Origin of the sequence: Gemmobacter nectariphilus DSM 15620, assembly GCF_000429765.1 — a bacterium.
Classification (GTDB): domain Bacteria; phylum Pseudomonadota; class Alphaproteobacteria; order Rhodobacterales; family Rhodobacteraceae; genus Wagnerdoeblera; species Wagnerdoeblera nectariphila.
The window spans coordinates 608448-715939 of sequence record NZ_KE386949.1; the positions used below are offsets into that span (position 1 = coordinate 608448).

General features: G+C 66.4%; 114 protein-coding genes and 1 tRNA gene (1 of these 115 only partly in view). 70 read left to right on the forward strand and 45 right to left on the reverse strand.

The features are described 5' to 3' along the window. The 32 genes from G481_RS0121725 to G481_RS0121880 form a co-directional block, all read left to right on the forward strand. On the forward strand, positions 1 to 290 hold the 3' portion of the coding sequence (locus G481_RS0121725) for a sarcosine oxidase subunit beta family protein (protein WP_028031879.1). Its footprint begins 958 nt before the window's first position; 290 of the gene's 1248 nt are visible here — the last part of the coding sequence; its start codon lies beyond the left edge, outside the window; its stop codon occupies positions 288 to 290. Positions 291 to 381: 91 nt separating this feature from the next. Further along, entirely contained in the window at positions 382 to 573 is a 192-nt protein-coding gene (locus tag G481_RS0121730) for a hypothetical protein (protein ID WP_028031880.1), read from the forward strand. Between the two features lie 129 nt (positions 574 to 702). Beyond that, positions 703 to 1026, forward strand: a complete 324-nt coding sequence (locus G481_RS0121735) for a sarcosine oxidase subunit delta (protein WP_028031881.1) — start codon at positions 703 to 705, stop codon at positions 1024 to 1026. After that, positions 1023 to 4004 carry a sarcosine oxidase subunit alpha family protein gene (locus tag G481_RS0121740; RefSeq protein ID WP_028031882.1) on the forward strand — a complete coding sequence of 994 codons (2982 nt, stop codon included), beginning with the start codon at positions 1023 to 1025 and terminating at the stop codon, positions 4002 to 4004. Before G481_RS0121735 ends, G481_RS0121740 begins: the two co-directional genes overlap by 4 nt. After that, the gene (locus tag G481_RS0121745; protein WP_028031883.1) at positions 3997 to 4554 is read left to right on the forward strand and encodes a sarcosine oxidase subunit gamma; all 558 of its coding nucleotides are present in this window, start codon (positions 3997 to 3999) and stop codon (positions 4552 to 4554) included. Before G481_RS0121740 ends, G481_RS0121745 begins: the two co-directional genes overlap by 8 nt. Before the next feature lie 385 nt (positions 4555 to 4939). Beyond that, complete coding sequence (locus G481_RS0121750) at positions 4940 to 5317, forward strand: DUF2237 family protein (RefSeq protein ID WP_028031884.1); 378 nt, start codon at positions 4940 to 4942, stop codon at positions 5315 to 5317. A 61-nt stretch (positions 5318 to 5378) separates the two neighbouring features. After that, positions 5379 to 6158: a crotonase/enoyl-CoA hydratase family protein gene (locus G481_RS0121755; RefSeq protein WP_028031885.1), complete on the forward strand. Its 780-nt coding sequence runs from the start codon at positions 5379 to 5381 to the stop codon at positions 6156 to 6158. Between the two features lie 268 nt (positions 6159 to 6426). Beyond that, positions 6427 to 6792 (forward strand): NADH-quinone oxidoreductase subunit A, encoded by a 366-nt coding sequence (locus tag G481_RS0121760; RefSeq protein ID WP_028031886.1) that lies wholly within the window; start codon positions 6427 to 6429, stop codon positions 6790 to 6792. Further along, the gene (locus G481_RS0121765; protein ID WP_028031887.1) at positions 6783 to 7316 is read left to right on the forward strand and encodes a NuoB/complex I 20 kDa subunit family protein; all 534 of its coding nucleotides are present in this window, start codon (positions 6783 to 6785) and stop codon (positions 7314 to 7316) included. The genes G481_RS0121760 and G481_RS0121765 overlap by 10 nt, the downstream gene beginning before the upstream one ends. Before the next feature lie 12 nt (positions 7317 to 7328). After that, positions 7329 to 7931 carry an NADH-quinone oxidoreductase subunit C gene (locus G481_RS0121770; RefSeq protein WP_028031888.1) on the forward strand — a complete coding sequence of 201 codons (603 nt, stop codon included), beginning with the start codon at positions 7329 to 7331 and terminating at the stop codon, positions 7929 to 7931. Then, on the forward strand, positions 7928 to 8413 hold the full coding sequence (locus G481_RS0121775; protein WP_028031889.1) for a hypothetical protein: 486 nt from the start codon (positions 7928 to 7930) through the stop codon (positions 8411 to 8413). Before G481_RS0121770 ends, G481_RS0121775 begins: the two co-directional genes overlap by 4 nt. After that, positions 8413 to 9621, forward strand: a complete 1209-nt coding sequence (locus G481_RS0121780) for an NADH-quinone oxidoreductase subunit D (RefSeq protein ID WP_211235248.1) — start codon at positions 8413 to 8415, stop codon at positions 9619 to 9621. The genes G481_RS0121775 and G481_RS0121780 overlap by 1 nt, the downstream gene beginning before the upstream one ends. An 83-nt stretch (positions 9622 to 9704) precedes the next feature. After that, positions 9705 to 9971 (forward strand): hypothetical protein, encoded by a 267-nt coding sequence (locus G481_RS0121785; protein WP_028031891.1) that lies wholly within the window; start codon positions 9705 to 9707, stop codon positions 9969 to 9971. Further along, positions 9971 to 10993 carry an NADH-quinone oxidoreductase subunit NuoE gene (gene nuoE / locus G481_RS0121790; protein ID WP_028031892.1) on the forward strand — a complete coding sequence of 341 codons (1023 nt, stop codon included), beginning with the start codon at positions 9971 to 9973 and terminating at the stop codon, positions 10991 to 10993. Before G481_RS0121785 ends, nuoE begins: the two co-directional genes overlap by 1 nt. A 9-nt stretch (positions 10994 to 11002) precedes the next feature. Further along, a complete protein-coding gene (locus tag G481_RS0121795; protein ID WP_028031893.1) occupies positions 11003 to 11230 on the forward strand; it encodes a DUF5337 family protein in 228 nt (75 codons plus the stop codon). Positions 11231 to 11240: 10 nt separating this feature from the next. Beyond that, on the forward strand, positions 11241 to 12536 hold the full coding sequence (gene nuoF / locus G481_RS0121800) for an NADH-quinone oxidoreductase subunit NuoF (protein ID WP_028031894.1): 1296 nt from the start codon (positions 11241 to 11243) through the stop codon (positions 12534 to 12536). 5 nt (positions 12537 to 12541) lie between these two features. Next, positions 12542 to 12865 (forward strand): hypothetical protein, encoded by a 324-nt coding sequence (locus tag G481_RS0121805; RefSeq protein WP_028031895.1) that lies wholly within the window; start codon positions 12542 to 12544, stop codon positions 12863 to 12865. Between the two features lie 78 nt (positions 12866 to 12943). Then, the gene (gene nuoG / locus G481_RS0121810) at positions 12944 to 14953 is read left to right on the forward strand and encodes an NADH-quinone oxidoreductase subunit NuoG (RefSeq protein WP_028031896.1); all 2010 of its coding nucleotides are present in this window, start codon (positions 12944 to 12946) and stop codon (positions 14951 to 14953) included. A 4-nt stretch (positions 14954 to 14957) separates the two neighbouring features. Beyond that, the gene (locus G481_RS0121815; protein ID WP_028031897.1) at positions 14958 to 15353 is read left to right on the forward strand and encodes a hypothetical protein; all 396 of its coding nucleotides are present in this window, start codon (positions 14958 to 14960) and stop codon (positions 15351 to 15353) included. A 32-nt stretch (positions 15354 to 15385) separates the two neighbouring features. Further along, positions 15386 to 16423 carry an NADH-quinone oxidoreductase subunit NuoH gene (nuoH, locus tag G481_RS0121820; RefSeq protein WP_028031898.1) on the forward strand — a complete coding sequence of 346 codons (1038 nt, stop codon included), beginning with the start codon at positions 15386 to 15388 and terminating at the stop codon, positions 16421 to 16423. Between the two features lie 3 nt (positions 16424 to 16426). After that, positions 16427 to 17194 (forward strand): methyltransferase domain-containing protein, encoded by a 768-nt coding sequence (locus G481_RS25310; RefSeq protein WP_051294695.1) that lies wholly within the window; start codon positions 16427 to 16429, stop codon positions 17192 to 17194. After that, entirely contained in the window at positions 17191 to 17685 is a 495-nt protein-coding gene (nuoI, locus tag G481_RS0121830) for an NADH-quinone oxidoreductase subunit NuoI (RefSeq protein ID WP_028031899.1), read from the forward strand. The genes G481_RS25310 and nuoI overlap by 4 nt, the downstream gene beginning before the upstream one ends. A gap of 11 nt (positions 17686 to 17696) precedes the next feature. Then, positions 17697 to 17924: a hypothetical protein gene (locus G481_RS25315; RefSeq protein WP_051294696.1), complete on the forward strand. Its 228-nt coding sequence runs from the start codon at positions 17697 to 17699 to the stop codon at positions 17922 to 17924. Further along, on the forward strand, positions 17921 to 18331 hold the full coding sequence (locus G481_RS0121840) for a carboxymuconolactone decarboxylase family protein (protein ID WP_028031901.1): 411 nt from the start codon (positions 17921 to 17923) through the stop codon (positions 18329 to 18331). The genes G481_RS25315 and G481_RS0121840 overlap by 4 nt, the downstream gene beginning before the upstream one ends. Next, positions 18328 to 18942 (forward strand): NADH-quinone oxidoreductase subunit J, encoded by a 615-nt coding sequence (locus G481_RS0121845; RefSeq protein WP_028031902.1) that lies wholly within the window; start codon positions 18328 to 18330, stop codon positions 18940 to 18942. Before G481_RS0121840 ends, G481_RS0121845 begins: the two co-directional genes overlap by 4 nt. Positions 18943 to 19017: 75 nt before the next feature. Continuing rightward, the gene (gene nuoK, locus G481_RS0121850) at positions 19018 to 19329 is read left to right on the forward strand and encodes an NADH-quinone oxidoreductase subunit NuoK (RefSeq protein WP_028031903.1); all 312 of its coding nucleotides are present in this window, start codon (positions 19018 to 19020) and stop codon (positions 19327 to 19329) included. A 4-nt stretch (positions 19330 to 19333) separates the two neighbouring features. Next, on the forward strand, positions 19334 to 21502 hold the full coding sequence (nuoL, locus tag G481_RS0121855) for an NADH-quinone oxidoreductase subunit L (RefSeq protein WP_028031904.1): 2169 nt from the start codon (positions 19334 to 19336) through the stop codon (positions 21500 to 21502). A gap of 13 nt (positions 21503 to 21515) precedes the next feature. Then, complete coding sequence (locus G481_RS0121860; protein WP_028031905.1) at positions 21516 to 23054, forward strand: NADH-quinone oxidoreductase subunit M; 1539 nt, start codon at positions 21516 to 21518, stop codon at positions 23052 to 23054. A 10-nt stretch (positions 23055 to 23064) separates the two neighbouring features. Further along, entirely contained in the window at positions 23065 to 24498 is a 1434-nt protein-coding gene (gene nuoN / locus G481_RS0121865; protein ID WP_028031906.1) for an NADH-quinone oxidoreductase subunit NuoN, read from the forward strand. Continuing rightward, positions 24488 to 25243, forward strand: coding sequence for a biotin--[acetyl-CoA-carboxylase] ligase (locus G481_RS0121870; RefSeq protein ID WP_028031907.1), 756 nt, complete (start codon positions 24488 to 24490; stop codon positions 25241 to 25243). Before nuoN ends, G481_RS0121870 begins: the two co-directional genes overlap by 11 nt. A gap of 81 nt (positions 25244 to 25324) precedes the next feature. Beyond that, positions 25325 to 26104: a type III pantothenate kinase gene (locus G481_RS0121875; RefSeq protein ID WP_028031908.1), complete on the forward strand. Its 780-nt coding sequence runs from the start codon at positions 25325 to 25327 to the stop codon at positions 26102 to 26104. Beyond that, positions 26101 to 27768, forward strand: coding sequence for a ribonuclease J (locus G481_RS0121880; RefSeq protein ID WP_028031909.1), 1668 nt, complete (start codon positions 26101 to 26103; stop codon positions 27766 to 27768). Before G481_RS0121875 ends, G481_RS0121880 begins: the two co-directional genes overlap by 4 nt. Positions 27769 to 27963: 195 nt before the next feature. On the opposite strand, the gene G481_RS24880 is transcribed toward G481_RS0121880, so the two are convergent. The 4 genes from G481_RS24880 to G481_RS0121900 form a co-directional block, all read right to left on the reverse strand. Beyond that, on the reverse strand, positions 27964 to 29430 hold the full coding sequence (locus tag G481_RS24880; protein WP_051294697.1) for a DEAD/DEAH box helicase: 1467 nt from the start codon (positions 29428 to 29430) through the stop codon (positions 27964 to 27966). Between the two features lie 133 nt (positions 29431 to 29563). Further along, entirely contained in the window at positions 29564 to 30670 is a 1107-nt protein-coding gene (locus G481_RS0121890) for a CaiB/BaiF CoA transferase family protein (RefSeq protein WP_028031910.1), read from the reverse strand. Between the two features lie 25 nt (positions 30671 to 30695). Further along, positions 30696 to 31811 (reverse strand): 3-dehydroquinate synthase, encoded by a 1116-nt coding sequence (gene aroB, locus G481_RS0121895; protein ID WP_028031911.1) that lies wholly within the window; start codon positions 31809 to 31811, stop codon positions 30696 to 30698. A 2-nt stretch (positions 31812 to 31813) separates the two neighbouring features. Beyond that, a complete protein-coding gene (locus G481_RS0121900; protein ID WP_154664713.1) occupies positions 31814 to 32359 on the reverse strand; it encodes a shikimate kinase in 546 nt (181 codons plus the stop codon). 126 nt (positions 32360 to 32485) lie between these two features. Between G481_RS0121900 and G481_RS26440 the strand changes: the two genes are divergently transcribed. The 11 genes from G481_RS26440 to G481_RS0121955 all read left to right on the forward strand — a co-directional run bounded on the left by G481_RS26440 (position 32486) and on the right by G481_RS0121955 (position 43320). Continuing rightward, the gene (locus tag G481_RS26440) at positions 32486 to 32629 is read left to right on the forward strand and encodes a hypothetical protein (RefSeq protein WP_169728727.1); all 144 of its coding nucleotides are present in this window, start codon (positions 32486 to 32488) and stop codon (positions 32627 to 32629) included. After that, complete coding sequence (locus G481_RS0121910; protein ID WP_035026929.1) at positions 32619 to 34169, forward strand: hypothetical protein; 1551 nt, start codon at positions 32619 to 32621, stop codon at positions 34167 to 34169. Before G481_RS26440 ends, G481_RS0121910 begins: the two co-directional genes overlap by 11 nt. Before the next feature lie 18 nt (positions 34170 to 34187). Next, the gene (locus G481_RS0121915; protein WP_154664714.1) at positions 34188 to 35093 is read left to right on the forward strand and encodes a site-specific tyrosine recombinase XerD; all 906 of its coding nucleotides are present in this window, start codon (positions 34188 to 34190) and stop codon (positions 35091 to 35093) included. 63 nt (positions 35094 to 35156) lie between these two features. Then, a complete protein-coding gene (locus G481_RS0121920; RefSeq protein ID WP_028031915.1) occupies positions 35157 to 36458 on the forward strand; it encodes an HlyC/CorC family transporter in 1302 nt (433 codons plus the stop codon). Between the two features lie 209 nt (positions 36459 to 36667). Beyond that, the gene (locus G481_RS0121925; RefSeq protein ID WP_028031916.1) at positions 36668 to 37642 is read left to right on the forward strand and encodes a complex I NDUFA9 subunit family protein; all 975 of its coding nucleotides are present in this window, start codon (positions 36668 to 36670) and stop codon (positions 37640 to 37642) included. Further along, a complete protein-coding gene (locus G481_RS0121930) occupies positions 37642 to 38577 on the forward strand; it encodes a histone deacetylase family protein (RefSeq protein WP_028031917.1) in 936 nt (311 codons plus the stop codon). The genes G481_RS0121925 and G481_RS0121930 overlap by 1 nt, the downstream gene beginning before the upstream one ends. Further along, complete coding sequence (locus G481_RS0121935; RefSeq protein WP_028031918.1) at positions 38574 to 38807, forward strand: exodeoxyribonuclease VII small subunit; 234 nt, start codon at positions 38574 to 38576, stop codon at positions 38805 to 38807. Before G481_RS0121930 ends, G481_RS0121935 begins: the two co-directional genes overlap by 4 nt. Next, positions 38807 to 39673 carry a polyprenyl synthetase family protein gene (locus G481_RS0121940; protein WP_035026932.1) on the forward strand — a complete coding sequence of 289 codons (867 nt, stop codon included), beginning with the start codon at positions 38807 to 38809 and terminating at the stop codon, positions 39671 to 39673. The genes G481_RS0121935 and G481_RS0121940 overlap by 1 nt, the downstream gene beginning before the upstream one ends. A 113-nt stretch (positions 39674 to 39786) precedes the next feature. Continuing rightward, on the forward strand, positions 39787 to 41700 hold the full coding sequence (dxs, locus tag G481_RS0121945) for a 1-deoxy-D-xylulose-5-phosphate synthase (protein WP_028031920.1): 1914 nt from the start codon (positions 39787 to 39789) through the stop codon (positions 41698 to 41700). Further along, positions 41697 to 42341 carry a 5'-methylthioadenosine/S-adenosylhomocysteine nucleosidase gene (locus G481_RS0121950; RefSeq protein WP_028031921.1) on the forward strand — a complete coding sequence of 215 codons (645 nt, stop codon included), beginning with the start codon at positions 41697 to 41699 and terminating at the stop codon, positions 42339 to 42341. The genes dxs and G481_RS0121950 overlap by 4 nt, the downstream gene beginning before the upstream one ends. A gap of 136 nt (positions 42342 to 42477) precedes the next feature. Continuing rightward, positions 42478 to 43320: an SDR family oxidoreductase gene (locus tag G481_RS0121955; RefSeq protein ID WP_028031922.1), complete on the forward strand. Its 843-nt coding sequence runs from the start codon at positions 42478 to 42480 to the stop codon at positions 43318 to 43320. 69 nt (positions 43321 to 43389) lie between these two features. Here the strand turns inward: G481_RS0121955 and G481_RS0121960 are convergent, their stop codons facing one another. After that, positions 43390 to 43968: a histidine phosphatase family protein gene (locus tag G481_RS0121960; RefSeq protein ID WP_028031923.1), complete on the reverse strand. Its 579-nt coding sequence runs from the start codon at positions 43966 to 43968 to the stop codon at positions 43390 to 43392. Then, a complete protein-coding gene (cobU, locus tag G481_RS0121965; protein WP_028031924.1) occupies positions 43965 to 44495 on the reverse strand; it encodes a bifunctional adenosylcobinamide kinase/adenosylcobinamide-phosphate guanylyltransferase in 531 nt (176 codons plus the stop codon). The genes G481_RS0121960 and cobU overlap by 4 nt, the downstream gene beginning before the upstream one ends. Positions 44496 to 44587: 92 nt before the next feature. On the opposite strand from cobU, the gene G481_RS0121970 reads away from it, so the two are divergent. Continuing rightward, the gene (locus G481_RS0121970) at positions 44588 to 45388 is read left to right on the forward strand and encodes a ChaN family lipoprotein (RefSeq protein WP_035026934.1); all 801 of its coding nucleotides are present in this window, start codon (positions 44588 to 44590) and stop codon (positions 45386 to 45388) included. Between the two features lie 110 nt (positions 45389 to 45498). On the opposite strand, the gene G481_RS0121975 is transcribed toward G481_RS0121970, so the two are convergent. Beyond that, a complete protein-coding gene (locus G481_RS0121975) occupies positions 45499 to 46272 on the reverse strand; it encodes an alpha/beta fold hydrolase (protein ID WP_028031926.1) in 774 nt (257 codons plus the stop codon). A 9-nt stretch (positions 46273 to 46281) separates the two neighbouring features. Further along, on the reverse strand, positions 46282 to 47052 hold the full coding sequence (locus G481_RS0121980) for a sulfite exporter TauE/SafE family protein (RefSeq protein ID WP_028031927.1): 771 nt from the start codon (positions 47050 to 47052) through the stop codon (positions 46282 to 46284). Between the two features lie 166 nt (positions 47053 to 47218). Here G481_RS0121980 and G481_RS0121985 point away from each other — a divergent pair, with 166 nt between their 5' ends. The 5 genes from G481_RS0121985 to queG all read left to right on the forward strand — a co-directional run bounded on the left by G481_RS0121985 (position 47219) and on the right by queG (position 52659). Beyond that, the gene (locus tag G481_RS0121985; protein WP_028031928.1) at positions 47219 to 48886 is read left to right on the forward strand and encodes an acyl-CoA dehydrogenase family protein; all 1668 of its coding nucleotides are present in this window, start codon (positions 47219 to 47221) and stop codon (positions 48884 to 48886) included. A gap of 77 nt (positions 48887 to 48963) precedes the next feature. Beyond that, complete coding sequence (locus G481_RS0121990; RefSeq protein ID WP_028031929.1) at positions 48964 to 49980, forward strand: SDR family oxidoreductase; 1017 nt, start codon at positions 48964 to 48966, stop codon at positions 49978 to 49980. A gap of 43 nt (positions 49981 to 50023) precedes the next feature. After that, positions 50024 to 50776, forward strand: coding sequence for a monofunctional biosynthetic peptidoglycan transglycosylase (gene mtgA, locus G481_RS0121995; RefSeq protein WP_028031930.1), 753 nt, complete (start codon positions 50024 to 50026; stop codon positions 50774 to 50776). A gap of 55 nt (positions 50777 to 50831) precedes the next feature. After that, complete coding sequence (fzlA, locus tag G481_RS0122000) at positions 50832 to 51497, forward strand: FtsZ-binding protein FzlA (RefSeq protein ID WP_028031931.1); 666 nt, start codon at positions 50832 to 50834, stop codon at positions 51495 to 51497. A gap of 79 nt (positions 51498 to 51576) precedes the next feature. Continuing rightward, complete coding sequence (queG, locus tag G481_RS0122005; RefSeq protein WP_028031932.1) at positions 51577 to 52659, forward strand: tRNA epoxyqueuosine(34) reductase QueG; 1083 nt, start codon at positions 51577 to 51579, stop codon at positions 52657 to 52659. On the opposite strand, the gene G481_RS0122010 is transcribed toward queG, so the two are convergent. Beyond that, the gene (locus tag G481_RS0122010; protein ID WP_028031933.1) at positions 52600 to 53031 is read right to left on the reverse strand and encodes a MarR family winged helix-turn-helix transcriptional regulator; all 432 of its coding nucleotides are present in this window, start codon (positions 53029 to 53031) and stop codon (positions 52600 to 52602) included. The genes queG and G481_RS0122010 overlap by 60 nt on opposite strands. A gap of 102 nt (positions 53032 to 53133) precedes the next feature. Between G481_RS0122010 and G481_RS0122015 the strand changes: the two genes are divergently transcribed. The 3 genes from G481_RS0122015 (at position 53134) to G481_RS0122025 (ending at position 54070) form a co-directional block, all read left to right on the forward strand. Further along, the gene (locus tag G481_RS0122015) at positions 53134 to 53562 is read left to right on the forward strand and encodes an organic hydroperoxide resistance protein (protein WP_028031934.1); all 429 of its coding nucleotides are present in this window, start codon (positions 53134 to 53136) and stop codon (positions 53560 to 53562) included. A gap of 85 nt (positions 53563 to 53647) precedes the next feature. Continuing rightward, on the forward strand, positions 53648 to 53830 hold the full coding sequence (locus G481_RS0122020) for a hypothetical protein (RefSeq protein ID WP_028031935.1): 183 nt from the start codon (positions 53648 to 53650) through the stop codon (positions 53828 to 53830). 57 nt (positions 53831 to 53887) lie between these two features. Then, positions 53888 to 54070 carry a hypothetical protein gene (locus G481_RS0122025; RefSeq protein WP_154664715.1) on the forward strand — a complete coding sequence of 61 codons (183 nt, stop codon included), beginning with the start codon at positions 53888 to 53890 and terminating at the stop codon, positions 54068 to 54070. 15 nt (positions 54071 to 54085) lie between these two features. Here the strand turns inward: G481_RS0122025 and G481_RS0122030 are convergent, their stop codons facing one another. Continuing rightward, a complete protein-coding gene (locus G481_RS0122030) occupies positions 54086 to 54577 on the reverse strand; it encodes a GNAT family N-acetyltransferase (RefSeq protein ID WP_028031937.1) in 492 nt (163 codons plus the stop codon). An 11-nt stretch (positions 54578 to 54588) separates the two neighbouring features. Then, positions 54589 to 54846 (reverse strand): YjhX family toxin, encoded by a 258-nt coding sequence (locus tag G481_RS0122035; protein ID WP_028031938.1) that lies wholly within the window; start codon positions 54844 to 54846, stop codon positions 54589 to 54591. A 254-nt stretch (positions 54847 to 55100) separates the two neighbouring features. Between G481_RS0122035 and G481_RS0122040 the strand changes: the two genes are divergently transcribed. Then, on the forward strand, positions 55101 to 55796 hold the full coding sequence (locus tag G481_RS0122040; protein ID WP_028031939.1) for an SDR family NAD(P)-dependent oxidoreductase: 696 nt from the start codon (positions 55101 to 55103) through the stop codon (positions 55794 to 55796). 31 nt (positions 55797 to 55827) lie between these two features. Here G481_RS0122040 and G481_RS0122045 read toward each other — a convergent pair whose 3' ends face one another. Beyond that, positions 55828 to 56697, reverse strand: coding sequence for a branched-chain amino acid aminotransferase (locus tag G481_RS0122045; protein WP_028031940.1), 870 nt, complete (start codon positions 56695 to 56697; stop codon positions 55828 to 55830). 154 nt (positions 56698 to 56851) lie between these two features. On the opposite strand from G481_RS0122045, the gene G481_RS0122050 reads away from it, so the two are divergent. Together G481_RS0122050 and G481_RS0122055 are read left to right on the forward strand one after the other, a co-directional pair. Then, positions 56852 to 57364: a MarR family winged helix-turn-helix transcriptional regulator gene (locus G481_RS0122050; RefSeq protein ID WP_028031941.1), complete on the forward strand. Its 513-nt coding sequence runs from the start codon at positions 56852 to 56854 to the stop codon at positions 57362 to 57364. Continuing rightward, the gene (locus tag G481_RS0122055; protein ID WP_028031942.1) at positions 57361 to 58071 is read left to right on the forward strand and encodes a response regulator; all 711 of its coding nucleotides are present in this window, start codon (positions 57361 to 57363) and stop codon (positions 58069 to 58071) included. The genes G481_RS0122050 and G481_RS0122055 overlap by 4 nt, the downstream gene beginning before the upstream one ends. Before the next feature lie 148 nt (positions 58072 to 58219). Here the strand turns inward: G481_RS0122055 and G481_RS0122060 are convergent, their stop codons facing one another. The 5 genes from G481_RS0122060 to trpS all read right to left on the reverse strand — a co-directional run bounded on the left by G481_RS0122060 (position 58220) and on the right by trpS (position 63891). After that, entirely contained in the window at positions 58220 to 59131 is a 912-nt protein-coding gene (locus G481_RS0122060) for an ABC transporter permease (RefSeq protein ID WP_028031943.1), read from the reverse strand. Between the two features lie 87 nt (positions 59132 to 59218). After that, positions 59219 to 60466 carry an ABC transporter permease gene (locus G481_RS0122065; RefSeq protein WP_028031944.1) on the reverse strand — a complete coding sequence of 416 codons (1248 nt, stop codon included), beginning with the start codon at positions 60464 to 60466 and terminating at the stop codon, positions 59219 to 59221. Positions 60467 to 60512: 46 nt separating this feature from the next. Then, positions 60513 to 61592 (reverse strand): ABC transporter substrate-binding protein, encoded by a 1080-nt coding sequence (locus G481_RS0122070; RefSeq protein ID WP_028031945.1) that lies wholly within the window; start codon positions 61590 to 61592, stop codon positions 60513 to 60515. A gap of 31 nt (positions 61593 to 61623) precedes the next feature. Next, positions 61624 to 62727 (reverse strand): ABC transporter ATP-binding protein, encoded by a 1104-nt coding sequence (locus G481_RS0122075; protein WP_028031946.1) that lies wholly within the window; start codon positions 62725 to 62727, stop codon positions 61624 to 61626. A gap of 123 nt (positions 62728 to 62850) precedes the next feature. Further along, entirely contained in the window at positions 62851 to 63891 is a 1041-nt protein-coding gene (gene trpS, locus G481_RS0122080) for a tryptophan--tRNA ligase (protein WP_028031947.1), read from the reverse strand. A 76-nt stretch (positions 63892 to 63967) separates the two neighbouring features. Here trpS and G481_RS0122085 point away from each other — a divergent pair, with 76 nt between their 5' ends. Then, a complete protein-coding gene (locus tag G481_RS0122085; protein WP_028031948.1) occupies positions 63968 to 64690 on the forward strand; it encodes a rhomboid family intramembrane serine protease in 723 nt (240 codons plus the stop codon). A 36-nt stretch (positions 64691 to 64726) separates the two neighbouring features. On the opposite strand, the gene G481_RS24885 is transcribed toward G481_RS0122085, so the two are convergent. The 5 genes from G481_RS24885 to G481_RS0122110 all read right to left on the reverse strand — a co-directional run bounded on the left by G481_RS24885 (position 64727) and on the right by G481_RS0122110 (position 71103). Continuing rightward, complete coding sequence (locus G481_RS24885; protein ID WP_035026938.1) at positions 64727 to 65086, reverse strand: hypothetical protein; 360 nt, start codon at positions 65084 to 65086, stop codon at positions 64727 to 64729. 77 nt (positions 65087 to 65163) lie between these two features. Next, on the reverse strand, positions 65164 to 67170 hold the full coding sequence (gene rpoD / locus G481_RS0122095; RefSeq protein ID WP_028031949.1) for an RNA polymerase sigma factor RpoD: 2007 nt from the start codon (positions 67168 to 67170) through the stop codon (positions 65164 to 65166). 96 nt (positions 67171 to 67266) lie between these two features. After that, the gene (gene dnaG / locus G481_RS0122100) at positions 67267 to 69189 is read right to left on the reverse strand and encodes a DNA primase (protein WP_028031950.1); all 1923 of its coding nucleotides are present in this window, start codon (positions 69187 to 69189) and stop codon (positions 67267 to 67269) included. 159 nt (positions 69190 to 69348) lie between these two features. Further along, the gene (locus G481_RS0122105; RefSeq protein WP_028031951.1) at positions 69349 to 70512 is read right to left on the reverse strand and encodes an alpha-hydroxy acid oxidase; all 1164 of its coding nucleotides are present in this window, start codon (positions 70510 to 70512) and stop codon (positions 69349 to 69351) included. 105 nt (positions 70513 to 70617) lie between these two features. Then, the gene (locus tag G481_RS0122110; protein ID WP_028031952.1) at positions 70618 to 71103 is read right to left on the reverse strand and encodes a peroxiredoxin; all 486 of its coding nucleotides are present in this window, start codon (positions 71101 to 71103) and stop codon (positions 70618 to 70620) included. Between the two features lie 78 nt (positions 71104 to 71181). Here G481_RS0122110 and G481_RS0122115 point away from each other — a divergent pair, with 78 nt between their 5' ends. From G481_RS0122115 to G481_RS24895, 5 genes are all read left to right on the forward strand, one after another. Next, on the forward strand, positions 71182 to 72381 hold the full coding sequence (locus G481_RS0122115; protein WP_028031953.1) for an NAD(P)/FAD-dependent oxidoreductase: 1200 nt from the start codon (positions 71182 to 71184) through the stop codon (positions 72379 to 72381). Between the two features lie 4 nt (positions 72382 to 72385). Further along, positions 72386 to 72955, forward strand: a complete 570-nt coding sequence (rsmD, locus tag G481_RS0122120; protein WP_028031954.1) for a 16S rRNA (guanine(966)-N(2))-methyltransferase RsmD — start codon at positions 72386 to 72388, stop codon at positions 72953 to 72955. Positions 72956 to 73134: 179 nt separating this feature from the next. Then, positions 73135 to 74856, forward strand: a complete 1722-nt coding sequence (locus G481_RS26810; RefSeq protein WP_051294698.1) for a calcium-binding protein — start codon at positions 73135 to 73137, stop codon at positions 74854 to 74856. Positions 74857 to 74919: 63 nt separating this feature from the next. Beyond that, positions 74920 to 75282: a YbaN family protein gene (locus G481_RS0122130; protein ID WP_028031955.1), complete on the forward strand. Its 363-nt coding sequence runs from the start codon at positions 74920 to 74922 to the stop codon at positions 75280 to 75282. A 66-nt stretch (positions 75283 to 75348) separates the two neighbouring features. Next, a complete protein-coding gene (locus tag G481_RS24895) occupies positions 75349 to 75708 on the forward strand; it encodes an antibiotic biosynthesis monooxygenase family protein (protein WP_051294714.1) in 360 nt (119 codons plus the stop codon). Between the two features lie 11 nt (positions 75709 to 75719). Here G481_RS24895 and G481_RS26195 read toward each other — a convergent pair whose 3' ends face one another. The 3 genes from G481_RS26195 to G481_RS0122145 form a co-directional block, all read right to left on the reverse strand. Next, complete coding sequence (locus G481_RS26195) at positions 75720 to 76622, reverse strand: hypothetical protein (protein ID WP_154664716.1); 903 nt, start codon at positions 76620 to 76622, stop codon at positions 75720 to 75722. Between the two features lie 2 nt (positions 76623 to 76624). Further along, entirely contained in the window at positions 76625 to 78424 is a 1800-nt protein-coding gene (gene lepA, locus G481_RS0122140; RefSeq protein WP_028031956.1) for a translation elongation factor 4, read from the reverse strand. A 167-nt stretch (positions 78425 to 78591) separates the two neighbouring features. Continuing rightward, entirely contained in the window at positions 78592 to 79140 is a 549-nt protein-coding gene (locus G481_RS0122145) for a hypothetical protein (RefSeq protein ID WP_028031957.1), read from the reverse strand. A 233-nt stretch (positions 79141 to 79373) separates the two neighbouring features. On the opposite strand from G481_RS0122145, the gene infC reads away from it, so the two are divergent. Further along, a complete protein-coding gene (gene infC / locus G481_RS0122150; protein ID WP_245595026.1) occupies positions 79374 to 79862 on the forward strand; it encodes a translation initiation factor IF-3 in 489 nt (162 codons plus the stop codon). A gap of 83 nt (positions 79863 to 79945) precedes the next feature. Here infC and G481_RS0122155 read toward each other — a convergent pair whose 3' ends face one another. The 12 genes from G481_RS0122155 to G481_RS0122210 form a co-directional block, all read right to left on the reverse strand. Continuing rightward, entirely contained in the window at positions 79946 to 80251 is a 306-nt protein-coding gene (locus G481_RS0122155; RefSeq protein WP_051294715.1) for an ArsR/SmtB family transcription factor, read from the reverse strand. Positions 80252 to 80414: 163 nt separating this feature from the next. Then, the gene (locus tag G481_RS0122160) at positions 80415 to 81338 is read right to left on the reverse strand and encodes a pseudouridine-5'-phosphate glycosidase (protein ID WP_028031960.1); all 924 of its coding nucleotides are present in this window, start codon (positions 81336 to 81338) and stop codon (positions 80415 to 80417) included. Continuing rightward, positions 81335 to 82225, reverse strand: coding sequence for a PfkB family carbohydrate kinase (locus G481_RS0122165; RefSeq protein ID WP_245595027.1), 891 nt, complete (start codon positions 82223 to 82225; stop codon positions 81335 to 81337). Before G481_RS0122165 ends, G481_RS0122160 begins: the two co-directional genes overlap by 4 nt. A gap of 62 nt (positions 82226 to 82287) precedes the next feature. Then, on the reverse strand, positions 82288 to 83592 hold the full coding sequence (locus tag G481_RS0122170) for a branched-chain amino acid ABC transporter permease (protein ID WP_035026941.1): 1305 nt from the start codon (positions 83590 to 83592) through the stop codon (positions 82288 to 82290). Continuing rightward, a complete protein-coding gene (locus G481_RS0122175) occupies positions 83589 to 84599 on the reverse strand; it encodes a branched-chain amino acid ABC transporter permease (RefSeq protein WP_028031963.1) in 1011 nt (336 codons plus the stop codon). Before G481_RS0122175 ends, G481_RS0122170 begins: the two co-directional genes overlap by 4 nt. After that, positions 84599 to 84970: a hypothetical protein gene (locus G481_RS0122180; RefSeq protein WP_028031964.1), complete on the reverse strand. Its 372-nt coding sequence runs from the start codon at positions 84968 to 84970 to the stop codon at positions 84599 to 84601. The genes G481_RS0122175 and G481_RS0122180 overlap by 1 nt, the downstream gene beginning before the upstream one ends. 4 nt (positions 84971 to 84974) lie before the next feature. Continuing rightward, the gene (locus G481_RS0122185; RefSeq protein WP_028031965.1) at positions 84975 to 85685 is read right to left on the reverse strand and encodes an ABC transporter ATP-binding protein; all 711 of its coding nucleotides are present in this window, start codon (positions 85683 to 85685) and stop codon (positions 84975 to 84977) included. 4 nt (positions 85686 to 85689) lie between these two features. Continuing rightward, positions 85690 to 86121 carry a hypothetical protein gene (locus G481_RS0122190; protein WP_154664717.1) on the reverse strand — a complete coding sequence of 144 codons (432 nt, stop codon included), beginning with the start codon at positions 86119 to 86121 and terminating at the stop codon, positions 85690 to 85692. 172 nt (positions 86122 to 86293) lie between these two features. Further along, positions 86294 to 87085, reverse strand: coding sequence for an ABC transporter ATP-binding protein (locus tag G481_RS0122195; protein WP_028031967.1), 792 nt, complete (start codon positions 87083 to 87085; stop codon positions 86294 to 86296). 99 nt (positions 87086 to 87184) lie between these two features. After that, on the reverse strand, positions 87185 to 88369 hold the full coding sequence (locus G481_RS0122200; protein WP_028031968.1) for an ABC transporter substrate-binding protein: 1185 nt from the start codon (positions 88367 to 88369) through the stop codon (positions 87185 to 87187). A gap of 283 nt (positions 88370 to 88652) precedes the next feature. Further along, on the reverse strand, positions 88653 to 89570 hold the full coding sequence (gene rarD / locus G481_RS0122205) for an EamA family transporter RarD (RefSeq protein WP_028031969.1): 918 nt from the start codon (positions 89568 to 89570) through the stop codon (positions 88653 to 88655). A 94-nt stretch (positions 89571 to 89664) separates the two neighbouring features. Continuing rightward, complete coding sequence (locus G481_RS0122210; protein ID WP_028031970.1) at positions 89665 to 89859, reverse strand: heavy-metal-associated domain-containing protein; 195 nt, start codon at positions 89857 to 89859, stop codon at positions 89665 to 89667. 141 nt (positions 89860 to 90000) lie between these two features. Between G481_RS0122210 and G481_RS0122215 the strand changes: the two genes are divergently transcribed. Together G481_RS0122215 and G481_RS0122220 are read left to right on the forward strand one after the other, a co-directional pair. Then, complete coding sequence (locus G481_RS0122215; RefSeq protein WP_028031971.1) at positions 90001 to 90705, forward strand: NAD-dependent deacylase; 705 nt, start codon at positions 90001 to 90003, stop codon at positions 90703 to 90705. Between the two features lie 115 nt (positions 90706 to 90820). Further along, positions 90821 to 91495 (forward strand): PAS domain-containing protein, encoded by a 675-nt coding sequence (locus G481_RS0122220; protein WP_035026944.1) that lies wholly within the window; start codon positions 90821 to 90823, stop codon positions 91493 to 91495. A 3-nt stretch (positions 91496 to 91498) separates the two neighbouring features. On the opposite strand, the gene G481_RS0122225 is transcribed toward G481_RS0122220, so the two are convergent. Next, positions 91499 to 92869, reverse strand: a complete 1371-nt coding sequence (locus G481_RS0122225; RefSeq protein ID WP_028031973.1) for a class II 3-deoxy-7-phosphoheptulonate synthase — start codon at positions 92867 to 92869, stop codon at positions 91499 to 91501. Between the two features lie 171 nt (positions 92870 to 93040). After that, a complete protein-coding gene (locus G481_RS0122230; protein WP_028031974.1) occupies positions 93041 to 94135 on the reverse strand; it encodes an anhydro-N-acetylmuramic acid kinase in 1095 nt (364 codons plus the stop codon). Between the two features lie 64 nt (positions 94136 to 94199). On the opposite strand from G481_RS0122230, the gene tyrS reads away from it, so the two are divergent. Beyond that, on the forward strand, positions 94200 to 95450 hold the full coding sequence (gene tyrS, locus G481_RS0122235; RefSeq protein ID WP_028031975.1) for a tyrosine--tRNA ligase: 1251 nt from the start codon (positions 94200 to 94202) through the stop codon (positions 95448 to 95450). A gap of 201 nt (positions 95451 to 95651) precedes the next feature. Here tyrS and G481_RS24900 read toward each other — a convergent pair whose 3' ends face one another. The 4 genes from G481_RS24900 to G481_RS25325 all read right to left on the reverse strand — a co-directional run bounded on the left by G481_RS24900 (position 95652) and on the right by G481_RS25325 (position 102197). Continuing rightward, a complete protein-coding gene (locus G481_RS24900; protein WP_035026946.1) occupies positions 95652 to 95915 on the reverse strand; it encodes a hypothetical protein in 264 nt (87 codons plus the stop codon). Positions 95916 to 95997: 82 nt separating this feature from the next. Beyond that, positions 95998 to 99657 (reverse strand): vitamin B12-dependent ribonucleotide reductase, encoded by a 3660-nt coding sequence (locus tag G481_RS0122245; protein ID WP_028031976.1) that lies wholly within the window; start codon positions 99655 to 99657, stop codon positions 95998 to 96000. Between the two features lie 391 nt (positions 99658 to 100048). Further along, the gene (locus G481_RS0122250) at positions 100049 to 101350 is read right to left on the reverse strand and encodes an ATP-binding protein (protein ID WP_028031977.1); all 1302 of its coding nucleotides are present in this window, start codon (positions 101348 to 101350) and stop codon (positions 100049 to 100051) included. A 40-nt stretch (positions 101351 to 101390) separates the two neighbouring features. Beyond that, on the reverse strand, positions 101391 to 102197 hold the full coding sequence (locus G481_RS25325; protein WP_051294699.1) for a helix-turn-helix domain-containing protein: 807 nt from the start codon (positions 102195 to 102197) through the stop codon (positions 101391 to 101393). 256 nt (positions 102198 to 102453) lie between these two features. On the opposite strand from G481_RS25325, the gene G481_RS0122260 reads away from it, so the two are divergent. The 4 genes from G481_RS0122260 to G481_RS0122275 all read left to right on the forward strand — a co-directional run bounded on the left by G481_RS0122260 (position 102454) and on the right by G481_RS0122275 (position 104727). Further along, a complete protein-coding gene (locus tag G481_RS0122260; RefSeq protein ID WP_028031978.1) occupies positions 102454 to 102783 on the forward strand; it encodes a hypothetical protein in 330 nt (109 codons plus the stop codon). Positions 102784 to 102820: 37 nt separating this feature from the next. Beyond that, positions 102821 to 103723: an MBL fold metallo-hydrolase gene (locus tag G481_RS0122265; RefSeq protein WP_028031979.1), complete on the forward strand. Its 903-nt coding sequence runs from the start codon at positions 102821 to 102823 to the stop codon at positions 103721 to 103723. Positions 103724 to 103801: 78 nt separating this feature from the next. Continuing rightward, positions 103802 to 103876 (forward strand) — tRNA-Asn (locus G481_RS0122270). Positions 103877 to 104133: 257 nt separating this feature from the next. Beyond that, positions 104134 to 104727: a hypothetical protein gene (locus G481_RS0122275; RefSeq protein ID WP_154664718.1), complete on the forward strand. Its 594-nt coding sequence runs from the start codon at positions 104134 to 104136 to the stop codon at positions 104725 to 104727. On the opposite strand, the gene G481_RS24910 is transcribed toward G481_RS0122275, so the two are convergent. Together G481_RS24910 and G481_RS24915 are read right to left on the reverse strand one after the other, a co-directional pair. Beyond that, positions 104716 to 105612: a DNA adenine methylase gene (locus G481_RS24910; RefSeq protein WP_051294700.1), complete on the reverse strand. Its 897-nt coding sequence runs from the start codon at positions 105610 to 105612 to the stop codon at positions 104716 to 104718. The two genes, G481_RS0122275 and G481_RS24910, sit on opposite strands and share 12 nt — an antisense overlap. Further along, positions 105609 to 107072 (reverse strand): glycosyltransferase family 2 protein, encoded by a 1464-nt coding sequence (locus G481_RS24915; RefSeq protein ID WP_051294701.1) that lies wholly within the window; start codon positions 107070 to 107072, stop codon positions 105609 to 105611. The genes G481_RS24910 and G481_RS24915 overlap by 4 nt, the downstream gene beginning before the upstream one ends. Before the next feature lie 155 nt (positions 107073 to 107227). On the opposite strand from G481_RS24915, the gene G481_RS0122290 reads away from it, so the two are divergent. Then, on the forward strand, positions 107228 to 107492 hold a 265-nt coding region (locus tag G481_RS0122290; RefSeq protein ID WP_028031263.1), incomplete at its 3' end, for a transposase.

A 107492-nucleotide genomic window follows, 5' to 3' on the forward strand; every position in this document is an offset into this window, starting at 1 on the left:
TCGAGACCTTCCCGGCGATCTCGCGGCTGAAGATGCTGCGCCAATGGGGCGGGATCGTCGACATGACGGGCGACCGATCGCCCATCATTTCCACCACGCCGCTTGAGGGCTGTTTCGTCAACTGCGGCTGGGGAACCGGCGGGTTCAAGGCGATCCCGGGATCGGGCTGGGCGATGGCCGATCTGATGGCCCGCGGCACGCCAGGGCCGCTGGCCGCCGAATTCAGCCTGACCCGGTTCCGCGAGGGCCGGTTCATCGACGAAAGCGTTGCAGCGGGGGTGGCGCATTGATGGGTCAAGGTGGCGCAAGTCTGGTGCGATGGAACCTTTGCAGTGTCTTGCGGGTTGGTCCTGCAGTGACAACTTGCGAGGAGACCCTGTCATGGCCAGCGAAAACATCCCGGGCAGCGGCAACACCGGCCTTGCCTTCATTCTGGGCGGTGTCGTCGTGGCGCTTGCCGTCGTGGCCTGGCTTGCCCTTGGGGGCGAGATGCCGGGCGACAAGCCTGACGTGTCCATCACCGTGCCGGGCGTCGGCAAGGTCGAGGCGGACGTCAAGGGCTCGGGCGGCTGATCGCGTTCGGGCCGTCGGCGGACACGCCGGTTGCGGCACCCCGGGGGCGCGCGTTCCGCAGGCCTGCCCGCCTTTGGGCAGGCGGGGGCGGTCGGCGCCCCCCGCTCGCATCTGGCAGGAGTGCTTTGCATGCTGACCCTTACCTGCCCCTATTGCGGCGTCACCGCCGAGGAAACCGAGCTGACGCCGGGCGGGCAGGCGCATCTGACGCGCTTTGGCCCCGGATCAAGCGATGCCGAGTTCGAGGGCTATCTGTTCGCGCGCACCAACCCCAAGGGCGTGCATTTCGAACGCTGGCGCCATGCCTATGGCTGCGGCAAGTGGTTCCATGCCGCCCGCTGCACCGCAACGCTGGAAGTGTTCGGCACCTATCCCGCGCAGGCCGTTGCGCCGCCGGATGATCTGATCGCACATATCAAGGCCCGCCGTCCGGGCTGGGAGGGCTGGACATGACCACCCGTCTGGCCCGTGGCGGGCGTCTGATCGACCGGGGCGCGCCGCTGGAGTTCACCTTCGATGGCGCGCGCCTGCGCGGCTATCAGGGCGACACGCTGGCCTCGGCGCTGCTGGCCAATGACCGGCTGCTGATGGGGCGCAGCTTCAAGTATCATCGCCCGCGCGGCCCCGTCGCCTCGGGCGTCGAGGAACCGAACGCGCTGGTCAACCTTGGCAAGGGCGCCCGGGCCGAGCCCAATTGCCGCGCCACCACGACCGAGCTGTTCGATGGTCTGGCTGCCAGCAGCCAGAACCGCTGGCCCAGCCTTGATCTCGATGTCGGGGTGGTGAACGACGCCATGGCGCGCTTCCTGCCGGCGGGGTTCTATTACAAGACCTTCATGTTCCCGCGTCCGTTCTGGAAACACCTGTTCGAGCCGGTGATCCGCCAGTCTGCCGGCCTTGGCCCGGCGCCCAAGGACCGCGATGCCGACCGATACGAACAGATCCACGCCGTCTGTGATGTGCTGGTTGCAGGTGGCGGGGTGGCCGGGCTGACGGCGGCGCTGGCCGCCGCCCGGTCAGGCGCGCGGGTGATGGTGCTGGACCAGGCGCCGCATTGGGGCGGCCGCGCGCCGGTCGATGGCGGCGAGATTGATGGCAAACCTGTCGAGACCTGGGTCAACGACGCGCTGCAAGCTCTTGAAACGCTGCCCAATGTCGTGCTGCGGTCCCGCTGCATGGTGGCCGGCGTTCACGATCACGGCCATGTGCTGGCCGAGGAGCGGATTGCCGACCATAGCCCCGGCGATGGCCGGCCCCGTCGCCGCCTGTGGCGCATCCGGGCTGGCAAGGTGATCGCGGCCACCGGCGCGCTGGAACGCCCGCTGGCCTTTGCCGGCAATGATGTGCCGGGCGTCATGCTGGCCAGTGCGGTGCGCGACTATCTGGTCAACTGGGGTGTCAGCCCTGGCGATCGCACGGTGATCGTCACCAACAACGACGACGCCTATCGCACCGCCATCGCGCTGCGCCAGGCGGGCCTTGCGGTGCCCGCCGTGCTGGACGCGCGCGAGCGTGCCGAGGGCGATCTGCCGCAGCAGGCGCGCGCGCTGGGGATCCGGGTGGAAACCGGCAAGGCCATTGCCCGCGTTCAGGGCCGCAAGCGGGTGACAGGCGTGCAGGTCTGCCTGCAAGCCGGCGAAGGCGCGGTGCTCGAGGATATCCCCTGCGAGGCCGTCGCCATGTCGGGCGGCTGGTCGCCCGTCGTCCATCTGTGGAGCCATTGCGGCGGCAAGCTGCTGTGGGATGAGGCAGGGGCGATGTTCCGCCCCGATCCCGTGCATCCGCCGACCGGCGCCAGTGGCCAGCCGATGGTGGTCTGTGCCGGCGCCGCTGCAGGCGCGCTGCGGCTGGGCGATTGTGTGACCGATGCCCATCTGGCGGCAGGGGGCGACGGCGGGGCTCCGGCGGGCGCGGCGCCCATCGAGGCGCCGCTCGCCCCGGTCTGGGTCATGCCGCAAGGCGCCCCGGTGGCCATGCGCGCGAAGATGTGGCTGGATTTCCAGAATGACGTAAAGGTCAGCGACATCCAGCTTGCCGCGCGCGAGGGGTTCACCTCGGTCGAACATGCCAAGCGATATACCACGCTGGGCATGGCGACGGATCAGGGAAAACTAAGCAATATCAACGGACTTGCCGTTCTGTCGCAAGCGCTGGATGAAGGGGTGCCGCAGGTTGGCACGACAACCTTCCGCCCGCCCTATACCCCCGTCGCCTTTGGCACGCTGGCCGGCGAGGCGCGGGGGCCGCTGTTCCAGCCGCTGCGCCGCACGCCGATGCATGACTGGCACGAGGGGCGCGGCGCCCATTGGGAGCCCGTGGGCCTGTGGCGCCGCCCGCTGGCCTATCCGGCGCCGGGCGAGAGTGTCGAACAGGCGACCCGGCGCGAGGTGCTGGCGGTCCGGCAAGGCGCCGCGCTGCTCGATGCCTCGACCTTGGGCAAGATCGTGGTCAAGGGGCCGGATGCGGGCCGCTTTCTCGACATGCTTTACAGCAACCTGATGTCCACCCTGGCCGTCGGCCGCTGCCGCTATGGGCTGATGCTGAACGAGCAGGGCTTTGTGATCGACGATGGTGTCGTCGCGCGGCTGTCGGAGGACACCTTCCTGTGCCACACCACCAGCGGCGGGGCAGACCGTATCCACGCCTGGATGGAAGACTGGCTGCAATGCGAATGGCCGGACTGGCAGGTGTTCACCGCCAATCTGACCGAGCACTATGGCCAGATCGCTGTTGCCGGCCCCAAGGCCCGGGCGCTGCTGGAAACCCTGGGCGGGATGGACGTCTCGGCACAGGCGCTGCCCTTCATGGGCTGGGCCGAGGGGCAGATCGGCGGCGTTCCGGTGCGGGTCTACCGGATTTCCTTTACGGGCGAGCTGTCCTTTGAACTGGCGGCTCCTGCAGGTCAGGCGCTGGACCTGTGGCGGCAGTTGATGGCTGCGGGCGAGGCGTTGGGCGTCGTGCCCCATGGCACTGGCGCGCTGCATGTGCTGCGGGCGGAAAAGGGCTTTGTCATCGTCGGGGACGAGACCGATGGCACCGTCACCCCGCAGGATCTGAACATGGGCTGGGCGGTGTCGAAGACCAAGGCGGATTTCATCGGCAAGCGCGGGCTGGAACGTCCGGCCCTGACCGATCCCGACCGCTGGCGGCTGGTCGGCCTTGAGACGCTCGATGGTTCGGTCCTGCCCGAAGGCGCCCATGCGGTCGCGGACGGGGTGAATGCCAACGGTCAGCGCAAGGTGCAGGGCCGCGTCACCTCGACCTATCACTCGCCCACCCTGGGGCGCGGCATCGCGCTGGGGCTGGTGCGGCGCGGCCCCGAGCGGCTGGGCGAGGTGCTGGAGTTTCCCACCATCGGCGGCGCCTTGGTCAAGGCGCGCATCGTCGATCCGGTGCGCTATGACAAGGAAGGGGCGCGGCAGAATGTCTGATCCGGTCACGGCGCTGAATGGGGCGCGCGCGCAGGGCTATGTCACTGTCACCGAGGCCCCGCCGATCGGCATGATCACCCTGCGCTGCCGGGGCGATGTCGGCCCGGCGCTGGCGGGGCTGAACCTGCCCTTGCCTGGCCAGCGCCGGATCGAGACCGGGGCAGGGGGCGGCGTTGCCTGGATGTCGCCCGATGAATGGCTGATCCTGATCCCGCGTGATCGCGTGGGCGCGGTGCTGGCCGGGCTGGCCGGGGCCTTGCAGGATGTGCCGCATCTGGCCGTCGATGTCTCGGACGCCCGCGCGGTGCTGTGGCTGGAAGGCGACAAGGTGCGCGAGGTGATCGCCAAGGCCGCCCCGGTCGACATGGCGCCCGGCGTGTTCGAACCCGGCGAGGTGCGCCGCACCCGCGCCGGGCAGATCGCCGTCGCCTTCTGGATGGTCGACGCGCGCACGGTCGAGCTGGTCTGCTTTCGATCCGTCGCGCGTTATGCGTTCGATCTGTTCGCCACGCTGTCCCAGCCGGGGGCCGAGGTGGGGCTGTTCGACTGATCGCCCGCAAGGGGGGCAAGGTCGGGCTATTCGAGCCATGCGGGGCGTCTTGCCGAGCGACTTGCGCCCGTGGCTGGCCGCTGGAGGGGTTTCACACCCCTCCAGACCTCCCCGTGGGGTATTTTCGGCAAGGTGAAATGGAAAGACCGCCGAGTTCGGACCCATGTGTGCGGGCGGCTTTCGGGCGGCTGTGTCTGACCCTCTGGCCGTGCTGCGATCGGGCGGTTCCGGGGCGGCGCGGTTCGGGGCCTTGACCGACAGCAGGCGGCCGGTTGGGGCGGTAAGTGGTGTGGCTTTGACCGACCGCGCCGTGCTGCGCCGATCCCGCCCCTTGGCCTGCACGGTGCGCTGCGCTAGGCTGCCCTTCGTCAGCAGGAGGCAGATGATGCGCGAGGCTTCGGTCAATGTTCTGGGCGGCGCGCTGCAGACGTGCTCGACCGCGCCGATGACGGGGTTCTTTCGCAACGGCTGTTGCGATACCGGGCCGGCCGATCATGGCCTGCATACCGTGTGCGCGGTGATGACGGCAGAATTTCTGGCCCTGTCGAAATACCTTGGCAATGATCTGTCCACCCCGCGCCCCGAGTTCGGCTTTGCCGGGCTGAAGCCGGGCGATCGCTGGTGCCTGTGTGCCTCGCGGTTTCTTCAGGCCCATGACGAAGGTGCGGCGCCCAGGGTGAACCTGGACGCCACCCATCGCCGCACGCTTGAGGTGGTGCCGCTGGAGATCTTGCGTCTCCATGCTCTCGAGGCCGGCGAATAGCCGGATTGCGCCATCGGGTCCACAATGCCACAAGGCGCGGGACCGAAGCAGGGAGGCTTGGATGGAGACGATCCGTATCGAGGTGGACAGGCGCGGGGTTGCCGGTCTGGTGCTGGCGCGGGCCGAAAAGCACAATGCCTTGTCGGCGCAGATGATTGCCGAACTGACCGAGGCCGCAGGCCGTCTGGCGCGGGATCCGGCGGTGCGCGTGGTGGTGCTGCGCGCCGATGGCGACAGTTTCTGCGCTGGCGGCGATCTGGGCTGGATGCAGGAACAGATGCGCGCCGACGGGGCCACCCGCGCGCGCGAAGCCACCAAGCTGGCCGCCATGCTGGGGGCGCTGAACACGCTGCCCAAGCCGCTGATCGGACGCGTGCAGGGCAATGCCTTTGGCGGCGGCATCGGCATGATGTCGGTCTGCGATGTGGCCGTGGGCAGCGACAGCGCCCGCTTTGGCCTGACCGAGGCGCGGCTGGGGCTGATTCCCGCCACCATCGGCCCCTATGTCGTCGCCCGCATGGGCGAGGCGATGGCACGGCGGGTGTTCATGTCGGCCCGCCTGTTCGGCGCCGATGAAGCGGTGCGGCTGGGCCTGCTGGCGCAGGCCGTGCCGGCCGCCGATCTGGATGCCGCCATCGAGGCCGAGGTTGCCCCCTATCTGGCCTGCGCCCCTGGCGCGGTGGCCGAGGCCAAGCGCCTGGTGCGCCGCCTTGGCCCGCCCATCGACGAGGCCGTCATTGCCGAGACCATCGCCGCGCTGGTCGAGCGCTGGGAAAGCCCCGAGGCGGCCGAGGGAATCGCCGCCTTCTTCGGCAAGCGCAAGCCGAACTGGTCCGGCTGACGGCCCGCCGGGCAGGGCAAAGAGCCAGAGCGATTCTCTACGGTATCGCCTGGCTTGCCCGTCCGGTGGCCCCGGCCCTTTCCGCGATGCGGCATCGCTGCATCACCGCCGACCGAATTTCTGCACACCATGGTATGCAGCAAGGAATTTTGCCCTGCCATCAGCAGTATCTGTCAACCGGCTTCGGTTGACCGTGGCGGGGGTCAGGAGTAAACGGGTCGCGGGCGCTGCGTCGCGCCTCGAGGTCCGCAAGCCGAAGGAGCAAGCCTTGGACGCGCTTCTCAGAGAATATCTGCCCATCCTTATCCTGCTGGCATTGACGATTGCGCTTGGTCTGGTGCTGATCCTGGCCGCCGCCGTTCTGGCCGTGCGCAATCCGGATCCGGAAAAGGTGTCCGCCTATGAATGCGGGTTCAACGCCTTTGACGACGCGCGCATGAAGTTCGACGTGCGGTTCTACCTCGTGTCGATCCTGTTCATCATCTTCGATCTGGAAGTGGCCTTCCTGTTTCCCTGGGCGGTTGCCTTTGCGGATCTGTCGATGACGGCCTTCTGGTCGATGATGGTGTTCCTTGGCGTGCTGACCGTCGGCTTCGCCTACGAATGGAAGAAAGGGGCGCTGGAATGGGAGTGATGACCGGGGCGAACACCGCCGGGCAGGACCGCGAGGTCGCCACCCAGGCGCTGAACCGCGAGCTGCAGGACAAGGGGTTCCTGCTGACCTCGACCGAGGACATCATCAACTGGGCGCGCAATGGCTCGCTCCACTGGATGACCTTCGGTCTGGCCTGCTGTGCGGTCGAGATGATCCAGACCTCGATGCCGCGCTATGACCTTGAACGCTTCGGCACCGCGCCGCGCGCGTCGCCCCGTCAGTCGGACCTGATGATCGTCGCCGGCACGCTGACCAACAAGATGGCGCCCGCGCTGCGCAAGGTCTATGACCAGATGCCCGAGCCGCGCTATGTGATCTCGATGGGCAGCTGCGCCAATGGCGGCGGCTATTATCACTACAGCTATTCCGTGGTGCGCGGCTGTGACCGCGTGGTTCCGGTGGACATCTATGTCCCCGGCTGCCCGCCCACCGCCGAGGCGCTGCTGTATGGCATCTTGCAGTTGCAGCGGAAGATCCGCCGCACCGGCACGCTTGTGCGCTGAGAGGAGGCGGAAATGTCCGACGCCCTGAACGAACTCGGCGCCTATATCGAGGCAAAGCGCGGCGATGATGTCGTGCGCTGGTCGGTCGATTTCGGCGAGCTGAACGTGGAAATCCTGCCGGGCCGCACCGTGGCCTTCATGGAGTTCCTGAAATCCGATCCGACCTGCCGGTTTGCCACGCTGGTCGATGTGACGGCCGTCGACTGGCCCGAGCGCGACAAGCGGTTCGATGTGGTCTGGCACCTGCTGTCGATGCACCGCAACCAGCGCATCCGCGTCAGATCGGCGATCGAGGAGGATCAGATGATCCCCTCGGTGGTGTCGGTCTGGCCGGCCGCCAACTGGTTCGAGCGGGAGACCTTCGACATGTTCGGCATCCTGTTCTCGGGGCACCCCGACCTGCGGCGCCTGCTGACCGATTATGGTTTCCGCGGCCATCCGCTGCGCAAGGATTTCCCGACCACCGGCTATACCGAGGTCCGTTACGACGAGGCGCTGAAGCGTGTCGTCTACGAGCCGGTGAAGCTGGTGCAGGAATACCGCCAGTTCGACTTCCTCAGCCCCTGGGAAGGGGCGCAGTATATCCTTCCGGGCGACGACAAGGCCAAGGCGTGATCGGCAGACCCACATATCTGTTCGGCGCCGGCGCGACCAAGGCCGGCACGACCTGGCTGCTCCGCCATCTGGCGGGGCGCCCCGACGGCTATTTGCGGTCGGATCGGGACCTGCAGCACCGCCACAGTCTGGCTGGCGCGGGCGACCGTCAGATCGCGGTGAGCCGCCGCAAGCCGGCAGCGCCGCTGGCGGTGTCCTGGGTTCAGGATCGGGCCGCGCTGGTTCCGGTGCGACTGCTGGCGATGGTCCAGGGCATGCTGATGTCTGCTCCGGGCCTTGCCTGGCTCTGTGCCTTTTCGGGCAGCAGCGCCCATTCGGCCGATACTTCGGCGCGCATGGACGACGGCGCGCCCCTTGCCATGACGGCTGAGCGTAAGGGCCGCCTTCGGGCCTTTCTTCAGTCGCAATACGACTTTGTCGCCACTGCTTTCCCGGATATGCCGGAAAGCTGGCGCGCGAACCTTGACGGAGTGACCGCATGATGGACGGCAAGTTCGACGACGCGCTGACCGGCGAGCAGAAGATCCGCAACTTCAACATCAACTTCGGGCCGCAGCACCCGTCGGCGCACGGCGTGCTGCGTCTGGTGCTGGAGCTGGACGGCGAGATCGTGGAACGGGCCGACCCGCATGTCGGCCTGCTGCACCGCGGCACCGAAAAGCTGATGGAAAGCCGGACCTATCTGCAAAACCTGCCCTATCTGGACCGGCTGGATTATGTGGCGCCGATGAACCAGGAACATGCCTGGTGTCTGGCGATCGAAAAGCTGACCGGCACCGTGGTGCCGCGCCGGGCCAGCCTGATCCGGGTGCTGTTTTCCGAAATCGGCCGCCTGCTGAACCACCTGATGAACGTGACCACCGGCGCGATGGACGTCGGCGCGCTGACCCCGCCGCTGTGGGGCTTTGTGCCGCGTGAAGAGCTGATGATCTTCTACGAACGGGCCTGCGGCGCGCGTCTGCACGCGGCCTATTTCCGGCCCGGCGGGGTCCATCAGGATCTTCCGCCCGATCTGATCGACGATATCGACGCCTGGGCCGAGAAATTCCCTAAGGTGCTGGACGATATCGACGGTCTGCTGACCGAGAACCGCATCTTCAAGCAGCGCACGGTGGATATTGCCGTCGTCTCGCCCGAAGACGCGCTGGCCTGGGGCTTTTCGGGGGTCATGGTGCGGGCCTCGGGCATGGCCTGGGATCTGCGGCGTGCCCAGCCCTATGAATGCTACGACGAATTCGACTTCCAGATCCCGATCGGCAAGAACGGCGACTGCTATGACCGTTTCCTGCTGCGGATGCAGGAGATGCGCGAATCGACCAAGATCATTCGCCAGTGCATCGCCAAGCTGCGGGTCGAACAGGGCGACGTTCTGGCGCGTGGCAAGCTGACCCCGCCCAAACGGGCCGACATGAAGCAGTCGATGGAAGCGCTGATCCATCACTTCAAGCTGTATACCGAAGGCTTCCACGTCCCGGCCGGCGAGGTCTATGCCGCGGTCGAGGCGCCCAAGGGCGAGTTCGGCGTCTATCTGGTTGCGGATGGCACCAACAAGCCGTGGCGCGCCAAGCTGCGGGCGCCGGGCTATCCGCATCTGCAGGCGATGGACTTCCTGTCGCGTGGCCACCAGCTGGCCGACGTGTCGGCCATCATCGCCACCATGGACATCGTGTTCGGGGAGATCGACCGTTGATCAGCCGTGCCCCTATCCACGCCGGCCCCGCCGCTGCGGAGCCCGCAAAGCGGCAGCCCCGTCTGCCGAGCAGGAGTAACCCCATGTTCCGTTCCCTTGGTCTTGCGGCGCTGCTGGCGCTGGGTGCCGGGGCCGCGCAAGCGCAGGCCACGCCCGAGCAGGTGGAAAATCTGGTGAAGGCCATCGTCGCGGCGGGCTGCGTCGTGACAGCAGACAACAATGCAGCCGTGCTGTCGGCTGCGGGCCTCGACAAGCAGGATGCCTCGGTCGTGGTGAATGCGCTGCTGGGCCTTGGTCAGGCGGAAATCGACGGCGGCGATCTGCGGCTGAAAACGGCGGGGTGCAACTGATGCTGCGTCGTCTTGCCCATCACCAGCCCGAAGGGTTCGCCTTTACCCCGGCCAACCAGGCCTGGGCCGAAGCCCAGATCACGAAATACCCCGAAGGGCGTCAGGCCAGCGCGGTGATCCCGCTGCTGTGGCGCGCCCAGGAGCAAGAGGGCTGGCTGTCCAAGCCTGCCATCGAATATGTTGCCGACATGCTGGGGATGCCGCGCATCCGCGTGCTCGAGGTGGCGACTTTCTATTTCATGTTCCAGCTGCACCCGGTCGGGGCGGTGGCGAACATCCAGATCTGCGGCACCACGTCGTGCATGATCTGCGGCGCCGAGGATCTGATCGAGGTCTGCAAGCGCAAGATTGCCGCCAAGCCGCATACCCTGTCGGCGGACGGCAAGTTCAGCTGGGAAGAGGTCGAATGCCTTGGCGCCTGCGCCAATGCGCCGATGGCCCAGATCGGCAAGGATTACTTCGAGGATCTGACCCCCGAGCGTCTGGAATGGCTGCTGGATGAATTGTCCGCCGGCCGCGTTCCGGTGCCCGGTCCGCAGAACGGGCGCTATTCGTCCGAACCGCTGGGCGGGCTGACCTCGCTCAAGGATCACGATTCGGGCCGCACGCAGTATAATGCCAGCGTGCAGGCGGCCGTGGACATCGGCGACAGCGTCAAGCGCATTGATGGCACCGAGGTGCCGCTGATCGTGTCCTGGCTGAAGAAAGCCGCCGATGCGGCACCCGTAGAGGCCGAGGGCGTGCAGCCTGCGGCGCTGGCGGCCCCGCGCGATGGCACGGGCGATGATCTGAAGATCATCGAAGGCATCGGCCCGGCGCTGGAAAAGCTGTGCCATTCGCTGGGCATCTTCCACTATGACCAGATCGCGGCCTGGAGCCCGGCCGAGGTTGCATGGATGGATGGCAACCTGAAGGGCTTCAAGGGCCGCGTGACCCGTGACAAATGGGTGGCGCAGGCGAAACTGATCGGCGAGGTGGGGATCCCCGAGTTCCTCGAACGCGCCAAGACGAACGACTACTGAGGCGGGCAGGTGGCTGCCCGTCCGCCGACCGGCCCCGATGCCTTTGCCCGCCGCATGCGGGTTGTGGGCACGGTGATCGCCCTGACAACGGTCCTGTGGCTGTTGCTGGGCGAGATCGGTCGGCAGTACCACTGGGACGGGCGCTATGCCCTGTTGATCGATCTGGCGGCCCTGGCCGCCTATGTCTGGGCGCTGATTGTTGCCTGGCAACTCTGGCGGAAACGCCGGGATACATGAGGGAAGGCGGATGCTGAAGGATCAGGACCGGATCTTTACCAACCTCTACGGGATGCATGACCGCTCCCTGGCAGGGGCGATGAAGCGCGGCCACTGGGATGGCACCGCTGCGATCATCGCGCGCGGGCGGGACAAGATCATCGACGAGATGAAGGCCTCGGGTCTGCGCGGCCGTGGCGGCGCGGGCTTTCCGACCGGCATGAAATGGTCCTTCATGCCCAAGCAGTCGGATGGCCGCCCGTCCTATCTGGTGATCAACGCCGACGAATCCGAGCCCGCGACCTGCAAGGACCGCGAGATCATGCGCCACGATCCGCATACGCTGATCGAGGGCGCGCTGATCGCCAGCTTCGCCATGGGCGCGCATACCGCCTATATCTACATCCGCGGCGAATACATCCGCGAGCGCGAGGCCCTGCAACGCGCGATCGACGAATGCTATGATGCGGGCCTGCTGGGCAAGAATGCCGCCAAGTCGGGCTGGGATTTCGATCTTTACCTGCACCACGGCGCCGGCGCCTATATCTGCGGCGAGGAAACCGCGCTGCTCGAAAGCCTTGAAGGCAAGAAGGGCATGCCCCGGATGAAGCCGCCGTTCCCGGCGGGCGCGGGCCTTTACGGCTGCCCGACCACGGTGAACAACGTCGAATCCATCGCGGTGGTGCCGACCATCCTGCGCCGTGGCCCGGAATGGTTCGCAGGCTTTGGCCGCCCGAACAACGCCGGCGTCAAGCTGTTTGCCATGTCGGGGCACATCAACACGCCCTGCGTCATCGAGGAATCGATGTCGATCCCGATGAAAGAGCTGATCGAGCGTCATGGCGGCGGCGTGCGCGGCGGGTGGAAGAACCTCAAGGCGGTGATCCCCGGCGGCGCCTCGTGCCCCGTGCTGACTGCCGAGATGTGCGAAGACGCCATCATGGACTACGACGGGATGCGGGCGCTGAAATCCAGCTTCGGCACCGCCTGCATGATCGTGATGGATCAGAACACCGATATCATCAAGGCGATCTGGCGCCTTGCCAAGTTCTTCAAGCATGAAAGCTGTGGCCAGTGCACGCCCTGCCGCGAAGGCACCGGCTGGATGATGCGGGTGATGGAACGGCTGGTCACCGGCGAGGCCGAGGTCGAGGAAATCGACATGCTGCTGGATGTGACCAAGCAGGTCGAGGGGCACACGATCTGCGCCCTTGGCGATGCGGCCGCCTGGCCGATCCAGGGCCTGATACGCAACTTCCGCGGCGAGATCGAGGACCGCATCAAGGCAAAGCGTACCGGCCGCACCGGCGCGCTGGCGGCGGAGTGAGGCCGATGCGGGCAGGGCTGATCCTGATGCTTGTGGGGGCGCTGGCGGCGACGGCCGCCTGCAACCGCCGCCCCGCGCCGGAACATGCCTTGCCCTACAAGGCCGGCCTCAAGGTGCAAGATGACGGGCTGCTCCTGGTCTCGGTCAAGGCGCCGGGCGCGACGGTGGATATGGTGCGCGAAAGCGTGCGCTATCAGGCCACGCAGCATTGCCTTGTGAACCGGGGCAGCTCGGTTGCGGATTGGGTCATGGACCCGGCCACGGGGGATTGGGCCTATACGCTCGATACCGCGGGCAACATGAATTTCCAGGCCCGCTGCAGGGCCTGAGCGAACAGGCCCCGGACGCGGTTCGGGGTGATGGGATGAAAGGGTGCCGGGCAGCCGGTGCATGAGTGGAGGCGGGGCATGAGCACGCTCAAGAAAGTCATCATCGACGGCACCGAGGTCGAGGTCGATCCGGCGATGACCATCATCCAGGCGGCCGAAGTCGCCGGGATCGAGATCCCGCGCTTTTGCTATCACGAACGGCTGTCGATCGCCGGCAACTGCCGGATGTGTCTGGTCGAGGTGGTAGGCGGCCCGCCCAAACCTGCGGCCAGCTGCGCGATGCAGATCCGCGATCTGCGGCCCGGCCCGAACGGCGAGCCGCCGGTGGTCAAGACCAACAGCCCGATGGTCAAGAAGGCCCGCGAAGGGGTGATGGAGTTCCTGCTCATCAACCACCCGCTGGATTGCCCGATCTGCGACCAGGGCGGCGAGTGTGACCTGCAGGACCAGGCCATGGCCTACGGCGTTGACTTCAGCCGCTACCGCGAGCCGAAGCGCGCCTCCGAGGATCTGGACCTTGGCCCGCTGGTCGCCACCACGATGACCCGCTGCATTTCCTGCACCCGCTGCGTGCGCTTTACCACCGAGGTGGCGGGCATCACCCAGATGGGCCAGACCGGGCGCGGCGAGGATAGCGAGATCACCAGCTATCTGAACCAGACGCTCGACAGCAACCTGCAGGGCAACATCATCGACCTGTGCCCGGTTGGCGCGCTGACCTCGAAGCCCTATGCCTTCACCGCCCGCCCGTGGGAGCTGACCAAGACCGAGACGATCGACGTGATGGACGCGCTTGGCAGCAACATCCGCGTCGATACCAAGGGCCGTGAAGTCATGCGCATCCTGCCGCGCAACCATGACGGCGTGAACGAGGAATGGATCAGCGACAAGACCCGCTTTGTCTGGGACGGCCTGCGCCGTCAGCGGCTGGACACGCCCTATATCCGCGTGAACGGCAAGCTGAAGAAAGCCAGCTGGCCCGAGGCGCTGGAGGCTGTGGCGGCTGCGATCAAGGGCAAGAAGGTGGCCGGTCTGATCGGCGATCTGGCCCCGGTCGAGGCGGTCTGGTCGCTCAAGACGCTGGTTGACTCGCTGGGCGGCAAGGTCGAGTCCCGCGTCGATGGTGCAAAACTGCCGGCAGGGAACCGCTCGGGCTATGTCGGCACGGCGACGATTGCCGATCTGGACACCGCGAAAACCATCCTTCTGGTCGGCACCAACCCGCGCACCGAGGCGCCGGTGCTGAACGCCCGCATCCGCAAGGCCTGGCTGGCCGGCGCGCGCGTCGGGCTGATCGGGCCCAAGGTGGATCTGACCTATGACTATTATCACTTCGGCGACAGCCGCGATGCGCTGGTCAACCTGGTCGGCAAGGTCGAGGCCAAGCCCGATACGGTGGTCATCGTAGGGCAGGGCGCCCTGAACGAGGCCGATGGCGAGGCTGTCCTGAGCCAGGTGATGAAATACACCGAAGGCGCGGGTGCCAAGCTGCTGGTGCTGCACACGGCCGCAGCCCGCGTGGGCGCGATGGATGTGGGCGCCGTCACCGAAGGCGGCGTTTCAGCCGCCCTGGACGGGGCCGAGGTGGTCTGGAACCTGGGCGCTGACGAGGTGGAAATCGCCGCCGGTCCCGTGGTGATCTATCAGGGCAGCCATGGCGATCGCGGCGCGCACCGCGCCGACATCATCCTGCCGGGCGCCGCCTATACCGAGGAAAACGGTCTCTTCGTCAACACCGAGGGCCGCCCGCAGCTGGCAATCCGCGCGGGCTTCCCGCCGGGCGAGGCAAAAGAGAACTGGGCGATCCTGCGCGCCGTGTCGGCCGTGGTTGGCAAGCAGCTGCCGTGGGACGATCTGGCGGGTCTGCGCCGGGCGCTGGTTGCTGCCCATCCGCATCTGGCCGCCATCGACAGCGTGCCGGCGAATGACTGGAACCGCATCCCGCTGCGCGAGCCTGCCAAGGCGACGTTCCGCTATGCGGTCAAGGACTTCTGGCTGACCAACCCCATCGCGCGGGCCTCGCCGCTTATGGCGGAGCTGTCGGCCAACGCGGCCGCGCGCGCCCGTGCGCCCTTGGCGGCCGAGTGAGACGATGGGCAAGGCCGTTGCCCCCCTTGCGCTGGTCCTGACCGGGCTTGGCGCCTGCGCCGATGGGGCGCAGACGGGGCAACACGCCTTGCCGCCCGCGTATCTCGGGATCGAGACGCGGCTTCTGGACGGCGATCTGGTGAATTTCCGCGTGGCGGTGCGCCATGCCGAGGAACGCCGCCTGATCGAGGACTATGCGGCCTGCGCGGCCGCGCAATATGCGCTGATCCGGGGCTACGGCTTCGCGCGCCATGTGCGCACGAACGTGGACCAGGACGGTGCCGTGGCAAGGGCGGATGCGGTCTATCTGATCTCGCCCTCGCTGCCAAAAGGGGTGGCGACCATTGACGCCGAGGTCACGGTGCGCGATTGCGGCGCACGCGGAATACCGACGGTCTGAACGCCGGGACAGTTTTGGGGACGTGAGGAAACATGGCTGAATTCTTCCAGACACCGGCCGGGATCGCGGTCATCATCGCGGCGCAAAGCCTGCTGGTGATCGGCTTTGCTATGGTCGCGCTGATCTTCCTCGTCTACGGCGACCGCAAGATCTGGGCGGCGGTGCAGCTGCGGCGCGGGCCGAACGTGGTGGGGCCCTGGGGCCTGCTGCAAACCTTTGCCGATGCATTGAAATATGTGCTCAAGGAAATCGTTGTGCCCGCCGGCGCCGACCGTCCGGTGTTCTTCCTGGCGCCGCTGATGTCCTTTGTGCTGGCCATGGCCGCCTTTGCCGTGGTGCCGTTCAATGCGGGCTGGGTGCTGGCCGACATCAACGTCGCGATCCTGTTCGTCTTTGCCGTCTCGTCGCTGGAAGTCTACGGCGTCATCATGGGCGGCTGGGCGTCGAACTCGAAATACCCGTTCCTGGGTGGCCTGCGCTCTGCCGCGCAGATGATTTCCTATGAGGTGTCGCTGGGCCTGATCATCATCGGGATCATCATCTCGACCGGCTCGATGAACCTGACGGCCATCGTCGAGGCTCAGCGCGGCGACTACGGGATTTTCAACTGGTACTGGCTGCCGCACCTGCCGATGGTCGTGCTGTTCTTCATCTCGGCGCTGGCTGAAACCAACCGCCCGCCCTTTGACCTGCCCGAGGCGGAATCGGAACTGGTCGCGGGCTTCATGGTGGAATATTCCTCGACGCCCTACCTTCTGTTCATGGCTGGCGAATATATCGCCATCTGGCTGATGTGCGCGCTGATCCCGCTGCTGTTCTTTGGCGGCTGGCTGTCGCCCATTCCCGGGTTGCCCGACGGGTTCCTGTGGATGTTCGCCAAGATGGTGTTCTTCTTCTTCCTGTTCGCCATGGTGAAGGCCATCGTGCCGCGCTACCGCTATGACCAGCTGATGCGCATTGGCTGGAAGGTGTTCCTGCCGCTGTCGCTGGGCTGGGTTGTGCTGGTGTCGTTCCTGGCGAAATTCGAAGTTCTGGGCGGCGCCTGGGCGCGCTGGACCATCGGGGGCTGATCCGTGGGCATCGACCTTCCCCAGTTCAGGCATCTGGTCGATCTGTCGACCCGCTTTCGGCCGCAGGGGCGTTCGCTCATGCTGGGCCGTCAGCGCCTGCGCCTGAACGTGACGCACCGCAAGGCTGCGAACGGGGCGCTCAAGGCCGCAGGCCTTGAGATGAGGTGGCGCGAGCTGACGCAGGACGACGGGTTCAGCGAGACGATGTGGGACAAGCTGGGCTTTGCCGGCATCGAGACGATGGATCTGTCCGACTACGAAGGCGCGACGATCCTGCACGATCTGAACCAGCCCTTGCCGAAGGAACTGGAAGGCCAGTTCGATTTCATCTTCGATGGCGGCACGATCGAACATGTGTTCAACGTGCCGATGGCGCTGACCAATGTGTTCCGCATGTTGCGCCCCGGCGGGCGGTTCGTGTCGGTCAACGGCATGCATGGCTGGACGGGGCACGGGCTTTACCAGTTCGGCCCGGAACTTGCCTGGACCTTCTGGCGCCGCGCCTGCGGCTGCACGGTGCATCGCTGCATCGGGCTGGCGCGGGACGAGGACGTGCCCGATCTGAACCTGCCGGATGCTGCTGAAACCGGCGTCCGGCTGAAGCTTTGCGGAAAGCTCCCCAATTCGCGGGTCTATCTCTATTACGAAGTAGAGAAGACGCCCGACTCGCAGTACGACGGCATCGTGCTGCAAAGCGACTATCAGACCCGCTGGTCGCGCAGCGACGGCGCTGACAAGGCCGAAGACATCTCCGAAAGGGCCGCCACATGACCCAGATCGACTGGACCAGAGCTACCAAATACTTCTTCCTGGTGGACTTCATCAAAGGCTTCGGGCTGGGGCTGAAGTATTTCTTCGCGCCCAAGGACACGCTGAACTATCCGCATGAAAAGGGGCCGCTCTCGCCCCGCTTTCGCGGCGAACATGCGCTGCGCCGCTATCCGAACGGCGAGGAGCGCTGCATCGCCTGCAAACTGTGCGAGGCTGTGTGCCCGGCCCAGGCCATCACCATCGACGCCGAACCGCGCGAGGATGGCAGCCGCCGCACCACGCGCTATGACATCGACATGACCAAGTGCATCTACTGCGGCTTCTGCCAGGAGGCTTGCCCGGTCGATGCCATCGTCGAGGGGCCGAACTTCGAATTCGCCACCGAAACGCGCGAGGAACTGTTCTACGACAAGCAGAAGTTGCTCGATAACGGCGCCCGCTGGGAAGCCGAGATCGCCCGCAACCTCGAACTTGACGCCCCGTATCGCTGAGGTCAGGACCGATGCATTCCCCGTCCGGCTACTACACGGTCACAGGATTTCCCGCGCTGGTCATCATGCTGGCGCTGGGATTCCTGGCCTATGGGTGGCCGGGGATGCGCATCGCCCGCCGCGCCGGCAAGCCGGCCTGGATGGGGCTGTTGATGGGCCTTCCGCTGGTGAACATCGTGGTGATCTGGATGTTCTCGATTGCCGACTGGCCGAACCTCAAGGGGGGGCCCGACGCATGAACGAAGCCTATGCCAAGATGATCCAGCAGATGATGGAAAGCGGGCAGGAGATGCTGCGCGCCTTCAATCCGGCGCTGGAACAGATGAAGGTCGCGGGGCTGGACCGCATGTTCCCCACCATGTCCAAGGACATGATGGAGATGTGGTTCGGCAAGACCTTCAACCGCGACGGTCTGGATGCCAAGACGCGGCTTTTGCTGACCATCGGTGCGCTGACCGTGCTGGGTGCGCAAGCCGAGCCGCAACTGAAGATGACCGTGCGCCATGCCCTTGAAGCAGGCGCCACGGAACGCGAGATCGCCGAGGTGATCTGGCAGATGAGTGTTTTCGGCGGTCTGCCCGCCATGCAGAAGGCCCTGGAAATCGCCCAGAGCGTCTTTGCCGAGATCGAGGAGAAAAAGGAATGACCGTCGCCGATCTGGCCTTTTATGCCTTTGCCATTGTGACAGTGGCAGCGGGGCTCATGGTCACCGTGTCGCGCAACCCGGTGCATTCGGTGCTGTGGCTGATCCTGACGTTCTTTTCCTCGGCCGGGCTGTTCGTCCTGCTGGGGGCGGAATTCGTCGCCATGCTGCTGGTCATCGTCTATGTCGGTGCGGTGGCGGTGCTGTTCCTGTTCGTCGTGATGATGCTGGACGTGGACTTTGCCGAACTCAAGGGCGAGATGGCCCGCACCATGCCGCTGGCGCTGCTGATCGGTCTGGTGCTGATCATGCAGTTCGGTCTGGCCTTTGGCGCCTGGCATCAGGCCGATGGCGCGCTGGGTCTGCGTCAGGCGGTGACGCCCGACATGACCGAGGTCCACAACACCAAGGCGCTGGGTCTGCTGATCTATGACCAGTATTTCCTGCTGTTCCAGGTCTCGGGTCTGATCTTGCTGGTTGCGATGATCGGTGCCATTGCCCTGACGCTGCGCCACCGCACCAACGTCAAGCGTCAGAACGTTCTGCACCAGATGTGGCGCGATCCGGCCAAGACGATGGAACTCAAGGACGTGAAGCCCGGGCAGGGGCTCTGACAGTCTGGCTGGGCCAAGGCCCGGCCGAACAACGAATGACAAGGGGCCGCCCTGACGGTCCACGAGGGAACGACGATGGTGACAGTTGGACTGGAACATTACCTGACGGTGGCGGCGGCGCTGTTCGTCATCGGGATTTTCGGCATCTTCCTCAACCGGAAGAACGTGATCGTCATCCTGATGTCGATCGAACTGATCCTCTTGTCGGTCAACATCAACCTGGTCGCGTTTTCCAGCTTTCTGGGCGATCTGGTCGGGCAGGTGTTCACCATGTTCGTCCTGACCGTGGCAGCGGCCGAGGCGGCGATCGGGCTTGCGATCCTGGTCTGCTTCTTCCGCAACCGGGGCACCATCGACGTCGAAGACGTCAACGTGATGAAGGGCTGAGGCGATGGAAACCATCATCCTGTTCGCGCCTCTGGTCGGGGCCGTGCTGTGCGGCTTTGGCTGGAAGTATTTCGGCGAGAAACCCGCCCAGATCCTGACCACCGCGATGGTCTTTCTGGCCGCGCTGCTGTCCTGGGTCATCTTCCTGACCTTTGACGGCACCACCGACCATGTCTCGCTGCTGCGCTGGGTCGACAGCGGCACGCTGGCCGCCGACTGGGGCATCCGGCTGGACCGGATGACCGCGATCATGCTGGTCGTGGTCAACTCGGTTTCGGCGCTCGTGCACCTCTACTCGTTCGGCTACATGGCCCATGACGAGAACTGGACCGACGCAGAGCCCTATCGGGCGCGCTTCTTTGCCTATCTGTCGTTCTTTACCTTTGCCATGCTGATGCTGGTGACGTCGGACAACCTGATCCAGATGTTCTTTGGCTGGGAAGGCGTGGGCGTTGCCTCGTATCTGCTGATCGGCTTCTACTGGAAGAAACAGTCGGCCAGCGCGGCGGCGATGAAGGCGTTCATCGTGAACCGCGTCGGCGACTTCGGCTTTCTGCTGGGGATTGCGGCGCTTTACTTCCTGACCGACAGCGTGCGCTTTGACGATATCTTCGCGCAGGTCCCGGTGCTGGCGGAAACGCAGATCAGCTTCCTGTGGACCGAATGGAATGCGGCAAACCTGATCGGCGTTCTGCTGTTCATCGGCGCGATGGGTAAATCGGCGCAGCTGTTCCTGCACACCTGGCTGCCCGACGCGATGGAGGGGCCGACCCCGGTGTCGGCGCTGATCCACGCGGCAACCATGGTGACGGCTGGCGTCTTCCTGGTCTCGCGCATGTCGCCGCTTTATGAATACGCGCCGCAGGCCAAGCTGATGATCGTCTATGTCGGCGGCTTCACGGCCTTCTTCGCCGCGACCGTCGGTCTGGTTCAGAACGACATCAAGCGCGTGATCGCCTATTCGACCTGCTCGCAGCTGGGCTACATGTTCGTGGCGGCTGGCGTCGGGGTCTATTCGGTGGCGATGTTTCACCTGTTCACGCACGCCTTCTTCAAGGCGATGCTGTTCCTTGGCGCGGGCTCGGTGATCCATGCGACGCATCATGAACAGGACATGCGCAACTATGGCGGGCTGCGCCACAAGATCCCCGTGACCTTCTGGGCGATGATGATCGGCACGCTGGCCATCACGGGTGTCGGTGTTCCGCTGCTGTATATTCCCGGCCTGCATATCCCGCTGGGCTTTGCCGGCTTCGTGTCCAAGGACGCGATCATCGAAAGCGCCTACGCGGGCGGGCCGACGCTGGTGTTCTGGCTGCTGGTCGTGGGTGCGCTGATGACCAGCTTCTACAGCTGGCGCCTGATGTTCCTGACCTTCTACGGGACCAGCCGCGCGCATGGTCATGGCCATCACAACGGGCATGACGACCACCACCACGAGCCGCACGAGAGCCCGCGCGTCATGCTGATCCCGCTGGGGGTGCTGGCGCTGGGGGCGATCTTTGCCGGGATGCTGTGGTACAACAGCTTCTTCGGCTCGGTCGAAAGTGTGCGCCACTACTTCGGGATGCCCGCTGCCGAGGCCCATGGCGAGGCTGCGGCCGGTCATGGCGCGGCGGCACCTGCGGCCCACGGGGCAGCCGCCCCGGCTGCGCATGGCGCGGCCGCTCCGGTTGCCCATGGCGCTACGGCCCCGGCTGCCGCCGAGGCACATGCGGTCGCCCCCGAAGGCGCGCTGTTCTTCCACCCTGACAACCATGTGCTGCACGCGGCGCATGACGTGCCGGTCTGGGTCAAGCTGGCGCCCTTTGTTGCCATGCTGACCGGCCTGGTGCTGGCCTGGGTGATGTATATCCGCAAACCGGAACTGCCTGCGAAACTCGCGGCGGAACAGAAACCGCTCTACGAATTCCTGCTCAACAAGTGGTATTTCGACGAGCTTTACGACGCAATCTTCGTCCGTCCGGCGAAGTGGCTTGGCGCGACGCTGTGGAAGCGGGGCGACGGCAACGTGATCGACGGCACCATCAACGGGCTGGCCATGGGGATCGTGCCCTTCTTCACCCGGCTCGCAGGCCGGATGCAGTCGGGCTATGTGTTCCACTATGCCTTTGCCATGGTGCTGGGGATTGTGGTGCTCGTCACCTGGATGACGCTGGCTTACGGCCACTGAGGGGCAGGGAACCATGGACAATCTTCTTTCCATCATCACCTTCACCCCGGCCATCGGTGCGCTGATCCTGGCGGTGTTCCTGCGCGGCAACGATGCTGCGGCGCAGCGCAATGCCAAGTGGCTGGCGCTGGCCGCCACCACGGCAACCTTCCTGATCTCGCTGTTCCTGATCGCGGGCTATGATCCGGCCGACACCGGCTTTCAGTTCGTCGAGGATCACGACTGGATCATGGGGCTGAGCTACAAGGTCGGCGTTGACGGGATTTCGATCCTGTTCGTCATGCTGACCACGTTCCTGATGCCGCTGACCATTGCGGCCTGCTGGGATGTGGACACCCGCGTCAAGGAATACATGATCGCCTTCCTGATGCTGGAGACGCTGATGATCGGCGTCTTCGTCGCGCTGGATCTGGTGCTGTTCTACCTGTTCTTCGAGGCAGGCCTGATCCCGATGTTCCTGATCATCGGCATCTGGGGCGGCAAGGACCGGATCTATGCCAGCTTCAAGTTCTTCCTCTACACCTTCCTTGGCTCGGTGCTGATGCTGGTGGCGATGATCGCCATGTATGTCGATGCCGGCACCACCGATATCGCCGCGCTCTTGAACCACAACTTCTCGTCCGAGGCGTTCCCGATCCTGGGCATCAACGTGCTGGGCGGGATGCAGACGCTGCTGTGGCTGGCCTTCTTTGCCAGCTTCGCGGTCAAGATGCCGATGTGGCCGGTGCACACCTGGCTGCCGGACGCCCACGTTCAGGCGCCGACCGCCGGGTCGGTCGTGCTGGCGGCGATCTTGCTGAAGATGGGCGGCTATGGCTTCCTGCGCTTCTCGCTGCCGATGTTCCCGGTCGCCTCGGACATGCTGGCGCCGATGGTGTTCTGGATGTCGGCCATCGCCATCGTCTACACCTCGCTGGTGGCGCTGGCGCAGCAGGACATGAAGAAGCTGATCGCCTATTCGTCGGTCGCCCACATGGGCTATGTGACGATGGGGATCTTCTCGGCCAACCAGCAGGGCATTGATGGCGCGATCTTCCAGATGATCAGCCACGGGTTCATCTCGGGCGCGCTGTTCCTGTGCGTCGGCGTGATCTATGACCGCATGCACACCCGCGACATCGACGCCTATGGTGGCCTTGTGAACCGGATGCCCGCCTATGCGCTGGTGTTCATGTTCTTCACCATGGCCAACGTCGGTCTGCCGGGCACCTCGGGGTTCATCGGCGAATTCCTGACCATCATGGGCATTTTCCAGGTCAACACCTGGGTCGCCTTTGTCGCGGCGACCGGCGTGATCCTGTCGGCCGGCTATGCGCTGTGGCTTTACCGCCGCGTCGTCTGGGGCGATCTGATCAAGGAAAGCCTCAAGACCATCACCGACATGACGGCGCGTGAACGGGCGATCTTTGCCCCGCTCGTTGCCATGACCCTGCTGCTGGGCGTCTATCCCTCGCTGGTGACCGATATCATCGGACCCAGTGTCGGCGCCCTGATCACCGACTATCACGCCGCGATTCCCGCCGAAGCGGGCACGCAGCTGGCCAGCCACTGAGGAGCCCGACATGACCTCTGCGGATCTTTCCGTCATCCTGCCCGAGATCGTGCTGGCAGTCGCCGCGATCGTCGCGCTGATGGGGGCGGTCTATACGGCCAAGGACCGGCTGACGCCGATGCTGACCTGGGCCATGGTGGTGCTGTTCCTGGTGCTGGCCTTCTGGATCGGCACGACGGGTGGCGATGCAACGGCCTTTGGCGGCATGTTCGTCGCCGATGCCTTTGCCCGGTTTGCCAAGGTGGTGGTGCTGGTCGGCGCCGCGGCCGTGCTGGTGATCGGCCAGGACTATGTCCAGCGCCGCGGCCTTGACCGCTTTGAATACCCGATCCTGGTCGCCCTGTCGGTCCTTGGCATGATGCTTATGGTCTCGGCTGGCGATCTGATCGCGGTCTACATGGGGCTGGAGCTGCAGTCGCTGGCGCTCTACGTCATCGCCTCGCTGCGCCGCGACAGCGCGCGCTCGACCGAGGCGGGCCTCAAGTATTTCGTGCTTGGCTCGATGTCCTCGGGGATGCTGCTCTATGGCGCCTCGCTGATCTATGGGTTCGCGGGCACGACGCAGTTCGCCGGCATCCTCTCGGTCGTCGGCGAGCAGCTGCCGCTGGGCGTGCTGTTCGGTCTGGTGTTCATGCTGGCAGGTCTTGCCTTCAAGATCTCGGCCGTGCCCTTCCACATGTGGACCCCGGACGTCTATGAAGGCTCGCCAACCCCGGTGACCGCCTTCTTCGCCACCGCACCCAAGGTGGCTGCCATGGCGCTGATCGCGCGGCTGCTGCAGGATGCCTTCGGCACCATCCCGGGCGACTGGGGGCAGGTGATCGCGGCGATGGCCGTGGCCTCGATGTTCCTGGGCGCCATCGCGGCGATCGGGCAGAAAGACATCAAGCGTCTGATGGCCTATTCCTCGATCGCCCATATGGGCTATGCGATGATTGGCCTGGCGGCGGGCACCGAAGGCGGCGTGCAGGCGATGCTGGTCTACATGGCGATCTATGTCACCATGAACGTCGGCACCTTTGCCTTCATCCTGTCGATGGAACGCGATGGCCGTCCGGTGTCGGACATCTCGGCCCTGAACCAGTTCGGCAAGGCGGAACCGGCCAAGGCGCTGGCGCTGCTGGTGCTTATGTTCTCGCTGGCAGGCGTGCCGCCGATGCTGGGCTTCTTTGCCAAGCTGTCGGTGCTGGCCTCGGCGGTCAATGCGGGCATGACCTGGCTGGCGGTGGCCGGTGCGGTCGCCTCGGTGATCGGCGCCTTCTACTACCTGCGCATCGTCTACTTCATGTATTTCGGCCGCGAGGGCGAGGTGCTGGAAAGCCGCATGGCTCCGGCCCAGTGGGCGCTGATGATGCTGTCGGCGGTGGCGATGATCGCCGGGATCGTCAACCTTTTCGGGATCGAGGGCCCGGCTCTTGCCGCGGCGCAGGCGCTTGTCCGCTGACGCATGGCCCGAAGGTGTCGGGCGGATTTTGCTCGACACCACCGATTCCACCAATCTCGAGGCCGCGCGACGCGCGGCCTCTTGCACAGAACCGACCTGGATCCTCGCCGGGTTCCAGACCGGCGGGCGCGGGCGCCGCGCGCGGCCCTGGGTCAGCCCGCGCGGCAATTTCCATGCCACGCTGCTGATGCACCCCAAGGGTGGCCCCGCACAGGCCGCGCTGCGCAGCTTCATCGCCTCGCTCGCGCTTGGCGAGGCGCTGGCGCAGCTGACCGGCACGCCCGAGGCGATCCGCCTGAAATGGCCGAACGATGTGCTGCTCAATGGCGGCAAGGTGTCGGGGATCTTGCTGGAAAGCCTGGGCACACAGGGCGGGGTGGATCATCTGGCGGTCGGCATCGGCGTCAATCTGATCGCCGCCCCGACCCCTGATCAGGTCGAGGCGCGGGCCGTGACCCCCGTCTCGGTCCTGGCCGAAACCGGCCAGCGCCTTGCCCCCGAAACCTTGCTCACCGCTTTGGCTGCGGCCTTTGCCCGGCTCGAGGCCGAATTCGCGGCCCATGGCTTTGCCCCGATCCGCGAACGCTGGCTGGCCCGGGCCGCCCGTCTGGGCGAGCGGATCGTGGCCCGCACCGGCACGATCAACCATGAGGGGATTTTTGAAACGATAGATGCAACCGGCGCATTGGTCTTGCGGACGGATGCCGGAACACTCACTCTGCCGGCAGCCGATATCCACTTCTGATCCATCCTTCATCTGTCTTCAAATATCCCGGGGGTCCGGGGGCAGGGCCCCCGGCGCCTCCACCCCGAACCGGAGCCTGCCATGCTGCTTGCCATCGACTGCGGAAACACCAATACCGTCTTCTCGATCTGGGACGGCGCGCGCTTTCTTGCCACATGGCGCATCGCCACCGACCACAAGCGCACCGCAGACGAATATTTCGTCTGGCTGTCCACGCTCTTGATGCTCAACAAGCTGGATGTGAAGATCAACAGCGCGATCATCTCGTCCACCGCCCCGCGGGTGGTGTTCAATCTGCGCGTGCTGTGTGACCGCTATTACGGCTGCCGTCCCTATGTGGTCGGGCGGCCCGGCTGTGTGCTGCCCCATGCACCGCGGGTGGATCAGGGCACCACGGTTGGCCCGGACCGGCTGGTCAATGCCACCAGCGCCTTCGATCGGCATGGCGGCAACCTGATCGTGGTCGACTTTGGCACCGCGACCACCTTTGACGTGGTCGATACCGATGGCGCCTACATCGGCGGCGTCATTGCGCCTGGCGTGAACCTGTCGCTCGAGGCGCTGCACATGGCGGCGGCCGCGCTGCCGCATGTCGATGTCTCGCGCCCTGACCGGGTGATCGGCACGAATACGGTGGCCTGCATGCAGTCTGGCGTGTATTGGGGATATGTCGGGCTTGTCGAAGGCATTGTCCGGCAAATCCGCGCCGAACGCGACCGTCCCATGCAGGTGATCGCGACTGGTGGTCTTGCCCCGCTGTTCGAGCAGGGAACCGAAATTTTCGATGCGGTCGAGGATGACCTGACGATGCATGGTCTGGTCCTCATCCACGACCACAACCGCAGACTGGAGTCCGCATGAGCGCCAATCGCCTGATCTATCTTCCCCTTGGCGGTGCCGGGGAGATCGGGATGAACTGTTACGTCTACGGCTATGGGCCGGAAGGGCGGGAACGGTTGATCGTGGTCGACCTGGGCGTCACCTTCTCGGACATGGACACCACGCCGGGGGTGGATCTGATCATGCCGTCGGTGGATTGGCTGGCCGAACGCGCCGATCGGATCGAGGGGATCTTCATCACCCACGGGCACGAAGATCACGTCGGCGCGCTTGGCCATCTGTGGCCGCGCCTGCGGGCGCCGGTCCATGCCCGCCGCTTTACCGGCGCGCTGGCGAAACTGAAGCTGGAAGACCAGGGACAGGATTCGTCGGTCGTGCAGATCCACCCGGCGCGGCCGGCCTGGGTTCAGGCAGGCCCGTTTCGCGTGCAATTCGTGCCGGTCGCCCATTCGATCCCCGAAAGCGCGGCGCTGCTGATCGAAACGCCGGCCGGGCGCATCCTGCATTCGGGCGACTTCAAGCTGGACCCGGAACCGGGCGTGGGTGAACCATGGGATCCGGCGGTCTTTGCCGAGATCGGCGCCCAGGGTGTCAAGGTGCTGACCTGCGATTCGACCAATGTCTTCAGCCCGCATCCTGGCCGCTCTGAATCGACGCTGCATGGCCCGCTGCACGAGCTGATCGCCAATGCCAAGGGGATGATCGCGGCGACCACCTTTGCCTCGAACGTCGCGCGGGTGAAGGCGCTGGCCGAGGCCGGGCGCGCTGCGGGCCGCTCGGTCTGTCTGATGGGCCGGGCGATGCGCAAGATGATCGCCGTGGCGCAGGAGACGGGCATTCTGACCGATTTCCCGCCGACGATTGCCCCCGAGGATGCGGCCAACCTGGCGCGGCATGAGGTGATGCTGATCGTGACCGGCACGCAGGGCGAGCGCCGGGCAGCCAGTGCGCAGCTTAGCCGGGGCAAGTATCTGGGAATGCAGATGAAAGAGGGGGATACCTTCCTATTCTCTTCGCGCACCATTCCTGGAAACGAACGCGGCGTGCTGCGCATCGTCAACGCCTTTTCCGAAATGGGCATCGATGTGATCGACGACTATGAGGGGCGCTATCACGTCTCTGGCCATGCCAACCGGCCCGATCTGGAAACGCTGCACCGGCTGGTGTTGCCCGATGTGGTGATCCCGCTGCATGGCGAACACCGCCATCTGCGCGAACATGCCAAGCTGGCCACGGCGAACGGCATGGCGGCGGAAATCGCGCCGAACGGCATGATGCTGGATCTGACCGGCGAAGTGCCCGAGGTGGCCGAATATATCGAAACCGGCCGGGTCTATCTGGATGGCTCGGCGCTGATCGGCGCGCTGGACGGGGTGGTCCGCGACCGGATCCGCATGGCACTGAACGGGCATGTCATCGTGACGCTGATCCTTGATGACGACAACAGCGCCCTGGGCGATCCCTGGGCCGAACTGATGGGCCTGCCAGAGACCGGAAAGAACGGCCGTGCCCTGGGCGAGGCGATCGAGGACGAGCTGGCCGAGTATCTGGACCGCGCCGGTCCCAAGGTGCTGCGCGACGATGAAAAGCTGGATGACGGCGTGCGCCGCGTGGTGCGTCAGGTCGCCATGGAAGAGATCGGCAAGAAGCCCGAGGTGACGGTGATCGTCTCGCGTCTGGCCTGAGGGCGCGGGCGCGGGGGGTGTCGGGGGGCCAGCCCCCCGTCGTCATTGGGGCTTGAACCCATGGCGCCCCAATGACGACCCCGTTCAAGGGGCCGTCTGCCCCTTGAAAATCCCCGAGGGTATTTCGCGCAAGATGATGCAAAAGGCCCGCGCCGGGGGAACCGGGGCGGGCTTATTATCAAACAGGGCGGTTTCTTATTCCGCCACGTCTTCCGCGGTTTCCAGCGCGGCCACGCGGGCAAAGCTGCGCAGGATGAAATCGGGGACGTGATCGCCCATGCCGGCAGGGCTGGGCCCGTCGTCGCGGCGGCGGTCGCGCCGATCGTCGCGGCGCGGCTCGCGGCGGGGTTCCTCGCGCCGGGGCGGGGGGGCTTCGGCCTCGACCTCGGGGCGGGGGGCCTCGGTGCGCGGGGGCTCGGCGCGGTGCTGGTCGCGGCGCGGGCCACGATCGCGCGAGGAGTGCCGCGAGCGGGGCTGGCGATGTTCGCCGCGGTCGGGGCTGTCGTCGAATTCCACCGCCGGGGCCTCGCCGCGCGGGATCGGCTGCTTGATCAGCGATTCGATATTGGCCAGGTATTTGTCATCCGCCGGCACGGCGATGGTAAAGGCCTTGCCCTGACGCCCGGCGCGGCCAGTGCGGCCGATGCGGTGGACGTAATCTTCGGCATGGCTGGGCACGTCGAAGTTGAACACATGGCTGACCGCCGGAATGTCCAGCCCGCGCGCGGCCACGTCAGAGGCCACGAGGAAGCGCAGCTCGCCATCGCGGAAGGCGTCCAGCGTCTTCATCCGCTGCGATTGTTCCAGATCGCCATGGATCGGCGCCGCATTGAACCCGTGCGCCTTGAGCGATTTCGCCACCACGTCCACATCCATCTTGCGGTTGCAGAAGATGATCGCGTTGGAACAGGCCTCGCCCTCGTCCTGGATCAGCGCGCGCAGCATGGCGCGCTTTTCGCCAAAGGAGCGGTCCTTGCGCGAGGGGGTAAAGGTGATGAGCTTTTGCTCGATCGTCGAAGAGGTGGTCGCCTGGCGCGCCACCTCGACCCGGACGGGGTTCGACAGGAAGGTGTTGGTGATCCGTTCGATCTCGGGCGCCATGGTGGCCGAGAAGAACAGCGTCTGCCGGGTGAACGGGGTCAGCTGGAAAATGCGTTCGATATCGGGGATGAACCCCATGTCGAGCATCCGGTCAGCCTCATCGACCACCATGATCTGAACGCCCGTCAGCAGCAGCTTGCCGCGCTCGAAATGATCCAGCAGCCGGCCGGGGGTTGCGATCAGCACATCGACGCCGCGGTCGATCAGCGCGTCCTGTTCCTTGAAGGACACGCCGCCGATCAGCAGCGCCTTGGTCAGCTTGAGGTGTTTCGTATAGGTGTCGAAATTCTCGGCCACCTGGGCGGCAAGTTCGCGCGTGGGCGCCAGCACCAGCGAGCGCGGCATCCGGGCGCGGGCGCGGCCGTTGGCAAGGCGGGTGATCATCGGCAGCGTGAAGCTGGCAGTCTTGCCGGTGCCGGTCTGGGCGATGCCCAGAACATCGCGCCCTTCAAGCGCCGGGGGAATCGCCTCGGCCTGGATTGGCGTGGGCGTCTCATAGCCGGCTTCGGCAATGGCGGTCAGAACCCGGGGATCCAGTTGCAGATCGGAAAACTTGGTCATTTGCGTCCTTGTTTTGCGGTATCGGACCGCAAGGAAGATGGGACGCAAGAGTTCCGGGCGCCCCGGCGGCAAGCGGGCGCGGGACAGACCCCGCGCCTCACACAGCGGGCGTTAGCTCAAATGACGCCCAAGGTCAAGAAACCTGCCCGGATCCGGCCTTTTTCGCCAGTTCTGCGCGCAGTTCGGCCGAATGCGCGCCGCGCGCGGGGATCGGGCCGGGGGTGCGGCGCTGTCCGTCGAATCGGGGGGCGGGGGCGGGTTGCAGCGGGCCTTCGCGCATCCAGATGCCGCGCGCGGCGATATGGGCGTCTTGCGCGGCCTCGTCGGGCGACAGGACCGGGGCGACGCAGGCATCCGACCCGGCGAAGACCGATTCCCAGTGGCTGCGCGGCTGGCTGGCAAAGATCGCCGCGACGCGCCTCGTCAGTTCGGGCCAGGCGGTGCGGTCATAATGGCCCGCGATCATCGCGGCATCCTGTTCCAGCCCCAGCCCTTGCAGGAACAGGTGATAGAATTTCGGCTCCAGCGCCTGAACGACGATCCAGCTGCCACAGGCACAGGGATAGCTGCGGCTCCAGTGCGGGCCATCCAGCAGGCTTTGCCCGCGGTCCGTGACCACGGCCCCGCCGGCGCGCAAGCTCATCAGCAGGGCCATCATATGGGCCGAGCCATCGACGATGGCCGCATCGACGACGGACCCCTTGCCCGTGGCGCGGGCGTTCAGCACCCCCGACAGCAGGCCAACGGCCAGATACATCGCACCGCCCCCGATGTCGCCCACCAGCGTGGGCGGGGTCAGCGGCGCCGCGCCCGGCGCGGCCGCATACCACAGCGCGCCCGAGCGGCCGATATAGTTCAGGTCATGCCCGGCCACCGGCGCCAGCGGGCCGGTCTGGCCCCAGCCGGTCATCCGGCCATAGACCAGCGCGCGGTTGACCGCCTGGCAATCCTCGGGGCCAAGGCCAAGCCGTTCCATCACGCCGGGGCGGTTGCCCTCGATCAGCGCATCGGCGGTGGCGATCAGCGCCAGCGCGGTGGCCTTGTCGTCGGCAGTCTTCAGGTCCAGCGTGATCGAGCGTTTGCCACGGTCCAGCAGGCTGTCGCCCCCCATGCCTGGCACCGCGTTGGCGGTGGGGCGGTGGATGACGATGACATCCGCCCCCAGATCGGCCAGCAACATGCCGCAGAACGGGCCAGGGCCGATCCCTTCGAATTCCACCACCCGCAATCCGTTCAGCATGTCCTGTCCCTCTGTTGCTGTTGCGTTACCGCTGTCCCAGGGCGTCTGTCAGCAGCGCCTCGACCGTGGCGGGGGGCACGTCATCGGCCACAAAGGCCGCCCCGATCCCGCGCGCCAGGATGAAGCGCAGCTTGCCGTCGACGACCTTCTTGTCCTGCCCCATCAGGCGCAGCAGCGCGGCCGCATCGGGCAAGGTGCCGGGAATGTCGGCCAGATCGGTCTTCATCCCCATCTCCTTCAGATGCGCCCGCACGCGCGAGGGGGTTTCCTGCGAACACAGGCCCAGGCGCGACGACAGCTCGAACGCCAGCGCGCAGCCGATGGCAACGCCTTCGCCATGCAGCAGGCGGTCGGAATAGCCCGTCGCCGCCTCGAGCGCATGGCAGAAGGTATGGCCAAGGTTGAGCAGCGCGCGTTCGCCCTCTTCGGTCTCGTCGCGCTCGACGATGCCGGCCTTCATCTCGACCGACCGGCGCACGGCATATTGGCGCGCGGCGGCATCGCCCGCGGCCAGGGCGGGGCCGTTCACCTCGAGCCAGTCGAAGAAGGCCGCATCGCCCAGCAGGCCGTATTTCACCACCTCGCCATAGCCGGCCAGCAGATCGCGCGCGGGCAGGGTGTCCAGCACCGAGGTATCGGCCAGCACCACCGAGGGCTGGTGGAACGCGCCCACAAGGTTCTTGCCGTGGCGGGTGTTGATGCCGGTCTTGCCACCGACGGAACTGTCGACCTGCGCCAGCAGCGTGGTGGGGATCTGCGCAAAGCGCACGCCGCGCCGCAGGATGGCCGAGGCAAACCCGGCCAGATCGCCGATCACCCCGCCGCCAAAGGCGATCACCAGATCGCGCCGTTCGACCTTTTCGTCCAGCAGGAATTCGGTGGTGGCGCGCAGCCCGTCCCAGCCCTTGGTGCCCTCGCCCGCAGGCAGGCTTAGCGCGGCATGGGCGATGCCCGCGCGGTCCAGCGCAGCCGACAGGCGCGGCAGGTGGCGGGCGGCGACCCGTTCCTCGGTCACGATCGCCACGCGCTTGCGGCGCAGCATCGGGGCCAGTTCCTCGCCCGCGCGGTCGATCAGGCCGGGGCCGATGCGCACCTCATAGGACCGGGCACCCAGCCGGACCGGAACCACATCCGTTGCCATGGTCACTTCCTTTCCAGAACGTCGGGTCGGGTGGCCAGCGCCTCGACCACCTTGTCCGCCATGGCGTCGATCGACAGGCCGGGGCGGCTGTCCACCACCAGATCGGCCAGCGCATAGACGGGCTCGCGGGCCTCGAGCAGGGATTTCAGCGTGCCATAGGGATCGGGCGTGCGCAGCAGCGGCCGGGTGTTCTTGTGCCGGACCCGCTGCCACAGCAGTTCCAGATCGGCGCGCAGCCAGACCGCGACCCCATGGGCGGAAATCGCCTGCCGGTTCGCCTCGGACAGCCAGGCGCCGCCGCCGGTGGACAGAATGCCGGGCGGTCCGGCCAGCAGCCGCGAGATGACCTGCGATTCCTTGAGCCGAAAGAACGGCTCGCCATCGCGCGAGAAAATCTCGGCAATGGACATGTTGGCGGCCTTCACGATCTCGTCATCGGAATCAAGGAACGGCACCCCCAGATCCCGCGCAAGATGTGTTCCGACAGCGGTTTTTCCCGCGCCCATCATGCCCACAAGCACAACTGGTTTCTTCAGCCGCCACTTCACCCCGGCTGGCCCCCCCGATGTCAGATCCGGGGTTCTGAATGGCGTGATCTTCGGAAAAAGGCCATATATAATCGACAGGCACCGCCCGAGGGCGGCAAAGACAGAGCAGGCACAAAGGGCAGGAAAATGCGGCTGATCAAGGCGATCCTCATTCTTGTGGTGTTGGGGGCGGCGGGGCTGACGGTCTATGCCTATGTGGGCGACCTGACCCCCGAGATGGAAAATGTCAGCCAGCCGGTCCCGGTTCCCGGCCCGTCAAATGGCAATTGAGGCGCGGGCTGTCGTTGCCTCGCTTGCTCTGGCGCTGAGTTCCGCATCGGCGCTGGCCGAAGGTGCGCCGCTGTCGGCCATCGACTGGCTGTCGGATACGGTCGCGCGCCCGGTCATCGCCCCCCCGCTGTCCGAGCCGCCCGCCAAGCCGCCGGGTGAGGTCGAGGCCATCACCACCGTCCCGTTGTCGGATCGCAACCTTGATGCGGTCGGGATCCTTCCGCCATCGGTCAGCGGCATTGACCGGCGGTTCTGGCGGGCCTCGTCGGTCGGGGTGCTGGCCCAGCTGATCCAGGTGGAAAACCCCGATCCGCTGCCGGCGCTGCGCGATCTGTTCCAGCTGCTCATGCTGGCCGAAACCGATCCGCCGGCGGATGCCGACGGGGCAGGGGCCTTCTTGCTGATGCGGGTGGACAAGCTGTTGTCCATGGGGGCGCTGGATGCGGCCGCGGCGCTGGTCGCGGCGGCAGGCGCGCCGACGCCCGATCTGTTCCGCCGCGATTTCGACATCGCGCTGCTCCTGGGCACCGAGGATGCGGCCTGCGCCGATCTGCGCGCAGCCCCCGGCATTGCGCCGACCTTTGCCGCGCGGATCTTTTGCCTCGCGCGCGGCGGCGACTGGCAGGCGGCGGAACTGACGCTGCGCACCGCGCAGGCGCTTGGGCAAATCCCCCCGTCCGAAGAGGCCATGCTGGAGCGGTTCCTGGCGCCCGAGCTGTTCGAGGATGCCGACCCCCTGCCGGTGCCCGAACGGATCTCGCCCCTGGTGATGCGCATCCACGAAGCCATTGGCGAGCCGGTGGCCTCGACGGGCCTGCCGCTGGCCTTTGCCCATGGCGATCTGACGCCGGCCACCGGCTGGAAGGCCCGCCTTGAGGCCGGAGAGCGGCTGGCCCGCGCCGGGGCCATCGCGCCGGGCGAATTGTTCGAGATTTATGCCGAACGCAAGCCGGCGGCGTCCGGTGGGGTTTGGGCGCGGGTGGCGGCGGTGCAGCGGTTTGAAACCGACCTTGCGACCGGCAATGCCGCAGCATTGGCCAGCAGCCTGCCGCGTGTCTGGGCCGCCTTGTCCGAGGTCGAGCTGGAAGTAGCCTTTGCGGAAATCTACGCCCCCGCGCTAAGCCGCGCGAAACTGGAGGGCGAGGCAGGCCAGCTGGCCTTTCGCATAGCCTTGCTGGCACCGGGCTTTGAGGTTGCCGCCATCGAGCGCGTGCCGGCCGACGACACCGAGGCCTTTCTGATCGGCCTTGCGCGCGGTGCGGCCAGTGCTCCGCCGCCGCCCGACGGGCTGGCCCGGGCCATCGCGCTGGCCTTTCCGGCATCGAACGTGCTGCCCGCGCTGCCTGCCGCCTCCGAGGATCTGGTCAAGGCCGGCCGGCTGGGCGAGGCGGCGCTGATGGCGATTGACCGGGTGACGCAAGGCGCGCTGGGGGACCGGCGCAGCGTGACCGAAGGGCTGATCTTGCTGCGCCGCCTTGGGCTTGAGGCGCCGGCGCGCAAGGCGGCGCTTCAGCTTCTGTTGCTGGAACGGGATGGCTAGGCGGTGGACAGGGTGCCGATGCAGCGGTGGATTTCCACCTTTCTCGAGGCGCAGGCGGCCAGCAAGGATGCCGCGCGCAACACGCGCCTCGCCTATGGGCGCGACCTGAAGGATTTTGCCGACTGGCTGGCACGGCGGGGCCAGCATTTCGCCCAGGTCACGCAAGCCGATGTCGAGGCCTATCTGGTGTTTTGTGATGCCCAGGGGCTGGCCAGCGCGACCCGCGCCCGCCGCCTGTCGGCGATCCGCCAGCTGTTTCAGTTCGCCCAGGACGAAGGCTGGCGCGACACCGACCCCGCGCTGCGGCTCAAGGGGCCGGGCCGCAGCGCGCGCCTGCCCAAGACCCTGTCCGAGGCCGATGTGACCGCGCTGCTGGACGCCGCGCGCGACCATGGCCGCAAGCCCGAGGACAGGGCGCGCAACACCTGCCTGATGGAGGTGCTGTATGCGACCGGGATGCGGGTGTCGGAACTGGTCTCGTTGCCGGTGGCCACGGTGCGCGGCAATCCGGCAATGATCCTGATCCGCGGCAAGGGCGACAAGGAGCGGCTGGTCCCGCTGTCGACGCCGGCCCGCGCGGCGCTGGCCGCCTGGCTGTCCCTGCGGGACGAGGCGGACGAACAGGCGAAAAGCCGCTTTCTGTTTCCCTCGCGCAGTGCCGAAGGGCATCTGACGCGGCTGCGCTTCTATGCGCTGGTCAAGGAACTTGCCCTGGCGGCAGGGCTCGACTCGGCGCGGGTTACGCCGCATACGCTGCGCCATGCCTTCGCGACCCATCTTCTGGCGCGCGGGGCTGATCTGCGCGCCATCCAGACGCTTCTTGGTCATGCCGATCTGGCAACCACCGAGATCTATACCCATGTGCTCGAGGATCGCTTGCGTGATCTGGTGCTGACGCGCCACCCGCTGGCGCAGCAGGACTGACCGGCTCTTGCCCGCAAGGGCGGGGGCGGCGATAACGGAACGAACGTTTTTCAAGAAAGACCGATGGACCCTTCGACACTTGATACCGGCTTCTGGCTGACCGCCGGCGCCATCCTCATGCTTCTTGTCATGTCGGGGTTCTTCTCCGGCTCGGAAACCGCGCTGACCGCCTCGTCCCGCGCCAAGCTCAAGGCGCAGGCCGACAAGGGCGACGGGCGGGCCGAAACCGCCATGCATGTCACCGAAGACAGCGAGCGCATGATCGGCGCGATCCTTCTGGGCAACAACGTGGTCAACATCCTGTCGGCCTCGCTGGCGACGGCGCTGCTGACGCGGGTGTTCGGTGACAGCGGCGTGGCGCTGGCAACGCTGGGCATGACGCTGCTGGTGCTGATCTTTGGCGAGGTGCTGCCCAAGACCTATGCCATCGCCAATCCCGAAACCGTCGCCCTGCGCGTGGCGCCGGTGATCCGGCTGCTGATCACGATCTTTGCCCCGGTGGTGACCGTGGTGCGCCTGCTGGTGCGCGGCATCCTGCGCCTGTTCGGCGTGCGCACAGACCCCGACAGCCGCATCCTGGCCATCCGCGAGGAAATCGTCGGCGCCATCGCGCTGGGCCATTCCGAAGGCGCCGTGGAAAAAGAGGACCGCGACCGCCTGCTGGCCACGCTCGATCTGTCGGACCGCACGGTCGAGGAGGTGATGAAGCACCGCTCCGAGGTCGAGATGATCAATGCCGACGATCCGCCCGAGAAGATCCTCGCGCAGATGCTGGCCTCGCCCCATACCCGCCTGCCGATCTATCGCGGCGACACCGAGAACATCCTTGGCATCCTGCACGCCAAGGATCTGCTGCGCGAGGTTGGCCGCATCATCGCCCCCGAAGGGGGCGAGGCACTGGCGCTGGCGCAGCTCGATGTGCTGAAGGTGGCGCGCAAGCCCTATTTCGTGCCGGAAACCACCGATCTTGACGACCAGATGCGCCAGTTCCTGAAACGGCGCACGCATTTCGCGCTGGTGGTGGATGAATACGGCGCGTTGCGCGGGTTGATCACACTGGAGGACATCATCGAGGAAATCGTCGGGGACATCACCGACGAATTCGACGTGACCCGCGATCAGGCCTTCAGGCGGACCGAGACGGGGGATTACATCGTCGACGGGGCGATGACGATCCGCGATCTGAACCGCGCGCTGGACTGGGGGCTGCCCGACACCGAGGCGAACACCGTCGCCGGCCTTGTCATCCACGAGGCCCAGACGATTCCCGCCGAGGGGCAGGTGTTCAGCTTCCACGGCTTCCGCTTCGAGGTGATGACCCGGCGCGAAAACCGCATCACCCGCCTGAAGGTGCGCCCGCTTTAGGGCGGGGTTTCCCCCCTGCCGCCTGCACAGCTGCGACCGCGACGGGCGCAGGGCAGGGCGGCGCGCCGCCATTCCCCCCCCGCGTGGCCCGGTTTCCCGCCGGGACGCGCGATCCGATGGCCGCGACATGCCGTCCGACCCCGCCCGATACCTTGCCGCACACGCATCATGGCGCTAAAGACAGCTAGAAGCGTCAAGGAGAGAACCGCATGTCCAGGCTTGTGACCATTTATGGCGGCTCGGGGTTTGTCGGCCGGTATGTCGCGCGGCGCATGGCGCGGCTGGGCTGGCGGGTGCGCGTCGCGGTGCGCCGCCCGAACGAGGCGGTGTTCGTGCGCCCCTTTGGCGCGCCGGGTCAGGTCGAGCCGGTGCTGTGCAACATCCGCGATGATGCCTCGGTCCGCGCGGCCATGGCGGGGGCGGATGCGGTGGTCAACTGCGTCGGTGTGCTGAGCTCGCTGGGCAAGAACACCTTTGACGCGGTGCAGGACGAAGGCGCGGGCCGCATTGCCCGGATTGCCGCAGAAACCGGCGTTGCGCATCTGGTGCATGTCTCGGCGATCACCGGGGGCGAATCGGACTATGCCCGCACCAAGGCCGCAGGCGAGGCGGCGGTTCTGGCGGCCTATCCGGCGGCCGTGATCTTGCGCCCCTCGGTCATCTTCGGGATCGAGGACGGGTTCTTCAACCGCTTTGCCGGCATGGCGCGCATGTCGCCCGTCGTCGTGCTGCCGGGCGCTGCGACCCGGTTCCAGCCGGTCTATGTCGATGATGTGGCCGCCGCCGCCGTCAAGGGCGCAACCGGCGAGGCCGCGCCCGGCATCTACGAGCTGGGCGGGCCCGAAGTGCTGAGCCTGCGTCAGGTCATGGACAAGATCCTGGCGGTGATCCAGCGCAAGCGCGTCGTGTTGCCGCTGCCGATTGCGCTCGCGATGCCGCTGGCCTTTGGCGCCGACATGGTGCAGGCGATCACCATGGGGCTGGTCGAAAACAAGCTGGTCACCCGCGATCAGCTGCGCAGCCTGCGCCATGACAGCGTGGTGTCCGAAGGTGCCCGGGGGCTGGCCGATCTGGGCATCCAGCCCACCGCCGCCGATACCGTGCTGCCCGATTACCTGTGGCGCTTCCGCCCCTCGGGGCAATATGCGGCGATCATGGAGTCGGCGCGGAACCTCAAGGGCTGATGGCCACCGCGCTTTTCACGCATGACGACAGCCTGCGCCACCTGACCCCGCCCGGCCACCCCGAACGGGTTGAACGGGCGCAGGCGATGGCGGCCGCGCTTGCCGCGCCCCGGTTCGACGGGCTGGTGCGCCGCGCATCGCCGCTGGCGGCCGAGGCCGAGGTGCTGCGCGCCCATCCTGCCCGCCATCTTGAGGCGATCCGCGCCAATATCCCGCTGACCGGCTTCAACCCGGTCGATGGCGATACGTTCATGTCCGAAGGCTCGTTCGACGCGGCGCTGCGCGCGGTCGGGGGCTGCGGCGCGGCCGTCGATGCCGTGCTGGCGGGCGAGGTGACGAATGCCTTTGTCGCCTGCCGCCCGCCGGGCCACCATGCCGAACGCAGCCGGTCGATGGGCTTTTGCCTGTTCGGCAATATCGCCATTGCGGCGAAACGGGCGCTGGATCTGCATGGGCTGCACCGGGTCGCCATCGTCGATTTCGACGTGCACCACGGCAATGGCACCCAGGACATCCTGTGGGACGATCCGCGCGTGCTGTTCATCTCGTCCCACCAATGGCCGCTCTATCCTGGCACCGGCCGCGCGAGCGAGACCGGCGCGCATGGCAATGTGCTGAACATCCCGCTGCGCGCCGGCACCGACGGGGCGGCGATGCGCGCGGCCTATGACCTTCAGGTCTGGCCCGAGCTCGAGGAATTTGAGCCCGAGCTGATCCTGGTCTCTGCCGGTTTCGATGCGCATGAGGCTGATCCGCTGGCCAATCTGGACTGGGACACCGAAGATTTCGCCTGGCTGACCCGCCGGCTGTGCGAAATCGCGCAGGATCACTGCGGGGGGCGGTTGGTATCTGCCCTGGAAGGCGGCTATGATCTGGACGCGCTGGCGGCATCTGCTGCCGCGCATGTTGCCGAACTGATGGAGCATTCCCGATGACCGACCTGTCCGCCCTGAGCTTCGAGGCTGCGATGGCTGAGCTGGAAGACGTGGTGAAGAAACTGGAATCGGGCTCGGTGCCGCTGGAAGAATCCATCGCGCTGTATGAGCGCGGGGCCAAGCTGAAAGCGCATTGCGACGCCAAGCTGCGCGCGGCCGAGGAAAAGGTCGACCTGATCCGCGCCCGCGACGGGGCGGCGGTCGGCACGGTGCCTGCCGAAGGTCTGTGATGCTGCCCGAACGACTGGCCGCCGCACAGGCGGCGATTGCCGCTCATCTTGAAGCTGCCATGGCCGGGCTGCCCGATCAGCCCGTGGTCCATGCGATGCGCTATGCGGTGGCGGGCGGCAAGCGGCTGCGCGGGTTCCTGGTGCTGGAAACCGCCGCGCTGCATGGCGTGCCCGCAGCGGCCGCGCTTGAGGCGGCGGCGGCGGTCGAATGCCTGCATGCCTATTCGCTGGTGCATGACGATCTGCCGGCAATGGACGATGATGCGCTGCGGCGCGGCCTGCCCACGGTGCATGTGAAATGGGACGAGGCAGTGGCGATTTTGGCCGGCGATGCCTTGCAGACGCTGGCGTTCCAGTTCCTGACCCATGATGCGCTGGGCCCGGCGGATCGCCGGCTGGCGCTGGTCGCGGGCCTTGCGCGCGCTTCGGGCGCCGAGGGGATGGTTCTGGGCCAGGCGCTGGACATTGCTGCCGAAACCGCAGCCCTGCCACTGACGCTGGAGCAGATCACCGCGTTGCAGGCGGGCAAGACCGGGGCGCTGATCCTGTGGTCGGGCACTGCCGGCGCCGTGCTGGCCGGGGCTGACCCCGCGCCGCTGGCGGCCTATGCCAGGGCGTTGGGGCTGGCCTTCCAGATTGCCGATGACGTGCTGGACGTGGAAGGCGATGCCGCCAAGGCCGGCAAGGCGCTGCGCAAGGATGCGGCGGCCGGCAAGGCGACCTTTGTCTCGCTGCTGGGGCTGGAGGGTGCCAAGGCGCGGGCGGCGGCGCTGGTGGCCGAGGCACAGGCGGCGCTGGCCCCCTATGGTGCGCGGGGGGATGTGTTGCGCGATCTGGCGCAGTATGTGATCGCCCGGGACAGCTGAGAGCGGGCAGGGGGGCCTCCTGCCCCCCTCTTGGCCGTTGGCCAATTCACCCCCCGGGGGTATTTAGAAAAAGGCAAAGCAGCAGCTGCTGCACGCAAGGCAAGGCGGAACGCATGACCCAACGTCCCCAGACCCCGACGCTTGACCGTGTGACGGTGCCCGCGGACCTCAAGGGGTTGAGCGATCGCGAGCTGAAATCGCTGGCCGATGAGCTGCGGGCCGAGACGATTTCGGCTGTTTCTGTGACGGGCGGGCACCTGGGCGCGGGCCTTGGTGTGGTGGAACTGACCGTTGCGCTGCATGCGGTGTTCGATGCGCCGCGCGACAAGATCATCTGGGATGTCGGGCACCAGTGCTATCCGCACAAGATTTTGACCGGGCGACGCGACCGCATCCGCACCTTGCGGATGGAGGGTGGGCTGTCGGGGTTCACCAAGCGGTCGGAAAGTGCCTATGACCCGTTCGGGGCCGCGCATAGTTCGACCTCGATTTCCGCCGCGCTGGGATTTGCGGCGGCGCGCGATCTGGGGGGGGATCCGGGCGATGCGGTGGCGGTGATCGGCGACGGGTCGATGAGCGCCGGGATGGCCTTTGAGGCGATGAACAACGCAGGCCATCTGAAGAAGCGGCTGTTCATCATTCTGAATGACAACGAGATGTCGATTGCCCCGCCGGTCGGGGCGCTGTCGGCCTATCTGTCGCGGCTCTATGCCGGGGCGCCGTTCCAGGATCTGAAAGAGGTCGCCAAGGGGGCGGTGAAGTTCCTGCCCGAGCCGTTCCAGGAAGGGGCCAAGCGCGCCAAGGAAATGCTCAAGGGCATGGCGGTGGGCGGCACCCTGTTCGAGGCGCTGGGGATTTCCTATGTCGGACCGATCGACGGGCATGATCTGGACCAGTTGCTGCCGGTGTTGCGCACGGCCAAGGCGCGGGCGACGGGGCCGGTGCTGATCCATGTGCTGACGAAAAAGGGCAAGGGCTATGCCCCGGCCGAGCGCGCCCGCGACAAGGGCCATGCAACGGCAAAGTTCGACGTGCTGACCGGCGAGCAGGTCAAGGCGCCCTCCAACGCGCCCAGCTATACCAAGGTCTTTGCCCAGTCGCTGCTGAAAGAGGCCGAAGTGGATGGCAAGATCGTCGCCATCACTGCCGCGATGCCCGACGGCACCGGGCTGAACCTGTTTGCCGAGCGGTTCCCGGCCCGCTGTTTCGATGTCGGCATTGCCGAGCAGCATGCCGTGACCTTTGCGGCCGGGTTGGCCGCAGGCGGGATGCGGCCGTTCTGTGCGCTCTATTCCACCTTCCTGCAACGCGGCTATGATCAGGTGGTGCATGACGTGGCCATCCAGCGCCTGCCGGTGCGCTTTGCCATTGATCGCGCCGGGCTGGTCGGGGCCGATGGCGCGACGCATGCCGGGGCCTTTGACGTGGCGTTTCTGGCCAACCTGCCGGGCATGGTGGTGATGGCCGCCGCCGACGAGGCAGAGCTGGTCCACATGGTCGCCACCGCCGCCGCCCATGACGATGGCCCCAGCGCCTTCCGCTTTCCGCGCGGCGATGGCGTGGGCGTCGAGATGCCCGAACGCGGCCGCCCGCTGGAGATCGGCAAGGGCCGCATCATGCGCCAGGGCAACCGGGTGGCGCTATTGTCCTTTGGCACCCGGCTTGCCGAGGTGATGAAGGCGGCCGAGGCGCTGGCCGCACTGGGCCTGTCCCCGACGGTGGCCGACGCGCGCTTTGCCAAGCCGCTGGACCGCGAGCTGATCTTGCAGCTGGCGCGCCACCACGAGGCGCTGATCACCATCGAGGAAGGCGCGATCGGCGGCTTTGGCAGCCATGTCGCGCAGATGCTGGCGGATGAGGGCGTCTTTGATACCGGCCTCAAATACCGCTCGATGGTGTTGCCGGACATCTTCATCGACCAGGCCAGCCCCGAGGCGATGTATCGCATCGCCGGCATGGATGCCGCGCATATCGAGGCCAAGGTGCTGGCCACGCTGGGGATCGAGCGGATCGGGCGGCGGGCATGACGGTCCCCGCGATGCCCGATCTGATCGCCGGGATTCCGGTGCTGTTCGTGATGGCGGCCCCGGCGGAATATGGCCCCGCACTGCGCGCCCGCATCCGCCCGGTGATGACCGGCATCGGCCCGGTCGAGGCGGCGGTTTCCCTGACCGCGGCGCTGTCGGTCCTGGCAGGGCGGCAAAGCCTGCCGCAGCTTGTGGTCTCGCTTGGCTCGGCCGGATCGCGCCATCTGCCGCAGGCCGGGGTGTTCCAGGTGGGCTCGGTGTCCTGGCGCGACATGGATGCCTCGCCCCTGGGGTTCGAAAAGGGGCGCACGCCGTTCCTGGACTGGCCGGCCGAGGTGGCCTTGCCGCATCGTATCCCCGGCCTTCCGGTTGCGCGGCTGTCGACCGGGGGCAATATCGTCTCGGGCGCCGGCTATGACGCGATCGACGCCGATATGGTCGACATGGAGACCTTTGCCCATCTGCGCGCCGCCGACCGTTTCGGCATTCCGCTGATCGGTCTGCGCGGCGTCTCGGACGGGGCCGAGGAGCTGCGCGGCTATTCCGACTGGACCGCCCTGCTGGGCGAGATCGACCGCCATCTTGCCACCGCGGTCGGGCAACTGGAATCCGCGCTGGCGGATGGCGAGATCACGCTCTGATCTTTCGCCTTGATCCAAATATCCCGGGGGGCAGGCGCAGCATCTGCCAGCGGCGCAACGGTTGTCGGGGGGCTGGCCCCCCGCGCGCCTTGGCTTTGCGCTTGCAGATGGCGCGGCCAAACCGGATAGTCGCGGCATGAAAACGCTGCTTTCCCTTGGTCATGGCTATTCGGCCGACGCGCTGGCCCGCCGGCTGATCCCGCAGGGTTGGCAGGTCATCGGCACCACCCGCGATGCCGGCAAGGCCGCCGCCTTGCGCGCCCGGGGGATCGAGCCGCTGATCTGGCCGGTGGACAGTCTGGCGCCTGCGCTGGCACGGGCCAGCCATGTGCTGGTCTCGATGGCGCCGGGGCCCGAGGGCGATCCCGTGCTGGCCCGCCACCGCGAGGAGTTGCGGCAAGCGCGGCCCGACTGGGTGGGCTATCTGTCCACCACCGGGGTCTACGGCGATCATCAGGGCGGCTGGGTGGATGAGACCACGCCGCTGACCCCTGCAACGGCCCGCGGCCTTGCGCGGATGCGGGCCGAGGCCGAGTGGCAGGCCCTGGGTCTGCCGCTGCATATCTTTCGTTTGGCGGGTATCTATGGCCCCGGGCGCGGTCCCTTCGAGAAAGTGCGCAACGGCACCGCCCGCAGGATCATCAAGCCGGGGCAGGTGTTCTCGCGTGTCCATGTCGCGGATATCGCGCAGGTGCTGGAGGCCTCGATCACCCGCCCGAATCCGGGGGCGGTCTACAACGTCTGCGACGATGACCCCGCCCCGCCCGAAGAGGTTCTGACCCATGCCGCCGCCCTGCTTGGTCTGCCGCCACCGCCCGAGGAAAGCTGGGACACCGCCGAGCTGACCCCGATGGCGCGCAGCTTCTATGCCGAATCCAAGCGGGTGAGGAACGATCGCATCAAGGACGAGCTGGGCGTGCGGCTGATCCACCCGGATTACCGCAGCGGGCTGGCGGCCTTGCTGGCAGAGGGCGACTAGGGGGCCAGCCAACCTCCTGGCCCGATGCCCCCCGATAATGCCTTCGCACCGATCAACGCGGGCCGCCGGTCAGCCAAGATGATTGACGCGGATCAGTTGCCGTCTGGGGCCGTCGATCACGATCTCGGTCAAGGACAGCGGCTCGATACTTTGGCCGATGGTCTGATCCGGGCTGCGGCCGGTGGCGCGGGCCACCTGGGTCAGGATGACGCCCAGATGCGCGACGATCACCACGGCGCCGCCGTGATGGGCCGCGGCCAGCGACTGAACCGCCGTCTCGACCCGGGCCGAGGTATCGTTCCAGCTTTCCCCGCCCGGGGCTGCAATGTCGCCGGGGGTTTCCCAATAGGCGCGGCTCAGCACAGGGTCGCGCCGCGCAACCTCGGGGAAGGGCAGCCCGTCCCAGTCACCGAAATGCATCTCGCGCAGCGCAGGCTGGTCGGGCAGACGGCGGCGCGGCCCGGCCAGCGCGTCCGCCGTATCGCGGGCGCGCCTCAGATCGGACGACACGACGGGCGCATCCGCAGGCAGCAGCGCCGCCATCCGGGTGATCAGGCCAAGGTCGGACAGATCGGCCGGCACATCGCGCCAGCCGGTGAACACCTTCTGATGGGTCGGGCCATGGCGCAGCCAGAAAAAGCGGGTCATGCGGCCCCCTCGGGCATCTGCCCCTTGAGCACCATGGGAAGGCCGGCGATCACCGCGATGGCCAGATCGGCCTGTGCGGCAAGGCGCTGGTTCAGCCGCCCCTGTGCATCGCGAAAGGCGCGGGCCAGTGCATTTTCCGGCACGATGCCCCAGCCGACCTCGTTCGAGACAATGACCACCGCGCCGGGCGCCTTGTGCAATGCGGCCAGCAGCCCCTGGGTTGCGGCCTCCAGATCGTGGCCGCCCAGCATCTGATTGGTCAGCCACAGCGTGGCGCAGTCGATCAGCACGGTGCCGCGGGCAGCCGAAAGGGCGGCAGGCAGATCCAGCGGTGCCTCATGCGTGATCCAGCCCGCGCCCCGGTCGGCACGGTGGCGGGCGATGCGCTCGCGCATCTCGTCATCCCAAGGCTCGGCAGTGGCGATGTAGTGATGCGGTGCCGCGCCAAGGCGGGTCAGGCGTTCGGCCAGCGCGGATTTGCCGGACCGGGCACCGCCGGTGACGAAAGACAGCTTGGGCAGGGGCATGGGCGGGTTCCTTCCTGCGTGCAGGTATAGGCGCGCGGGGGGCGGGCGCCAAGCCGGTTGCGCGGCGCGCGGCGGCAGGGCAGGGTGGCAGGATGAAAGCCGTTCTTGCCCTGCTGCTGACCGCCGTGCCCGCCCTTGCCGGCCCGATCACCCCCGAGGCCTTGCCCGGCGCCATGCAGGGCGCCGATGTGGTGGTGCTGGGCGAGGTGCACGACAATCCGCTGCACCATGCCCATCAGGCGCAGGCGGTGGCCGCGCTGCGCCCGCGCGCGCTGGTGTTCGAGATGCTGACCCCCGACCAGGCCGCCCGTGTCACCCCCGCGCTGCGCGCCGACATGGCAGCGCTGGAGGGCGCGCTGGGCTGGAACGCTTCTGGCTGGCCGGATTTTTCGATGTATTACCCGATTTTCGCAGCGGCGCCCGAGGCCGTGGTGATCGGCGCTGCCCTGCCGCGGGCCGATGTGCGCCGCGCGGTGTCCGAGGGGGCGGCCCCGGTCTTTGGCGCCGAAGCCGCGCGCTATGGGCTGGACCAGCCACTTGCCCCCGAGGATCAGTCCGCGCGCGAGGCGATGCAGGATGCCGCCCATTGCGGGAAACTGCCGAAAACGCTGCTGCCCGGCATGGTCGAGGCGCAGCGCCTGCGCGATGCTGCACTGGCGCGTGCGGCGGTTCAGGCGATGGACCAGACCGGCGGGCCGGTCGCGGTGATCACCGGATCGGGCCATGCGCGCAAGGATCAGGGGATGCCGGCCGCCCTGGCATTGGTGGCGCCGGGCCTGCGCGTCCTGTCGGTCGGCCAGAGCGAAAGCGACCCTGGCCCCGATGCGCCCTATGATCTGTGGATCGTCACCGCGCCGCAGCCGCGCGGCGATCCCTGCGACGGGATCAACTAGGGCCGGCTATGGCGTGTCGATGATCCGTCGGCCGGGGCCGGCATCGGGCACGGCGACATGCGATGCCGGACCTGGCGCCCCGCCAGGGGGCGCTGATCGGGGGCGGTGCTTTAGCCCCCCGTTGCCTCCAGCCAGGTGGCGACGGCGGTTTCGAACTCGCGCGGTTTGTCGGCATGCAGCCAGTGACCGGCGCCGGCCAGCCGGGCAAAGCGGGCCTTGGGGAACAGCTGCTGGATGCGGGCGCGGTGTTCGGGGCGGACGTAATCGGAGTCTGCCCCGGTCAGGAACAGGGTTGGCCCGTCATAGACCCCCTCGATCTGCGGAAAGCCGATGATGCCCGGCATTTCGGCATCCAGCACGTCAAGGTTCAGCTTCCAGCGCGGCGGCTGGGATTTCAGGTCCAGCGATTGCAGGAAGAAGGCCCGCAGGCCCGGATCCTCGACCGTCAGGGCAAGGCGGCGGTCGGCCTCGGCGCGGGTGGACAGATCGGTCAGGTCCATCGCCTTCATTGCGGCGATGCGATGCGACTGGGTATGCGCATAGGCGACCGGCGCGATGTCCGCGACGATCAGCCGGTGCACGAGGTCCGGCCGCGTCAGCGCCAGCACCATCGCGGCCTTGCCGCCCATCGAATGGCCCAGCACATCGGCTTGGCCGCCGTTGGCCGCGATCACCTCGGCCAGATCGCCGGCCATGTCCTGATAGCTGTGCGTCGGATGGCGCGGGCTGTCGCCATGGTTGCGCATGTCGACCGCGATCACCGGCCGCTTTTGCGCCAGACGGCGCGCGATCACGCCCCAGTTGCGGCCCGTGCCGAAAAGCCCATGCACGATCAGCAGCGGGATGCCGGTCTGATCCTCGCCATGGCGGATGATGTTCAGCATGGTGCCTCCTTAGCCAAAGATGGCCTTGCGCAGCAGGTTCAGCGCAGTGATGGCCAGCAAGATGAGCGTCCAGCGCCGAAAGGCAACCGGGTCCATGCGGTCTTGCAGGCTGAACCCCAGCGCCATGCCGATCCCTGCCGGAATGATCAGCGCGGCCGAAAACGGCAGCGTCTGGGCATTCAGCACGCCCGAGTTCAGATGCGCGCCGAACAGCACGATCACCCCGATCAGGAAGATCACGCCTTGCGCGCGCACCGATTCGGCTTTGCTGGCCCCGATCGACAGCAGATAGACCACGATCGGCGGCCCCCAGATGCCCGAGACGCCGCCATAAAGCCCGCCGATGATGCCGGTCATGTATTCGGCGCGCTTGCGGTGTTCCAGCTTCAGCGCAAGGCTGCGCCCGGCCAGCTGCACCAGCGCAAAGGCCGCGATCGGCACGCCCAGCAGGCCCAGCAGCACGCGCTGCGGCAGCATCATGGCAAAGGGCGCCGTGATCAGGATGCCCAGAACCGTCATGGCGATCATCCGCCGGTAGGTCCAGGCGGTTTCGGCCGCCGCGCGCCAGCCAAAGCGGAACGTCTGGTGGATGTTGGTGGTCAGCGTCGCCAGGATCAGCCCGGCCAGCGCGGTGGTCGGCGGCATGAACGAGCCAAAGGCCGACATCATGATCAGCGGCATGGCAAAGCCGATGGCCCCCTTGACGAAGCCCGCCACCAGCGTCACGCCGCAGGCAGCCCAGAACGCCCAGGCGGGCAACCCGCCATAGATCACATCCATCGCGCATCTCCTTGGTTCCGGCGGGTGCATACACCTGCTGGCGCCGCGCTGCACGGGCAAAATCGGTGCGACATAATCCTGCGGAATGGTGGCTATACATGAATTATTGTTGCGCTGCGGATGCGAAGGGATTATGCCGCAGTCACACGGATCAAGGAGTATTCCCATGCCCCACGATGGCCAAGCCTCTACCCTGCTGACCGGCCTGACCGGCCTTGTGACCGAGGCGCTGCCGCCGGTCGAGGCGCTGCTGGCCACCGCGACAGAGCGGTTGCGCGGCATGGTCAGCGTGAACGGCAAGGTCAGCGCCAAGGCGCTGGAGGCCGAGCAGCGCGCGGTGCATGGGCTGGCCTGGCTGGCGACCTATGTGGAATCGCTGCGCCAGATGGGCGCTTGGGCTGGCCGCCTGACCGAGGCAGGCGCCTTTGGCGAGATGGAAGGGCTGATCTTGCAGATCGGCGCCGCGGAATATCTGTGCCAGATCGCGGGCGGCATCCCGATGAACCAGGGCGAATTCGTGCGCCCCGCCGATCTGGGCCTGACGGCGGCCGATCTGGCCGGGCTGGCCAGCCCGGCCGTCACCGCCTTGATGGCGGGCAACACGGTTGCGGCGCGGGGCCGTCTGGTCGCGCTGATGCGCGAGAACCATGGCCGCGCCACCTTTGGCGCCACCGGGCTGGACGAAGAGCTGGAAATGATCCGCGACCAGTTCCGCCGCTATGCCGATGACAAGATCGCCCCTCGTGCCCACGAATGGCACCTCAAGGACGAGCTGATCCCGATGGAGGTCATCGACGAGCTGGCCGAAATGGGCGTCTTTGGCCTGACCATCCCGGAAAACCTGGGCGGCCTTGGCATGTCCAAGGCGTCGATGGTGGTGGTGACCGAGGAACTGTCGCGCGGCTATATCGGCGTCGGCTCGCTGGGCACCCGGTCCGAGATTGCGGCCGAGCTGATCCTGTGCGGCGGCACCGACGAGCAGAAGACGAAATGGCTGCCGGGTCTGGCCTCGGGCCAGATCCTGTCGACGGCCGTGTTCACGGAACCGAACACCGGGTCCGACCTTGGATCGCTGCGCACGCGGGCCAAGAAGGTCGGCGATGACTGGGAGATCACCGGCAACAAGACCTGGATCACCCATGCGGCGCGCACCCATGTGATGACGGTTCTGGCGCGCTCGATCCCCGACACCAATGATTATCGCGGTCTGTCGATGTTCCTGGCGGAAAAGACGCCGGGCACGGATGAAACCCCGTTCGTCGATCCGGGCCTCTCGGGCGGCGAGATCGAGGTTCTGGGCTATCGCGGCATGAAGGAATACACCGTCAACTTCGACGGCTTCACCGTCAAGGGCGAGAACCTTCTGGGCGGGGTCGAAGGGCAGGGCTTCAAGCAGCTGATGCAGACCTTTGAATCGGCCCGCATCCAGACCGCCGCCCGCGCGGTCGGCGTCGCGCAGAACGCGCTGGAAGTCGGCATGAAATATGCCGAGGACCGCATCCAGTTCGGCAAGTCGCTGATCAATTTCCCGCGCGTGGCCGACAAGCTGGCCATGATGGCGGTGGAAATCATGATCGCCCGCCAGCTGACCTATTTCAGCGCCTGGCAAAAGGACCATGACAAGCGCTGCGATCTGGAAGCCGGCATGGCCAAGCTGCTGGGCGCGCGCGTGGCCTGGGCTGCGGCCGACAATGCGCTGCAAATCCACGGCGGCAACGGCTTTGCGCTGGAATATCAGATCAGCCGCATTCTGTGCGATGCCCGGATTCTGAACATCTTTGAAGGCGCGGGCGAAATTCAGGCGCAGGTCATCGCGCGGCGTCTGCTGGACTGACGCGGCCGACACGCGGTGGTTGTCGCACAGGGCCCGGCCATGGAAACATGGCCGGGCCGACTGTTGCGGGGCATCCGATGCACGATCCGATTCTGTTGACCGGGATTTCCGGTTTCATCGCCAAGCACATTGCCCTGCGCGTCCTTGACCGGGGCCTGAGCGTGCGGGGAACCTTGCGCACGCCTGCGCGGGCAGATGAGGTGCGCGCAGCGCTGGCGCCGCATCTGTCCGATCCGGCGGCGCTGGACCGGCTGAGCTTTGTGACCGCCGATCTGGAACAGGATGAGGGCTGGTCCGCGGCGGCAGACGGGGTGGGCGCGGTGATCCACACGGCCTCGCCCTTTCCGATTGCGCAGCCCAAGGACCCCGGCACGCTGATCCGCCCGGCGCTTGAGGGAACGGCGCGGGTGCTGCGCGCGGCCCATGCGGCCGGGGTGCGGCGGGTGGTGCTGACCTCTTCGGTCGTGGCCATTCTGGACGATGCCCGCCACGGGCTGCAGACCGAAGACGACTGGTGCGACCCCGACGGGCCGACCGCCACGCCCTATGCCCGGTCCAAGACACTGGCCGAGCGCAAGGCCTGGGAGATGGCCGCCGAACTGGGGCTGGACCTGACCACGATCAATCCGGCCCTGGTTCTGGGGCCACCGCTGGACGGACATTTCGGATCCTCGCTGGGGCTGGTCCAGCGGCTGCTGTCGGGGCGCGATCCGATGGTGCCGGCGATGGGCCTGCCGCTGGTCGATGTGCGCGATGTGGCCGAGATGCACCTGCGCGCGCTGGAGCGGCCGGAAACCGCCGGGCGGCGCTATATTGCCTCGGCCGGCTCGATGCGGATGATCGATATGGCGCGGGCGCTGCGCGGGGCCTGGCCCGACCGCCGCATCGCGCGGCACGAGGCGCCGAACCTGCTGATGCGGGTGATCGCGCTGGCCGATCCGCAGCTGCGCGCGATCCTGCCCAAGCTGGGGCGGGTCGAGACAGTGTCCAACACCCGCGCGGTGCAGGATATGGGCATGGGCTTCATCCCGCCGCGCCATGCCCTGCTGGATTCCGCCGAATGGCTGATTGCCCATGGCCGGGTCAGGGACTGACCGGCTTGACGCCTCTGCCGGGCCTGTGGTCTGGATCACGCCCATGACCGAAACGCCCACCCCCAGGAAGCGCCGCAGCCGCAAGGCCGCCGAGCCGCCGCCATCGCTTGTCAGGCGGGTGCGGCGGCACGCTGTGCGCTGGGCGCTGCGCGGGCTGGGGCTGGCGGTGGGGCTGGTGCTGGCCTGGGTGCTGCTGCTGTCGGTGGTGAACCCGCCGCGCAACCTTTACATGCGCTCTGAAGCGGCGCGGCTGGGCGATATAGCACAGGACTGGGCCGATTGGGACGATATTGCGCCCGTGATGGCCCGGTCCATCGTCGCGGCCGAGGATGCGAACTATTGCCTGCACTGGGGCTTTGACATGGCCGCGATCCGTCAGGCGCTGGATCAGGGCGGCACCCGGGGGGCCTCGACCATCAGCCAGCAGGTGGTGAAGAACGTGTTCCTGTGGCAGGGGCGCAGCTGGGTGCGCAAGGCGCTGGAGGCGATGCTGACCCCGGTGGTGGAAACGCTGTGGTCCAAGCGGCGCATCCTTGAGGTCTATATGAACATCGCCGAATTCGATGAAGGTGTCTTTGGCGTCGCGGCAGCGGCGGATCGCTATTTCGGGGTCAGCCCGGACAAGCTGACGCCGGTGCAGGCGGCGCGGCTGGCCATGGTGCTGCCCGACCCCAAGGGCCGCAGCGCCGCCCGGCCCAGCGACTGGCAACGCCGGCGCACCGCCGCGATCATGGACGGTGCGCAAACGATTGCCGCCGATGGGCGCAGCGCCTGTTTCGAAGGCGGCGCGGGTTGAATTCCGCGCCTTGCCGGTGCAAGGAAGACAGGCCCTTTCCCGAAACCCGAGCGTCATGAACCGACTGTTCCACTTTCCGCTTTCCCCGTTCTGCCGCAAGGTCCGCCTGACGCTGGCCGAAAAGCGCATCGAGGTCGAACTGGTCGAGGAGCGCTATTGGGAGCAGGGGGCCGAATTCCTGCGCCGCAATCCGGCCGGCAAGGTGCCCGTGCTGCGGCTGGGCGACCGCGTGCTGAGCGAGAGCCAGGCCATCTGCGAATATCTGGACGAGACGGTCCCCGAGCCGCAGCTGATCCCGCGCGATGCGCTCAAGCGCTATGAGGTGCGGCGCCTGTGCGCTTGGTTCGACGACAAGTTCCACCACGAGGTGACCGCCAAGCTGCATTACGAGCGGCTGATGAAGAAGGTCACCAAGGCGGGCTATCCCGACGGCAAGGCGATCCGCGAGGGGGTGGCGCGGTTCAAGTATCATCTGGATTACATGGCCTGGCTGCTGGAACAGCGCCGCTGGCTGGCGGGCGATCAGATGACGCTGGCCGATTTTGCCGCGGCGGCGCATCTGAGCTGTCTGGACTATGGATCGGATGTCGACTGGGACCGGCAGGCTGTGGTCAAGGACTGGTATGCCAAGATCAAGTCGCGGCCCAGTTTCCGATCGCTGCTGGCCGATCAGGTGCCAGGCAGCCCGCCGCCCGCGCATTATGCCGACCTCGACTTCTGAGGGGGGGAAGCGGGGGTTGCCGCCCCCGCACCCCCGCCCCAAGGGGGCCCTCGGGCCCCCTTCGGAAACCCCCGAGGGTATTTCGGAAAAGGCAAAGCTGAAGGCCCGGTTGCAGGCGCAGGCCGAGGCCGAAGGGTTTGCCGCGATGGGCGTGTGCCGGCCCGATGCGGTGTCCGAGGTCGCGGCGCGGCTGGCCGAGTTCGTCGCGGCGGGGCGCCATGGGCAGATGGGCTGGATGGCCGAGCGGATGCACTGGCGCGGCAATCCGGCCGCCCTGTGGGCCGAGGCGAAATCGGTCATCATGCTGGCCGAGCCCTATCAGCCCGCCGCTGCGCCGCTGGCCGTGCTGGACCAGCCCGAGCGCGGGGCAATTGCGGCCTATGCGCAGGGCAAGGATTACCACGATCTGGTCAAGAAGCGGCTCAAGCGGCTAGGGCGCTGGCTGCTGGATCAGGCGGGGGGCGAGATCAAGGTGTTCGTCGATACTGCCCCGGTGATGGAAAAGCCGCTGGCGGCGGCGGCGGGGCTGGGCTGGCAGGGCAAGCATACCAACCTTTTGTCGCGCGATCTGGGCAACTGGTTCTTTCTGGGGGCGATCTTCACCACGCTGGAGCTGGACCCCGACGCGTCGGCCCGTCCGAATTGCGGCAGTTGCACGGCCTGTCTGGACGCCTGTCCGACGCGGGCCTTTCCCGCGCCGTTCCAGCTGGATGCGCGGCGCTGCGTGTCCTATCTGACCATCGAACACAGGGGGCCGGTGGACGAGGAGTTGCGCCCGCTGCTGGGCAACCGGATCTATGGCTGTGACGATTGTCTGGCCGTCTGCCCCTGGAACAAGTTCGCCGTCGAGGCGCGCGAGATCGGCTATGCCCATCGGGTGGGTGCGCCCCTGCTGGCCGATCTGGTCGGGCTGGACGATGCGGGGTTCCGGGCGATGTTTTCGGGCAGCCCGATCAAGCGGATCGGGCGCGACCGGATGGTGCGCAATGTGCTGTATGCGGTGGGCAACTCGGGCCTTGTGGCGTTGCGTGGCAAGGTGGCCGCGCTGGTCGATGACCCTGATCCGGCGGTGGCCGATGCCGCGCGCTGGGCGCTGGCGCGGCTAGGGGCGGGCGGGGACCAGCCGCTCGCGCAGGGCGGCGATGGTATCGCGCAGGGCTGAGGCCTGATCCACCGTCAGGCCCGCACGATCCAGGAGGCAGCCGGGCACATGGGCGGCGCGGGACTGCATCGCCTGGCCTTTGGGGGTCAGGGCGATCAGGACCTGACGCTCATCGGCCTTGTCGCGGCTGCGGGTGATCAGGCCCTGACCCTCCATCCGCTTGAGCAGGGGGGTCAGCGTGTTCGATTCCAGCCGCAGCGCGCGCCCCAGCATGCCGACCGTCTGCCCGTCCTGCTGCCACAGCGCCGTCAGCACCAGATATTGCGGATAGGTCAGCCCCAAAGGGTCGAGCAATGGCTTGTAGGCCGCCTGCATCGCGTGATTGGCGGAATACAGCGAGAAGCACAGCATGTCGGGCAAGGTGAGGCTCATCCGGAATGGATAGATCGCGCGCGAGTGAATCGCAAGCGGTTGACTTGCGGCAGGGGCGTGGCTAGATGTATCGCACACGATATAATCGTTATGGAGGGTATCATGTCGGTTTCCGTTAAATACACCGCATCGGCCACCGCGACGGGTGGCGGGCGCGATGGCAACAGCGCGCTGGATGATGGCGGGCTGGCCATCAAGATGACCCCGCCCAAGGAACTGGGCGGCAACGGGCAGGGCAACAACCCCGAACAGCTTTTCGCGCTGGGCTATGCCTCGTGCTATCTGGGGGCGATGCGCTTTGTCGCAGGGGCGGAAAAGCTGGGCGCTGTGCCGCCCGATGCCAGCGTGCGCGCGACCGTCGGGATCGGCCCGCGCAGCGATGCCGGCTTTGGCCTGACCGTGAAGCTGGAGGTCTCGATGCCCGGTGTCGAACGTGCGGTGGCCGAGAAGATCGCCGAGCGCGGCCATGTCATTTGCCCCTATTCCCATGCCACCAAGGGCAACATTGCCGTGGAAACCGTCGTCATCTAGGCAAATCCTCGCCCGGGCCCTACAAGCGGGCTTGGGTGGGGCAGGGAAATGCGCTAGTTTGGCGTCCCGTTCCGAGGAGGAGCCCATGCAACGTCCAACCGAAGGCCGCCATATCGCCGACCGCCGCGCCCCTGCGGGCAAGGCCCGCACGGCCGCGTTCCTGCGACTTGATCGCGCCCCGCGCGAGACCTTTCATGTCTCGCGCGATGGTGCAGGCGCGAACCGGATCGTTCAATTCCTGCGTATTGCGCGGGGCCGACTGGCGTAACTGTCATCATTCCGCCGCGTTCCGCCGCCAGGATCGCGGCGGAACGGAGTGTGTATGATGCGGCGAGACAAGATCAAGGTAATGCGCCCGGCGGCCCCGGCCGGGCTGAAAGCGTTCTGGGCCTATGCTCGGGCCGATGTGGCCCCGCTGGCCCCCTTGCGCGTGGTTCCGCCCGAGCGTCAGAGCGCGCGGGCGCTGGTGCAGTTCATGCGCCTTGCCCGGCAAGCGGCACGGGCCTGACGGCCCGCGCCTGTCCTAGGCCCCGAAAGCCGGGTCATAGCTGACGAGGCCGTCCGGCACAGGACCATCAAAGGCCAGCGCCTGGAAATAGGCCGCCGGCGGGCCAGGATAGCGCAGCCCGCCCACGACAAAGCCAAATCGGCCGTAATACCGCGGATCCCCCAGCACCACACAACCCGCCGCCCCCTGGGCGCGCAAGGCTGCAAGCCCCTGACGGATCAGCGCGCTGCCGATCCCGCTGCGTTGGTGCCCTGGCGCGACCGAGATCGGGCCAAGGCCGAACCAGCCCTGTGCCTGTGGGGTGAGGCTGACCGGGGAAAAGGCGACATGGCCAAGGATCGCGCCCCCTTCGTCGGCCACCAGCGACAGGTGCAGCGCGCCGCCCGTGCGCAGGGCATCGACGATGGCGGCCTCGGTCCCGCTGCTGTGCGGGGCGGTGGCAAAGGCGGCGGTGGTCAGGGCGCGGATCGCGGCGCCGTCGGTCGGCCGTTCGTTGCGAATGTCCATATCTGGTCCTTTCAGCGATTGTCGGCCTGGGCCCGCACCGAGCGGCGCCCCAGATCCGAGATACGGTAAGGTTGAGCGTTGCGCGACTCGATCAGCCGCTTGCGCCTGAGGCCCGCAAAGATCGCGGGTGTGCAGTCGCTCAGGATCAGCCCGTCGCGGGTGACGCACAGGGTTTCGGTGACACGGCCGTTGGGGCCGCGGGTATGGCGGATGCATCCGCCCTGCGCCAGCGCGTGCAACACGCGCTGTTCGATGCGAGAGATGTTCATGGAAGTTTGCCGGGATTGTCAGAACACTGAACGCATGGGCATCAGGCCCGGCGCCGGCCGGGGATGCGCCTTGCGGCGATCTGCCCGTGATGGGCAGTCAGTGACTGCGGACAAGCTCCGACATCGACAATTCCTCGCCCCTGGCTTGTGGAATGGGGGCAAGATGGGCGCAGGGGGGCGGCCTGTCAACCGGCCCGGCTTGTGGCCGGCGCGCTTTGCGCCCTAGGTTGACCCTGGGAACACGGGGGGGCAGGATGGACAAGGTTGCGCTGGCAAGCGGGGCTGCGCGCGGGATCGGGCGCGCCATCGCGCTGGATTTGCGGCGCGATCATCGGGTTGCCACCACCTGGAACACGACCGAGCCCGAGGGACTGCCAGACGACGTTCTGGCCATCCGCGCCGATCTGGCCGATCTGCCGGCGGCAGAGCAGGTGATCGCCAGGGTGATCGCGCGCTTTGGCCAGCTGGATGTGATCGTCAACAATGCGGGCATCATGGACCATTCGCCGATCGACGGTGCCGATGGCGCGGCGATGCAGCAGCTGCTGGCCGTGAACCTGCTGGCGCCGGGCGCGCTGCTGGCGGCAGCGCTGCCGCATCTGCGGCCGGGCGCGGCGGTGGTCAATATCTCGTCAGTCAATGCGGTGCTGCCGCCCATGGGTGCGGCGATCTATGGTGCCAGCAAGGCGGGGCTGGATCTGTGGACCCGCGGCGCCGCCAAGGAACTGGGCCCGCGCGGCATCCGCGTCAATGCGGTGGCGCCGGGCGCGATCAACACGCCGGAGGCGACGCGGCCGCCCGATCTGACCGAATTGTTTGTCAAGGAAACCGCGCTTGGCCGCATCGGCACGCCCGAAGACATCGCCCGCGCCGTGCGTTTTCTGGCCAGCGATGAGGCCGCCTTCATCACCGGCGAGGTGCTGACCGTCTCGGGCGGCTACCGGCTTTAGGAGGGCCGCCCCGAAAGGGCGGCCCCCGAAGTCAGGCGCGCACCAGCGCCTCGTAGGCGTTGGCGACGTCGCGCGTCAGCTGGCCCACCTGGAAGTGATGCTCGCCGATCTGGCCCACGGGCGTCACTTCGGCTGCGGTGCCGGTCAGCCAGCACTGCTGGAAGGTCGGCAGCTCCTCGGGCAGGATGTGGCGCTCGTGCACCTTGATCCCCATGTCCTTCATCATGGCGATGACGGTCTGGCGGGTGATCCCGTTCAGGATGCAATCCGGCAGCGGCGTGTGCACTTCGCCATCGCGGACGAAGAAGATGTTCGCCCCGGTCGCCTCGGCCACATAGCCGCGATAGTCGTAGAACAGCGCGTCCGAACAGCCCTTGGCCATGGCCGCATGTTTCGACATGGTGCAGATCATGTAAAGGCCGCTGGCCTTGGCCGCCGTCGGGATCGTCTCGGGCGAGGGACGTTTCCACTTGGCGATGTCCAGCTTCGCACCTTGCCATTTGGCGTCACCGTAATAGGCGCCCCATTCCCAGCAGGTCACAGCCATACGCACCGGGTTCTGGTTCGCGGCAACGCCCATGTCCGGGCCCGACCCGCGCCAGGCCAGCACACGCACATAGGCATCTTCAAAGCCATTGGCGTGCAGGGTGGCGTATTTCGCCTCTTCGATCTGGTCGACCGTATAAGGCAGGTCCATATCCAGCATCTTGGCCGAGTCGATCAGCCGCTGCGAATGTTCACGCCCCTTGAAGATCTTGCCGCTGTAGCAGCGCTCGCCCTCGAACACAGACGAGGCATAGTGCAGGGCATGGGTCAGGATGTGGACCTTGGCATCGCGCCAGTCCACCAGTTGCCCGTCCATCCAGATCTTGCCGTCACGGTCGTCATAAGCCCCGGCCATTGGTTCCTCCTGCGCCTGGGTATTTCCAAAAGTTGCGCAGTTTCCACCTTCATCCGACAGGATATTGCGCCAAATCGAGACCGGATTACCGATTCGGACTTGGAAAGTCAACAAGGCTGACATAAAACGCCAAAAAGAGGCGAAAGGCGGATCGATGGACAAGGGTGCGGCGCCCGGCGGCGGCGAGACGTTGCTGTTCCTGACGGATGAACAGCTGCGTCAGGGGATCGAGGCGGTGTTCTTCGCCTATCGCGGCTTCACGGCCGATCCTGACCGGATTCTCGAGGCCAAGGGCTATGGCCGGGCGCATCACAGGGCGATCCACTTCATCAACCGGGCGCCGGGGACGACGGTGAACAACCTGCTGGCGATCCTTGGGGTGACCAAGCAAAGCCTCAACCGTGTCCTGCGCACCCTGATCGAGGACGGGCTGGTCGAAAGCCGCATCGGCCGGGTCGACAAGCGCGAGCGGCATCTGTTCCTGACGCCCAAGGGCGAGGATCTGGAACGCGCCCTGTCCGATGCGCAGCGGGCGCGGATGCGCGCGGCTTACCGTGCGGCCGGGCCCGCCGCCGTTGCCGGCTTTCGCCAGGTGCTTGAGGCGATGATGGACCCCGAGCAGCGCAGTCAGTATCTTTCGCTGCGCGAAGGCGGAGGGAATGGATGACCGACAGCGCACCCCTGCATCTGCTTGTGGTCGATGATGACGACCGCATCCGTGGCCTCTTGCAGAAGTTCCTGATGCGGAGCGGCTATCTGGTCTCGACCGCGCCCGATGCGGCGCGGGCGCGGCGGCTGATGTCGGGGCTGGATTTCGACCTGCTGGTCGTTGACGTGATGATGCCGGGCGAAGATGGCATCAGCCTGACGCGGGCCCTGCGCGATCAGGGGCAGGTGGTGCCCGTGCTGCTCTTGACCGCGCGGGGCGAGGCGGAAAGCCGCATCGACGGGCTGGAGGCAGGGGCGGACGACTATCTGGTCAAACCCTTCGAGCCGCGCGAATTGCTGCTGCGGATCAACGCGATCCTGCGCCGGGTGCCGCAACCGCTGAAACCGGCGCCGGCCGCGGCGCGCAACCTGACGCTGGGTCCGCTGCGCTATGATGTCGACCGGGCCGAACTGTGGCAGGGCGATCAGCCGATCCGCCTGACCACCACGGAAATCGCCCTGATGCGCATCTTCGCCGCCCGCGCGGGCGAGGTTGTCGGGCGCGAGAAGCTGGTGGCCGAACTGGGCGGTGACGAGGCGCAGGCCAGCGAACGCGCGGTCGATGTCCAGATCACCCGCCTGCGTCGCAAGATCGAACCCGATCCCAAACAGCCGCGCTACCTGCAAACCATCCGCGGCGAGGGCTATCGGCTGGCGCCGGACTAAGGCCCGCGATTCGCGAGCCAGCGCCCCCTTTCATCTTTCGAAAAATACCCCGGGGGTGCGGGGGCTGGCCCCCGCTGCCGACGCTTGCCACCGGCGCATGCTCAATGCGGCTTGCCCCCGGCAGCAGACACTTGCCACAGGCGCAAGCTCAGCGCGGCGTGACGCCGCGCAGCCGCTCGGACCGGCGCCGGAGCAGCTCGACCGTGGTCAGAAGCGCGATGGAGACGATCACAAGAATGGTCGCGACCGACAGGATGGCGGGGCTGATCTGTTCGCGAATGCCGTTCCACATCTGGCGCGGAATCGTCTGCTGGTCATGGGCCGCGACAAACAGCACCACCACCACCTCGTCGAACGAGGTGACAAAGGCGAACAGCGCCCCCGACACGATCCCAGGCAGGATCAGCGGCATGGTGATGCGAAAGAAGCTGGTCGAGGGCGAGGCGCCAAGGCTGGCCGCGGCGCGCGTCAGCGAATGGTCAAAGCCCACCAGCGTTGCGGTGACGGTGATGATGACAAAGGGAATGCCCAGCGTCGCATGGGCCAGGATGATGCCGATATAGCTGCCCGCCAGCCCGGTCATCGAATAGAAGAAGAACAGCCCCGTGGCCGTGATGATCAGCGGCACGATCATTGGCGAGATCAGCACCGCCATGATGGCGCTGCGAAACGGCATCTCGGGCCGAGAGAGCCCAAGCGCCGCCAATGTGCCCAGAGCCGTGGCCAACAGGGTCGAGAATACCCCGATGATGATCGAGTTTTTCGTCGCCTTGATCCAATGCGCATTGGCCCAGGCATCGGCCCACCAGCTGGCATCGCGCGCGGCATCGGGGGACTGCATCCCGAAGGTCAGCAGCGTGTCATACCAGCGCAGGCTGTAACCCTCGGGGTCGAGGGCGAGCATCCTTTCGGTGAAGGTGAAATAGGGCTCGACGTTGAAGGACAGCGGAATGACGATCAGGATCGGCGCGATCAGGAACAGGAAGACCAGCGCGCAGATCACCCGATAGGCGTACTGCCAGAGCCGTTCCAGGGGGGTGGCGTAGCTGGGAATGGGCATCCGTGGTTCCTGTGTCTGAGGTAGAGCCGGGGGTTTCACACCCCCGGACCCCCGTGGGATATTTGTGGACAGATGAAAGGGCGGGGGTCAGCCCAGCTTCATGTTGTCGATGCCGATCAGGCGGTCGTAGAGCCAGTAGAGGACCACCACCGCGCCCAGCAGCAGCGCCGACAGCGCGGCGGCCAGCGACCAGTTCAGCGAATCCTGCATGTGGAAGGCGATGAGGTTCGAGATCAGCTGCCCGCTGGCGCCGCCGACCAGGGCCGGGGTGATGTAGTAGCCAACCGCCAGGATGAACACCAAGAGCGCCCCGGCCCCGATGCCGGGCAGCGTTTGCGGCAGGTAGATGCGGCGAAAGGCTGTCCAGGACGTGGCGCCAAGGCTGCGGGCGGCGCGCACATAGGCCGGGTTGATCGTGCGCATCACCGAATAGAGCGGCAGCACCATGAAGGGCAGCAAGACATGGGTCATGGCAACGACCGTGCCGGTCTGGTTGTAGATCATCGTCAGCCGGCCATCGTCGGTCAGGATGCCAAGGGCGACCAGCGTGCTGTTGATCACCCCCTGCTGTTGCAACAGCACGATCCAGGCCGTCGTGCGCACCAGAAGCGAGGTCCAGAACGGCAGCAGCACGAGGATCATCAGGAGGTTCGACCAGCGCAGCGGCAGCGTGGCCAGCAGATGCGCGATGGGAAAGGCCAGGATCAGGCACAGGCCGGTGATCGCTGCCGACAGGACAAACGTGCGCAGGAACAGCGGTACATAGACTTGCCGTTCGGGCGGGACAGCGGTGATGCTGCCATCGGCCTCGCGCGTCAGGTCAAGGGCGGCCAGGTAGAACCCCGGCGTATAGGCCGAGGAGGCGGCACGCATCACCGCCCACAGCTCGGGATCGCCCCATTTCGCATCGGCCTTGAGCAAGGAGTCGCGGTAGGGTGGTTGCAGGCCTGCCGCCTTGCGCCCGGTCGAGGTGAACAGCGAGCGGGTGCCGGGCAGGTCATAGTTCACCCGCGTGCCGACGATGGCGACGGTGCGGGCGGCGGCGGCGTCGCGCAGGTCGGCGGCCAGGGCGGCAAAGGCGGTCTCGTCCGGTTGCGTGCCGGTCGGTGTCGCGCCGAACCATGCGGTCAGGCGCGGCATGTTGTCGGGAAATGCCGGGTTGTGGACCGAGCGGTGCAGCATCTGCCCGATCGGCACCAGAAAGGTCACCACCACGAAGATCAGCAAGGGCGCCACCAGCGCAAAGGCACGCCAGCGCGCGCGGCGATCTGCACGCAGCAAGGCGCGTCTCAGCGGCAGGCCGTCGGCGGTGGTCAGGCTGTCGGTCACGCTCATGCCAGATCCTGCAAGGGGGGGGCGGCCGGGGCCGCCCCGCAAGGTGTCAGTTCGCCGCCAGCCAGGCGTTGAACCGCTCGTTCAGTTCGGTGTCATGGTCGGCCCAGAACTCCAGCGAGGAGGCCAGCGCATTGGTCAGGTTCTCGGGCGAGGTCGGCAGGTGGGGCGACATCGGCACCTTGCCTTCGTTCTTGAACGTGCCGACCAGCGGGGCCGAGGACTTGCGCGGCGGGCCATAGCTGATCCAGTTGGCGGCAGCGGCCAGCGGCTCGGTCGAGGTGGAGAATTTCACGAACTCCAGCGCGGCTTCCATGTTCGGGGCGCCTTTCGGGATCACCCAGCCTTCCCATTCAAAGACCTGACCATCCCACATGATCTCGAAGGGCTTGCTGTCGGCCATGGCGGCGTTGAAGATGCGCCCGTTCCAGGCGATGGTCATGCTGACCTCGCCATCTGCCAGCAGTTGCGGCGGCTGCGAGCCGGCTTCCCAGAACACCGCGTCCTTCTTGATCGTGTCGAGCTTGGCAAAGGCGCGGTCGACGCCGGCGGGGGTGGCCAGCGTGTCATAGACCTGAGCCGCGGGAACGCCATCGGCCATCAGCGCCATTTCCAGGACGACCTTGGCGCCTTTCTTGACGCCGCGCTTGCCGGGGAACTTGGCGGTGTCGAAGAAGTCCGCGATGGTCTTTGGCCCGCCGCTGGGGAACTTGCTGGTGTCATAGGCGACCACGGTCGAGAACACATCGGTCGGGATCATGCATTCCGACAACGTGCCTTCGATGAAGTCGCTGACCGCCGGGGTGCCATCGGGGGCCGGGGGCAGGGTGGCGGCGTCGATCACCTCGACCAGGCCTTCGTCGCACAGGCGCACCGCATCGGCGATTTCCACCGAGGCCACGTCGATCGAGACGTTCTTGGCCTCGACCTGGGCCTTGATCGGGGTGGCGGGGTTGTCGGCATCGACCGAGGTCACCTTGATGCCGGTCTTGGCGGTAAAGGGCTTGTGGTAGGCCTCGATCTGACTGGCGGTATAGGCGCCGCCCCAGCCCATCACGGTGACTTCCTGCGCAAGGCCGGGCAGGGCAAGGCCCGCCATCGCCGTGGTCAGGACCAGAAGTTTCTTCATCGGTCAGTCTCCCTTGTTGGTATGCTTTGGGTCAAACGGGGTCCAGCGCGCGGGCATCCTGGGGCGCCCAGCCGATGCGGATGCGCTCGCCCGGCTCCAGCCGGCGCTGGCCCTGGGTGTTGCGCGACTTGATGACGAAGTCATCCGATCCGGCGACGCGCAGGCGGGTGCGGAACAGATCGCCCATGTAGACGAATTCCAGCACCTCGGCGTCGATGGTATGGGCATCGCCCGGCATCATCTCGGGCTTGAACTCCACCCGCTCGGGCCGGATGGACACCAGCGTGCGCTGGCCCTTTTCGGTGACGTTGACCGGGGTTGCGTCGATCACCTCGCCCGTGGCCAGCCGCACCAGGGCGTGATCGCCCGAAATCTCCTCGACCGTGCCGGGCAGCTTGTTGTTCTCGCCAATGAACTGGGCGACAAAGCTGTTGACTGGGCGTTCATAGAGATCATCGGGCGCGGCAAGCTGCTGGATGCGGCCATCGTTGAAGACGGCCACCCGGTCGGACATGGTCAGCGCCTCGCCCTGATCGTGGGTCACATAGACGACGGTGATGCCAAGGCTTTCGTGCAGGTGCTTGATTTCGAACTGCATATGTTCGCGCAGCTGCTTGTCCAGTGCGCCAAGGGGTTCGTCCATCAGGACCAGCTCGGGTTCGAACACCAGGGCGCGGGCCAGCGCGATGCGCTGCTGCTGGCCGCCCGAAAGCTGGGCGGGGCGGCGGCTGGCAAAGGCGCCCATCTGCACCATGTCCAGCGCGCGGGCGATCTTGGCCTCGCGCTCGGACTTGCCGATGCCGCGCACCTCGAGCGGAAAGGCCAGGTTCTCGCCCACTGTCATATGGGGAAACAGGGCGTAGTTCTGGAACACCATCCCGATGCCGCGCTTGTGGGGGGGCACCTGGTTGATGGGCCGGCCGGCCAGACGGATTTCGCCATGTGTCGCCGTTTCGAACCCCGCCAGCATCATCAGGCAGGTGGTCTTGCCGCTGCCCGAGGGGCCAAGCATGGTCAGGAATTCGCCCTTGCCGATGGCAAGATTGAGGTCCTTCACGACCAGCGTTTCACCGTCATAGCTTTTCTGAACACGTTCGAATTCCACGAACGCGCCATCGCGGCCGATGTCTGCCACGCATTGCTCCCTGTCTGCGGCCGGTTTCCGGCACTTGTTGGGACCAAGTAAACGGCGCGCTGAAACGGATTGCAACCCGTTCCGGCGCGCCAGTTGTCGCAGATCGAGCAGATGCCTGCGTTTTCAGCGCCGACGCGAGCGGACCATGCCGACGATGTCGTAGACCTGTTCCATGATCGGATGGGCGATGGCATCGGCGCGGTCGGCGCCATGGCCGAGGATCCGGTCGATTTCCGCCGGATCCTGCATCAGCCGGGTCATTTCCGACGAGATCGGCGCCAGGACCGACACTGCAAGGTCCGCAAGCGCCGGTTTGAACACGCCAAAGCCCTTGCCGCCGAATTCCGCCAGGACCTCGGCCTGCGACTTGCCCGACAGGCCGGCGTAGATGTTCACAAGGTTGCGTGCCTCGGCCCGGCCGTCCAGCCCTTCGGGGGTCTCGGGCAGCGGCTCGGGGTCGGTGACGGCGCGTTTCAGCTTCTTGGCGATGGCATCGGCATCGTCGGTCAGGTTGATGCGGCTGGCATCCGAGGGGTCGGATTTCGACATCTTCTTGCTGCCATCGCGCAGGCTCATCACCCGCGTGGCAGCCCCTTCGATCACCGGCTCGGTGATCGGAAAGAAGTTGACGCCATAGTCATGGTTGAACTTGGCCGCGATGTCGCGGGTCAGTTCCAGGTGCTGCTTCTGATCCTCGCCCACCGGGACATGGGTGGCCTTGTAGGCCAGAATGTCGGCCGCCATCAGCGAGGGATAGGCGAACAGGCCCAGCGAGGCTGCCTCGGCATCCTTGCCGGCGGTCTTGTCCTTCCACTGGGTCATGCGGCCCATCCAGCCCATCCGCGCGACGCAGTTAAAGACCCAGGCCAGTTCGGCATGGGCGGTCACCTGGCTTTGGTTGAACAGGATCGAGCGGTCAGGGTCGATGCCGCAGGCGATATAGGCCGCCGTCAGCTCGCGCGTGGCGTGGCGCAGCTTGGCCGGATCTTGCCAGACGGTGATCGCGTGCATGTCGACGATGCAATAGATCGTCTCGATCCCTTCGTCCTGCTTTTCGGCAAACCGCTTCAGCGCGCCCAGATAGTTGCCAAGCGTCAACCCGCCCGAAGGCTGGATGCCCGAAAAGACACGGGTTGCGAACTTGGTGGCGGTGGTTTCGGTCATTCTGGCCTCCGGGGCTGGAAAAGGCATCGCGGGGGGCTTATCGCTCGGGCACCGGCACGTCAACGACGAGGATCACATGAGCGAGCGCCCCGAGCATATGGAACCCCCGCTGAACCCGCTGCCCCCGGTGGTCTGGGCGCTGGTGCTGCCCATGATCGTGATCGAGGCGGTGTTGCAGCTGGCGGGCGCCGGGCTGATCGGCGGGCGCGATGGCGTGGGCTGGCGGCTGATGGTGCTGGAGCGCATGGCCTTTGTGCCCGAACAGCTGGTCTGGATGTGGCAGACGCGGCAGGTCCCGCTGAACGATCTGGCGCGGCTGGTCGGCTATGCCTTTGTCCATGTCAGCCTGTCGCACGCGGCCTTTGTCGTCGTGTTCGTCATGGCGCTTGGCAAGTTCATCTCGGACGTGTTCCGCCCCTGGGCTGTCGCAGTGCTGTTCCTGGGATCGGCCATCGGTGCGATGTTGATCTACACGATCGTGCTGTCCTTTGCCCCCGCCCTGCGGCTGGAAACCGGGCAGATGCTGCCCATCGTCGGTGGCTATCCGGGGGCCTTCGGGCTGATCGGGGCCTTTACCTTTGTGCTGTGGCTGCGGCTGGGGCAATCGGGCGGATCGACCTGGCGGGCCTTTTCGCTGATCGGCTTCATGATGGCGGTGCGGCTGGTGTTCGGCGTGCTGTTCGGCGGCGGGCCGGACTGGGTGGCCGACCTTGCCGGCTTTGCCATGGGCTTTGGCCTGGCCTTTGTCGTGGTGCCTGGCGGCCCCGCGCGCCTGCTGGCCCATCTGCGCCAGCGCTAGCGGGCCACAGGGAACAGGGGCCGAAATGTCGGCCCCCTAGTCAGCGTCGCGGATCATGTCGAGCCAGCGTTCCGCCGTCTGCGCGTCGCGGATCCGCAGGGTGATTTCGCCGCCGCTGGTCATCCGGGCATCGGGGAACTGTTCAAAGACCGTTTCGGGCAGCAATTTGCCGCGCCGCAATTCCGGCTTGCGGATATAGGCCAGAACCCAGTCGTCATTCGGAACCACGGCAAAGCAATAGTCGCTGTCCCGGAAGACCCGCAGGCTGTTGAGGAATCCCTGTTCATGCGCGGCCATCGACAGGCCCGCAAGGGCGCCGAAACCGGCAACCAGGGTATCGAAGGCGGCTTTCGCGTCCGATGACGCGATCTCGCCCCGCAAATCGTCGATGTTCATGGTCTGGTGATCCAGGCAAGTTCCGGGTGGATGTCATACCACCCGGAGATCCGGTAGAAGGGCCGGCAGACCCCGACTTACTGATCCAGGAACGAGCGCAGCTTGCGCGACCGGCTGGGGTGCTTGAGCTTTCGCAGCGCCTTGGCCTCGATCTGGCGGATCCGTTCGCGCGTCACGCTGAACTGCTGGCCGACCTCTTCCAGCGTGTGATCGGTGTTCATGCCGATGCCAAAGCGCATCCGCAGAACCCGTTCCTCGCGCGGGGTAAGGCTGGCCAGAACGCGGGTCGTGGTTTCCTTCAGGTTTTCCTGAATGGCCGAATCCAGCGGCAGGATCGCGTTCTTGTCCTCGATGAAATCGCCCAGCTGGCTGTCTTCTTCATCGCCAATCGGGGTTTCAAGGCTGATCGGCTCCTTGGCGATCTTCATCACCTTGCGCACCTTCTCCAGCGGCATCTGGAGCTTTTCGGCCAGTTCCTCGGGCGTCGGCTCGCGGCCGATCTCGTGCAGCATCTGGCGGCTGGTGCGGACCAGCTTGTTGATCGTCTCGATCATGTGGACCGGAATGCGGATCGTGCGCGCCTGGTCCGCGATGGACCGGGTGATCGCCTGACGGATCCACCAGGTCGCATAGGTCGAGAACTTGTAGCCGCGGCGGTATTCGAACTTGTCCACCGCCTTCATCAGGCCGATGTTGCCTTCCTGGATCAGGTCCAGGAACTGCAGCCCGCGGTTGGTGTATTTCTTGGCGATGGAGATCACGAGGCGCAGGTTTGCCTCGACCATTTCCTTCTTGGCCTGGCGGGCCTCTTTCTCGCCCTTTTGCACCTGGTTCACGATGCGGCGGAATTCGCTGATGTCGACGCCGATATACTGGCCGACCTGCGCCATGTCGTTGCGAAGTTCCGCCACCTGGGCGGCGGATTTTTCGATCAGCGATTGCCAGCCGCGGCCTGGCTTGCGCGCCATGCGGTCCAGCCAGGTCGGATCCAGTTCATAGCCCTGATATTCGGCGATGAATTCCTGGCGGTTGATGCGCGCCTGATCAGCCAGCTTCACCATGCCCGAGTTGATCGACATGATCCGGCGGTTGATGCCGTAGAGCTGGTCGATCAGCGCCTCGATCCGGTTGTTGTGCAGATGCAGCTCGTTCACCAGCGTGACGATTTCAGAGCGCAGCTTTTGATAGGCCGCCTCGTCCGCGGCCGAGAACTTGCTGGTTTCCGACAGGGTCGCGGTCATCCGCAGGCGCTGCATCTCGGCCAGCTTAACGTAATCGCGCGCGATGATGTCCAGCGTGTCCAGCACCTTGGGCTTGAGCGCGGCTTCCATCGCGGCCAGCGACATGTTCGACGCATCATCGTCGTCATCGTCGTCGTCCGACCGCATCAGCGGGTTGCCGTCGGCGTCCAGCTCGGGCTCGTTGCCGCTGCGGCGGGGGGCCGCGGGCGTCGAGCTTGCAGAAACCTCGATCCCGTCCAGATCGGGGCCGTCCATGTCGCCTTCGCCATCGACCGAGCGCCCGAAGGTCGCTTCAAGGTCGATCACGTCGCGCAGCAGGATTTCCTCGTTCAGAAGTTCGTCGCGCCAGATGGTGATGGCCTGAAAGGTCAGCGGGCTTTCGCACAGCCCGGCGATCATGGTGTTCCGGCCAGCCTCGATCCGCTTGGCGATGGCGATCTCGCCCTCGCGCGACAGCAGTTCGACCGAGCCCATCTCGCGCAGATACATGCGGACAGGGTCGTCGGTGCGGTCCAGCGTTTCCGACTGCACGCCCGCAATCGCGATCTCGCGCGAGCCAGAGCCGGTTTCCACCAGCTCGCCCGCCTGGGCGCCTTCGCCTTCTTCGGCCTCTTCTTCCTCGATGACGTTGATGCCCATTTCGGACAGCATCGACATCACATCCTCGATCTGCTCGGACGACACCTGATCCTGCGGCAGGACGGTGTTCAGCTGGTCGATGGTGATGTAACCCCGCTCACGCGCATCGGCGATCATCTTGCGGACGGCGGCCTGGCTCATGTCCAGGGTGATCTCGGCGTCCTGCTCGGCCGGTTTGACGTCGTCGGTGTCCTTCATCGCCATGGATGCTCCCTGGATAGCCGGTGGGGCGAATCGAATCACCGAATCGCCCGTCTCCAATCTGACACTCAATACCGCGAATCACGGGAAGTGAAAGCCTCAGTGGCGCTTCTTCACCCAGACCTGTCTGTCTATGAGGCTTTGCAGATACCCTGACATGGCTGCGCGGTCTTCTCCCAGATCGCTCGAATCGTCATTGCTCACTCGTCCTGCGCGATTTACCGCCTCGGCCGCCTGTCCCAGCCGCCACGTCAGCCCTTCGTCGGCCAGCGCCTCCATCTCCTCGACACCTTCCGCGATTTCGCGCCGGGCCGCGCGGCGGGCCTCGAGCTTGGCGAATTCTTCGGCCAGGCACAGCCGGGCAAGGGCAGCATCCTCGGGGTTGCGAACGGCAGGGACGATCTGCACATGGGGAAGCGCGCGCAGGGTTTCAAGTTCCTGCCCCGCCATCGCCTGCAAGGTTGCGGCCGGATCGGGCGCATGGGCGGCCCGCAGCAGCGCGGTGCGCAAGGTGGCATGGCCAGGGTCGGCGCAGTCCATCCGCTCCAGCGCGCTGTCGAATGTATCGACCAGCTCGGGATGCAGCGCCAGCAGCGCCAGGACCACCGCCTCGCGCAGCCGATCCTCGACCGTCTCGCCGGAACCTGCCAGCAGCGAGGCGCGGGTCGAGGGCAGGGGGGCGGCCTTGACCTTTTGCTGCCACTGGCGCGGCACGAACCCGCGCGGGGCCCGCACGCCGGTGCCGAACAGCTCTTCGCGCAGGCGCTTCATCTCGGCGCCGTAATGCGCGCGGATCGACGGATCGGCAATCCGGGCCAGCGCGGTGCGCAGCCGCTTGTCCAATGCGGCGCGGCGTTCGGGGCTGTCAAAGACCTGACCTTCGGTCTCGCGCTGCCACAGCAGCCGCACCATGGGCTGCGCCCCGTCCAGCACGCGCTGGAACGCGCCGGCCCCTTCGGCCTTGATCAGATCGTCCGGGTCCATCCCGCCCGGCATCACCGCAAAGCGCAGGCCCTTGCCGGCCTCCAGCAAGGGCAGCGCCAGGTCGATCACCCGCAGCGCCGCCCGCATCCCCGCCGCATCGCCATCCAGCGCGATCACCGGCTCGTCATGGATGCGCCACATCAGGCGCAGCTGATCTTCGGTGACAGCCGTGCCCAGCGGGGCGACCGCGCCGCGAAAACCCGCCTCGGACAAGGCGATCACGTCCATGTAGCCCTCGGCCACCACCAAGGGCAGACCCTTGCCCGCCGCCTCGCGCGCAGGGCCGATGTTGAACAGGTTCCGCCCCTTGTCGAACAGCGTCGTTTCCGGCCCGTTCAGGTATTTCGCCCGCGCATTCGGATCGAGCGAGCGGCCACCCAGGCTGATCGCCCGCCCACGGCCATCGCGGATCGGAAAGATCACCCGGCCGCGGAACCGGTCATAGGGCGCCCCGCCATCGTCGGGCTTGATCGCAAGGCCTGCCTCGATCAGCAGATCGGGCGCAATCCCCTTGGCCCCCAGCGCCTGCACCAGCCCGGTGCGCTGATCGGGCGCCCAGCCGATCTGCCAGCGGTCCTGCGCTGCCTCGGTCAGCCGGCGCCGCGCCAGATAGTCCCGCGCCACGCTGCCCGACCCGGATCGCAGCATCATGCGGTAATGCTGGACGGCGGCCTCCACCACCTCGGCCAGCTTCGTGCGCCGGTCTTGAACCTCGGCCGCCCTGGGGTCGCGCGCGGGCATCGGCATTCCAGCCTCGCGGGCCAGGATCTCCACCGCTTCCATGAAGCCGACGTTCTCGGTTTCCTTCACAAAGGAAATCGCGTCGCCCTTGGCGTGGCAGCCAAAGCAGTAGTAGAACCCCTTGCGGTCATCGACGTGAAACGAGGCGCTCTTTTCCTGATGGAACGGGCAGGGCGCCCACATGTCGCCCTTGGCCTGATTGGATTTGCGCATGTCCCAGATGACCTTGCGCCCGACCACCTGGGTCAGGGAAAGGCGGTTGCGCAGCTCGTCAAGGAATCCGGGGGGCAGGCTCATGCCACCGATATAGCCCTCTGCGCGGGGAATTGCACCGTTTCATCTGTCCTGAAATATCCTCGGGCAGGTCTGGAAGGGCAGACAGCCCTTCCAGCGGCGCGCGGGGCCGTCCCTGCGGCGCCGGCGGGGCCTCGATGGCCCCGCCGGCGCCAACTACCCTTACGAATACCGCGTAAAGAACCCCTCGGGAATCAACAGGTTGTCCCGGCCAAGGTTCTGCACATCGCGCTCGCCGCACAGGGCCATGGAAATGTCCAGCTCCTTGCGGATCACCTCCAGCGCGGCCGTCACCCCGGCCTCGCCCATCGCGCCAAGGCCGTAGACGAACGCCCGCCCGATAAAGGTCGATCGCGCCCCCAGTGCCAGCGCCTTCAGCACGTCCTGGCCAGACCGGATCCCGCTGTCGAGATGGATTTCCACCCGGTCGCCCACCGCGTCGACGATCTGCGGCAACATGCGGATCGAGGACAGCGCCCCGTCCAGCTGCCGCCCGCCATGGTTGGACACCACGATGGCATCGGCGCCCACCTCGGCCGCCTTGCGCGCATCCTCGGCATCCAGGATTCCCTTGAGGATCAGCTTGCCGCCCCACATCTCCTTCAGCTTGGCGATCTTGCCCCAGTCAAGCTGCGGGTCGAACTGTTCCGCCGTCCAGCTGGACAGCGAACTGGCATCCGCCACCCCCTTGGCATGGCCGACGATATTGCCAAAGAACCGCCGTTTCGTCCCCAGCATTCCCAGGCCCCAGCGCCAGCGCGTCGCCAGATCGGCAATCGTCGCAGGCGTCAGCTTGGGCGGCGCCGACAGCCCGTTTTTCAGATCCTTGTGCCGCTGGCCAAGGATTTGCAGATCCAGCGTCAGAACCAGCGCCGAACATTTCGCGGCCTTGGCCCGCTCGATCAGCCGACGCACGAAATCCTCGTCGCGCATCACATAGAGCTGGAACCAGAACGGGGCCGGGCTGTTCGCCGCCACATCCTCGATCGAACAGATCGACATGGTCGAGAGGGTAAAGGGTACCCCGAACCGCGCCGCCGCGCGGGCGGCCAGAATCTCGCCATCGGCGTGCTGCATCCCCGTCAAGCCGACGGGCGCCAGCGCGACCGGCATGGCGATGTCCTGCCCGATCATCGTGGTACGGGTGGACCGGTTCGACATGTCCACCGCCACCTTCTGGCGCAGACGGATCTGGGCGAAATCGGTGGTATTCTCGCGGAAGGTCTGTTCGGTCCAGCTGCCCGATTCCGCATAATCGTAGAACATCTTCGGCGTGCGCGCCTTGTGCAGGCGCTTGAGGTCGTCGATGCAGGTGATGACGGGCATGGCACACTCCTGAACTGGTAACTTTCGCTTACCAATCGTGCCTGCCCGCCGCAATGAAAAAGGCGCGAGGGTTGCCCCCCGCGCCTGCATTCCTGTCCGGCCCGATCAGATCTCGGCCAGAAGCGCCTCGCCGCCCGAGATCTCGCACTGGCCGGGCGAGGCCTCCAGATGCAGTTTCTCGACCTTGCCGTCGACCACATACATCGCATAGCGCTTGGACCGGCCGATCAGACCCGCGGGCGGGGCGTCGAAGTTCAGCCCAAGCGCCTTGGTCCAGTCGCCCGCATCGGCCAGCATCGAGATGCCGGCGGCAGCGGCGCCCGTCGCCTCGCCCCAGGCCTTCATCACGAAGGGATCGTTGACGGACACGCAGACGATTTCGTCCACGCCCTTGGCGGCAAAGCCGTCCTTGGTGCGGATGAAGCTGGGCACATGGGCCGAATGGCAGGTCGGGGTAAAGGCGCCCGGCACCGCAAAGATCACCACTTTGCGGCCTTTGGTCAGGTCGGCCACCTTGACGCCTTCGGGGCCATTGCTGCCCAGTTTGATCAGCGTGCCTTCGGGCAGCGTGTCGCCTGCGGAAATGGTCATGTTGCATCCTTCGCGCGTTGTGTTCGGTTCCGCCATGGATATAGTCTCCGGCCTCGGACGCGACCAGAGGGTACGGAGATGCATATTGCCATTGTCGGCGCGGGTCAGGCAGGGGCCGCCCTGGCCGCGAAACTGCGCGCGCTTGGGCACACGGGGCCGGTCACGCTGATCGGTGCCGAGCCTGCCGCCCCCTATCAGCGCCCGCCGCTGTCCAAGGCCTATCTGCTGGGCGAGATGCCGCTGGAACGTCTGATGCTGCGCGCCCCCGAGTTCTGGCAGGCGCAGGATATCCGCCTGATGACCGGGGCTGCGGTATCGTCCCTTGACCCGGTGGCCCGCACGCTGCGGGTGGGGGACGAGGTATTGCGCTGGGACCAGCTGGCGCTGACCACCGGCGCGCATGTGCGGCGCCTGCCGGCGGCAATGGGCGGCAACCTTCCGGGCGTTCATTATGTGCGCACCCTGGCCGATGTGGATGGCATGGCCCCCGAATTCGTGGCGGGCCGCCGGGTGCTGATCGTCGGTGGCGGCTATATCGGCCTTGAGGCCGCAGCGGTTGCGGCGAAAAAGGGCCTGCATGTCACGCTGATCGAAGCCGCGCCGCGCATCTTGCAACGTGTGGCGGCGCTGGAAACCTCGGACTGGTTTCGCGCGCTGCACACCCGCCATGGGGTCCAGATCATCGAGGGTGTCGCGCTGTCCGGCCTGACGGGGCAGGGGCTTGTGTCGGGCGCGGATCTGGCGGATGGCCGGCATATCCCGTGCGATTTCGCCATCGTGGGTGTCGGCATCCTGCCCGAAACCGCGCTGGCCGAGGCGGCCGGGATCGCGCTGGACAATGGCATTGCGACCGACGAGCAGGGCCGCACCTCGGCCCCCGGCATCTGGGCCGCGGGGGATTGTGCCAGCTTCCCCCATGGCGCGGGGCGGCTGCGGCTGGAAAGCGTGCCCAATGCGATCGACATGGCGGAGTGTGTTGCGGGCAACATGCTGGGGGCCGGCAAGCCCTATGCGCCCAAGCCGTGGTTCTGGTCGGACCAGTATGACGTCAAGTTGCAGATCGCCGGGCTGAACACCGGCTATACCCGCGTTGTCGTGCGCGACGGTGGCACGGCGCGGTCGCACTGGTATTACGCAGGGGATCGCCTGCTGGCGGTGGATGCGATGAACGATCCGCGCGCCTTCATGATCGCGCGCCGCCTGATCGAGGCGGGACGCAGTGCCGACCCGGCGCTGGTGGCCGATCCGGCGACCGATCTGAAGTCGCTGATGGGATAAGCCGATGCGCATCATTTCGGGCAAGTTCCGCGGCCTGCACCTGGCCGAAGTCGGCGAAGGCGATCCGGCGGCGCATCTGCGCCCCACCACGGACCGGGTGCGCGAGGCGATCTTCAACCTGATCATGAACGGGGGCTATGGCAATCCGGTGCAGGATGCGCGGGTGCTGGACCTGTTTGCCGGCACCGGTGCCCTGGGGCTCGAGGCGCTCAGCCGCGGCGCTGCCCGTGTCGCCTTTGTCGACGATGGCACCGCCGCCCGCGCCCTCTTGCGCCGCAACATCGAAAAGATGCGGGCGATGGGCGCCACCGATGTCTGGCGCCGCGATGCCACCCGGCTGGGGCCGAACCGCGGGCCGGGCTATGGCCTCGTCTTTCTGGACCCGCCCTATGGCAAGGGGCTGGGCGAGGCCGCCATGGCCTCGGCCATCGAGGGCAACTGGCTTGCCCCCGGCGCGATCATCGTCTGGGAGGAAGGCCAGCCCCCCGCCTTGCCCGCCGGATTCGAACTGCTGGACCAGCGCAAATATGGCGATACCCTGGTGACATTGGCCCGCGCGCCGAAAGTCGCCTGAAAAACAGGCAATTTCCTGGTGCAACAAGGGCTTTCCTGCCCTTGGCTGCCCTGGTTCTGGCCAACGCAGAAAGGCGTGAGTGCCCGTTCTGAAAATTGCGTGACAAGCGATTTTTGCCGCGCTAGCACCTTGACGGGCCATTCGGGTGACTGGCCTGATTTGAGGGAGTTTTTCCAATCATGGCCTTCGGCCTTGAATCTGCAAAACGGGTTCACCGGGAACCCGAGCTTTACAACATCAACCATCTCGACGCGGTGCTGACCAGCGACGGACGCATCGTCTTTGCGCTGGCCGGTGCGACCAACGATGCCGACGGGCTGGTCATCACTGCGCTGCTCGATCAGCGCAGCGATACGCTGACAGGCCTGAACACGCTGGTCATTCCGCAGGTCGCGGGTGGCCTGCCGACGGCGGGCGTGACGGACATCGACCTGACCGCGGGTCCCGCCGGCAAGGTGGCCGCGCTGATCGCCCAGCCCGAACAGGGCCTTGTCGGCAGCGATGCGAATGCCTCGCTGCTGGTGCAGATCCTCGATCGCGCGACCCTGTCCGGCGCCCCCGTCGAGGTGACCCCCGGCGCGCCGGGCGACACACCGAACCGTTTTGGCGCGGTGCTCTGGCGGGCAGACGGCGGCTTTTCCGTCCTGAGCCAGAACACAACGGTGCAGGGCAACCTGTCCGACGGCATTTTCCTCAGCCGCTTCAACGCTGCCGGCCAGCCGATCGGCACGCCGGTCGAGGTGGTCGCGGATCATGTGCTGGCGAAATTCGGCTCGTATCAGATGGATGCGAACCCGACCAACCTGTCGGCGACCATGCTGCAAAGCGGCCGCATCGCCATGACCTGGCTGGAAGCCAACCCGCTGAGCGCGCCCCATTACGGCGGTGTCAGCCTGAAGATGCAGATCCTGCGCGCCGATGGCAGCGTCTACCGCGCGCCGTTCACGCTGGACACCACCGTCAACCTGCGGCCCGAGATTGTCGAGCTGAATGATGGCAACATCGTGGTTGCCTGGTCCGATCCTGGCGCTAACAACAGTTATACCATCAAGGCCCAGATCGTCGGGCCAGGCGGCCGGCTGAAAGGTGGCGTGTTCGAGCTGTCATCCACCGAATCCAGCCAGGAGATCGACCTGCAGCTCGTCGCGCTGGATACCGGCGGCTTCGCTGCGACATGGCGCACGCAGGATCAGTCCTTCCTTGCGCGCATCTTCGACGCCTCGGGCGCCGCGCAGGGCAACGATTTCGACATTGTCGATACCTCGGGCGATTTCCTGAACGGCAAGGCGGGGCTGGTGGCCAAGGGGGACCAGCTGGTCGCCTGGATTGGCGGGAACAACACCGAGGCCGGCCTTGGCTTCACGCTCGATACCCAGACCTGGAGCACGCTGACCAGCTGGGGCCTGGCCCTCAAGGGCGATGCTACCGCCGAGAGGATCGAGGGCACGGTCCGCGACGACCGGCTGCTTGGCGGTGGCGGCGCTGACACGCTTCTGGGCAGCGCGGGCAACGACGAGTTGCGCGGCGGCTATGGCAATGATCGCCTTGTCGGCGGCACGGGCCGCGACCTGCTCGCTGGCGGGGCGGGGCGGGACCGGCTGACGGGCGGCGGGGGGGCAGACAGCTTCGTTTTCGACGCGGCGTCCGATGGCGGTGACAAGATCACTGACTTCAACGCAGCCGAAGGCGACCGGCTGGTGATCCACCGCGCAGGGTTCAACGATGTGTCCGGCGTTCTGTCGGGCGCGACGCTGAACACCGCCCATGCGGGGCTGTTCTTTGAAACCTCGACCGGCCTTTTGACCTATGATCCCGATGGCGCCGGCGCGGCGGCGCGGGTCGTGGTGGCCGAGCTGCTCGGCGTCACCTCGCTGGCCTTCGGGGACGTGGTCTTCGTCTGATCAAGAGGCGGGGGGCTGGTCTTTGGCCCCCCGCTGGCCTAGATCGCGAGGCAGGAGGCTGCGATGCGCGTTTTCTGGGCTTTTGCGGGTGGACTGTCGGTGGCGCTCGGCCTGTTGGGGATCGTGCTGCCCCTGTTGCCGACGACGCCCTTTCTGTTGCTGGCCGCCTTCTGCTTTGCCCGCTCGTCCCCGCGCCTGCATGACTGGCTGCTGACCCATCGCCGCTTTGGCCCGATCATCCACAACTGGACCGAACACCGCGCCATTCCGCGGCGGGCCAAGGGGGTGGCGATCCTGGCCATGGGCGGCGCACTGATGCTTAGCGTGGCGCTGGGGCTGCGCTGGCAGATCCTTGCGCTGCAGGCGGCGGTTCTGATCGTCATGGGCACCTTCATCCTGACCCGCCCCGACGGCCCGCGCGGCTAGGCCGCAGGGATGGGTGGTGATTTTCGCGCCGGCTTCTGGCACGATGGCGGCAGGGAGGATCCGACCATGCCGCAGATCGACACGGGCTTTACCGGCCAGACCGTCATCACCACCTTAGAGACCAGCCCCGCCACCGCCTTTGACCTGATGGACGCGCTCGAGGCCGCCTATGCCGAGGTGATCTCGCGCCAGCCAGGCTTTGTTTCGGCGGCGCTGCACATGAACGACGCCCGCACCCGCATCTGCAACTATTCCCAATGGGCCCGGCGCGAGGATTACCAGGCCATGCTGCGCACCCCCGAAATGCGCCAGCGCAACGCCCATATCAACACGCTGTGCAAGGGGTTCGAGCCGGTGATGTATGAGGTGGCGGGGGTTTATCGAGGGGGAAATTGTGATTGCCCCGAGACATCAGAGACGGAGTGATGTGGTGAGTTCTAATCGAGTTCAATGTCGACTGTGGAAATCGCAGAGAATGACACGAAGCTAAACGTATTGCCTTGAGAATTTAGAACAAGTAGCCCATTTGAGTTTGGGCCAATTACTGTAACGCGTTCGCTTGTCGCGCCAAGAACAGAAGTCGACCCATTTGCTCGTATATAGTCTGCCCTCAGATGGCCAGAGAGGAACGAAGTTACCGCCAACGCGGCAGCTGCTATCATGGCGATGGAAAGGTCAATATTGGAACCCTCCTTACGTTTATAGTTTGACCAGAATGCTCTATCTAGGGAAAATAGGTATCCAGAACCGCTTGCATCGTAGGCGTGAAGTCCGAGGAAAACTATCGTTGCAATCGGTAGGAGAATAAAGCTTCTAGTGAATCCCAAATACAAAATACAGAACACAACTGCGCCCAATGAACAGGACAACCAAAGTCTATGTCGATGCAGAAGCTCCAAGGGTATAATATTAGATAATTTTCTACGCTTGAAGTTTAAAAATCTTGCATCTGGTCTAGAGAAATTTTTCGCTCGCCTCAAAGTCCTCTGCAATTCTGTAATCGCATCTTTCCACCCTGCTCCTTTTGGCGTTCTCACGCTGAATGGTGCGTATGCTGTATTATAGCCACGACTCCCATATATTCGATCAACGCGAAAATCGTGCGCAAGTATAGAAAATCCAATAATTGCTTTTGGCACGTAAACTGAAATAAATCCGCTGATGGTCAAATAGTAGACTAAAGTGCCCGAAAGGTCAGTAAAAAACGTCAGATCGAAGAAGTGGCGAACAGACGATGGGAAGGCTGACCTAAATCCGAGTAGATGTAGCGATGGAATGCTAATCAAGATAATGATGAGCAGCGCGATGAGTTTGCGAACTTCCTCAAGCCGCTCAGCCACCCTCACCCATCCATCTTCAGCGCATTGATGAACGCTTCCTGCGGGATCTCCACTTTGCCGAACTGGCGCATCCGCTTTTTCCCGGCCTTCTGCTTGTCCAGCAGCTTGCGTTTGCGCGTCGCGTCACCGCCGTAGCATTTGGCGGTCACGTCCTTGCGCATGGCGGACAGGGTCTCGCGCGCGATGACGCGGCTGCCGATGGCGGCCTGGATCGGGATCTTGAACATGTGCCGGGGGATCAGCTCCTTGAGCTTTTCCACCATCGCGCGGCCACGCATTTCGGCCCTGTCGCGGTGCACCATCATCGAAAGCGCATCCACCGGCTCGTCGTTGACCAGGATCGACATCTTCACGAGGTAATCCTCGCGGTAGCCGGTGATGTGGTAATCGAAGCTGGCGTAGCCCTTGGTCACCGATTTCAGACGGTCGTAGAAATCGAACACCACCTCGTTCAGCGGCAGATCGTATTCCACCATGGCGCGGCTGCCGGCATAGGTCAGGTTCTGCTGGATGCCGCGGCGGTCCTGGCACAGTTTCAGAATGTCGCCCAGGTATTCGTCGGGCACCATGATGGTGGCCTTGATCCGCGGCTCTTCCAGGTGGTCGACATGGGTCAGGTCGGGCATGTCGGCCGGGTTGTGCAGCTCTATCATCGTGCCGTCGCGCATGTAGACGTGATAGACCACCGAGGGCGCGGTGGTGATCAGATCCAGATCGTATTCCCGTTCCAGCCGGTCGCGGATCACCTCAAGGTGCAGAAGGCCCAGGAACCCGCAGCGGAAGCCAAAGCCAAGCGCGGCCGAGGTCTCCATCTCGTAGCTGAAGGAGGCATCGTTCAGCGCCAGCTTCTCGATCGCGTCGCGCAGCGCCTCGAAATCGTTGGCATCGACCGGGAACAGGCCGCAGAACACCACCGGCTGCGCGGGCTTGAAGCCGGGCAGGGGGGCATCGCAGGGCTTTTTCTCGTGGGTGATGGTATCGCCGACGCGGGTGTCGCGGACCTGCTTGATCGAGGCGGTGAAGACGCCAATCTCGCCCGGCCCAAGTTCCGGCCAGTCGGTCATCTTGGGGCGCAGCACGGCCAGACGGTCGATGCCATAGACCGCGCCGGTCTGCATCATCTTGATGCGGTCGCCCTTGCGGATCACGCCGTCCATCACGCGGATCATCACGACGACGCCCAGATAGGCATCATACCAGCTGTCCACCAGCATCGCCTTGAGCGGGGCGTTGCGGTCGCCCTTGGGGGCAGGCAGGCGGGTGACGATGGCCTCGAGCACATCGGGAATGCCGATGCCGGTCTTGGCCGAGATCATCACAGCATCCGAAGCGTCCAGCCCGATCACATCCTCGATGTTCGCCTTGACCCGGTCGGGGTCGGCGGCGGGCAGGTCGATCTTGTTCAGCACCGGCACGATCTCGTGCCCGGCGTCCAGCGCCTGATAGACGTTGGCGAGCGTCTGCGCCTCGACCCCCTGCGATGCATCGACCACCAGAAGCGATCCTTCGACCGCGCGCATGGACCGGCTGACCTCATAGGCAAAGTCGACGTGGCCGGGCGTGTCGATCAGGTTCAGCACATAGGTCTGACCGTCCTTGGCCTTGTAGTCGATGCGGACGGTGTTCGCCTTGATGGTGATGCCGCGCTCGCGCTCGATGTCCATGGAATCGAGCAACTGCTCCTTCATGTCGCGGTCGGCCACGGTGCCTGTCATCTGGATCAGACGATCGGCCAGCGTGGATTTGCCGTGGTCGATATGCGCCACGATGGAGAAATTGCGGATGAGGTTCAGCTCGGTCATGGCGGCTCGTATATCCTGCCGTTTCGCAGCCGGGAAGGGGGGATGCGCGGGCTGTCGCAAGGTTGCTGCGCCCGGGCGTCGCGGCTGCATCGGGCCGGGGCAGCGGGCCGTAAAAAACGGGCGCCGCAGCCAGAACGCGGCGCCCCTCTGTCCGGCCGGTGCCGGGTTTATTGGGCCAGCGCGTCCTTCAGGCGGGCAATCGCGGTTTCCACCAGCGCGGGGCTGGCCTTGGCGGCCTCGACCAGGGTTTTCAGCGTGGTGCGGGTGGCCTCGTCGATCTCGCTTTCGTCCAGCATGGCGTTGACCTTGTCAGCGTCAAAATTCGACGGGGTCAGCGTCTCGACCAGCGATTTCAGGTTGTCCCGCGCGGTCTGGGTGGCGGCGGCAGCGGTTTCCCTGGCCTTGTCGGCGGCGGCCCTTGCGGCTTCGGCAGCCTTGGCGGCGGCCTCCTCGGCGGCCTGCTTCACGGCAGCGGCCTTTTCGGCGGCCTTTTCAGCGGCAGCTTTCGCGGCGGCGGCTGCGTCTTCGGCGGCCTTCTTCGCGGCTTCCTTGGCGCTTGCAGCGGCCTTGGCGGCTTCTTCCTCGGCGGCCTTCTTTGCTGCGGCGGCTTCGGCGGCCTCCTGCGCGGCCTGCTGAGCAGGGACATAGCTGAACTGGTAGTAGGCGCCCGCAGCGGCCAGGACCAGGATGGCTCCGATGATGACGGACTTGTTCATGTGGGGTCTCCTACCCTTTGACAGTCGGTGCGCGGGCCAGTGGCAGACCGCGGCGGCAAAAGAAAGGGGAATTGCCGCGTTGCGGCGTCACTTCTGGTAGCCCACGGCAGGGAAATCGGGTTGAAACGCCGCGGTTGCAAGACTATTTTGCGCGCCATCAGCCATGATCAAGGAGCAAGGCCATAGCCCGCAGACCTCACAATGCCCCGCCGCAACGCGATACGGGGCCGCGCGTGAACGACCGTATCCGCGCACCGGAAATCCGCCTGATCGGGGCGGATGGCGAAAACATCGGCGTCGTCACTCCCTCTCGCGCGATGATGCTGGCCGAGGAGGCGGGGCTCGACCTCGTCGAGATCTCGCCCAATGCCGAGCCGCCGGTCTGCAAGATCATGGACTTCGGCAAGTTCAAGTATGAACAGCAAAAGCGCGAAGCCGAAGCGCGAAAGAAGCAAAAGATCATCGAGATCAAGGAGATCAAGTTCCGTCCGGGCACAGATGAACATGATTACCAGGTCAAGATGCGTTCGGTGCTGAAGTTCCTCGAGGAAGGCGACAAGGTGAAGATCACCTTGCGTTTCCGCGGCCGGGAAATGGCGCACCAGCAGCTGGGGATGGAACTTCTCAACCGGGTTTCGGCGGATGTCGGCACCACGGGCAAGGTGGAATCCATGCCCAAGCTGGAAGGCCGCCAGATGGTGATGATGATCGCGCCCAGGTAAGTCGCGGTCCCTGGATGTGCAAAGCCCCGGCGGTGCCGGGGCTTTTTTCATGGGCCAGGGGGCAGGATTCAGCGAATCGCCTGTCAGTTCTTTTCGCAGAACAGATCATAGACCAGCGCGATGGCCCGCTGCACCTTGGGGTCATGCAGCGAATAATAGATCGCCTTGCCCTCGCGCCGGCACGAGACCAGCCCCTCAAGCCGCAGACGGGCCAGCTGCTGGCTGACCGCCGCCTGGCGGCTGTCCAGCAGCAATTCCAGCTCGGTCACCGACTTCTCGCCGCTGGACAGATGGCACAGGATCATCAGCCGCCCTTCATGCGCCAGCGCCTTGAGAAAGGCCGCAGCAGCCTTGGCATTCGCCTCCATCTCGTCGGCGGGCATGCCCATGCATCCCGTCTCGGCGGCGGTCTCGACATTCTCCGGCTCTGTGGACCTCAGGTCCATCGCCCGTTCCCTCCGATGGATGACATGCACGTTCATATTCATATAACATGCCCCCCATCGCATTTGTAGGGGGCCGGGCATATGGGCGGCCCGGACGGGCCCTTGTTCAGCGATCTGCCGCCTGTCTGGCCAGTTCTGCGGCAATGGCGGCGCCCAGACGGGCATTGTTGAGCACAAGCGCCGTGTTCGATTGCAGCGATCGCCCCCCGGTCAGCTCGACGATCCGCCCCAGCAGGAAGGGGGTCACCTCCTTGGCGGCGATCTGCTGCGCCTCGGCCTCGGCCAGCGCGGTTTCGATGGCGGGGCCGATGATCTCCATCGGCACTTCGGCCTCGGCGGGGATCGGGTTGGCCACCAGCTGCCCGCCCGGCAGGCCAAGGCGCCCGCGCATCAGATGGGCGGCGGCGATGGTCGCCGCATCATCGGCGCGCATCGGTGCCCTCATCCCGGACGAGCGCGACCAGAAGGCGGGGAAATCGTCCTGCCCATAGGCGATGACCGGCACGCCCAGCGTCTCCAGCACCTCCAGCGTCTTGGGCAGATCCAGAATCGCCTTGGCTCCGGCTGCCACCACGGTCACCGGGGTCGCGGCCAGCTCGTGCAGGTCGGCCGAGATGTCAAAGCTGGTTTCCGCGCCGCGATGCACGCCGCCAATGCCGCCGGTAGCAAAGACGCCGATCCCGGCCAGATGCGCGCAGATCATCGTGGCGGCCACCGTGGTGGCACCCATCTCGCCGGTCACGAGACAATGCGCCAGATCGGCGCGGCTCAGCTTGCGCACGGCCTGCGCCTGTCCCAGCGCGTCCAGCGCCGCATCGTCCAGCCCGACGCGGATGGCGCCGCCCATGATGGCGATGGTCGCAGGCACCGCGCCGCCGTCGCGCACGGCCGCCTCGACGGCGCGGGCGGTTTCCACATTCTGCGGCCAGGGCATGCCATGGGTGATGATGGTGGATTCCAGCGCAACCACCGGACGGCGATCGGCCAGGGCTGCGGCCACTTCGGGCGACAGGATGAGGGGCAGGGTCATGGTCCGATCTCTCCGGAGACATAGACGGCGGCGCGGTGCAGGGCCTCGGCCAAGGCCTCTTGCCGCGTGGCGCCGCGGGATTCGGCGGCCATATGCGCCGCCATGAAGGTATCGCCCGCCCCGGTCACCCGCGTGACCATGACAGGGGGCGGCGCGCCGGTCAGGGTTGGCTGGCCTTGCGTCGCCTCGGCCGCCATGCGCCCGCCATCGGTGACAACGGCCCGTGCGGCGCCGCGCGCGACCAGCCCTTCGGCAGCACTGGCGGCATCGGCAAATTCCAGCTGGCACAGCAGGCCGGCTTCCTCGCGGTTCACATAAAGCGTCACGCCCGGATGCCCGATCAGCGGGCGCAGCCTGTCGGCCTTGCCGGGGCTCGCCGGTGCTACCCGCAGATCGGCCCCGGCAAAGACCGGCGAGGCAGCAATTTCCGACAGCAGGGCCAGCGTCAGGTTGCCATCCAGCGCCACAAGGCCGGTATAGGGATTGGCCAGCCGCCCATCGTGAAACGGGCGCAGGATGCGCGCCCCGGCGGCCTCCAGCGAATGCGCATCGGCAATCGCCGCAATCAGCCCGTTCGCCCCCTCGACCGCCATGTAGCGATCCGTCGGCAGATCGTCCGAGCGGTAGACCATCCCGGTCTCCAGCCCCAGATGGCGGCAAGCGGCCATCAGATCCTCGCCCTGGCTGTCGCGCCCGATGCAGGACAAGAGCGCCGGCCGCATCCCGAACCGCGCCAGCATCATGGCGATGTTCAGCGCAACCCCGCCCGGCAGGCGCGTGATGCGCCCCGGCACGTCAGACCCCACCCGCATCACGGCGGCGGATCGCCCGATCACGTCCCAAAGGACCGATCCGATGCACAGAACGTCAAAGCCCGCAGGCTGCACGATGGGCTCCTTCGCCTTGATCCAGAAATCCCGGTGGGGGGCAGGGCCCCCCACTTAGGCGATCATTTCTCGGGGATCAATCCGCGCGGGCTGAATCGCAGCACCAGCAGCAAGATGAGGCCCATGGTCAGCAGACGCATATGCGCGGCGGCATCCTTCAGGTGGTCCTTGAGGAACGAGCCCTCCGGCAACCAGGCGGTCAGATTCTGGAACAGGAACTGGCCCATCGGCTCGACCATGATCCACAGCCACCAGATCAGCATCCCGCCCAGAACCGAGCCCCAGTTGTTGCCCGACCCGCCGACGATCACCATCACCCAGATCAGGAAGGTGAAGCGCAGCGGCTGATAGCTCGAGGGCGTCAGCTGCCCATCCAGCGTGGTCATCATCGCCCCGGCGATGCCGCACACGGCCGAGCCCAGGATGAAGATCTGCAGATGGCGCCGGGTCACGTCCTTGCCCATCGCCTCGGCCGAAACCTCGTTGTCGCGGATCGCCCGCATCATCCGGCCCCAGGGGCTGCGCCAGGCGGTTTCCACCAGCCAGATCAGCGCCAGCAGCACCACCAGGAACAGCCCGGCATAGCACAGCTTGACCACGACCGACGATGCGGTCGCCAGATCAAAGCCCCAGTCGGACGCCCAGGCAATGAAGCCGGGCGTCTGCTGCAGGTCGACCTCGTAGGGGACAGGGCGGGGCAGGCCGGTGACGTTCTTGACGCCGCGGGCCAGCCAGTCCTCGTTCTTCATCATCGCAATGATGATTTCGGAAATCCCCAGCGTGGCAATGGCCAGATAGTCCGACCGCAGCCCCAGCGCCGTCTTGCCGATCGCCCAGGCCGCACCTGCCGCCAGCAGACCGCCCGCCGGCCAGGCCAGCAGAATCGGCAGCCCCAGCCCGCCCAGATAGCCCGCGGCGGCCGGATTGGTCCGCTCGACCGCCTGCACGGCAGGATCGAAGACTTGCGAATACAGCACAAAGCCCGCGATCAGCACCGCCACCAGCACCACGCCCCGCAAACGCCCTTTGGGCATCCGCGACCAGACCAGCACCGCCGCCACCAGCGAGGCAGCGCCCACCGCCAGCCCCAGCACGATCCGCACCCCGCCGGCGGCCCAGGCATCGGGCTCGGGCGGCATCGAGACCAGCACCGCCGCCAGCCCGCCAAGCGCGACGAACCCCATGATCCCGATGTTGAACAGGCCCGCATAGCCCCATTGCATGTTGACCCCCAGCGCCATGATGGCACTGACCAGCCCCATGTTCAGGATCGTCAACGACAGCGTCCAGCTTTGCATGGCGCCGGTGATGACGAACAGCAGGGCCACCACGGCGAACAGCCCGATATTGCGCCAGTTCACGCTCATATCGATTTCCCCTTGAAGATGCCGGTGGGCTTGAACAGCAGCACGATCACCAGAATGGCGAAGCTGACCGCGAATTTGTAATCGGTGCCCATCAGCTGCAGCAGCCCCTCGGGCGCCAGGCTTTCGGGCAGTACATAGGTGGCCACCTTTTTCCACGCATAGGTCACGGTGACCTCGGAAAAGGCGATGACAAAGCCCCCGGCAATGGCCCCCAGCGGGTTGCCAAGGCCCCCCACCACCGCGCTGGCAAAGATCGGCAGCAGCAGCTGGAAATAGGTGAAGGCCTTGAAGGACTTGTCGAGGCCGTAAAGCACCCCGGCCGTCGTCGCCAGCGCCGCGACGATGATCCAGGTCACGGCCACCACCCGTTCTGGGTTGATGCCCGACAACAGCGCCAGATCCTCGTTGTCGGAAAAGGCGCGCATCGACTTGCCGGTCCGCGTGCGGTTGAGGAACCAGAACAGCAGCGCGACCGCAATCACCGCGACCACCAGCGTGATCACCTGCGTGCTGCGGATCGCCAGCCCCTCGTCCAGCCCGGTCATCTGCCGGAACTCGCGCGCGCCGATCACGAACCGCGCACCGTCGGCAAAGTTGATCTCGTCCACCCCGATCACAAAGCGGGTGATGCCGTTCATCACGAACATCACCCCCATCGACACCATCACCAGCACCACGGGCGCGGCCTTCACCCGGCGATAGAACCGATAGACGACCCGGTCGGTGCCCAGCACAAGCAGGGCGGTGATCGCAATCCCGAAGGGCAGCGCCAGCAGCGCGGTGGGCAGCGGGCCAAAGCTGATGCCAAGGCTGGTCATCAGCCAGGTCACCAGAATGGTCGCGGCCGTGCCAAAGGCCATGGTGTCGCCATGGGCAAAGTTCGAGAACCGCAAGATGCCGTAAACCAGCGTCACCCCCAGCGCCCCCAGCGCCAGCTGCGCGCCATAGGCCGCGCCCGGAATGACCACAAAGTTCAGCAGCGCCACGATGGCATTCAGAAAGTCCATCATCCGGCCTCCTTGCAGGTGAATTCGGCCAGTTCGGGGCCATCCTCGGCCAGCTGCGCCGATTGCATCCGGCCCGTCGCCGGGACCAGCCGCAGCAAGGTCACGTTCGCATCGGGCGTGTTCCTGTAGGACATGGACAGGCTGTCGGCCGTGCGCCGGTCGATGCGCAACGGCGCCTTGGCGCCGTTGGCGGCGATCCGGCCTTCGCCCGCCTCGGGGATCGTCAGCATGATCGCGGCAGGGCCGGACAGTGCGACACAGGACATCCGCGCCGCCGCGCCCTTGCACAGCAGCGTCAGATGACACGCATAGTCTGCGGCCTGAACGGGCAGGGCGGCCAGCAGCATCGGGGACAGGGCAAATGCGCGCATCCGCTCAGCCCCCCAGAAACGTGCGGCGCACTTCGGGATCGGCCATCAGCGCCTTGCCGGTATCGGTAAAGCGGTTGGCGCCCTGCACCAGCACATAGCCCTTGTCGGCGATCTCCAGCGCCTGACGGGCGTTCTGTTCCACCATCAGGATGGAGATGCCGGTCCGCGCCACCTCGATGATGCGGTCGAACAGCTCGTCCATCACGATGGGGCTGACCCCTGCCGTCGGCTCGTCCAGCATCAGCACCTTGGGCTGGGTCATCAGCGCCCGGCCCACGGCGACCTGCTGGCGCTGCCCGCCCGACAATTCGCCCGCCGGCTGGTTGCGCTTATCCTTGAGGATCGGGAACAGGTCATAGACCTGCGCCATCGTATCGCGGAAATCGTCGCGCCGGATGAAGGCGCCCATCTCCAGGTTTTCCGCGACCGTCATCGAGCCAAAGATGTTGTGCGTCTGCGGCACGAAGCCCATGCCCTTGTGAACGCGCGCTTGCGGGCTAAGCGCGGTGATATCCTCGCCGTCCAGCAGCACATGGCCCTGGCGCAGCTTCAGCATCCCGAACACGGCCTTCATCGCGGTCGACTTGCCGGCGCCATTGGGGCCGACGATCACCGCGATCTCGCCCTTTTCCACCGCCAGGGTGCAATCGTGCAGGATATCTGCCCCGCCATAGCCGCCGGTCATGCCGGCGCCGATCAGAAACGGATCCGCCATTCTCTCAGCCCCCCTCTGCCAGCCGCACCAGCCCCGCCACCTCGCGCGAGCGGCGGTCGATCTCCTCGACCGGCAGCCCGGCCGGCGCATCGAGGCTGAGCAGGATCCGCCCCGCCTCGGCCCCGGCGATCATCATGGCACGCAGCACCGGAGGATCGTTGTCCACGGCAATGGTCTGGATCACCCGGACCACAGTCAGGTCCCCGGCGGTGAATCGGTCGCGCGCGATCTCCTCATGCGTGGCATCGGCAGTCATCTCGTCCAGCAGCGCATCTATCGCCGCCCCGCTATCCTGCGCATCGTCGCGCCCGACCCAATCCTCGGTAAATTCCAGCCGCAGATCGCCCAGCACGATGGTTGCCCCATCGCCGGACTGTTCCCATTCCGCCTCGGCCCAGTCGGTGCCATCGTCGCAAAAGGCAAAATGCCGGCTCATCGGTGCACATTCCTGCGCAAACGCCGCCCCCGGCATCGCAGCCAGCAGCAGCCCTGCCACCGCCCCGCACAGGCGCGTGTGCATCATCTTGCCCCAAATACCCAAAACCCTTCCCACCCGGCGACCCGCCGGGGCAAGGGGCCGGAACGGCGCCAACCGCCCCACGCCGGCGCTAGCCATGGGCGGCTTCCTCCTTGATCTTGTTCTTCAGGCCGGTGCCCAGATAGGCCTCGATCACCCGCTCGTCGTTCTTGACCTGATCGACCGTGCCTTGCGCCAGGACCTTGCCCTCGGCCATCACGATGACCGGGTCGCACAGGCGGGCGATGAAATCCATGTCGTGCTCGATCACGCAGAACGTATAGCCGCGTTCCTGGTTCAGCCGCACGATGGCGTCGCCAATGGTGTTCAGCAGCGTGCGGTTCACGCCCGCGCCCACCTCGTCCAGAAAGACGATCTTGGCATCGACCATCATGGTGCGGCCCAGCTCCAGCAGCTTCTTCTGCCCGCCGGAAATCTGGCTCGCCTTCTGGTCGGCCAGATGGGAAATCGTCAGGAATTCCAGCACCTCATCGGCCTTGTCGCGCAGGGCGCGCTCTTCGGCGGCGATGCGCTTGCGCTGGAACCAGGTGTTCCACAGCGTCTCGCCCGACTGGTTCGCGGGCACCATCATCAGGTTCTCGCGCACCGTCATGGATCCGAATTCATGCGCGATCTGAAAGGTGCGCAGCAGTCCCTTGTGGAACAGCGCGTGCGGCGGCAGGCCTGTGATGTCCTCGCCATCCATCAGCACCCGGCCCGAGGTGGGCGGCAGGCGTCCGGCGATGACATTGAACAGCGTGGTCTTTCCGGCCCCGTTCGGGCCGATCAGCCCGGTGATGGACCCGGTGGCGATTTCCAGCGATGCGCCGTCTACGGCGCGAAACCCGCCGAAATGCCGGTGGAGATTCTCCACGACAATCATGCGTTGCTCCCCATGCGGCGGGTCCGTGCCTTGCGTGCCGTCCCGCTCGTCGTTGTGGCAGGGGGCGCGGGTCTGACCGCACCCCCCGGTGTCATCCGATCAGCGGTACTTGACCACTTCCATCTTGCCGTTCTTGAACTCGATCTCGCGATACGAGCCAGCGCTTTCGCGGCCGTTGACGAAGGTCACGGCGGTCGCGCCTTCGTAGTTCACCGAACCACCGGCGTTGATGATTTCCAGCGCCTTCTTCAGATCGCCCGGCAGGATCACTTCGCCAGTGCCATTGGCGATGTTCAGGATTTCCGACTTGTAGACCGCCGGGTCCGAGGATTTGGCCTTGGCCATCGCCAGCATGATCAGGGCTGCCGCGTCATAGCTTTCCGCCGAGAAGGCCGAGGTGCCGTCAAAGCCGGCCGCCTTGGCCATTTCGACATAGCGATCGCGCCCTTCACCGGCCGAGGCAGGGTTCTGCCCGAACGAGCCGTTGATCTCGGCGCCGAACTTGTCTTCCAGCGCCTGGCTGACCATGCCGTCGGGGAATTCGAACGTATCGAAGGCGCCCGTGTCCAGCGCGCCGCGGATGATGCCCGAGCCGCCCTGATCGACATAGCCCGCAACCACCAGCACCTCGCCGCCGGCGGCGGCCAGCGCGGCCACCTCGGCCGAATAGTCGGCCTTGCCGTCTTCATGCGGGGCGTTGATCGTGACCTTGCCGCCCGCCGCCTCGAAGGCTGCCTGGAAGCTGTCGGCCAGACCCTTGCCGTAGTCGTTGTTGGTATAGGTCACCGCAACGGACTTGATGCCGCGCTCTTGCATGATCTCGGTCATCACGACGCCCTGACGGGCATCCGAGGGCGAGGTGCGGAAGAACAGGCCATTGGCATCGAGCGTGGTCAGCGCCGGCGAGGTGGCCGAGGGCGAGATCATCACGATGCCATTCGGAATGGCGACGTTGTTCAGCGAGGCGATGGTTTCGCCCGAGCACATGCCGCCGACGATGCCCTTGACCTTGTCCGAGGTCACGATCCGCTCGACCGCGGCGGTCGCGGCGGCAGCGTCGATGCAGGTCGAATCGGCGCGAACGCCGCTGACGGTGCTGCCACCCAGCAGAAGGCCCGAGTCGCTGACTTCCTTGAAGGCCATCTCGGCGCCGGCAGCCATCTGCGGCGCCAGCGATTCCAGCGGGCCGGTGAAGCCGACCGAGATGCCCAGCTTGATCTCTTCCGCCTGGGCGGTGCCGGCCAGCGCGAATGCGGCCGTCGAGGCCAGAAGCAGCTTTTTCATGCGTTTCTCCCTAGTGTGGACTGTTCAGTCCTTGTGGTCTTTTGTCCGGCCAAGCCTTGCCGTTCCCTTCGGGCGGAACAAGGGGGATCTTGCGTCAACCCGTTGTTCTGCCGTCCGGCGGCTGGCCGGTGATCCGGCAGGCGCGGGGCGCCCTGTCAAATTGCTAGCCCATCCAAATCGCTCTGACCAGCCCCCGCGCGGGCCCGCCTTGTGGCGGCTGCCCGCACGGGCGATGCAGGCCGTGGCGGCCGTGACGCCCCGCGCTTTGGTCTTCGCTGGCCCGTCAGGCCGCGGCCTGGCGCCGGTTTTGCCGCATCAAGGCAAGGGTATACAGCACCAGCGCTGCCCAGATCATCGGGAAGGCGATGGCCCGTGCCTGGTCGAACGGCTCGCCAAAGGCCAAGATGGCGGTGGCAAAGATCATCGTGGGGGTGATGTATTGCATGATGCCGATGGTGGTCAGCCGCAGCAGCTTGGCGCCATTGGCATAGGCCATCAGCGGCACGGCGGTGACGATCCCCGCGCCGATCAGCAGGGCGGTGAGCCCCCAGTCGCCGTTCAGGAAGACCGCACGCCCCGTCGCCCCGGACCAGACCGCATAGCCAAGCGCAAAGGGCAGCAGCAGGATGACTTCCAGCGTGAAGCCCTGGTTCGGGCCCAGCGGCAGGGATTTCTTGAAATAGGCGTAGAACCCCCAGCTCAGCATCATGCTGATCGCCAGCAGCGGCACCCGGCCGGCCTCGAGCGTCATGACGATCACCGCGGCGCTCGCCAGGGCGACCGCCAGCCATTGCAGGCGGTCCAGCCGCTCGCCCAGCAGCACGCGGCCAAGCAGCACGCTGAACAGCGGGTTGATGTAATAGCCAAGCGCGGCTTCCATCGCCTGCCCGGACTGGATGGCATAGACGTAGAACCCCCAGTTGAGCGAGATCAGCGATGCCGTCAGCGTGGCCATGGCCAGCATCCGCGGGCTGCGCAGCGCCGCGCGCAGATCGGCCGTCCGGCCCAGCCAGATCAGGATCGCCAGCGCCATCGGCACCGACCAGATCACGCGATGTGCCAGCACCTCGAGCGTGGGCACCGGCGCCAGCGCCTTCATGTAGACCGGCAGGAAGCCCCACATCAGATAGGCGGCAAGCGCAAAGGCAAAGCCACGCGGGCTGTCGCCGCCTTGTGCGGTCTGGGGAACGGGGTCGGCCATCGGGAAACTCCTCTTCGCAGCCCCCGGTTAGCCCCGTTGGCGGGAAAGGTCCAATGCCGAATGTGCCGCCCCGGTCATCACGGGGCGTGATGGGTCAGGCCGCCTTGGCCTCGAAGCCGATGGCGCCAAGCGCGGCGATCACCGCATCAAGGCTGGCCACGGTTTCCACATGGGCGCGGCGGGCCGGCAGATCGACCTGAACCACCGCCTTGGGGTCGAGGTCAGTCAGCGCCTGGGTGACGGATGCGCGGCAATGGCCGCAGCTCATGTCGGGAATGGACAGGTCCATGATGTTCTCCGGGTCAGGATCTGGCTTGCATGTGGGCCTTCCAGCCGGGGGAAGGTCAAGCCCCCTTTGCGGAAATATCCGTGCCGGGTTGCGGTGGGGCGGGCCGGGCGGTTGACTGGGGCAAACGGGACGGGGGACGGCATGGCGCGGAAGGTGATTCTGACCGGGGCGGGCATTTCCGCCGAAAGCGGGCTGCCGACGTTCCGCGACCCCAAGGGGCTGTGGGCGCGGTTCGATCCGATGGATCTGGCAACGCCCGAGGCCTTTGCCCGCGATCCGGCAAAGGTGCAGGCGTTCTACAACGACCGGCGCGCAGCGGCGCGGGCGGCGCAGCCGAACCCGGCGCACCTTGCGCTGGCGCAGCTTCAGCGCGCGCGGCCGGACGAGGTTCTGCTGGTGACGCAAAACGTCGACGATCTGCACGAGCGCGCCGGAAGCACCGATGCCCTGCATGTCCATGGCCGGCTGGACGAGGCGCGGTGCGACAGCTGCGCCCACCGCTGGCCTGCGCCTGCCCGGATGGCCGCCGGTGATCGCTGCCCGGCCTGTGCCTCGGGCCTTGCCCGGCCCGCCGTGGTCTGGTTCGGCGAGGTGCCCGAGCATCTGGACAAGGTGGCCGAGGCTTGTTCGCGCTGCGATCTCTTTGTGGTGATCGGGTCTTCGGGCACGGTCTGGCCGGTTGCCGGGCTGGTCGATATTGCGGCCAGGGCCGGGGCGCAGACCGTCGAGATCAACCTGGACCCGTCGGTCCGTGCCGGGGCCTTTGATCGGGTGCTGGCCGGGCCCGCCTCGGTCCGGGTCCCCGAATGGGTCGCGCAGGTGCTGGCGGGGCGTTTCAAGCTTTAACCAGTTCTTCAGAAAACCCGCCCGACTCGCTGTCTGGCAGCTATTAAGAGTTCGGTAACGACTCTTGCGGTAGTCTTAACCAAGATCGCCGCAAGTCACCGGACAGGGGGCATTGATGCGGCAGATTTGGGACGGTCGGGAAAACCTTGTGGTTCTGAAGGGGGCGGCAGTGCCGGCGCAGTTCGGGCAGCTTGAAGGCTACTGGCAGGCGCTGCGCCCCGCTGACGGCGCCTTGCCCCGGCGTGCCGATTTCGACCCTCGTGGCATTGCCGACCTGCTCGATTGCACGCTGCTGCTGGAACGCATCGCGCCGGGGCAGGTGCGGATCCGGCTGGCAGGCATGGCGCTGTGCGATCTGATGGGCATGGACTTGCGCGGGATGCCGCTGTCGGCGCTGATGCTGCCCGAAGCGCGCCCGGCGCTGTCGGCGCATCTGGACCAGGTGTTCGGTGCCCCGGCCATCGGCACTTTCCGGCTGGAAGGCGAGCGGGGGATGATGCGCGCCCCCTTGTCGGCCGAACTGCTGGTGCTGCCAATGCTGGGGCAATCGGGGCAGCCGGATCGTGCGCTGGCCTGTCTGGTGACCGAGGGCAAGCCCGGCCGCGCCCCGCGCCGCTTTGCGCTGGTGCAAGGCGGCAGTCGCCCGATTGCCGGCCTGCCGGACACGGGCGCCGCGCGGCCCACGCCCGCCCCTCGGCGCGAACCCGTCGTGCAAGGCATGGCCGAAGCCCCGGCGCCCTTTGAGCCGCCCGCAAAGGGGCGGCCCTATCTGCGGCTGGTCAAGGGCTAGGGCCTACAGGGCCGCGATGCTGGGGGCCTTGCGCTGGGCCGAAAGCTCTTCGGCGACCAGGAAGGCCAGTTCCAGCGACTGGCTGGCGTTCAGGCGCGGATCGCAGGCGGTGTGGTAGCGGCTGGACAGATCCTCGTCCGTCACGGCGCGAAGGCCCCCGGTGCATTCGGTGACATCCTTGCCCGTCATCTCGAAATGCACGCCGCCGGGGACGGTGCCTTCGGCCTTGTGGACGGCAAAGAACTCGCGCACCTCGCGCAGCACGGAATCGAACGGGCGGGTCTTGTAGCCCGAGGCCGCCTTGATCGTGTTGCCGTGCATCGGGTCGCAAGACCATACGACGCTGGCGCCTTCTTCCTGAACGGCACGGATCAGGCGGGGCAGATGATCGCCCGCCTTGCCGGCGCCGAAGCGGGCGATCAGCGTCAGCCGTCCAGCCTCGTTCTCGGGGTTCAGGGTGGCCAGCAGGCGTTTCAGATCGTCCGTGCTCATGGACGGGCCGCATTTCAGGCCGATCGGGTTTTGCACCCCGCGGCAGAATTCGACATGCGCGCCATCGGGTTGCCGGGTGCGGTCACCGATCCAGATCATGTGACCCGACCCCGCGACCGGCAGGCCGGTCGTGCTGTCGATCCGGCACAGGGCCTCTTCGTATTCCAGCAGCAGCGCTTCGTGGCTGGTGTAGAATTCGACCGTCGAGAGCTGATGCACGCTGGAGCCATCGACCCCGGCCGCCGTCATGAAATCGAGCGCGTCGGAAATGCGGTTCGAGATCTCGCGGTAGCGTTCGGCCTTGTCATGTTCGGCAAAGCCCAGCGTCCAGCTGTGGACGCGGTGGATATCGGCGTAGCCCCCCGTCGAGAAGGCGCGCAAGAGGTTCAGCGTGGCGGCGGCCTGGGTATAGGCCTGCAGCATCCGGGCCGGATCGGGCACGCGCGCATCGGCGGTGAAGTCAAACCCGTTGACGATGTCACCGCGATAGCTGGGCAGTTCCGTGCCGCCGATCACCTCGGTCGGGGCGCTGCGCGGCTTGGCGAATTGGCCGGCCATGCGGCCGACCTTGACCACCGGCACCTTGGCGCCAAAGGTCAGCACCACGGCCATCTGCAGCATGATCTTGAACGTATCGCGGATGTTGTCGGCGCTGAATTCCGCGAAACTTTCGGCGCAGTCGCCGCCTTGCAGCAAGAAGGCCTTGCCCTCGGAGACCTGAGCCAGGTGCTTTTTCAGCCGCCGTGCCTCGCCGGCAAAGACGAGGGGCGGGTATTTCGCAAGCTGTGCCTCGACCGCGTGCAGGGCGGCGGTGTCGGGGTAATCCGGCATCTGAATGCGCGGCTTGGCGCGCCAGCCCGATTTGCTCCATCCCATGGCCATGGCATCCTCCGCTTCCTGCCCTTTGGTTTCGATATAGGCGGCAGGCGGGCAAGGCGCTACCGCAAAATCTGTCGGGAGGCTGGCACAGAGCGCCGGGGTGCGGGGCGGCTGGTGGAGCGATGACCCCCGGCTGACGTATTTGGGTATTTGGAAAAAGGCAAAGAGCCAGCCTCAGGCGGGGGTGGTGATCTGGCCGCCCCCGACCGCGGCCGCAACGCCCGTGGTGCCAGGGCAGGAGGTGGACAGGCCGCGCGCGATGCGCACGGCAAGATGGGCAAAGGCCTGGGCTTCCAGCATGTCGCCGTCAAGGCCGGCGTCTTCGACCGGGGCGACCGGGCAGGGCAGGCGGGCGGCAAGTTCGCGCATCATCACCGGGTTGCGGCGCCCGCCGCCAGTGACAAGGACGCGGGTGGGCGGGGCGGGCAGCAGCGGCAGGCCGGCCGCCACGGCGGCGGCAGCTGCAGCCGTCAGGGTTGCGGCGGCATCGGCATCGGACAGCTGGTCTGCGGCCCGGGACAGGGCGGCAAAGGCATCGCGGTCGAGCGATTTGGGCGCCATGCGGAAGAAATAGGGGTGGCGCAGGAAATCGGCGATGATCCCGTCATCCACCGTCCCTTGGGCCGCGAGGGCGCCGTTTTCGTCAAGCGCAAGGCCAAGGCGGCGCTGCATCAGATCGTTGACCGGAGCATTCGCCGGGCCGGTGTCAAAGGCGAAGAGCGCGCCGTCGAGTTGGGGTTCTGCCCGTGACGGATCGGCCCAGGTCAGGTTGCCGACCCCGCCAAGGTTGAGGAACACCACCGGATCATCGCCCAGTCGCCGGGCCAGCGCGAAATGGTAAAAGGGCGCAAGCGGCGCGCCTTGTCCGCCAAGGCGCACATCGTCCGATCGAAAGTCCCAGACCACCGGCAGGCCCAGAACCTCGGCCAGGATGGCGCCATTGCCGGCCTGATGCGTGCCACGCCCGCCCGGATCATGGGCCAGCGTCTGGCCGTGAAAGCCGACGAGTTCCGCCCCTTCGAAGCGCGAGAGCAGTTCGGCATGGGCGGTTTCCACCACCTCGGCGGCGGCATCGGCGCGGGCATCGCCTGGCCAGGTGCCAAGTGCGGCGCGCAGCACCGCCTGTTCGGCCGATGTATAGGGGCGAAAGGCCGAGGGGCCGAAGTCCAGCACCCGGGCGCCATCGGTCAGCAGCATGGCCGCATCGACCCCGTCCAGCGAGGTGCCCGACATCGCCCCCAGCGCCCAGACCGGCCCCGCCTTCAACATGCGCTTCCCCTTGCCCCTTTGCGCCGCTATACCCGCGCGCAGTCGAACTATGGATGATGCCGTCATGACCTACCATGCCAAATCCGACTTCCTGCGCGTGATGCTCGAGCGCGGCTACGTGGCCGACTGCACCGATTATCAGGCGCTGGATGATGCCTTGGTGAAGGGGGTCGTGCCTGCCTATATCGGCTATGATGCCACCGCGGCCAGTCTGCATGTCGGGCATCTGCTCAACATCATGATGCTGCGCTGGCTGCAAAAGACCGGGCACAAGCCGATCACCCTGATGGGCGGCGGCACCACCAAGGTGGGCGATCCGAGCTTTCGCAGCGAGGAGCGCCCGCTGCTGACGCCCAAGAAGATCGACGAGAACATCGCCGGGATGAAGCAGGTCTTTGCCCGCTACCTGCGCTATGGCGATGGCGCGAACGATGCCATCATGCTCAACAATGCCGAATGGCTGGACGGGCTGAACTACCTGGATTTCCTGCGCGATATCGGGCGGCATTTCAGCGTCAACCGGATGCTGTCGTTTGAATCGGTCAAGTCGCGGCTGGACCGGGAACAATCGCTGTCGTTCCTGGAATTCAACTACATGATCTTGCAGGCCTATGACTTCCTGGAGCTGAACCGCCGCTATGGCTGTCTGCTGCAGATGGGCGGCTCGGACCAGTGGGGCAATATCATCAACGGCATCGACCTGACGCGCCGGGTTATCGACGCGCAGATCTATGGCCTGACCTCGCCGCTGCTGACCACCTCGGACGGGCGCAAGATGGGCAAGTCGGCGGGCGGCGCGGTCTGGCTGAACGGCGAGATGCTGAGCCCCTACGAGTTCTGGCAGTTCTGGCGCAATACGACCGATGCCGATGTGGGGCGGTTCCTCAAGCTCTATACCGAGCTGCCGGTCGAGGAATGCAACCGTCTGGGCGCGCTGGGCGGGGCCGAGATCAACATTGGCAAGGTGATCCTGGCCAATGAGGTGACCGGCCTTCTGCATGGCCCCGAGGCGGCGGCCGCCGCCGAGGCGACCGCGCGCGAGGTGTTCGAGAAGGGCGGGATCGGGGGCGAATTGCCGACGGTTGCCGTGAGTGCTGCCGAGGCCGCCGAGGGGATCAGCCTGCCGCAACTGTTCGTGCGGGCGGGGCTGGCGAAATCGGGCAAGGATGCCAAGCGCCTGATCGCCGAAGGCGGCGCGCGGGTGAACGATGCCGAGGCGACGGACGCCGGCCGCATCATCCGGACCGAGGATCTGGCCGAGCCGCTGAAGCTGACCGCCGGGCGCAAGCGCCATGCGCTGGTGACGCTGGGCTAAGGTGTAGGGCGGGGGGCACCCCGCCTTTCACACCGTGTCGGGGCGGCGGCGGTCAAAACCCGCCGCTTTGTCCGTTCTGATTGCTTGCGCGCGCCCCTGCTGGCGTGCCAGTGCCCTCAGCTGCGCTGCCTTCGGCTTTGGGGCCAGTGTCCCGCGCTCTCGCCCGTCCGATGAGGGGGCCGCTGCGCGTGATCTTCGTCGTCAGTTCACCATCACCGGGCGGGCGGTGTCGGTCAGCGTGACAAGGGTGGTGGCGCCGCCCATGTCGATGCCCGTGACGGTCATGGCGCGAGGGGCATGGCCGGCGGTCCACAGCTCGATCTTCGCATCGCCTTCGAAAGTGGCATCAACCACCGTCAGCAGGCCCGCGCCCGACAGTTCGGCCACGATGCCGGTGCCGGTGGTCTGGATCCGCACGGGGCGCACGCGCGCGGTGCCGACGATGAGTTCGGAAGCGATGGTCATGGGGTCTTGTCTCGGTTCTTGTCGCTAGAACGGGCAGCCCGCATGGGGGCCGCCCTGATTGTGGTGGGCCGGTGCCGGGAGCTTAGCTGCAGCCCGAGGTGCCGCCACAGGTGTTGCACTTCAGGCAGGTGCCGTTGCGCACCAGCGTATAGTTGCCGCATTCGCCGCAGGGATCGCCCTCATACCCTTGCATCTTGGCCTTGGCGCGGGCGTCCATCCCGGTGCCGATGGCAAAGCTGGAGGTCGTCTCGGCAAAGCCCGACACGCGGGTTTCGGTGACCATGGCGCTGCCAAAGCTGTCGCTGCCGCCGATCCCGCCGTTCAGCATGACCAGATCCTGCGGCAGGCGCTTGCGCAGATAGCCGGTGGAGCTGATGGATTTCAGCAGTTCCACCGACTTCGACGCCGTGCCTTCGGAGACCTCGCCAATGTTGCGCTTGCCCTCGTCGTCGCCGCGGCCCAGATCGTCGAAGCTGGCGCCCTTGGGGGCGACATGGGCCAGGTCGGTGCGGTCAAGGTAGGAAATCGCCAGCTCGCGGAAGATGTAGTCAAGGATCGAGGTCGCGGTCTTGATCGCCTCGTTGCCCTGCACCATGCCGGCGGGTTCGAACCGGGTGAAGGTGAAGGCCTCGACGAATTCTTCCAGCGGCACGCCATATTGCAGGCCGACCGACACCGCGATGGCGAAGTTGTTCATCATGGCACGGAAGCCCGCGCCTTCCTTGTGCATGTCGATGAAGATCTCGCCCAGCCGGCCATCGCCATATTCGCCGGTGCGCACATAGACCTTGTGGCCGCCGACGATGGCCTTTTGCGTATAGCCCTTGCGGCGTTCCGGCAGCTTTTCACGGTGCGACTTGATGATTTCCTTGACGATGACCTTCTCGACGATCTTCTCGGCGATGACGGCGGCCTTTTCCTGCTGGCTGCCGGTGGCAAGGATTTCCTCGGCCTCGTCGTCATCCTCGACCAGTGCCGAGGCCAGCGGTTGCGACAGTTTCGAGCCGTCGCGGTAGATCGCATTCGCCTTGATCCCCAGCGAATGCGACAGCTCATAGGCCTCCAGCACCTCGGTGATCGAGGCGTTGTTCGGCATGTTGATCGTCTTGGAGATCGCGCCCGAGATGAAGGATTGCGCGGCGGCCATCATGTGGATGTGGCTGCCCACCGACAGGAAGCGCGTGCCCTTCTTGCCGCAGGGATTGGCGCAATCGAACACCGGCAGATGTTCCGCCTTCAGATGCGGGGCGCCTTCCAGCGTCATGGTGCCGCAGACATGATCGTTCGCCGCGTCGATCTGCGTCTTGGTAAAGCCAAGGTGTTTCAGCAGTTCAAACGTCGGATCGGCCAGCTTTTCGGGCGGAATGCCCAGCGTGCCCTGGCAGAAATCGGCGCCCAGCGTCCATTGGTTGAACACGAAGCGGATGTCGAAGGCGGTGGGCAGGGCGGCCTCAATCTTGGCGATCTCGGTCGCGCCAAAGCCATGGCCCAGAAGCGCGGTATGATTCACCCCCGGCGCCTGACCCAACGACCCATGGCCGACGGCATAGGCGATGATTTCCGCGATCTGCGCGGGCGTATAGCCCAGCTTTTCCAGCGCGGCCGGCACCGACTGGTTGATGATCTTGAAATAGCCGCCGCCGGCCAGCTTCTTGAACTTGACCAGCGCGAAATCGGGCTCGATCCCGGTCGTGTCGCAATCCATCACCAGACCGATGGTGCCGGTGGGGGCAATCACCGTGGCCTGGGCATTGCGGAAGCCATGCTTTTCGCCCAGAGACAGTGCCTCGTCCCAGGCGGATTTCGCCAGCGCGACAAGGCGTTGGTCTGGGCAGTTCGCGTGGTCCAGCGCGACGGGGGCCACGTTGACCCCCTCGAACCGGCCGCTGGCATGGGCAGCGGCGCGGTGGTTGCGGATGACGCGCAGCATGTGGTCGCGGTTGCGCGCATAGCCGGGGAAGGCGCCCAGTTCCGCCGCCATCTCGGCCGAGGTCGCATAGGCGACGCCGGTCATGATCGCGGTCAGCGCGCCGCACAGCGCGCGTCCTTCGGCGCTGTCATAGCCAAGGCCCATGTTCATCAGAAGCCCGCCGATATTGGCATAGCCAAGGCCCAGCGTGCGGTAATCATAACTGCGCTGCGCGATTTCCTTCGACGGGAACTGCGCCATCAGCACCGAGATTTCCAGCGTCACCGTCCACAGGCGGGTGGCATGGATATAGGCATCGGCATCGAACCGGCCATTGCGGAAGAAGGTCAGCAGGTTCATCGACGCCAGGTTGCAGGCGGTATCGTCGAGGAACATGTATTCGCTGCACGGGTTCGACCCGCGGATCGGCCCGTCCTCGGGGCAGGTGTGCCAGGCGTTCACCGTGTCATGGAACTGGATGCCGGGATCGGCACAGGCCCAGGCGGCATGGCCGACCTGATCCCACAGATCGCGCGCCTTTACGGTTTTCGCCACTCCGCCATCGGTGCGGCGCAACAGCGCCCAGTCGGCATCGTCGCGCACCGCCGCCAGGAAGGCATCGGTCACGCGCACCGAGTTGTTCGAATTCTGGCCCGAGACGCTGGCATAGGCATCGCTGTCCCAGTCGGTATCGTAGGTCGGGAATTCGATGCTGGTGAAGCCTTGGCGGGCATATTGCAGCACGCGGTTGGTGTAGGTGTCGGGGATCATCGCGCGCTTGGCGGCCCTGAGCGCGGCCTTGAGCGCAGGGTTCCTCGCCGGGTCCACCGCATCCTGGGTGCTGCCGTCCCAGGCGCGGATCGCGGCGAAAATCTCGTTCAGCCGCGCCTCATGCGCCTTGGAACCGGCCACCATGCTGGCGACCTTCTGTTCCTCGATGACCTTCCAGTTGATGAAGGCCTCGATGTCGGGGTGATCCATGTCGCAGATCACCATCTTGGCCGCACGCCGAGTGGTGCCGCCCGACTTGATGGCCCCTGCCGCGCGGTCGCCAATTTTCAGGAAGCCCATCAGGCCACTGGACTTTCCGCCGCCCGACAGGCGCTCGCCCTCGCCGCGCAAGCTGGAAAAGTTGGTGCCGGTGCCCGAGCCGTATTTGAACAGCCGCGCCTCGCGGACCCACAGGTCCATGATGCCGCCTTCGTTGACCAGATCGTCCGAGACCGACTGGATGAAGCAGGCGTGCGGCTGGGGATGTTCATAGGCGCTGTCGGATTTCACCAGCTTGCCGGTCTTGAAATCGACGTAGAAATGCCCCTGCGAGGGGCCGTCGATCCCATAGGCCCAGTGGAGGCCCGTGTTGAACCACTGCGGGCTGTTCGGCGCGGCCATCTGGCGGGCCAGCATGTGGCGCATCTCGTCGTAATAGGCGCGGGCGTCAGCCTCGGTGCTGAAATAGCCGCCTTTCCAGCCCCAATAGGCCCAGGCGCCAGCCAGACGGTCGAACACCTGGCGGGCGCTGGTCTCGCCCGTCATGCGCTGATCCTCGGGCAGGGCGGCCAGCGCCGTCTCGTCCGCGACCGAGCGCCACAGGAATTCGGGCACGCCCTTTTCCGCGACCTTTTTCAGACGGGCCGGAACGCCGGCCTTGCGGAAATATTTCTGCGCCAGAACGTCCGAGGCAACCTGGCTCCAGCCCTCGGGCACCTCGACCGCCTCGTTGCGGAACACGACCTTGCCATCGGGATTGCGAATCTCGGAGGAGGTGGTGGTGAAGGACAGGGCCCCATAGGCGCCGGTCGCTTCCGAGGTGAACTTGCGCTCGATCTTCATATGCCCCGTGTCTCCTGTCCCCGCAGCCTGTCATGGCGGCCGCTTGATCGTCCCTGGTTGTCAGGGGCAGTCATGACCCGGCCCTGTCCGCAGGCGCCGACAGGAATCAGCACCAAGACGGCGCTGGCGAGAGATGCTAACCCATGACAGGCGGACCACAATATGTAGTGGCACACGGGCCCGCGCCGTCAAACTGTCGCAAAGCCAAGCGCCCCGCAATCAAATTTTTACGACTCGGCCAGGGATTCTCGGCTTGACCTTCCGGGGGGTCCGGGCCGCGACGGCGCCCATGTTTTCCCCAGGTCTGAGGACAAGTCTGGGGATCGTTTCGGGACAGTCCGGGTTTCCTCAATACCTCCGCAGGGTTGCGCGACTGGCTTGAGATGACGACTCAACGTGCAAGGATCAGGTCGACCTTCAGCCCGCCCATCCGGGCACTGTCACCCAGACGCAACGTCCCGCCATGACTGCGCGCGACATCTGCCGCAATCGCCAGCCCAAGGCCCACGCCGCCGCCCTGATTGGGGTTGCGCGAAGAATCGAGTCGCGTGAAGGGGCGCAGGGCCTCGTCCCGCTGGGCGGCGGGAATGCCGGGGCCATCATCCTCGACCGCGATGGTCAGCATCTGCTCGGTCCAGGACAGCGAGATTTCGCAGTGATCGGCGTGGCGGCCAGCATTGTTCACCAGATTTTCCAGCGCGCGCGCCACCGAATCGGGACGCAGCTGGACCGAAGGGCAGGGTGGCCCGGGCCGCAGCATGACCTGAAGGCCCGCGCGGCGCGCCCGTTCGGCGACCTTTTCGCACAAGGCCACAGGGTCGGTTGCGGTCGGCTGTTCCGTCGCATCGCCGCGCGCAAAGGCAAGGAAGGCGTCGATCATGCGCTCCATGTCGGTCAGATCGCCCAGCAAGGCCTCGACCTCGGGCGAGGGGTCCAGCATCGACAGTTCCAGCCGCATCCGGGTCAGCGGCGTGCGCAGATCATGGCTGACGCCCGACAGCATCATGGTGCGCTGTTCGATCTGCCGCTCGATCCGGGCGCGCATGGCCAGAAAGGCCGCACCCGCCGCCCGCACCTCCAAGGCGCCGCGCGGGCGATAGGGCACCACGCGGCCCTTGCCGAAGGCCTCGGCGGTTTCGGCCAGCCGCTTGATCGGGCGCAGCTGGTTGCGCAGGAAGATATAGGCGATCAGCGTCAGCAGGATGCTGGCAAAGACCATCAGCACCAGCAGCTGATGCGGGTTCGAGGCCGATACCCGCGCCCGATTGACCCGCACATCCAGCGCCGAATCCCCGGCGCCAAAGCGCACCAGAACCTCGCGCCGGTAGGTCTGCAGATCGACCCCCTGCACATCACGCAGCCCTTCGCGCAGCACACGCTGAACCACCCGTCCCGAAAAATCGGTGAAATCGTGCCGGTCCGCGACCGGATCCGCCCCCGCTGGCGCGACGCTCAGCTCGAGCGGTGCGGCCATGGCGACGGCGGCCGCCAGCCCGCGCTGCTGCGCCGTCTGCTGCAGCAGCCGCAGCTCCAGCACGATGCTGGCGGTCATCTGTTCGGTCACGCCTTCGAAATGGCGCTGGATGAAGGCGACCGAGACCAGAAGCTGGATGGTGATGATCGGCAAGATCAGGATCAGCGCCGCGCGGCCGTAGAGACTTCGGGGCAGGAAGGACCGGATGCGCAATGCCATGGCGCCACAATAGGCGCCGCTGCGCCGTCCGGCAACGGGTCTAGAATTCCTCGGGCAAGCGGTCCAGCGCCTTGCGCGCAGCCTCGGGCACCTGGTCCCCGTCGCCGATCCCGATCTGGCGGGCCAGGCGGATCAGATCCGCGCAATCGCCGCTGAAGCGTTCCAGCACGATGTTCGACAGCCGCGCGGTGCCCTGCATCTGCCGCCGTGTCAGCATCGAGACGCCATTGTAATAGCGGGTGGATCCATTCAGCCCATATTCGAAAAACGTGAAGCTGAGCACGTTTTCCGACCCGGTGGAACACAGCAGCGACACCCCGTCGAAATGCTGCATGAACACACCCGAATAGGGCACCTTGCGCGCGAATCGCTTGGTCCCGCGGCGAACCGGCTGGGGATAGATGTCGAAGGACTTCAGCATCTTCACGCTGTCGAACGTATAGACCTGCCATAGCCCGGTGACATATTTTCCCGGATGCGAGAAGGACTTGCGCCAAAAGCGGTAGATCCCGTCGGGCATGAGGTAGTGATCAAACGGCCGCGCCTGCGGTGGCATGGCAATGTCGCGCAGCCGCAGCGCCGCGCGCAGGCGCCAGTCGGCGCGGATCGCCTCGATCGGTTCCAGCAGGATGCGGGCGTCGACCTCGAAATGCGTGCAGATGCGCTGCAAGATGTCAGGGCGCGGAAACGCCTCGCCCGAGAGGTAGCGGTTGAACTGCGTGCGGTTGATGCCGATCCGGCGGCACAGGTCCGAGATCGATGATTCGCCCGAACACAGCGCCCGAAGGTTGCGGCCAAAGATCGCGCGGACGTCTGCGGGGGACTGCGGCGAACTGGTTCTGGGCATTTCTGCTACCCTGAGTTGATAAGAAGGCACGAGTCACACGCCGCGCTGACGCTAATCTGCGTCAGCCTGTCGCCATTTTCAATGTCTGAGCCTTGATGTGTCACATCCGGGCGTCAGGCACCAGCACAACTGATCATGCCATGACACATCAACCAACCTGTCCCCTGCCGCAGGGCACGCTATCGTGATAGTCGAAGCCGCCGCTGCATCGGCGCCCGGATGCAGACAAGGCGATACCCGTAGAAAGGAGCAGGCAATGGATGGTGTGGTGATATATGTGGCCAAGGATCGGTCCCGGGCGATCGTCTGGTGCAGCGATCACGGTCCGCTCGGGCTGGCCCGCCGCAATGCCTTGCCGCGCGACATGCCGATCGCGGTCGGCGACATGGTGTCCTTCGAGGCGATCGACGATGGCGGGATGCGGCTGTGCGGCGCGCTGACCCCCTTGCCGGGCCTGTCCATGGCAGGTCTGCCCGATCTGCTGCGCAGCGATGCGCGGGCGGGCAAGCGCCGGGCACAGCTGACGGTTGTGCATTCTGCACCGCCTGCGCCGAAAGCGTTCGCAACCGATCGTCATTGCGGCTAGAGTTGCCGGTGCAAGCAACCGCAACCGACAAGGGTCAATGGCCGAAGTTTCCCAATCCCGCCTGATCGCCGGGACACCCGAATGGCTGGAGCCCGGCTTGCGCCGGGTTCTGGCTCCGAACCCCTCGCCGCTGACCGGGCCGGGCACCAACAGCTATATTCTGGGCGAAGGTCGCGTGGCGATCATCGACCCGGGCCCTGGCCATCCTGAGCATCTTGAGGCGCTGCTGGGCGCCCTTGCCCCGGGCGAGCGGGTCGAGATGATCATTGTCACCCATGCCCACCATGACCATTCGGAACTGGCCCCGCATCTGGCCTCGCGGGTGGGGGCACCGGTCGTCGCCTTCGGGGATGCGAGCGCCGGGCTGAACCCCGCCTTTGCCGCGCTGGGCAATCTGGGCGGCGGCGAAGGGGCGGACCATGCCTTTCAGCCCGACGAGACCGTTGCCGACGAGGCCGTGATCGAGGGGCCCGACTGGCGCCTGCAGGTCATTCACACCCCGGGTCATTTTGGCAACCACATCTGCCTTGCCTGGAACGATGTTGTCTTTTCGGGCGATCAGGCGATGGGCTGGTCCACCAGCATCGTCTCGCCGCCCGACGGGGACATGACGGCCTACATGACCTCGCTTGATCGCCTGCGCGCCTTGAACGCCCGCAGGCTCTATCCCGGGCACGGCGCCGAGGTTCTCGATGCCGAGGCGCGGCTGCGCGAGCTTGTCGATCACCGCCGGGGCCGCGAAGCGCAGATTCTGGCCGCCTTGCAGCAAGGCGGCGGAGCGGCCGCAGATCTCGCGGCCCGGATCTACACCGATGTCCCCCCGGGCCTGCTGCCCGCCGCCACCCGCAATGTCTTTGCGCATCTGCTTGATCTGGAAGCCAGATCTCTGGCACGCGCCAGCAGCGAAGATCGTCTTCGCGCCCGCTGGGAGCCCGTCTGAAAAAATTGTTCCGGGGGGCAAAAAAACTGCCGAAAGGTTCTGGACGCCCCCCGAAACGCTTGCTATACGGCCCTCAGTTCCGGCGTAGCTCAGCGGTAGAGCAGTTGACTGTTAATCAATTGGTCGTAGGTTCGATCCCTACCGCCGGAGCCAAGAAAATCAGATACTTACGTCCCGCAGGGCTCCTAAGACGGGGAGCTAAGACGGGTTCTAAGACGGAGAGCGCCCCCCGATGGCGCTTTTTCCGTCTTTGTGGCCCCCACCACATGTGGCATCAAGGCTGCATGTCGAATCAACCAGTTGACCCCCGCATCCTCGCCCTGTGCGAGAAGGTGACCGCAAAGCGAGCCCGAGCGCTCATTGACTACCTGCTGGAGCACGGCGAGTGCTCTACCGAGGACCTGAATGACATGGGCTACGACCACCCGCCCCGCGTGGCGGGGGACGTCAAGGAGGCGGGCATCCCCATCGTCATGACCCGGGACCGGGTGTCGGCCAAGACGGGGCGCAAGATCGGGGTCTACCGCTTCGGGGACCCGGCGGACATCAAGTCTGGGCGCATCGACGGGCGGCGGGCGTTCTCGAAGCCCTTCAAGGACCGGCTGGTGGCGCACTATGGCTCCCGGGAGGCGTTCACGCAGGAGGTCCTTGCGCCGCGCTACCTCCAGATTGACCACCGTGTCCCCTATCAGGTCGCGGGCGACGGCTCCTTTGATGAGTCCAACCCTGACGCCTACATGCTGATCGACGCTTCTAGCCAGCGGGCCAAGTCTTGGTCCTGCGAGAATTGCATCAACGCCCAGAGGGACCGCCGCGAGGAGGTCTGCCGGTCCTGCTTCTGGGCGTCCCCGGAAGCCTACACCCACGTCGCGCTTGAGGAGGTCCGCCGCCTTGACCTTGAGTGGCGCGCGGGAGAGGTGGCCGCGTTCGACGCCTTGCGGGAGCGGGCGGCGCGCGAGGGCGTCACCGTCCAGCAGCTCGCCAAGCGCCTGCTAGAGGGCTAGGCGAGCCTGCGCGGCCTCGGGGCGTATCACCCCCGCCACGGGTTCGGCTAGGCCGGGCGTGACGTAGAGGCTCTCCACCGTCTCCTCCTTGCGGCCCGACAGGGTGGACTGAGAGGAAGTCCCGGCGTGGAGGAGGAGCCGCGTCAACCCGAGCGTGTCCGGGAGCGGAGGGCCATACTCGCGCCCGCCGGTCATCCCGTCATAGGACAGTGCGAAGGGGACGCCCCGGGCTCGCAGCTCCCCGAGCCCCTCGCAAAGCTCCTCCTGCGTCATCTGCTGGTGGTAGCGCTTGTCCCGACCGATGGAGGTCCCTAGGTAAGGCGGGTCCATGTATACGAAGTCCCCCGGCCCGGCGTCCGCCGCCGTCTCCCGCCAGTCCCCCACGCGGAACTCGGTGCGGCCCCGGAGGGTGTGTGAGACGCCCAGGACGGCGGCTGCCATCTTCTCGGGATGCATCCCGAGGCGGCGCTTGTCCACCGACTGCGTGAACCGCCCGTCACGGTTGAAGCGCACCGCGTTCTTGACGCAACGGCAGATCAGGTAGAGCAGGTCCACCGGGTCGCGGTCGGAGTTGTAGCGGTCGCGGACCTCGTTGAAGTAGCCCGCCTCGCCCTCACGCTGGCCGCGCCACACCTCGCCGTAGCGGGCAGAGGTCCTCTCGGGCTCTTCAACGATGGAGCGCAGCAGTGCGACCATCGGCTCTAGGCTGTCGCCCACCACGAAGCGCTCCGCCCGCCTGTGGTGGGCGGCGTAGATCGTCATGGCGGCGGAGCCCGCGAAGGGCTCGTATAGCGTCCCGATGCCTCGGGGGAGGTATCGGTCAATCATGGGCGCGAGCTTGCGCTTGCTGCCCTGATAAGGAATCGGGTGCGGTAATTTGCTCATGATCTACTCCTAATGCCGTTCGCACATTGTTTCCACAACATCTTGGGCCTAGCCGCCCTGCCGTGGTCCGTCTTGCGCCAGTGGGCCGGGTCGCGGGCGAGGTCCCGGAGCGCCAGCAGGAGCGCCGCCCACAGGGCGAGCCAGTAGGCGGGCAGCAGGAGGGTCAGCCAGAGCGGGAGCCCCGCCCGGAGGGCCGCGCGGGCGGCGAGCGCGAGGGCGGAGCCGTAGCCCAGCAGCATCAGCAGGGCGAGCGGCCCCGCGACGTGCCCGCCCGCGAGGAGGGCGAGCCCGAGGGGGTGCGCCGCGATGCACAGCAGGGACGCGGGGAGCTGGGCGACGAGGGCGAGGGTCGCGGCGAGGCCCAGCTCCCGGGCGGCGCGGCGCGGCTCCCGGGCGTGGACGATGGAGGTCACGGCGAAGCCCTTGAGCCACCGGGCGCGCTGGCACAGCCACGCCCGGGAGGAGACGGGGGCCTCCTCCCATGTCGTGCTGTCGATGACGCCCGAGCGCCAGCCCAGCCGGGCGAGCCGCACCCCGAGGTCCGCGTCCTCGGTGACGTTGTGGGCGTCCCAGCCCCCGGCGGCGCGGAGGGCGTCGGCCCGGAACCAGTTGCTGGTCCCGCCCAGCGGGAACGGGAGCCCGAGGCGGGCGAGCGCGGGCAGCACGAGGCCGAACAGCCCCGCATACTCAAGAGCCCAGAGGCGGGCCACCAGCGGCGCGCCCGGCCCGGCGTGGTCGCACCCGAGGCGGGCCTGCACCACGGCAAGGCGGGGGTCCGCCGCGAGCGCGGAGGCGGCGAGCCGGGCCTGCCCGGGGTCGGGCCGGTCCTCGCCGTCGAAGACCACGACCACCTCGCCCTGCGCGAGGGCGAGGCCCACGTTGCAGGCCCGGGGCTTGGTCTGGGGGGCTCCCTTGGGCACCACGACCACCTGCCAGCCGGAACAGGGCGGGCGGTGAGCCCGGGCGGCGGCTGCCGTCTCCGGGTCGCACTCCTCCACGAGGATCAGCACCTCAAGCAGCCTCGCCGGGTAGTCCAGCCGCCCGAGCGCCGCCGCGAGGTCGGGCAGCAGCGCCTCCTCCCGGAACAGCGGCACTAGGGCGGTGACGGTCGGCAGGTCCGCCTCAGGCAGCGGCGGCGGGCCGGGGGGCGGCGGGACGGCCAGCGCGGCGAGCCGAACCGCCGCCGCGAGGGCGAAGGCCGGGGCGAGGATGAGGGACGCCCAGGGGGACAGCAGCGGCAGCAGGGCGATGGCCGGGAGCAGCAGCGCGGCCCACACCGGGACCGCGAGGCCCCGGGCGGACAGGTGCGCCGGGACGCTGTGCGAGGCCCAGCGGACGGCGGCGGGCGACGGCTCGGGCCGGATGTGCCAGAGGCGGGCTGGGACGCTCTGAGACGCCCAGCGGGCGAGGGCGGGCGAGGGCTGCCGGTGCAGCGGCGTGACGTTGGGCGCGTCGAGCATGGGGCGGCTCCGAGGTATGAACAAAACGTGAACATACCGGGGATAACTTGTCCCTCCAGCGCCCGTCTATAGTAAGGGGTGCCTGGTCCCCACCTTCTGCTTGATTGGTTAACCTGCGACTGCGCGCCTGTTGGATATCGGGCGGGAGTTTCGCGATGGCGACTACGGTGGAGTTTCTCAGGGACTACGGGGTTGAGATACGGGCCAATGGCCAGAAGCGATGGCCGGACGAGGTCAAGGCGCAGATCGTTGCGGAAACTCTGAAGCCTGGCGTGACGGTGAACGCGGTTGCGGCACGGTATGGGCTTCGGGCGAACCATCTGTCGGAATGGCGCGGTCGGGCGCGGGACGGGAAGCTGGTTCTGCCTGCGCCGGAGCAGGATGGCTTTTGCTTTGCGCCTCTCGTGCTGTTGGATGGAC

What these genes read in the sequence shown, in the direction of transcription:
- G481_RS0121730 (WP_028031880.1), top strand. Translation starts at nt 382, where the DNA reads ATGGCCAGCGAAAACATCCCGGGCAGCGGCAACACCGGCCTTGCCTTC.
- G481_RS0121735 (WP_028031881.1), top strand. Translation starts at nt 703, where the DNA reads ATGCTGACCCTTACCTGCCCCTATTGCGGCGTCACCGCCGAGGAAACC.
- G481_RS0121740 (WP_028031882.1), top strand. Translation starts at nt 1,023, where the DNA reads ATGACCACCCGTCTGGCCCGTGGCGGGCGTCTGATCGACCGGGGCGCG.
- G481_RS0121745 (WP_028031883.1), top strand. Translation starts at nt 3,997, where the DNA reads ATGTCTGATCCGGTCACGGCGCTGAATGGGGCGCGCGCGCAGGGCTAT.
- G481_RS0121750 (WP_028031884.1), top strand. Translation starts at nt 4,940, where the DNA reads ATGCGCGAGGCTTCGGTCAATGTTCTGGGCGGCGCGCTGCAGACGTGC.
- G481_RS0121755 (WP_028031885.1), top strand. Translation starts at nt 5,379, where the DNA reads ATGGAGACGATCCGTATCGAGGTGGACAGGCGCGGGGTTGCCGGTCTG.
- G481_RS0121765 (WP_028031887.1), top strand. Translation starts at nt 6,783, where the DNA reads ATGGGAGTGATGACCGGGGCGAACACCGCCGGGCAGGACCGCGAGGTC.
- G481_RS0121770 (WP_028031888.1), top strand. Translation starts at nt 7,329, where the DNA reads ATGTCCGACGCCCTGAACGAACTCGGCGCCTATATCGAGGCAAAGCGC.
- G481_RS0121780 (WP_211235248.1), top strand. Translation starts at nt 8,413, where the DNA reads ATGGACGGCAAGTTCGACGACGCGCTGACCGGCGAGCAGAAGATCCGC.
- G481_RS0121785 (WP_028031891.1), top strand. Translation starts at nt 9,705, where the DNA reads ATGTTCCGTTCCCTTGGTCTTGCGGCGCTGCTGGCGCTGGGTGCCGGG.
- nuoE (WP_028031892.1), top strand. Translation starts at nt 9,971, where the DNA reads ATGCTGCGTCGTCTTGCCCATCACCAGCCCGAAGGGTTCGCCTTTACC.
- nuoF (WP_028031894.1), top strand. Translation starts at nt 11,241, where the DNA reads ATGCTGAAGGATCAGGACCGGATCTTTACCAACCTCTACGGGATGCAT.
- G481_RS0121805 (WP_028031895.1), top strand. Translation starts at nt 12,542, where the DNA reads ATGCGGGCAGGGCTGATCCTGATGCTTGTGGGGGCGCTGGCGGCGACG.
- nuoG (WP_028031896.1), top strand. Translation starts at nt 12,944, where the DNA reads ATGAGCACGCTCAAGAAAGTCATCATCGACGGCACCGAGGTCGAGGTC.
- G481_RS0121815 (WP_028031897.1), top strand. Translation starts at nt 14,958, where the DNA reads ATGGGCAAGGCCGTTGCCCCCCTTGCGCTGGTCCTGACCGGGCTTGGC.
- nuoH (WP_028031898.1), top strand. Translation starts at nt 15,386, where the DNA reads ATGGCTGAATTCTTCCAGACACCGGCCGGGATCGCGGTCATCATCGCG.
- nuoI (WP_028031899.1), top strand. Translation starts at nt 17,191, where the DNA reads ATGACCCAGATCGACTGGACCAGAGCTACCAAATACTTCTTCCTGGTG.
- G481_RS25315 (WP_051294696.1), top strand. Translation starts at nt 17,697, where the DNA reads ATGCATTCCCCGTCCGGCTACTACACGGTCACAGGATTTCCCGCGCTG.
- G481_RS0121840 (WP_028031901.1), top strand. Translation starts at nt 17,921, where the DNA reads ATGAACGAAGCCTATGCCAAGATGATCCAGCAGATGATGGAAAGCGGG.
- G481_RS0121845 (WP_028031902.1), top strand. Translation starts at nt 18,328, where the DNA reads ATGACCGTCGCCGATCTGGCCTTTTATGCCTTTGCCATTGTGACAGTG.
- nuoK (WP_028031903.1), top strand. Translation starts at nt 19,018, where the DNA reads ATGGTGACAGTTGGACTGGAACATTACCTGACGGTGGCGGCGGCGCTG.
- nuoL (WP_028031904.1), top strand. Translation starts at nt 19,334, where the DNA reads ATGGAAACCATCATCCTGTTCGCGCCTCTGGTCGGGGCCGTGCTGTGC.
- G481_RS0121860 (WP_028031905.1), top strand. Translation starts at nt 21,516, where the DNA reads ATGGACAATCTTCTTTCCATCATCACCTTCACCCCGGCCATCGGTGCG.
- nuoN (WP_028031906.1), top strand. Translation starts at nt 23,065, where the DNA reads ATGACCTCTGCGGATCTTTCCGTCATCCTGCCCGAGATCGTGCTGGCA.
- G481_RS0121875 (WP_028031908.1), top strand. Translation starts at nt 25,325, where the DNA reads ATGCTGCTTGCCATCGACTGCGGAAACACCAATACCGTCTTCTCGATC.
- G481_RS0121880 (WP_028031909.1), top strand. Translation starts at nt 26,101, where the DNA reads ATGAGCGCCAATCGCCTGATCTATCTTCCCCTTGGCGGTGCCGGGGAG.
- G481_RS24880 (WP_051294697.1), bottom strand. Translation starts at nt 29,430, where the DNA reads ATGACCAAGTTTTCCGATCTGCAACTGGATCCCCGGGTTCTGACCGCC.
- G481_RS0121890 (WP_028031910.1), bottom strand. Translation starts at nt 30,670, where the DNA reads ATGCTGAACGGATTGCGGGTGGTGGAATTCGAAGGGATCGGCCCTGGC.
- aroB (WP_028031911.1), bottom strand. Translation starts at nt 31,811, where the DNA reads ATGGCAACGGATGTGGTTCCGGTCCGGCTGGGTGCCCGGTCCTATGAG.
- G481_RS26440 (WP_169728727.1), top strand. Translation starts at nt 32,486, where the DNA reads ATGCGGCTGATCAAGGCGATCCTCATTCTTGTGGTGTTGGGGGCGGCG.
- G481_RS0121910 (WP_035026929.1), top strand. Translation starts at nt 32,619, where the DNA reads ATGGCAATTGAGGCGCGGGCTGTCGTTGCCTCGCTTGCTCTGGCGCTG.
- G481_RS0121915 (WP_154664714.1), top strand. Translation starts at nt 34,188, where the DNA reads ATGCAGCGGTGGATTTCCACCTTTCTCGAGGCGCAGGCGGCCAGCAAG.
- G481_RS0121920 (WP_028031915.1), top strand. Translation starts at nt 35,157, where the DNA reads ATGGACCCTTCGACACTTGATACCGGCTTCTGGCTGACCGCCGGCGCC.
- G481_RS0121925 (WP_028031916.1), top strand. Translation starts at nt 36,668, where the DNA reads ATGTCCAGGCTTGTGACCATTTATGGCGGCTCGGGGTTTGTCGGCCGG.
- G481_RS0121930 (WP_028031917.1), top strand. Translation starts at nt 37,642, where the DNA reads ATGGCCACCGCGCTTTTCACGCATGACGACAGCCTGCGCCACCTGACC.
- G481_RS0121935 (WP_028031918.1), top strand. Translation starts at nt 38,574, where the DNA reads ATGACCGACCTGTCCGCCCTGAGCTTCGAGGCTGCGATGGCTGAGCTG.
- G481_RS0121940 (WP_035026932.1), top strand. Translation starts at nt 38,807, where the DNA reads ATGCTGCCCGAACGACTGGCCGCCGCACAGGCGGCGATTGCCGCTCAT.
- dxs (WP_028031920.1), top strand. Translation starts at nt 39,787, where the DNA reads ATGACCCAACGTCCCCAGACCCCGACGCTTGACCGTGTGACGGTGCCC.
- G481_RS0121950 (WP_028031921.1), top strand. Translation starts at nt 41,697, where the DNA reads ATGACGGTCCCCGCGATGCCCGATCTGATCGCCGGGATTCCGGTGCTG.
- G481_RS0121955 (WP_028031922.1), top strand. Translation starts at nt 42,478, where the DNA reads ATGAAAACGCTGCTTTCCCTTGGTCATGGCTATTCGGCCGACGCGCTG.
- G481_RS0121960 (WP_028031923.1), bottom strand. Translation starts at nt 43,968, where the DNA reads ATGACCCGCTTTTTCTGGCTGCGCCATGGCCCGACCCATCAGAAGGTG.
- cobU (WP_028031924.1), bottom strand. Translation starts at nt 44,495, where the DNA reads ATGCCCCTGCCCAAGCTGTCTTTCGTCACCGGCGGTGCCCGGTCCGGC.
- G481_RS0121970 (WP_035026934.1), top strand. Translation starts at nt 44,588, where the DNA reads ATGAAAGCCGTTCTTGCCCTGCTGCTGACCGCCGTGCCCGCCCTTGCC.
- G481_RS0121975 (WP_028031926.1), bottom strand. Translation starts at nt 46,272, where the DNA reads ATGCTGAACATCATCCGCCATGGCGAGGATCAGACCGGCATCCCGCTG.
- G481_RS0121980 (WP_028031927.1), bottom strand. Translation starts at nt 47,052, where the DNA reads ATGGATGTGATCTATGGCGGGTTGCCCGCCTGGGCGTTCTGGGCTGCC.
- G481_RS0121985 (WP_028031928.1), top strand. Translation starts at nt 47,219, where the DNA reads ATGCCCCACGATGGCCAAGCCTCTACCCTGCTGACCGGCCTGACCGGC.
- G481_RS0121990 (WP_028031929.1), top strand. Translation starts at nt 48,964, where the DNA reads ATGCACGATCCGATTCTGTTGACCGGGATTTCCGGTTTCATCGCCAAG.
- mtgA (WP_028031930.1), top strand. Translation starts at nt 50,024, where the DNA reads ATGACCGAAACGCCCACCCCCAGGAAGCGCCGCAGCCGCAAGGCCGCC.
- fzlA (WP_028031931.1), top strand. Translation starts at nt 50,832, where the DNA reads ATGAACCGACTGTTCCACTTTCCGCTTTCCCCGTTCTGCCGCAAGGTC.
- G481_RS0122010 (WP_028031933.1), bottom strand. Translation starts at nt 53,031, where the DNA reads ATGAGCCTCACCTTGCCCGACATGCTGTGCTTCTCGCTGTATTCCGCC.
- G481_RS0122015 (WP_028031934.1), top strand. Translation starts at nt 53,134, where the DNA reads ATGTCGGTTTCCGTTAAATACACCGCATCGGCCACCGCGACGGGTGGC.
- G481_RS0122020 (WP_028031935.1), top strand. Translation starts at nt 53,648, where the DNA reads ATGCAACGTCCAACCGAAGGCCGCCATATCGCCGACCGCCGCGCCCCT.
- G481_RS0122025 (WP_154664715.1), top strand. Translation starts at nt 53,888, where the DNA reads ATGCGGCGAGACAAGATCAAGGTAATGCGCCCGGCGGCCCCGGCCGGG.
- G481_RS0122030 (WP_028031937.1), bottom strand. Translation starts at nt 54,577, where the DNA reads ATGGACATTCGCAACGAACGGCCGACCGACGGCGCCGCGATCCGCGCC.
- G481_RS0122035 (WP_028031938.1), bottom strand. Translation starts at nt 54,846, where the DNA reads ATGAACATCTCTCGCATCGAACAGCGCGTGTTGCACGCGCTGGCGCAG.
- G481_RS0122040 (WP_028031939.1), top strand. Translation starts at nt 55,101, where the DNA reads ATGGACAAGGTTGCGCTGGCAAGCGGGGCTGCGCGCGGGATCGGGCGC.
- G481_RS0122045 (WP_028031940.1), bottom strand. Translation starts at nt 56,697, where the DNA reads ATGGCCGGGGCTTATGACGACCGTGACGGCAAGATCTGGATGGACGGG.
- G481_RS0122050 (WP_028031941.1), top strand. Translation starts at nt 56,852, where the DNA reads ATGGACAAGGGTGCGGCGCCCGGCGGCGGCGAGACGTTGCTGTTCCTG.
- G481_RS0122055 (WP_028031942.1), top strand. Translation starts at nt 57,361, where the DNA reads ATGACCGACAGCGCACCCCTGCATCTGCTTGTGGTCGATGATGACGAC.
- G481_RS0122060 (WP_028031943.1), bottom strand. Translation starts at nt 59,131, where the DNA reads ATGCCCATTCCCAGCTACGCCACCCCCCTGGAACGGCTCTGGCAGTAC.
- G481_RS0122065 (WP_028031944.1), bottom strand. Translation starts at nt 60,466, where the DNA reads ATGAGCGTGACCGACAGCCTGACCACCGCCGACGGCCTGCCGCTGAGA.
- G481_RS0122070 (WP_028031945.1), bottom strand. Translation starts at nt 61,592, where the DNA reads ATGAAGAAACTTCTGGTCCTGACCACGGCGATGGCGGGCCTTGCCCTG.
- trpS (WP_028031947.1), bottom strand. Translation starts at nt 63,891, where the DNA reads ATGACCGAAACCACCGCCACCAAGTTCGCAACCCGTGTCTTTTCGGGC.
- G481_RS0122085 (WP_028031948.1), top strand. Translation starts at nt 63,968, where the DNA reads ATGAGCGAGCGCCCCGAGCATATGGAACCCCCGCTGAACCCGCTGCCC.
- G481_RS24885 (WP_035026938.1), bottom strand. Translation starts at nt 65,086, where the DNA reads ATGAACATCGACGATTTGCGGGGCGAGATCGCGTCATCGGACGCGAAA.
- rpoD (WP_028031949.1), bottom strand. Translation starts at nt 67,170, where the DNA reads ATGGCGATGAAGGACACCGACGACGTCAAACCGGCCGAGCAGGACGCC.
- dnaG (WP_028031950.1), bottom strand. Translation starts at nt 69,189, where the DNA reads ATGAGCCTGCCCCCCGGATTCCTTGACGAGCTGCGCAACCGCCTTTCC.
- G481_RS0122105 (WP_028031951.1), bottom strand. Translation starts at nt 70,512, where the DNA reads ATGCCCGTCATCACCTGCATCGACGACCTCAAGCGCCTGCACAAGGCG.
- G481_RS0122110 (WP_028031952.1), bottom strand. Translation starts at nt 71,103, where the DNA reads ATGACCATTTCCGCAGGCGACACGCTGCCCGAAGGCACGCTGATCAAA.
- G481_RS0122115 (WP_028031953.1), top strand. Translation starts at nt 71,182, where the DNA reads ATGCATATTGCCATTGTCGGCGCGGGTCAGGCAGGGGCCGCCCTGGCC.
- rsmD (WP_028031954.1), top strand. Translation starts at nt 72,386, where the DNA reads ATGCGCATCATTTCGGGCAAGTTCCGCGGCCTGCACCTGGCCGAAGTC.
- G481_RS26810 (WP_051294698.1), top strand. Translation starts at nt 73,135, where the DNA reads ATGGCCTTCGGCCTTGAATCTGCAAAACGGGTTCACCGGGAACCCGAG.
- G481_RS0122130 (WP_028031955.1), top strand. Translation starts at nt 74,920, where the DNA reads ATGCGCGTTTTCTGGGCTTTTGCGGGTGGACTGTCGGTGGCGCTCGGC.
- G481_RS24895 (WP_051294714.1), top strand. Translation starts at nt 75,349, where the DNA reads ATGCCGCAGATCGACACGGGCTTTACCGGCCAGACCGTCATCACCACC.
- lepA (WP_028031956.1), bottom strand. Translation starts at nt 78,424, where the DNA reads ATGACCGAGCTGAACCTCATCCGCAATTTCTCCATCGTGGCGCATATC.
- G481_RS0122145 (WP_028031957.1), bottom strand. Translation starts at nt 79,140, where the DNA reads ATGAACAAGTCCGTCATCATCGGAGCCATCCTGGTCCTGGCCGCTGCG.
- G481_RS0122155 (WP_051294715.1), bottom strand. Translation starts at nt 80,251, where the DNA reads ATGGGCATGCCCGCCGACGAGATGGAGGCGAATGCCAAGGCTGCTGCG.
- G481_RS0122160 (WP_028031960.1), bottom strand. Translation starts at nt 81,338, where the DNA reads ATGACCCTGCCCCTCATCCTGTCGCCCGAAGTGGCCGCAGCCCTGGCC.
- G481_RS0122170 (WP_035026941.1), bottom strand. Translation starts at nt 83,592, where the DNA reads ATGAGCGTGAACTGGCGCAATATCGGGCTGTTCGCCGTGGTGGCCCTG.
- G481_RS0122175 (WP_028031963.1), bottom strand. Translation starts at nt 84,599, where the DNA reads ATGGACTTTCTGAATGCCATCGTGGCGCTGCTGAACTTTGTGGTCATT.
- G481_RS0122180 (WP_028031964.1), bottom strand. Translation starts at nt 84,970, where the DNA reads ATGCGCGCATTTGCCCTGTCCCCGATGCTGCTGGCCGCCCTGCCCGTT.
- G481_RS0122185 (WP_028031965.1), bottom strand. Translation starts at nt 85,685, where the DNA reads ATGGCGGATCCGTTTCTGATCGGCGCCGGCATGACCGGCGGCTATGGC.
- G481_RS0122190 (WP_154664717.1), bottom strand. Translation starts at nt 86,121, where the DNA reads ATGAGCCGGCATTTTGCCTTTTGCGACGATGGCACCGACTGGGCCGAG.
- G481_RS0122195 (WP_028031967.1), bottom strand. Translation starts at nt 87,085, where the DNA reads ATGATTGTCGTGGAGAATCTCCACCGGCATTTCGGCGGGTTTCGCGCC.
- G481_RS0122200 (WP_028031968.1), bottom strand. Translation starts at nt 88,369, where the DNA reads ATGAAAAAGCTGCTTCTGGCCTCGACGGCCGCATTCGCGCTGGCCGGC.
- rarD (WP_028031969.1), bottom strand. Translation starts at nt 89,570, where the DNA reads ATGGCCGACCCCGTTCCCCAGACCGCACAAGGCGGCGACAGCCCGCGT.
- G481_RS0122210 (WP_028031970.1), bottom strand. Translation starts at nt 89,859, where the DNA reads ATGGACCTGTCCATTCCCGACATGAGCTGCGGCCATTGCCGCGCATCC.
- G481_RS0122215 (WP_028031971.1), top strand. Translation starts at nt 90,001, where the DNA reads ATGGCGCGGAAGGTGATTCTGACCGGGGCGGGCATTTCCGCCGAAAGC.
- G481_RS0122220 (WP_035026944.1), top strand. Translation starts at nt 90,821, where the DNA reads ATGCGGCAGATTTGGGACGGTCGGGAAAACCTTGTGGTTCTGAAGGGG.
- G481_RS0122225 (WP_028031973.1), bottom strand. Translation starts at nt 92,869, where the DNA reads ATGGCCATGGGATGGAGCAAATCGGGCTGGCGCGCCAAGCCGCGCATT.
- G481_RS0122230 (WP_028031974.1), bottom strand. Translation starts at nt 94,135, where the DNA reads ATGTTGAAGGCGGGGCCGGTCTGGGCGCTGGGGGCGATGTCGGGCACC.
- tyrS (WP_028031975.1), top strand. Translation starts at nt 94,200, where the DNA reads ATGACCTACCATGCCAAATCCGACTTCCTGCGCGTGATGCTCGAGCGC.
- G481_RS24900 (WP_035026946.1), bottom strand. Translation starts at nt 95,915, where the DNA reads ATGACCATCGCTTCCGAACTCATCGTCGGCACCGCGCGCGTGCGCCCC.
- G481_RS0122245 (WP_028031976.1), bottom strand. Translation starts at nt 99,657, where the DNA reads ATGAAGATCGAGCGCAAGTTCACCTCGGAAGCGACCGGCGCCTATGGG.
- G481_RS0122250 (WP_028031977.1), bottom strand. Translation starts at nt 101,350, where the DNA reads ATGGCATTGCGCATCCGGTCCTTCCTGCCCCGAAGTCTCTACGGCCGC.
- G481_RS25325 (WP_051294699.1), bottom strand. Translation starts at nt 102,197, where the DNA reads ATGCCCAGAACCAGTTCGCCGCAGTCCCCCGCAGACGTCCGCGCGATC.
- G481_RS0122260 (WP_028031978.1), top strand. Translation starts at nt 102,454, where the DNA reads ATGGATGGTGTGGTGATATATGTGGCCAAGGATCGGTCCCGGGCGATC.
- G481_RS0122265 (WP_028031979.1), top strand. Translation starts at nt 102,821, where the DNA reads ATGGCCGAAGTTTCCCAATCCCGCCTGATCGCCGGGACACCCGAATGG.
- G481_RS0122275 (WP_154664718.1), top strand. Translation starts at nt 104,134, where the DNA reads ATGGGCTACGACCACCCGCCCCGCGTGGCGGGGGACGTCAAGGAGGCG.
- G481_RS24910 (WP_051294700.1), bottom strand. Translation starts at nt 105,612, where the DNA reads ATGAGCAAATTACCGCACCCGATTCCTTATCAGGGCAGCAAGCGCAAG.
- G481_RS24915 (WP_051294701.1), bottom strand. Translation starts at nt 107,072, where the DNA reads ATGCTCGACGCGCCCAACGTCACGCCGCTGCACCGGCAGCCCTCGCCC.